At 59.4% G+C, this 113,772-nt stretch carries 110 protein-coding genes (1 of these 110 only partly in view); 86 read left to right on the forward strand and 24 right to left on the reverse strand.

What is annotated here, in order from left to right:
- The 3 genes from PMI01S_RS13460 to PMI01S_RS13470 form a co-directional block, all read left to right on the forward strand.
- Window positions 1-1,889 (forward strand): type I secretion C-terminal target domain-containing protein (locus PMI01S_RS13460; protein ID WP_169717222.1); only part of this gene is annotated, 1,889 nt, incomplete at its 5' end.
- A 281-nt stretch (window positions 1,890-2,170) separates the two neighbouring features.
- Complete coding sequence (locus PMI01S_RS13465) at window positions 2,171-4,123, forward strand: hypothetical protein (RefSeq protein ID WP_084320505.1); 1,953 nt, start codon at window positions 2,171-2,173, stop codon at window positions 4,121-4,123.
- 77 nt (window positions 4,124-4,200) lie between these two features.
- Complete coding sequence (locus PMI01S_RS13470; protein WP_235864403.1) at window positions 4,201-6,615, forward strand: autotransporter outer membrane beta-barrel domain-containing protein; 2,415 nt, start codon at window positions 4,201-4,203, stop codon at window positions 6,613-6,615.
- A 65-nt stretch (window positions 6,616-6,680) separates the two neighbouring features.
- On the opposite strand, the gene PMI01S_RS13475 is transcribed toward PMI01S_RS13470, so the two are convergent.
- The 3 genes from PMI01S_RS13475 to PMI01S_RS13485 form a co-directional block, all read right to left on the reverse strand.
- Complete coding sequence (locus PMI01S_RS13475; protein WP_084320507.1) at window positions 6,681-8,180, reverse strand: hypothetical protein; 1,500 nt, start codon at window positions 8,178-8,180, stop codon at window positions 6,681-6,683.
- 163 nt (window positions 8,181-8,343) lie between these two features.
- A complete protein-coding gene (locus PMI01S_RS13480; protein WP_084320508.1) occupies window positions 8,344-8,739 on the reverse strand; it encodes a YbaN family protein in 396 nt (131 codons plus the stop codon).
- Between the two features lie 10 nt (window positions 8,740-8,749).
- Window positions 8,750-9,337: a UPF0149 family protein gene (locus tag PMI01S_RS13485; protein WP_010461974.1), complete on the reverse strand. Its 588-nt coding sequence runs from the start codon at window positions 9,335-9,337 to the stop codon at window positions 8,750-8,752.
- A 401-nt stretch (window positions 9,338-9,738) separates the two neighbouring features.
- On the opposite strand from PMI01S_RS13485, the gene recQ reads away from it, so the two are divergent.
- The 4 genes from recQ (at window position 9,739) to PMI01S_RS13505 (ending at window position 14,640) form a co-directional block, all read left to right on the forward strand.
- Window positions 9,739-11,865, forward strand: coding sequence for a DNA helicase RecQ (gene recQ / locus PMI01S_RS13490; protein WP_084320509.1), 2,127 nt, complete (start codon window positions 9,739-9,741; stop codon window positions 11,863-11,865).
- A gap of 131 nt (window positions 11,866-11,996) precedes the next feature.
- Window positions 11,997-12,431: a MarR family transcriptional regulator gene (locus PMI01S_RS13495; protein ID WP_084320510.1), complete on the forward strand. Its 435-nt coding sequence runs from the start codon at window positions 11,997-11,999 to the stop codon at window positions 12,429-12,431.
- A gap of 128 nt (window positions 12,432-12,559) precedes the next feature.
- The gene (locus tag PMI01S_RS13500) at window positions 12,560-14,308 is read left to right on the forward strand and encodes a motility hub landmark protein FimV (RefSeq protein ID WP_084320511.1); all 1,749 of its coding nucleotides are present in this window, start codon (window positions 12,560-12,562) and stop codon (window positions 14,306-14,308) included.
- A 44-nt stretch (window positions 14,309-14,352) separates the two neighbouring features.
- Complete coding sequence (locus tag PMI01S_RS13505; protein ID WP_084320512.1) at window positions 14,353-14,640, forward strand: Rdx family protein; 288 nt, start codon at window positions 14,353-14,355, stop codon at window positions 14,638-14,640.
- Here the strand turns inward: PMI01S_RS13505 and PMI01S_RS13510 are convergent.
- Both PMI01S_RS13510 and PMI01S_RS13515 read right to left on the reverse strand, forming a co-directional pair.
- Window positions 14,634-15,527 (reverse strand): DMT family transporter, encoded by an 894-nt coding sequence (locus PMI01S_RS13510; protein ID WP_084320611.1) that lies wholly within the window; start codon window positions 15,525-15,527, stop codon window positions 14,634-14,636. The two genes, PMI01S_RS13505 and PMI01S_RS13510, sit on opposite strands and share 7 nt — an antisense overlap.
- 156 nt (window positions 15,528-15,683) lie before the next feature.
- Window positions 15,684-16,442: a helix-turn-helix transcriptional regulator gene (locus PMI01S_RS13515; protein WP_084320513.1), complete on the reverse strand. Its 759-nt coding sequence runs from the start codon at window positions 16,440-16,442 to the stop codon at window positions 15,684-15,686.
- A gap of 135 nt (window positions 16,443-16,577) precedes the next feature.
- Between PMI01S_RS13515 and PMI01S_RS13520 the strand changes: the two genes are divergently transcribed.
- Window positions 16,578-17,393, forward strand: a complete 816-nt coding sequence (locus PMI01S_RS13520) for a UDP-2,3-diacylglucosamine diphosphatase (RefSeq protein WP_084320514.1) — start codon at window positions 16,578-16,580, stop codon at window positions 17,391-17,393.
- Between the two features lie 135 nt (window positions 17,394-17,528).
- Here the strand turns inward: PMI01S_RS13520 and PMI01S_RS13525 are convergent, their stop codons facing one another.
- Together PMI01S_RS13525 and PMI01S_RS13530 are read right to left on the reverse strand one after the other, a co-directional pair.
- Window positions 17,529-18,119 (reverse strand): HD domain-containing protein, encoded by a 591-nt coding sequence (locus PMI01S_RS13525; RefSeq protein ID WP_084320515.1) that lies wholly within the window; start codon window positions 18,117-18,119, stop codon window positions 17,529-17,531.
- A gap of 99 nt (window positions 18,120-18,218) precedes the next feature.
- A complete protein-coding gene (locus PMI01S_RS13530) occupies window positions 18,219-18,530 on the reverse strand; it encodes an Mpo1-like protein (protein ID WP_084320516.1) in 312 nt (103 codons plus the stop codon).
- Between the two features lie 160 nt (window positions 18,531-18,690).
- On the opposite strand from PMI01S_RS13530, the gene PMI01S_RS13535 reads away from it, so the two are divergent.
- Entirely contained in the window at window positions 18,691-19,752 is a 1,062-nt protein-coding gene (locus tag PMI01S_RS13535) for an AraC family transcriptional regulator (RefSeq protein WP_208603343.1), read from the forward strand.
- Here PMI01S_RS13535 and PMI01S_RS13540 read toward each other — a convergent pair.
- Window positions 19,709-21,163, reverse strand: coding sequence for a TrkH family potassium uptake protein (locus PMI01S_RS13540; RefSeq protein ID WP_084320518.1), 1,455 nt, complete (start codon window positions 21,161-21,163; stop codon window positions 19,709-19,711). The two genes, PMI01S_RS13535 and PMI01S_RS13540, sit on opposite strands and share 44 nt — an antisense overlap.
- Window positions 21,164-21,285: 122 nt before the next feature.
- Between PMI01S_RS13540 and PMI01S_RS13545 the strand changes: the two genes are divergently transcribed.
- On the forward strand, window positions 21,286-21,852 hold the full coding sequence (locus tag PMI01S_RS13545; RefSeq protein ID WP_084320519.1) for an NAD(P)H nitroreductase: 567 nt from the start codon (window positions 21,286-21,288) through the stop codon (window positions 21,850-21,852).
- A 109-nt stretch (window positions 21,853-21,961) separates the two neighbouring features.
- Here PMI01S_RS13545 and PMI01S_RS13550 read toward each other — a convergent pair whose 3' ends face one another.
- From PMI01S_RS13550 to PMI01S_RS13575, 6 genes are all read right to left on the reverse strand, one after another.
- Entirely contained in the window at window positions 21,962-23,302 is a 1,341-nt protein-coding gene (locus tag PMI01S_RS13550) for a sensor histidine kinase (RefSeq protein ID WP_084320520.1), read from the reverse strand.
- 176 nt (window positions 23,303-23,478) lie between these two features.
- Window positions 23,479-23,925, reverse strand: coding sequence for a Spy/CpxP family protein refolding chaperone (locus PMI01S_RS13555; protein ID WP_084320521.1), 447 nt, complete (start codon window positions 23,923-23,925; stop codon window positions 23,479-23,481).
- A gap of 263 nt (window positions 23,926-24,188) precedes the next feature.
- A complete protein-coding gene (locus PMI01S_RS13560; protein WP_084320522.1) occupies window positions 24,189-24,866 on the reverse strand; it encodes a response regulator transcription factor in 678 nt (225 codons plus the stop codon).
- 7 nt (window positions 24,867-24,873) lie between these two features.
- Window positions 24,874-25,272: an SH3 domain-containing protein gene (locus PMI01S_RS13565; protein ID WP_017337136.1), complete on the reverse strand. Its 399-nt coding sequence runs from the start codon at window positions 25,270-25,272 to the stop codon at window positions 24,874-24,876.
- A gap of 210 nt (window positions 25,273-25,482) precedes the next feature.
- A complete protein-coding gene (locus tag PMI01S_RS13570) occupies window positions 25,483-25,782 on the reverse strand; it encodes a YciI family protein (protein WP_084320523.1) in 300 nt (99 codons plus the stop codon).
- A 1-nt stretch (window position 25,783) separates the two neighbouring features.
- On the reverse strand, window positions 25,784-26,380 hold the full coding sequence (locus PMI01S_RS13575) for a septation protein A (RefSeq protein WP_084320524.1): 597 nt from the start codon (window positions 26,378-26,380) through the stop codon (window positions 25,784-25,786).
- Between the two features lie 87 nt (window positions 26,381-26,467).
- Between PMI01S_RS13575 and PMI01S_RS13580 the strand changes: the two genes are divergently transcribed.
- The 6 genes from PMI01S_RS13580 to rluB all read left to right on the forward strand — a co-directional run bounded on the left by PMI01S_RS13580 (window position 26,468) and on the right by rluB (window position 31,546).
- Window positions 26,468-27,331 carry a PHP domain-containing protein gene (locus tag PMI01S_RS13580; RefSeq protein ID WP_084320525.1) on the forward strand — a complete coding sequence of 288 codons (864 nt, stop codon included), beginning with the start codon at window positions 26,468-26,470 and terminating at the stop codon, window positions 27,329-27,331.
- A 13-nt stretch (window positions 27,332-27,344) separates the two neighbouring features.
- Window positions 27,345-27,974, forward strand: coding sequence for an L-threonylcarbamoyladenylate synthase (locus tag PMI01S_RS13585; RefSeq protein WP_090473963.1), 630 nt, complete (start codon window positions 27,345-27,347; stop codon window positions 27,972-27,974).
- Window positions 27,975-28,796, forward strand: coding sequence for a segregation and condensation protein A (locus PMI01S_RS13590; RefSeq protein WP_084320527.1), 822 nt, complete (start codon window positions 27,975-27,977; stop codon window positions 28,794-28,796).
- A gap of 11 nt (window positions 28,797-28,807) precedes the next feature.
- Window positions 28,808-29,782, forward strand: a complete 975-nt coding sequence (gene scpB, locus PMI01S_RS13595) for an SMC-Scp complex subunit ScpB (RefSeq protein ID WP_084320528.1) — start codon at window positions 28,808-28,810, stop codon at window positions 29,780-29,782.
- Between the two features lie 145 nt (window positions 29,783-29,927).
- The gene (locus PMI01S_RS13600) at window positions 29,928-30,119 is read left to right on the forward strand and encodes a DUF1289 domain-containing protein (protein WP_084320529.1); all 192 of its coding nucleotides are present in this window, start codon (window positions 29,928-29,930) and stop codon (window positions 30,117-30,119) included.
- A 155-nt stretch (window positions 30,120-30,274) separates the two neighbouring features.
- Window positions 30,275-31,546 (forward strand): 23S rRNA pseudouridine(2605) synthase RluB, encoded by a 1,272-nt coding sequence (gene rluB, locus PMI01S_RS13605; RefSeq protein WP_084320530.1) that lies wholly within the window; start codon window positions 30,275-30,277, stop codon window positions 31,544-31,546.
- 189 nt (window positions 31,547-31,735) lie between these two features.
- Here the strand turns inward: rluB and PMI01S_RS13610 are convergent, their stop codons facing one another.
- Both PMI01S_RS13610 and PMI01S_RS31695 read right to left on the reverse strand, forming a co-directional pair.
- Window positions 31,736-32,701, reverse strand: a complete 966-nt coding sequence (locus PMI01S_RS13610; RefSeq protein ID WP_084320531.1) for a M29 family metallopeptidase — start codon at window positions 32,699-32,701, stop codon at window positions 31,736-31,738.
- A 69-nt stretch (window positions 32,702-32,770) separates the two neighbouring features.
- Window positions 32,771-32,908 (reverse strand): hypothetical protein, encoded by a 138-nt coding sequence (locus PMI01S_RS31695; protein WP_017337145.1) that lies wholly within the window; start codon window positions 32,906-32,908, stop codon window positions 32,771-32,773.
- 896 nt (window positions 32,909-33,804) lie between these two features.
- On the opposite strand from PMI01S_RS31695, the gene PMI01S_RS13615 reads away from it, so the two are divergent.
- The gene (locus PMI01S_RS13615) at window positions 33,805-35,226 is read left to right on the forward strand and encodes an amino acid permease (RefSeq protein ID WP_084320532.1); all 1,422 of its coding nucleotides are present in this window, start codon (window positions 33,805-33,807) and stop codon (window positions 35,224-35,226) included.
- A gap of 239 nt (window positions 35,227-35,465) precedes the next feature.
- A complete protein-coding gene (arfB, locus tag PMI01S_RS13620; RefSeq protein WP_003222786.1) occupies window positions 35,466-35,879 on the forward strand; it encodes an alternative ribosome rescue aminoacyl-tRNA hydrolase ArfB in 414 nt (137 codons plus the stop codon).
- Here arfB and PMI01S_RS13625 read toward each other — a convergent pair.
- From PMI01S_RS13625 to phhA, 6 genes are all read right to left on the reverse strand, one after another.
- Window positions 35,876-37,090, reverse strand: coding sequence for an MFS transporter (locus PMI01S_RS13625; protein ID WP_084320533.1), 1,215 nt, complete (start codon window positions 37,088-37,090; stop codon window positions 35,876-35,878). The two genes, arfB and PMI01S_RS13625, sit on opposite strands and share 4 nt — an antisense overlap.
- Window positions 37,091-37,193: 103 nt before the next feature.
- A complete protein-coding gene (locus PMI01S_RS13630) occupies window positions 37,194-37,376 on the reverse strand; it encodes a hypothetical protein (RefSeq protein WP_084320534.1) in 183 nt (60 codons plus the stop codon).
- A gap of 77 nt (window positions 37,377-37,453) precedes the next feature.
- Complete coding sequence (locus PMI01S_RS32000; RefSeq protein ID WP_017337149.1) at window positions 37,454-37,585, reverse strand: hypothetical protein; 132 nt, start codon at window positions 37,583-37,585, stop codon at window positions 37,454-37,456.
- 278 nt (window positions 37,586-37,863) lie between these two features.
- The gene (locus PMI01S_RS13635) at window positions 37,864-39,057 is read right to left on the reverse strand and encodes an amino acid aminotransferase (protein ID WP_084320535.1); all 1,194 of its coding nucleotides are present in this window, start codon (window positions 39,055-39,057) and stop codon (window positions 37,864-37,866) included.
- Window positions 39,057-39,413: a 4a-hydroxytetrahydrobiopterin dehydratase gene (locus PMI01S_RS13640; RefSeq protein WP_084320536.1), complete on the reverse strand. Its 357-nt coding sequence runs from the start codon at window positions 39,411-39,413 to the stop codon at window positions 39,057-39,059. The genes PMI01S_RS13635 and PMI01S_RS13640 overlap by 1 nt, the downstream gene beginning before the upstream one ends.
- Window positions 39,414-39,517: 104 nt before the next feature.
- A complete protein-coding gene (gene phhA, locus PMI01S_RS13645) occupies window positions 39,518-40,303 on the reverse strand; it encodes a phenylalanine 4-monooxygenase (protein WP_084320537.1) in 786 nt (261 codons plus the stop codon).
- 383 nt (window positions 40,304-40,686) lie between these two features.
- Between phhA and PMI01S_RS13650 the strand changes: the two genes are divergently transcribed.
- From PMI01S_RS13650 to PMI01S_RS13935, 58 genes are all read left to right on the forward strand, one after another.
- The gene (locus tag PMI01S_RS13650; protein ID WP_084320612.1) at window positions 40,687-42,246 is read left to right on the forward strand and encodes a sigma-54-dependent transcriptional regulator; all 1,560 of its coding nucleotides are present in this window, start codon (window positions 40,687-40,689) and stop codon (window positions 42,244-42,246) included.
- Window positions 42,247-42,511: 265 nt separating this feature from the next.
- Window positions 42,512-43,252 carry a flagellar basal body rod protein FlgF gene (locus PMI01S_RS13655; protein ID WP_084320538.1) on the forward strand — a complete coding sequence of 247 codons (741 nt, stop codon included), beginning with the start codon at window positions 42,512-42,514 and terminating at the stop codon, window positions 43,250-43,252.
- A 45-nt stretch (window positions 43,253-43,297) separates the two neighbouring features.
- Window positions 43,298-44,083 (forward strand): flagellar basal-body rod protein FlgG, encoded by a 786-nt coding sequence (gene flgG, locus PMI01S_RS13660; RefSeq protein WP_017337155.1) that lies wholly within the window; start codon window positions 43,298-43,300, stop codon window positions 44,081-44,083.
- A 52-nt stretch (window positions 44,084-44,135) separates the two neighbouring features.
- The gene (gene flgH / locus PMI01S_RS13665; RefSeq protein WP_084320539.1) at window positions 44,136-44,831 is read left to right on the forward strand and encodes a flagellar basal body L-ring protein FlgH; all 696 of its coding nucleotides are present in this window, start codon (window positions 44,136-44,138) and stop codon (window positions 44,829-44,831) included.
- Window positions 44,832-44,873: 42 nt separating this feature from the next.
- Complete coding sequence (locus tag PMI01S_RS13670; protein WP_167362947.1) at window positions 44,874-45,947, forward strand: flagellar basal body P-ring protein FlgI; 1,074 nt, start codon at window positions 44,874-44,876, stop codon at window positions 45,945-45,947.
- Between the two features lie 11 nt (window positions 45,948-45,958).
- Window positions 45,959-47,248, forward strand: a complete 1,290-nt coding sequence (gene flgJ, locus PMI01S_RS13675) for a flagellar assembly peptidoglycan hydrolase FlgJ (protein ID WP_084320541.1) — start codon at window positions 45,959-45,961, stop codon at window positions 47,246-47,248.
- A 23-nt stretch (window positions 47,249-47,271) separates the two neighbouring features.
- Entirely contained in the window at window positions 47,272-49,317 is a 2,046-nt protein-coding gene (gene flgK, locus PMI01S_RS13680) for a flagellar hook-associated protein FlgK (protein ID WP_084320542.1), read from the forward strand.
- A gap of 13 nt (window positions 49,318-49,330) precedes the next feature.
- The gene (locus tag PMI01S_RS13685; protein WP_084320543.1) at window positions 49,331-50,902 is read left to right on the forward strand and encodes a flagellar hook-associated protein 3; all 1,572 of its coding nucleotides are present in this window, start codon (window positions 49,331-49,333) and stop codon (window positions 50,900-50,902) included.
- Between the two features lie 115 nt (window positions 50,903-51,017).
- Window positions 51,018-54,611: a glycosyltransferase gene (locus tag PMI01S_RS13690; protein ID WP_084320544.1), complete on the forward strand. Its 3,594-nt coding sequence runs from the start codon at window positions 51,018-51,020 to the stop codon at window positions 54,609-54,611.
- A gap of 393 nt (window positions 54,612-55,004) precedes the next feature.
- The gene (locus PMI01S_RS13695) at window positions 55,005-57,935 is read left to right on the forward strand and encodes a TIGR00180 family glycosyltransferase (protein ID WP_084320545.1); all 2,931 of its coding nucleotides are present in this window, start codon (window positions 55,005-55,007) and stop codon (window positions 57,933-57,935) included.
- A 92-nt stretch (window positions 57,936-58,027) separates the two neighbouring features.
- The gene (pseC, locus tag PMI01S_RS13700) at window positions 58,028-59,233 is read left to right on the forward strand and encodes a UDP-4-amino-4,6-dideoxy-N-acetyl-beta-L-altrosamine transaminase (protein WP_084320546.1); all 1,206 of its coding nucleotides are present in this window, start codon (window positions 58,028-58,030) and stop codon (window positions 59,231-59,233) included.
- The gene (locus PMI01S_RS13705; protein WP_084320547.1) at window positions 59,226-59,846 is read left to right on the forward strand and encodes a pseudaminic acid biosynthesis-associated methylase; all 621 of its coding nucleotides are present in this window, start codon (window positions 59,226-59,228) and stop codon (window positions 59,844-59,846) included. Before pseC ends, PMI01S_RS13705 begins: the two co-directional genes overlap by 8 nt.
- Window positions 59,843-60,550, forward strand: a complete 708-nt coding sequence (gene pseF / locus PMI01S_RS13710) for a pseudaminic acid cytidylyltransferase (protein ID WP_084320548.1) — start codon at window positions 59,843-59,845, stop codon at window positions 60,548-60,550. The genes PMI01S_RS13705 and pseF overlap by 4 nt, the downstream gene beginning before the upstream one ends.
- Window positions 60,547-62,052, forward strand: a complete 1,506-nt coding sequence (gene pseG, locus PMI01S_RS13715; protein ID WP_084320549.1) for a UDP-2,4-diacetamido-2,4,6-trideoxy-beta-L-altropyranose hydrolase — start codon at window positions 60,547-60,549, stop codon at window positions 62,050-62,052. The genes pseF and pseG overlap by 4 nt, the downstream gene beginning before the upstream one ends.
- Entirely contained in the window at window positions 62,045-63,097 is a 1,053-nt protein-coding gene (gene pseI, locus PMI01S_RS13720) for a pseudaminic acid synthase (protein WP_084320550.1), read from the forward strand. Before pseG ends, pseI begins: the two co-directional genes overlap by 8 nt.
- A gap of 228 nt (window positions 63,098-63,325) precedes the next feature.
- Window positions 63,326-64,252 carry a ketoacyl-ACP synthase III gene (locus PMI01S_RS13725; protein WP_084320551.1) on the forward strand — a complete coding sequence of 309 codons (927 nt, stop codon included), beginning with the start codon at window positions 63,326-63,328 and terminating at the stop codon, window positions 64,250-64,252.
- A gap of 91 nt (window positions 64,253-64,343) precedes the next feature.
- Window positions 64,344-65,633: a motility associated factor glycosyltransferase family protein gene (locus PMI01S_RS13730; RefSeq protein ID WP_084320552.1), complete on the forward strand. Its 1,290-nt coding sequence runs from the start codon at window positions 64,344-64,346 to the stop codon at window positions 65,631-65,633.
- Window positions 65,630-65,896, forward strand: coding sequence for a hypothetical protein (locus PMI01S_RS13735; RefSeq protein WP_084320553.1), 267 nt, complete (start codon window positions 65,630-65,632; stop codon window positions 65,894-65,896). The genes PMI01S_RS13730 and PMI01S_RS13735 overlap by 4 nt, the downstream gene beginning before the upstream one ends.
- A gap of 243 nt (window positions 65,897-66,139) precedes the next feature.
- On the forward strand, window positions 66,140-67,000 hold the full coding sequence (locus PMI01S_RS13740) for a flagellin domain-containing protein (RefSeq protein ID WP_084320554.1): 861 nt from the start codon (window positions 66,140-66,142) through the stop codon (window positions 66,998-67,000).
- Window positions 67,001-67,073: 73 nt separating this feature from the next.
- On the forward strand, window positions 67,074-67,427 hold the full coding sequence (locus tag PMI01S_RS13745) for a flagellar protein FlaG (protein ID WP_034146267.1): 354 nt from the start codon (window positions 67,074-67,076) through the stop codon (window positions 67,425-67,427).
- A gap of 91 nt (window positions 67,428-67,518) precedes the next feature.
- On the forward strand, window positions 67,519-68,955 hold the full coding sequence (fliD, locus tag PMI01S_RS13750) for a flagellar filament capping protein FliD (RefSeq protein WP_084320555.1): 1,437 nt from the start codon (window positions 67,519-67,521) through the stop codon (window positions 68,953-68,955).
- 128 nt (window positions 68,956-69,083) lie between these two features.
- A complete protein-coding gene (gene fliS, locus PMI01S_RS13755; protein WP_084320556.1) occupies window positions 69,084-69,479 on the forward strand; it encodes a flagellar export chaperone FliS in 396 nt (131 codons plus the stop codon).
- 10 nt (window positions 69,480-69,489) lie between these two features.
- Entirely contained in the window at window positions 69,490-69,786 is a 297-nt protein-coding gene (gene fliT, locus PMI01S_RS13760; RefSeq protein WP_084320557.1) for a flagellar protein FliT, read from the forward strand.
- Between the two features lie 173 nt (window positions 69,787-69,959).
- Window positions 69,960-71,435, forward strand: coding sequence for a sigma-54 dependent transcriptional regulator (locus PMI01S_RS13765; protein ID WP_008044600.1), 1,476 nt, complete (start codon window positions 69,960-69,962; stop codon window positions 71,433-71,435).
- Between the two features lie 128 nt (window positions 71,436-71,563).
- Entirely contained in the window at window positions 71,564-72,769 is a 1,206-nt protein-coding gene (locus tag PMI01S_RS13770; RefSeq protein ID WP_167362948.1) for a sensor histidine kinase, read from the forward strand.
- 5 nt (window positions 72,770-72,774) lie between these two features.
- Window positions 72,775-74,160 (forward strand): sigma-54-dependent transcriptional regulator, encoded by a 1,386-nt coding sequence (locus PMI01S_RS13775; protein WP_084320559.1) that lies wholly within the window; start codon window positions 72,775-72,777, stop codon window positions 74,158-74,160.
- A 216-nt stretch (window positions 74,161-74,376) separates the two neighbouring features.
- A complete protein-coding gene (gene fliE, locus PMI01S_RS13780; protein ID WP_084320560.1) occupies window positions 74,377-74,706 on the forward strand; it encodes a flagellar hook-basal body complex protein FliE in 330 nt (109 codons plus the stop codon).
- 15 nt (window positions 74,707-74,721) lie between these two features.
- Window positions 74,722-76,506, forward strand: a complete 1,785-nt coding sequence (gene fliF / locus PMI01S_RS13785; RefSeq protein ID WP_084320561.1) for a flagellar basal-body MS-ring/collar protein FliF — start codon at window positions 74,722-74,724, stop codon at window positions 76,504-76,506.
- Window positions 76,499-77,518 (forward strand): flagellar motor switch protein FliG, encoded by a 1,020-nt coding sequence (gene fliG, locus PMI01S_RS13790; RefSeq protein WP_008006649.1) that lies wholly within the window; start codon window positions 76,499-76,501, stop codon window positions 77,516-77,518. The genes fliF and fliG overlap by 8 nt, the downstream gene beginning before the upstream one ends.
- Before the next feature lie 7 nt (window positions 77,519-77,525).
- A complete protein-coding gene (gene fliH, locus PMI01S_RS13795; protein WP_084320562.1) occupies window positions 77,526-78,326 on the forward strand; it encodes a flagellar assembly protein FliH in 801 nt (266 codons plus the stop codon).
- The gene (gene fliI / locus PMI01S_RS13800; RefSeq protein WP_084320563.1) at window positions 78,316-79,674 is read left to right on the forward strand and encodes a flagellar protein export ATPase FliI; all 1,359 of its coding nucleotides are present in this window, start codon (window positions 78,316-78,318) and stop codon (window positions 79,672-79,674) included. The genes fliH and fliI overlap by 11 nt, the downstream gene beginning before the upstream one ends.
- 6 nt (window positions 79,675-79,680) lie before the next feature.
- Window positions 79,681-80,130 (forward strand): flagellar export protein FliJ, encoded by a 450-nt coding sequence (gene fliJ / locus PMI01S_RS13805; protein ID WP_084320564.1) that lies wholly within the window; start codon window positions 79,681-79,683, stop codon window positions 80,128-80,130.
- 212 nt (window positions 80,131-80,342) lie between these two features.
- Window positions 80,343-80,648 carry an STAS domain-containing protein gene (locus PMI01S_RS13810; protein ID WP_084320565.1) on the forward strand — a complete coding sequence of 102 codons (306 nt, stop codon included), beginning with the start codon at window positions 80,343-80,345 and terminating at the stop codon, window positions 80,646-80,648.
- Complete coding sequence (locus PMI01S_RS13815) at window positions 80,648-82,351, forward strand: fused response regulator/phosphatase (RefSeq protein WP_090473964.1); 1,704 nt, start codon at window positions 80,648-80,650, stop codon at window positions 82,349-82,351. Before PMI01S_RS13810 ends, PMI01S_RS13815 begins: the two co-directional genes overlap by 1 nt.
- 30 nt (window positions 82,352-82,381) lie before the next feature.
- Window positions 82,382-82,753 carry an Hpt domain-containing protein gene (locus tag PMI01S_RS13820; RefSeq protein ID WP_084320567.1) on the forward strand — a complete coding sequence of 124 codons (372 nt, stop codon included), beginning with the start codon at window positions 82,382-82,384 and terminating at the stop codon, window positions 82,751-82,753.
- A gap of 82 nt (window positions 82,754-82,835) precedes the next feature.
- On the forward strand, window positions 82,836-84,197 hold the full coding sequence (locus tag PMI01S_RS13825) for a flagellar hook-length control protein FliK (RefSeq protein WP_084320568.1): 1,362 nt from the start codon (window positions 82,836-82,838) through the stop codon (window positions 84,195-84,197).
- Between the two features lie 232 nt (window positions 84,198-84,429).
- A complete protein-coding gene (gene fliL, locus PMI01S_RS13830; RefSeq protein ID WP_084320569.1) occupies window positions 84,430-84,930 on the forward strand; it encodes a flagellar basal body-associated protein FliL in 501 nt (166 codons plus the stop codon).
- Window positions 84,931-84,939: 9 nt separating this feature from the next.
- On the forward strand, window positions 84,940-85,908 hold the full coding sequence (fliM, locus tag PMI01S_RS13835) for a flagellar motor switch protein FliM (protein ID WP_008024584.1): 969 nt from the start codon (window positions 84,940-84,942) through the stop codon (window positions 85,906-85,908).
- Window positions 85,909-85,978: 70 nt separating this feature from the next.
- Window positions 85,979-86,437 carry a flagellar motor switch protein FliN gene (fliN, locus tag PMI01S_RS13840; RefSeq protein WP_008151080.1) on the forward strand — a complete coding sequence of 153 codons (459 nt, stop codon included), beginning with the start codon at window positions 85,979-85,981 and terminating at the stop codon, window positions 86,435-86,437.
- Window positions 86,438-86,875 (forward strand): flagellar biosynthetic protein FliO, encoded by a 438-nt coding sequence (gene fliO / locus PMI01S_RS13845; protein ID WP_084320570.1) that lies wholly within the window; start codon window positions 86,438-86,440, stop codon window positions 86,873-86,875. It abuts the gene before it with no gap.
- Window positions 86,875-87,633, forward strand: a complete 759-nt coding sequence (gene fliP, locus PMI01S_RS13850) for a flagellar type III secretion system pore protein FliP (protein ID WP_084320571.1) — start codon at window positions 86,875-86,877, stop codon at window positions 87,631-87,633. The genes fliO and fliP overlap by 1 nt, the downstream gene beginning before the upstream one ends.
- A complete protein-coding gene (gene fliQ / locus PMI01S_RS13855; RefSeq protein WP_084320572.1) occupies window positions 87,630-87,899 on the forward strand; it encodes a flagellar biosynthesis protein FliQ in 270 nt (89 codons plus the stop codon). The genes fliP and fliQ overlap by 4 nt, the downstream gene beginning before the upstream one ends.
- Before the next feature lie 3 nt (window positions 87,900-87,902).
- Window positions 87,903-88,685: a flagellar biosynthetic protein FliR gene (gene fliR, locus PMI01S_RS13860; RefSeq protein WP_084320573.1), complete on the forward strand. Its 783-nt coding sequence runs from the start codon at window positions 87,903-87,905 to the stop codon at window positions 88,683-88,685.
- A 2-nt stretch (window positions 88,686-88,687) separates the two neighbouring features.
- Window positions 88,688-89,827, forward strand: coding sequence for a flagellar biosynthesis protein FlhB (flhB, locus tag PMI01S_RS13865; RefSeq protein ID WP_084320574.1), 1,140 nt, complete (start codon window positions 88,688-88,690; stop codon window positions 89,825-89,827).
- A gap of 167 nt (window positions 89,828-89,994) precedes the next feature.
- Window positions 89,995-92,124, forward strand: coding sequence for a flagellar biosynthesis protein FlhA (gene flhA / locus PMI01S_RS13870; protein ID WP_084320575.1), 2,130 nt, complete (start codon window positions 89,995-89,997; stop codon window positions 92,122-92,124).
- 11 nt (window positions 92,125-92,135) lie between these two features.
- Window positions 92,136-93,464: a flagellar biosynthesis GTPase FlhF gene (flhF, locus tag PMI01S_RS13875; protein ID WP_084320576.1), complete on the forward strand. Its 1,329-nt coding sequence runs from the start codon at window positions 92,136-92,138 to the stop codon at window positions 93,462-93,464.
- A gap of 116 nt (window positions 93,465-93,580) precedes the next feature.
- Window positions 93,581-94,411 carry a flagellar synthesis regulator FleN gene (fleN, locus tag PMI01S_RS13880; RefSeq protein ID WP_008001746.1) on the forward strand — a complete coding sequence of 277 codons (831 nt, stop codon included), beginning with the start codon at window positions 93,581-93,583 and terminating at the stop codon, window positions 94,409-94,411.
- Window positions 94,408-95,148: an RNA polymerase sigma factor FliA gene (gene fliA / locus PMI01S_RS13885; RefSeq protein ID WP_007894214.1), complete on the forward strand. Its 741-nt coding sequence runs from the start codon at window positions 94,408-94,410 to the stop codon at window positions 95,146-95,148. Before fleN ends, fliA begins: the two co-directional genes overlap by 4 nt.
- A 167-nt stretch (window positions 95,149-95,315) precedes the next feature.
- Window positions 95,316-95,687 (forward strand): chemotaxis response regulator CheY, encoded by a 372-nt coding sequence (locus PMI01S_RS13890; RefSeq protein WP_008006721.1) that lies wholly within the window; start codon window positions 95,316-95,318, stop codon window positions 95,685-95,687.
- A gap of 22 nt (window positions 95,688-95,709) precedes the next feature.
- The gene (locus PMI01S_RS13895; RefSeq protein WP_084320577.1) at window positions 95,710-96,498 is read left to right on the forward strand and encodes a protein phosphatase CheZ; all 789 of its coding nucleotides are present in this window, start codon (window positions 95,710-95,712) and stop codon (window positions 96,496-96,498) included.
- A gap of 46 nt (window positions 96,499-96,544) precedes the next feature.
- Window positions 96,545-98,791: a chemotaxis protein CheA gene (locus PMI01S_RS13900; protein ID WP_084320578.1), complete on the forward strand. Its 2,247-nt coding sequence runs from the start codon at window positions 96,545-96,547 to the stop codon at window positions 98,789-98,791.
- A 50-nt stretch (window positions 98,792-98,841) separates the two neighbouring features.
- Window positions 98,842-99,972: a protein-glutamate methylesterase/protein-glutamine glutaminase gene (locus tag PMI01S_RS13905; protein ID WP_084320579.1), complete on the forward strand. Its 1,131-nt coding sequence runs from the start codon at window positions 98,842-98,844 to the stop codon at window positions 99,970-99,972.
- Entirely contained in the window at window positions 99,972-100,712 is a 741-nt protein-coding gene (locus PMI01S_RS13910; RefSeq protein ID WP_017337198.1) for a flagellar motor protein, read from the forward strand. Before PMI01S_RS13905 ends, PMI01S_RS13910 begins: the two co-directional genes overlap by 1 nt.
- Window positions 100,713-100,727: 15 nt before the next feature.
- Window positions 100,728-101,618 carry a flagellar motor protein MotD gene (motD, locus tag PMI01S_RS13915; RefSeq protein ID WP_084320580.1) on the forward strand — a complete coding sequence of 297 codons (891 nt, stop codon included), beginning with the start codon at window positions 100,728-100,730 and terminating at the stop codon, window positions 101,616-101,618.
- Between the two features lie 39 nt (window positions 101,619-101,657).
- Window positions 101,658-102,446 (forward strand): ParA family protein, encoded by a 789-nt coding sequence (locus PMI01S_RS13920; protein ID WP_084320581.1) that lies wholly within the window; start codon window positions 101,658-101,660, stop codon window positions 102,444-102,446.
- A 1-nt stretch (window position 102,447) separates the two neighbouring features.
- A complete protein-coding gene (locus tag PMI01S_RS13925) occupies window positions 102,448-103,326 on the forward strand; it encodes a CheW domain-containing protein (protein WP_084320582.1) in 879 nt (292 codons plus the stop codon).
- A gap of 73 nt (window positions 103,327-103,399) precedes the next feature.
- Entirely contained in the window at window positions 103,400-103,885 is a 486-nt protein-coding gene (locus tag PMI01S_RS13930; protein WP_008024622.1) for a chemotaxis protein CheW, read from the forward strand.
- Complete coding sequence (locus PMI01S_RS13935) at window positions 103,886-104,278, forward strand: DUF2802 domain-containing protein (RefSeq protein WP_017337202.1); 393 nt, start codon at window positions 103,886-103,888, stop codon at window positions 104,276-104,278.
- 113 nt (window positions 104,279-104,391) lie between these two features.
- On the opposite strand, the gene PMI01S_RS13940 is transcribed toward PMI01S_RS13935, so the two are convergent.
- The gene (locus PMI01S_RS13940) at window positions 104,392-104,721 is read right to left on the reverse strand and encodes an EscU/YscU/HrcU family type III secretion system export apparatus switch protein (RefSeq protein ID WP_084320583.1); all 330 of its coding nucleotides are present in this window, start codon (window positions 104,719-104,721) and stop codon (window positions 104,392-104,394) included.
- Window positions 104,718-106,292: a flagellar hook-length control protein FliK gene (fliK, locus tag PMI01S_RS13945; RefSeq protein WP_084320584.1), complete on the reverse strand. Its 1,575-nt coding sequence runs from the start codon at window positions 106,290-106,292 to the stop codon at window positions 104,718-104,720. The genes PMI01S_RS13940 and fliK overlap by 4 nt, the downstream gene beginning before the upstream one ends.
- Before the next feature lie 197 nt (window positions 106,293-106,489).
- Between fliK and ccmA the strand changes: the two genes are divergently transcribed.
- The 10 genes from ccmA to PMI01S_RS13995 all read left to right on the forward strand — a co-directional run.
- The gene (gene ccmA / locus PMI01S_RS13950; RefSeq protein WP_084320585.1) at window positions 106,490-107,125 is read left to right on the forward strand and encodes a cytochrome c biogenesis heme-transporting ATPase CcmA; all 636 of its coding nucleotides are present in this window, start codon (window positions 106,490-106,492) and stop codon (window positions 107,123-107,125) included.
- The gene (gene ccmB, locus PMI01S_RS13955) at window positions 107,122-107,790 is read left to right on the forward strand and encodes a heme exporter protein CcmB (RefSeq protein WP_084320586.1); all 669 of its coding nucleotides are present in this window, start codon (window positions 107,122-107,124) and stop codon (window positions 107,788-107,790) included. Before ccmA ends, ccmB begins: the two co-directional genes overlap by 4 nt.
- Window positions 107,791-107,885: 95 nt before the next feature.
- The gene (locus PMI01S_RS13960) at window positions 107,886-108,641 is read left to right on the forward strand and encodes a heme ABC transporter permease (RefSeq protein WP_084320587.1); all 756 of its coding nucleotides are present in this window, start codon (window positions 107,886-107,888) and stop codon (window positions 108,639-108,641) included.
- Window positions 108,638-108,814, forward strand: coding sequence for a heme exporter protein CcmD (ccmD, locus tag PMI01S_RS13965; RefSeq protein ID WP_017337208.1), 177 nt, complete (start codon window positions 108,638-108,640; stop codon window positions 108,812-108,814). Before PMI01S_RS13960 ends, ccmD begins: the two co-directional genes overlap by 4 nt.
- A complete protein-coding gene (ccmE, locus tag PMI01S_RS13970; RefSeq protein WP_008026817.1) occupies window positions 108,811-109,266 on the forward strand; it encodes a cytochrome c maturation protein CcmE in 456 nt (151 codons plus the stop codon). The genes ccmD and ccmE overlap by 4 nt, the downstream gene beginning before the upstream one ends.
- A 3-nt stretch (window positions 109,267-109,269) precedes the next feature.
- A complete protein-coding gene (locus tag PMI01S_RS13975) occupies window positions 109,270-111,273 on the forward strand; it encodes a heme lyase CcmF/NrfE family subunit (protein ID WP_084320588.1) in 2,004 nt (667 codons plus the stop codon).
- Window positions 111,270-111,806 carry a DsbE family thiol:disulfide interchange protein gene (locus tag PMI01S_RS13980; RefSeq protein WP_084320589.1) on the forward strand — a complete coding sequence of 179 codons (537 nt, stop codon included), beginning with the start codon at window positions 111,270-111,272 and terminating at the stop codon, window positions 111,804-111,806. The genes PMI01S_RS13975 and PMI01S_RS13980 overlap by 4 nt, the downstream gene beginning before the upstream one ends.
- Window positions 111,803-112,276, forward strand: a complete 474-nt coding sequence (locus PMI01S_RS13985) for a cytochrome c-type biogenesis protein (protein ID WP_017337212.1) — start codon at window positions 111,803-111,805, stop codon at window positions 112,274-112,276. Before PMI01S_RS13980 ends, PMI01S_RS13985 begins: the two co-directional genes overlap by 4 nt.
- Window positions 112,269-113,468 (forward strand): c-type cytochrome biogenesis protein CcmI, encoded by a 1,200-nt coding sequence (gene ccmI, locus PMI01S_RS13990; RefSeq protein WP_084320590.1) that lies wholly within the window; start codon window positions 112,269-112,271, stop codon window positions 113,466-113,468. Before PMI01S_RS13985 ends, ccmI begins: the two co-directional genes overlap by 8 nt.
- Before the next feature lie 15 nt (window positions 113,469-113,483).
- Window positions 113,484-113,772, forward strand: partial view of a hypothetical protein gene (locus PMI01S_RS13995; protein ID WP_084320591.1) — the 5' portion only. The gene runs 116 nt beyond the window's last position; only the first 289 of its 405 coding nucleotides appear in the window; it begins with the start codon at window positions 113,484-113,486; the stop codon falls past the right edge of the window.

Genomic DNA, 113,772 nt, shown 5'->3' on the forward strand with positions numbered 1-113,772 from the left:
ACGGCAGCACCGCGACCGGCCAGATCAACGTCAACATCATCGATGACACGCCGAACGCCAACCCCGATGCCACGTCGGTGACGGAGGGCGATGTCGTCAGCGGCAACGTCTTGTGGAACGACGTTGCCGGCGCCGATGGTCCCTTGGTCGGCGGTGGCGTGGTCGGCGTACGCGCCGGTTCGGACACGTCGACCCCGGTGAACGGCGGCCTCAACACCCAGATCAACGGCACCTACGGTTACCTGACCCTGGACGCCCAGGGCAACGCCGAATACCACAGCTACCCGAACAGTGTGAACGGCCCCGGTGCAACCGACGTGTTCACCTACACCCTGCGCGATAACGACGGTGATGAAAGCACCACCACCGTCACCATCGACGTCATCAACGGCTGCATCAATACGTCCAACGACAACGACGTAACCGTCATCACCAACGTACTGTCGGGCAGCGTCGCGGTGCCGGACGAAGCGTTGCTGGCCAACGACACCGATGCCAACGGCGACCCGCTGACCGCATCGCCCACCACCTTCAATACCGGCTGGATCGCCAAAGGCGCGGATTTCACCGGCAGCAACCAGCACTACAGTTTCACCGGCAACAACGCCCAATCCGTGACCATCGCCCGCAGCGCCTTCGTCGCCAATACCGCCGCCATGACTGCGGTGCTGGTGGTCAGCGGCGCGTTGGGCGAGGTCAAACACAACTCCACCAATGACGAGGACCGCATCACCGTCACCCTCAAACAGGGTGAAACCCTCAACCTCGACCACAACCTGGCGGCCGGTCATGTCGCCATGGAGTATTCGGTGAACGGTGGTGCGTTCATTGCCATCGGCGATGGCCAGACCATCACCGCCGCAGCGGACGGCACCTACCAGATTCACATCACCAACATCGTCAATGACGGGCCGGGCAACAGCGGCAAGGACGCGGAAAACTACCAACTGACCCTGACCGTCGACTACTCCGGTGCCCACAACACCACCCCGGACTACCACGGCACCTACTCCGTCAACGATCACCACGGTGGCAGCGACAGCGCCAGCGTGACCATCACCTACCAGGACGGCCACACCCTCGCCGGCACGGCGGGCGATGACGTGCTGGTAGCGGGCACCGGCGACAACATGATCAACGCCGGCGACGGCAACGATGTGCTCACCGCCGGCGCAGGCAACAATGAACTGCACGGCGGCGCCGGCAATGACTTGCTCTACAGCGGCGCCGGCAACGACCTGCTCGATGGCGGCGACGGCATCGACACCGCGAGCTACGCCCACGCCACCGCCGGGGTCAAAGTCGACCTTAGCCTGCTCGGTGCGCAAAACACCCTGGGCGCCGGCACCGACACCCTGACGGCCATTGAAAACCTCAAGGGGTCCGACTTCGGCGACACACTCACGGGCGACAACCACAACAACATCATCACCGGCGGCCTCGGCAATGACGTGCTCAATGGGGGCGGCGGCGACGACTTGCTCATCGGCGGCCTCGGCAACAACACCCTCACCGGTGGTGCCGGCGCGGACACCTTCCAGTGGCTCAAAGGAAACAGCGGCCACGACGTGGTCACTGACTTCACCCCGGGCGCCGACAAACTCGACCTGTCGCAACTGCTGCAAGGCGAAAACGGCACTGCCGCGTCGCTGGATGACTACCTGCACTTCAAAGTCACCGGCAGCGGCGATTCACTGGTCACCAGCATCGACGTCAGCGGCATGGCCGGCGCCGCGCCGAACCAGACCATCGACCTCGCGGGCGTGAACCTGGCCAGCCATTACGGGGTGACGCCGGGGGCGGGCGGGGTGATTGCCGGCGGGGCGGATACGGCGACCATCATCAACGGCATGTTGAATGACCATTCGTTGAAGGTGGATACCGTGTGACCTGAAACCTTCAACAACAAAACCCGCCATCCCTGCGTAAGGGGGGGCGGGTTTTTTGTTGTGCGTCGTTTAAGGAGGTGTCCGACCGGCGGTAGCAAAACCTGTGATTTATGACAGTAGCCAGTTCTGACTCTCTGCCTTTAAATCAAGGCAACAGGATGCAAGACACAGTTGTTTCAACACTCGGTCGTCAACGCGAATAAAAAGTGGCGGAACTCTGAGTCTGAAACTGGTTGGTCGAGTGATTAGGGCAATAAAGCTCAAAACAAAGGAGCATTGAAATGTCTAGTAAGCAAAATTTTTCTATAAGCGCCACTAAAAAAAGAGCGGAATACCTGGCGTATCGAGCCAGTATAAATGCTGCTGATCACTTGGCGCCCACCCCGGTAATTGCATTCTTGCCCCCTTTGGATCCAGGGGGAGAGCACTATCAACCGGCTAGCTCGTTTGGCAAAGATACAGAGTGGCTGGTTGCGCCCTTTCAGGGTATGACTAATCCGACGCCTACGCTTTTTTTAATAGACTTGATGCTCGATAAGACTCCGAACAATTCGTCGGAACAACACAGAGACACAACGCCCGTCGATTCGACAGTTCCCATTCTACTTAGTCTAAAGTTGCCAGATAAAGATACACCCGGAGTGAAGTCCATTGGCAATCGCATCAACTTTGGCGGTAACACTGGGCCGTATGCGGAATTCAAGTACATTGTGCAACCCGATCCTCAAATTTTTAACAATTCGATTAGTGTGGATCCAGCAGTGGATCAAACGGGCATCGCTCCGGAAGATTTTGCAGGTGGTAAGACTGTTCCTTTGACATTGATTTATCAAAACCCAAGGTTGGGAGACGTTATTGAGTGCAGAATAGGGCGTACTGCTGATATTACTCAAGTGGTTGATACGTGGGTGATTGATTCAACCAACAAAGATAATCCAATCGTTTTCGAATTGAAAGAGGCTGATGTAGCTACTTTTGATGGGAAGTGCCTTGTTTTTGTTGAGGGTCATACTTATCCCGGAGTGATAGCCACGCGATCGCCCATCAAAGAAGTTTTTGTGTTTAAGCAAAACCGTCCAACTAATTTCGGTGCGCTGCATCTTCCTCAGATAACAGGTCCGGGTGATAAATTAGAAATACTGCAATTTATTGATGGGGTTACGGCGGGTCTTCAAACAGCTTACACAAACTACAGTAGTTCGCTGGATAAAATTGTATTTATCATCGATGGCGTGAAGCAACCCCCACTGTCTATCGACCAATTCCCGTTCGATCTTCCACTCAGTCTCTCGGCACTTCTTGCCCAAGGGCACAACAGAGACGTCAAGCTGGATTATCAGATTGAACGCTTGGGCTTTTTGTTCCCATCGACACCTGTTACCCGACAGGTTCCGGTCGACGTAGATATGCCGTTGGCGCCCATCGTGCCTCCAAGCTACAGCCCGCCGGATGTTACTGCGCTTGTACCCACGCTTAAGGGGCCGGTCTCTGCACCCAATATACTGACGGTGGCCGATAAGCAGAATGGTGGCGACGTCGTACTAAACGTACCGCTTCACGCTGCCTTTAATCTGGGAGACACGATCTACGGTCTGTACGGTGGTCAACTAATTCCGGCACCTGGCGGAGTTTACGCCTATCCAGCGAGTGGACCCGTACCGGATCCCATACCTCTTACATTAAAGTGGGACTTTATTGAACGCGTTGGTAGCAATAAAGATACGCAGCTTCAGTACTATGCGGAGCATACAAAAAACAATAATCAGTCAGTGTCTATGTTGCATTTGGCGAATGTGAAGTTAATCCCAATTGTCTTGCGGGCAGCAAATTTTGTTCATGAAGATGAAGATTTTGGCGTTATTTGTTCATCATTGAGAAAGATGGGCGGTGAGGTGGGGGCTGTCATCCGAGTGCCTGGGGACTCACAATTGGTAGGTCTCACGGTTAAATGGAAATATGTCGGCTACTCCACAGTAGCAGCAACTGATTCCGATATTATTCCGGGTTCGACAGTCGAAAAGGAGTTTCCATTCGACCCTGCAGACGTAGGGTCCGGGGCTCATATTCTTGTTCCCTATGAATTTCTGTTGGTGACGGGAAACGCCTGGGGGAAACTTTTCTATTACGTTACTATCGAAGGTGAGCTTGTCCCTACCCAAAGTGAAGTCTTTCGGATCAACATGAGTTACGGTAGGAATACATGCGATATTAGTGGTCCCGATCCTTATCCATGAGTATCAATGTGTAATCGTTCTTTCGGTAAAGTTAATCGCGTATATCCGGCGTCGAGGCGCCGGATATACGTTTGCTCTTGGCCGATCTGCGTTGGTTTTTTCTCACCCTTTCAGAGATTAATCCTACATTTTTTTGTAGGAGGTATCTGTATCGTCCGCAGCCCTCAACGTTCTCCGCTTCTTTGCAGGAGACAAGTAGACGGAAGGACAGCCCCATGAGCTTCGACAGCCCAATTTCACATAAACCTGCGAGCGCAATTACGTTCAAAGTGCTGGCACTGTTGCCGGCTTTTTTTTTGGTTAGCACTTCGGCGGTGGCGGCAATCATTGTCGGTCCAGGCGTGAACCACACAATCGATCCGAATGACCCGATCAGCGACTATTTTGTGGACAACGGCGTACTCAATGCAGGGGAAGTAACGACCCGAAGCTTGACCGGACAGGCCGGGGCGGTCTTGAACCTCGACGGCACTACCGTCAACGGCAATTCCGGCGACCACGGAATTCTGTTGACCGAAAGCCAGGCCACTATTCAACGGGCCACCGTCACTGCAGATACTACAGCGCTATGGCTCAGTCGAGCGCCTTCAGCCATGCAAGGCTCCACGGTCACCGCAACCGACAGCATATTCTTCGGTGGCGAAGCCGGGGGAATGGTCACCGGTCTGAGTACATTGACGCTGGTCAACAGCGAGCTCAGAGGCACCAATGCCGGCAGCGTCGGCCTGGACAGTCGCGGCGGTGATGTGCGCGCACTGGCCGGCACGCTGATCAGCGGCGGCAAAACAGGCGTGCGGATGACCAATGACGCCAACGGCCAAGGCACCAATACACTGTTGGTGGATGGCTCGATCATAGAAGGTCGCACCGAAGAGGCGATCCTGGTGGAAGGGGGCGTACAAGGCGCGACCATCCAGGTGCAGAACAACAGTGTTCTGCGGGCGGGTAATGGGATTCTGTTGAAGGTAAAAGGCGCCTCCACGGCGGCGATGAATGTCGTCGGCAGTGCGTTGGAAGGCAACGTGCAAGTCCTGGAGAACAGCTCCGTCGAACTCTCTTTCAGAGGGGCCTCGATGGTCGGGGACATCCTGCGCGAGGACGGTTCTACCGCCAATGTCACCATGAACAATGGCTCATCGTTCACCGGGCGTTTGAATGACAGCAACCTGACGCTGGACCAGTCGAGCCTGACCATGGTCGACAACGACAGCATCGACAACTTGTCGATGAATGACGGCCTCGTCAATTTCGGTACGCCTGGTGCGCAGCGTGCGAACCGTCAACTCGACGTGGGTACGCTCGACGGCGACGGTATCATTGGCATGCAGGGCAATTTCCAGACCGGTGAAAGCGACTTGCTGAAGGCCAATACGGCCAACGGCGACTTCGAATTGGCCGTCAATGCTTCGGGCAAGGACGCGACGTCTCCTCGACAACTGACGCTGGTGCAGATCGCCAACAACAACGCAGATTTCGCGCTGTTGGGAGGCCGGGTCGATGTAGGGACATTTGAGTACGATTTAGAGAAAAGAACCAATGCCTCCGGTGAAACGGAGTATTTCCTGAACCCTACTGACCGGCTCACTTCTGGCGCGCAGGCGGTGGCAGCCTTGTTTCAAACGGCCCTTACCGTGTCGTACGGCGAGTTGAAGTCGCTTGAAAACCGCATGAGCGAGTTGCAGGCGAACGACAAGCTTCATGGCTTGTGGGTACGGCCTTATGGCAACAAGTGGATCGTTGACGGCAGTTCGTCAGGTGTGGGTTATCGCCAACAGCAGCAGGGCTTCACCATGGGCGGCGACACCCGACTGGGTGACAGTCGATGGACTGTCGGTATGCTGGCGGGTTACAGCAAGTCCGATCTGGATCTCGCTGGCGGCACCTCGGCCGAGGTCAACAGTTTCTACTTTGGCCCCTATTTTGGCTGGCTGAATCCGGACAATGGCTACTACGTCGATGGCGCCCTGAAGTTCAACCACTTCCGCAATGAATCCAAAGTCCGGATGAGTGACGGCAAGCGTGCCGAAGGCGATTACAGCAACTCGGCGGTGAGCGCGATCGTAGAAGGTGGTCGTAATTTTGACCTTGGGGATGGCTGGTTCGCCAAACCATCTGCCCAGGTTTCCGCGGCAGTGATTCAGGGCAAGAACTATCGCCTGGACAATGACATGGAAGCCGAAGGTGACCGCACCCATTCGTTACGGACCAAGCTGGGCGTCATGGCCGGTCGAAGCATCGATCTGGGCGACACACGGGTGCGTCCATATGGACGTGTGGCGATGGTCCATGAATTTGCTTCCAACGATAACAGCGTGCGGGTCAACGGAAACTCGATCAATAACAACCTTGCCGGCACCGGTTTTGAAGCCGGTGTCGGGATGACGGTTTCGTTGTCCGAGAAGCTGAATCTTGATGTCGGTGTCGACTACGCCAAGGGTAAAAATATCGAACAGCCTGTGGCTGCCACTTTTGGTTTGAACTATCAGTTTTAAATGCTTGAACGAAAAAAAACCGCTGTAAAAGCGGTTTTTTTTTCGTTCTGTCTGTAGCTGATTTTCTAGCTTTTGGAAGGGGACCGTGCAACGACACTCCATGTATTGGACTCAGCCTTTTCATCTAGTGTCAGGGCGCTAATTACATAGGTTTGCCCGACTGTCAGATCGTTTTGGAAAGAAACCCACTTTCCTTCATCGCTGGTGGGCTCTGTTTTTGTTTGGATAACACCATTGAGCTTGATCTTGACCGTACTGTTCGGCGTATGGAGACCTCTGGCAATAAGCCAACGCTTGTTTATATCGCCTCCATCAAGAATTACGTTCCCCTCGGCATCATAAATACGGGTGTCTGTCGGTGCCGCAGTGGCCGCTTCCACTGTAATCGTGTGCGGCCCAGCGGTGCCGCCACCTATGTATTTTGCGGTGACGGTGAAGATGTAGGTGTCATCGGTCAACTCGCCTGTTGGATGCCTGTAGCGACCGGTTGAAGGGTCCACGGTGGCTTCATCCATCGTTACACCATTTTTGAATACTTCAACCTTCGCTCCCGGTTCCCCTTCGCCTTCCACAAACAGGGAGGTCTCGGATGTTGTGGTGCCGTCATCGACTTCTACTCCGGTAGCGGTCGTGACTTTGTCGAGGGTTACCTGCTTTTTGATAGCTTCCACTGTAATCGTGTGCGGCCCAGCGGTGCCGCCACCTATGTATTTTGCGGTGACGGTGAAGATGTAGGTGTCATCGGTCAACTCGCCTGTTGGATGCCTGTAGCGACCGGTTGAAGGGTCCACGGTGGCTTCATCCAGGGTTACACCATTTTTGAATACTTCAACCTTCGCTCCCGGTTCCCCTTCGCCTTCCACAAACAGGGAGGTCTCGGATGTTGTGGTGCCGTCATCGACTTCTACTCCGGTAGCGGTCGTGACCTTGTCGAGGGTTACCGGCGTGACAGCTACCTCTCTCACGGTAAATGTGAACGCGTCCGACTCTTTGTTATCGGGATCCTTGATCGTGATGCTGTAGTCTCCTGGCTGCAGGTCCAGCTCAAAAGTGACTTTACCGCAGCGGTCGACTAGTTCCGTTTTCAGAAGTGTCTCACCATTGAATGCCCTCGAATCCACGTTCGGAAGAGAATCGCAAACCACGGTGACGGTTGGGCCGGAAATAGTGTCACCAGGAGAAACTGGCTCGCCATCGCTGGATACCTGAGTAATGGCCGGTCTTTCTCTTGCAGCAGTAAACTTTCTAGGTAGCGATGCAGGTCCGATATCGTAATTACCTACAATGCGCACTTCATGACAATCGTAATTGGATAGTGTGAGTAGCTCAGTCACAAACTCGCCAGCATCATCGCTCTGCGCACTACCCAAATCCTCATCAAAGTTCTTAATAATGACATTACTATTTGGTTGAATATTGTAGCCGGTAATCCTGATTTGCCTGTCGAATGTAGTTCGGTTGGTGATGGCAGTGCCTTTACTGTCATCCAGTCTGCGAAACTGTGGCTGCACTTTAACAAGTTCGTCGAGTGTGGACGATGGATCGTTCGAGGGGAAATCGGTCATGATCATGACTCCGTTTGGTCAAGGGGACGGAGTGATTTAAGGCCTCGAACTAATGAATTGGCTACTGTCAGAAATAACAGGTTTTAGTGGGTTTCCGATGAGCGGAGGGGGCGATGATGGAAGCTGAAAGAGGGCTTATCCGCTATTAATAGCGAAACGAGTTTCAGGATTTACGCAAGGTCTTCTGCCTAACGATGTAGATCGTCACCAGCACCGCACTGGTTAGCATGAAACCGCGTGCCCACGGCAAGGGCACCAGGTAGCACGACAACAGAATGCTCACCCACATCAGCCCGATAGCGTACACCTTGCCCTTGAGCGGAATGCCGTTGCCATCGAGGTAGTCGCGAATCCATGGCCCCAGCCGTGGGTGCTCCACCAGCCAGTGATAAAAGCGCGGGGAGCTGCGGGCGAAACAGGCCGCCGCCAGCAACAGGAAAGGCGTGGTGGGCAACACCGGCAGGAAAATCCCGATCACCCCCAGCGCTACGCTCAGCCAGCCGATGACCAGCAGCCCGTAACGCAACATCAGGGAGCGGTTGCCTATGGGGTTGTCCATAGGCAGAACCTTAGTGGTGACGTGGCTTGAGGATCGCCGGTTTTTCGTCTGGCGCCTGGCACAGCAGGTACAGCGCGGTCAGGGCTTCCGGGATCTGCACGATCATGTCGTCCATCAGGTTGGCGTCTTTGGCGATGTCTTCGAACTCAGGCTGTTCGTCGAACAGACCCGAACCGACCATGATCGGCAGCAGCATTTCGCTGACTTCGTCTTCGGCGGTTTCGAACCAGGCCGCTTCGCGCAGGAACACACCTTCCATGAAACCGATGCACCAGCCGCGCAGGTCGGAATCATCCGGCTCTTCGCCCAGGTCCAGGTCGCATGGCAGCTCGAACTCTTCATCGGACGCCAGCTGGCGCGCGATGTGAGCCTTGAGGGCGAGCAGGGTGGATTCGATCGCTTCACGCTCGGTGTCGTCGGCGTAATGCGGCTCTTCGGCGAAGAGGGCGTCGATCCATTCACGATCCGGAACCTCTTCGGAACAGATCGAAAGCGCAGTGAGGTAGCCGTGGGCGGCCACGTAGTCCAGCGCCTCGTCATGCAGTTCATCGGCGTCGAGGAAGACTTGCAGGCGGGTTAGTTGCTCAGCGAAGGACATTAAAGGGCTACCTTGGGAATTAAACAGATGCGGGAATTCTAGGCCTTCTTGAGCACTCAGGCCAGCCGCGCGGGATATTTGCATGCCGGCAACACCACAATCCCTGTGGGAGCGGGCTTGCTCGCGAAGGCGTCGTGTCAGGCAGCATTAATATCGACTGACACTCCGCCTTCGCGAGCAAGCCCGCTCCCACAGGTTGCGCGGTGTTTGTCCTCGTGTGTCTTCTCAGTGGCGCCCTTTGCGAGGGAGGCCTCGGGTATACTCCCGCGTTTTGTGATGCCCTGCTGGCGTCGCGGCTGAAATGTGAAGCGTCATGCAATGCGCCCTTACGATTTGTCAGTGCAGCCTTGCGGATCCTGAACCAGCCTTGCAGGGATGTTTCGGTGATTTTTGGAGTTTTTATGCTCGAACAGGCTCAACGCGTCCTCAAGGACATCTTCGGCTACGACAGTTTCCGTGGCCGTCAGGGTGCAATCATTGAGCGCGTGGCCAGTGGCGGCGACGCCCTGGTGCTGATGCCTACCGGTGGTGGCAAATCCCTGTGCTTCCAGGTGCCGGCACTGCTGCGCGAAGGCCTGGCAGTGGTGGTGTCGCCGCTGATCGCGTTGATGGACGACCAAGTGGCGACCCTCGAAGAACTGGGCGTCGCGGCCGCTGCGTTGAACTCCACGCTGAGCGCCGAGCAGCAACGCGACCTCGCTGCGCGGATCAAGCGCGGTGAAGTGAAGATGCTTTATCTCGCGCCTGAGCGTCTGGTCCAGCCGCGCATGCTGGCGTTCCTGCAAAGCCTTGAAATCGCCTTGTTCGCCATCGACGAAGCGCATTGCGTGTCGCAATGGGGTCACGACTTCCGCCGCGAGTACCTGCAACTGGGCCAATTGGCAGAGTTGTTCCCCAACGTCCCGCGCATCGCCCTCACCGCGACCGCCGACAAGCGCACCCGGGAAGAAATCGTCGATCGCCTGCACCTGCAGAATGCCGAGCGCTTTCTCTCGAGCTTCGACCGCCCGAACATTTTTTACCGCATCGTGCCCAAGGAACAGCCGCGCAAGCAGTTGCTGGCGTTCCTCGCCGAACGGCGCAGCGATGCCGGCATCGTCTATTGCCTGTCACGCAAGAAAGTCGACGAAGTGGCGGTGTTCCTCAGCGAGCAGGGCTTCCCGGCGCTGCCGTACCACGCCGGTCTGGCCAACGAAACCCGGGCCCATCACCAGAAGCGCTTCCTTAACGAGGAAGGTCTGATCATGGTCGCCACCGTGGCGTTCGGCATGGGCATCGACAAGCCCAACGTGCGCTTTGTCGCGCACCTCGATCTGCCGAAATCCCTTGAGGCTTACTACCAGGAAACCGGTCGCGGCGGCCGTGACGGTCTGCCGGCGGATGCCTGGATGGCTTATGGCCTGCAAGACGTGGTGATGCTCAAGCAGATGCTGCAGAACTCCGAAGGCGATGAGCGCCACAAGCGTCTGGAGCAGCACAAGCTCGACGCGATGCTCTCGCTCTGCGAAGAGACCCGCTGCCGGCGTCAAACGTTGCTGGCCTACTTCGACGAAGACATGCCCGAGCCGTGCGGCCACTGCGACAACTGCGTCGATGGCGTGCAGACCTGGGACGCCACCGAGCCGGCCCGTCAGGCGCTTTCGGCGATTTACCGCACCGGCCAGCGCTATGGCGTCGGCCATCTGGTGGACGTGTTGCTGGGCAAGGACAACGAAAAGGTCCGCAGCTTCGGCCATCAGCATCTGTCGGTCTACGGTGTCGGCAAGGCAATGGGCGAGAGCGAATGGCGCTCCCTGTTCCGACAGCTGGTGGCCCGTGGTCTGGCCGACATCGATCTCGAAGGTTACGGCGGTCTGCGCCTCAGTGACACTTGCCGGCCGCTGCTCAAGGGCGAAGTGACGTTGGAACTGCGTCGCGACCTCAAGCCGCAAACCACCGCGAAAAGCAGCAAGAGCCAGGCGAGCCAACTGGTCCGTGGCGAAGAACGCGAACAGTGGGAAGCCTTGCGCGCCTTGCGTCGCAAGCTCGCCGAAGAGCACGGTGTGCCGCCTTACGTCATCTTCCCCGACTCGACGTTGCTGGAAATGCTCCGCAGCCAACCGACCTCTCTGGCGGAAATGGCCACGGTCAGCGGTGTCGGCGCACGCAAACTGGAACGTTACGGCGAGGCCTTCCTCGAAGTGCTCGGCGGCCAGGTCGAGGCGCCGAAAGTGGTGGCCGACGTGCGCCACGAGCTGATAACCCTCGCTCGGGCCGGCATGACGCCGTTACAAATCGCCGGTCAATTGCAGTGCTCGGAAAAGAATGTCTACACCATGCTCGCCGAGGCAATCGGCAAGCAGCAGTTGTCGCTGGAACAGGCGCTGGACCTGCCCGAAGACTTGATGGGCGAAGTCCAGGATGCGTTTCTCGACGGCGAGGGCGAATTGCCGCCGGTGGCGGAGATTGCTGCGCTGTTCGCCGGTCGCGTGCCGGAAGGTGTTTTGTACTGTGTTCGAGCCGCGCTGCAATCGGAATTCGAGGTCTGAGTTTCAAATTTCGGACAGGGCTGTATTGATGTAACGATTCAGTACAGAGCAAGCCTTGCCTCAAGCCAAGGGTCATGCTTAGCTGACTAATAATTAGTTTTTCTCTATTTCAGTCTAACCATGAGTGTTTTATGCCGTTAACCGATCAACACCGATTTGGCATGCAACTGGCCCAGATGTCGCGCGGCTGGCGTGCCGAACTGGACCGCCGTCTGGCCGGCCTGGGTTTGTCCCAGGCGCGCTGGCTGGTGCTGCTGCACCTGGCGCGTTTCGAGGAGGCGCCGACCCAGCGCGAACTGGCACAAAGCGTCGGCGTCGAAGGGCCGACCCTGGCCAGGCTGCTCGACAGTCTGGAAACTCAGGGCCTCGTTCAGCGTCAGGCCGTGGTGGAAGACCGCCGGGCGAAAAAAATCGTCCTCTGTGCACCGGCCCGTCCCCTGATCGAACAAATTGAAACCATTGCCACTCAACTGCGCCACGAGCTGTTTGAAGGCGTCGATGAGGCCGATTTGAAGGTCTGCATGCGTGTTCACGGGCACATTCTGGCCAACCTGGAAAAATCCTGAAGCAGAACCGGGTGTCAGCTTTTTGAGATACCCCGTTGTGCGGACTATAAAGAACTACTAGGCAATATCGTGTTCGTACCGGATGTGCGAACACGCACCGGTTGGTTCTGGTTATCTAAGGGATGCTCATGCTCGAGAGTTGGCACGTTGTACTGCGTTGGTGCGCCAGGCTGGTTCTGGCCGGTGGGGCTGTAACTTACTCGGCATTGGCGCCCGCGTTGGGCCTGGGTGAAATCACCGTGCATTCGGCGCTGAATCAACCGCTGCGTGCCGACATCGATCTGGTGGATGCTGCCGGTCTGGAGGAGGGCGACTTGTCCGTCAGTCTGGCGACCGCAGACGAATTCAGTCGCGCCGGTGTCGAGCGGGTGTTCTTTCTCAATGACCTGAAGTTCACGCCCATCCTGCGGGGCAACCGCAGCCTGATCCGGGTGAGCTCCAATAAAGTGGTCAACGAACCTTTTCTGAATTTCCTCGTGCAGCTCAATCAGCCCAACGGGCGCGTTCTACGCGAGTACACCGTGCTGATCGATCCGCCGGGCACGCCGGGGATCGTGCCGGTGGCCGACGAACCAGTCACCCGCTCACCGAACTCCCCCTACCCGAGTGTCAAACCGGCCATTGCGCCGCCCACTCAGGCCAAAAAAACGGCCCCTAAAGTTGAACCGTCCGCCGCCCCCGTCATTGATCCCGTCGCCGAGCAACTGGCCGCCAGCGTGTTGCAGAACCAGCAACTGCAAAAAAACATCGATGAGCTGAACGCGAAACTTCAGGGCCAGGACGAACAGATCGCCAGCCAGAAAAAACAGATCACCGAACTGCAAACGCAATTGGCGGAGGTCCAGGCGCCCCCGGTTATACCGGAAGTTGTTGCGCCAGCACCGGTCGCGGTACAAGAACCCGAGACGTTCAATTGGCCGATGATCATCGGGTTGCTGACGTTGTTGGCCTTGCTGTTGCTGGGCCTGTTTGTTCGCCGCCAACGACAGCAGGTTCAGACCCTGGCTGCAGATCCTCCCGTTCTACCGTCGCGACACGAGCCGGTGCTTGATCAAACCGTGGAGCCGTTGGCGAAGCCCGCCCCGCTGAATCCCGGGCCCGATCAACATGACGAGACGCCGTCAGGGGATGTGCTGGAAGGCGTGGGTATCTACCTGGCCTATGGCCGTTTTTCCGAAGCTGCGGGTTTGTTGCGTGATGCCCTGGCGAAGGAGCCACATCGCACGGATCTGGCCGTACAGTTGCTGGAAGTCCTCGGCAAGCAAGGTGACGGGCCAGCCTATGACGCTCAGGAAAACAGCCTGCGAGATGCCGGATTTGATATTCGGCAACTTCAGGACATTCGGGCCCGCTACCCGAAACTTGACAGTGCGGTGCCAGTGGCTGCGGCGGCAGTGATCGCAACTCCCGTTCAATCCGAAGCAGTGCCCGGCGACGAGTTCCAGTTGAACCTGGATGACCTGTCGATGGAGTCGAGCTGGGATCTGATCAGTCCCTTCGATAGCACTAAACCCACGGACAAACCACCCGAGGTCGTGGAACCCGCATTCACCTCGAACCTGCACGTGATGCCCGATGTGTTCGAGATGCCTGAAGAAACCACGTTGGGCGAACCCGAGCTTGAGTGGGTCGCCGAGCCTGAGGCTCAGGCTCTGGACGACGACTTCCTTGACGAATTCAAGGACTCGTCATTCGAACTTGAAGCGCTGAGCCTGGAACCCTCCGTGCCGGACAACGCAGGCAAACTGGAACAGGCCCAGACCTGCATTGATGACGGTGATCTGGACAGCGCCATCGAACTGCTGAACGAGTTGCTCAAGGACGGCGACGAACCCCTTAAACAAACTGCGCGGACGCTGTTGGCCGGTATTCGCTGAGCCTCTATCATGGCGACGCCCTCTGGTTCAGGAGTTCCCTCGTCATGACCGCGCACAAACCCGAAATCGTCATCACCTACTGCACGCAATGCCAATGGCTGTTGCGTGCCGCGTGGTTGGCGCAAGAACTGCTCAGTACCTTTGGCGATGACCTGGGCAAGGTGTCGCTGGTGCCTGGCACTGGTGGTGTGTTTCACATTTTCTGTGACGATGTGCAGATCTGGGAGCGCAAGGCAGACGGCGGTTTCCCTGAGGCCAAGGTGTTGAAGCAGCGGGTCCGCGATCAGATCGATCCGGACCGCGACCTCGGACACAACGACCGCACTCAGTGAGATGCCGCTTCGGCAGCGACCGTTTTCTTGCTTGAACCGCCCGAGAGCCTGCTGGACACCACAATCGCGACGATGATCAAGGCACCACCGATGAGCATGCGCAGCGTCGGGTTTTCATTGAACAGCAGCCACGCCATGGTGATGCCGTACACCGGCTCCAGCGCAAACACCACGGCGGCGGTGCGCGCCTTGATTACCGCGAGGCTGGCGACGAACAGACTGTGAGCGACGCCGGTGCAGAACACCCCGAGCAAGGCGATCCACAGCCAGTCAATGGCGCGGACTTCGCTCAACTGCGGCACCGCCACCGGCAGCAAACACAAGGCGACCACCACGTTCTGGCACAGCGCAGCCTGTACCGGCGGAATTCTTGCGGAACTGGCGCGGTTGGTCAGGGACAGTAATGCAAACAGCAACCCGGAGCCCACCGCCCACAACAAGCCGGTGGTGGCGCCGCTGGCCAGATCGAAATCAGGCGTGACCAGCACCAGCCCGACACTCACCAGCACCACCAGCAGGATTTCATTGGCGCGAATCCGCTCACGGAAAATCAACCCTTCCAGGATCACGGTGAAGGCCGGGAAACTGGCGAAACCCAGGGTCGCGATCGCTACGCCCGCGACCTTTACCGCAATGAAAAAACTCACCCAGTGCCCGGCCAGCAACAAACCGCTGAGCAGCAGGCGGCGCCAGTCCACGGCTTGCAGTTTCTGCCAGCGTGTCTGGCTGGCGAACCGCGCGAAAACGGCCAGGGCGAGCACAGCAAAGGCAGCGCGACCGAAGACGATGACGGCAGGGGAGGCGGCGGCGAGTTTGCCGAACACACCGGTCAGGCCAAACATCAATGCACCGATATGCAGAGCGCCGAGGGCGGTACGGGGAGTCATTGCGATCCTTAACAGCAAACGAACAGAGGTGTAGGCGCTGCCGAAGGCTGCGATCTTTTGATCTTGCTTTTCGGGGATCAGATCCAAAGATCGCAGCCTTCGGCAGCGCCTGCATTGAACCGCATGAGAACAGTTATGTCTGTCGTCAGGCTCGCATCATTTGTCGCCAGCCTCGCGCCGCAATTTTCCGGGCGAGACTCCAAACTCCCGCAACACCGCCGCTGAAAACGCACTTTGCGAGCTGTAGCCAACCCGACTGGCAATCTCGCCAACGGGCAACGCCGAATCCCGCAACAGACTCACGGCCATGTGCAAACGACGACTGCGAATGTAGTCCATCGGCGTCTGTCCGCATTCAGCGACAAACCGCGCATGCAGCCGAGCGCTGGACAACCCGGCGATGCGCGCCAGATCGGCGACTTGCAGCGGGTAGGCCGCGTGCTGATCGATGTGCGCATTCAACGCAGCGTAGGGCAGGCGCCGGCCGCCCATCACTTGCGGCCTGGCGTTGTTGAGGCTGGCCAGCAACAGCACCGCGCCTTGTTGCGCGATCAGCGGGTCGCTGACCTGACTGCCCGCCAGCCAGTTCACCAATTGGCTTTGCCCGGCGTCCAGCGGCAGTCGCCCGGCGTTGTCGAGTAAACGGCGGCTGGCATCGGCGTGCTCGCCAAGCGACTGCGCCACCCATTGATCACTTGGCACGTCCAGCACCAGGCAGCGGCTGCCATTGGCGCTGCCACAGGCATGATGGAAACCGGACGGGACCACCACGAAACTCTGCTGGACCACCTGACTGCCACGCCCGTCGACCTCGAAATCCAGCGCGCCCGAGAGACCGAACACCAGTTGCGCGTGGTCGTGACTGTGGACGATCAGGTCGTGAGTGTATTGGCGCAGCGTGAGGATCGGTCTCATCGCAGGTCTCCCGAGTAAGGCTGCCAGTCTACACCGAGGTCGTTCCCGCGCGCTGTCACAGGACTGACTTGTCACTGTCATGGGCAATTAACCCCACCGGCGCAAGCTTGCAAAAACAATCGCAGAGGGTTGCCCATGACCAGCGCCGAGCTCGCCAAACCCAGTCGTAAACAACGTGTGCGGACCTTGTGGATTTCCGATGTGCATCTGGGCACCCGGGATTGCCAGGCCGAGCACTTGTCGCAGTTTCTCAAGGGCTACCATGCGGACAAGATCTACCTGGTCGGCGACATCATCGATGGCTGGAAACTGCGCAGCGGCATGTACTGGCCTCAGGCGCACACCAACGTGATTCGTCGCCTGTTGACCATGAGCAAGCGCGGCACCGAGGTGATTTATGTCACCGGCAACCACGACGAATTCCTGCGTCGTTACTCAAAGCTGATTCTGGGCAATATTCAATTGGTGGATGAAGCGGTGCACGTGACCGCCGATGGCCGCCACTTGCTGGTGATCCATGGTGACCAGTTTGACGTGATCACCCGTTATCACCGCTGGCTGGCCTTTCTCGGCGACTCGGCCTACGAATTCACCCTGACCCTCAACCGTTGGCTCAACCACTGGCGTGCCCGTTATGGCTACGGTTACTGGTCGTTGTCGGCGTACCTCAAACACAAGGTGAAAACCGCCGTCAGCTTCATCAGCGACTTCGAAGAAGCCATCGCCCACGAATGCGTCAAACGCGAATTGCACGGGGTGGTGTGCGGGCACATTCACCATGCCGAAATCCGTAAGGTTGGTGAGGTGGACTACCTCAATTGCGGGGATTGGGTGGAGTCGTGTACGGCGCTGATCGAGCATTGGGATGGTTCGATCGAGTTGTACCGGTTGGCGGATGCGCAGGCGCGGGAGGCGGAGTTGAAGGCCATTAAAATCGCAGAACCCGCATAACATTTTGGGTGTTCGAGCCGGCCTCTTCGCGAGCAAGCCCGCTCCCACATTCGACCGTGTTCTCGAGGACGACTCGGTCGATTGTGGGAGCGGGCTTGCTCGCGAATGGACCGCGAAGCGATCCCCTGCGATCTGTCAGGCCGGCGCGTGCTCTTCCATCGCCGCCTTGTAAATCGAATGCTTGGGATGAGCGAACAACCGCTCCATCATCGGCTCGAAGAAACTCAGTGGTAGCGTCTCGTAAGCCGGATCAAACGCTGCCGCATCGTACTTCGCGCAGAACTCGATGGTCGCCTGATACTGCGGATGATCGCTGAACTGCTCGCGTAAATGCCGATCCATGCCCAAGTGATGGAAAAAGTAATACCCCTGGAAAATCCCGTGTTTCTCCACCATCCACAGATTCTCGGCGCTGACGAAGGGTTTGAGGATCGCCGCCGCAATGTCTGGATGGTTGTAGGAACCTAACGTGTCGCCGATGTCGTGAAGCAGGGCGCACACCACGTATTCTTCGTCGCGGCCATCGCGCCAGGCACGACTGGCGGTTTGCAGGGAATGGGTCAGGCGATCCACCGGGAAGCCGCCAAAATCACCCTCCAGCAGTTTCAGGTGCGCCACAATCCGTGTCGGCAATTGTCTCGCATAGGCACTGAAGTCCGCGGCGATGATCGCCCAGTCTTCCTGTGTGCCGTCCTGCATGTGGGTGAAACGGGCATTGGCATTCATCGGCTATCCTCTTGTTCTTGTCGAAAGGGATTTTTTCAGTGTAGGACCTGTGACCATCAACGCACTGACTGCGCAGGACGCATTGCTGGCCAATCGGGCCTAGAACGGCACACGGCCCAGAATCATGTCGCGGTACATCACGAAATCGCCGAGCAGGCTGTAAAGCGGATGTTGAAAAGTCGCAGGACGGTTCTTTTCAAAGAAGAAATGCCCGACCCAGGCGAAGCTGTAGCCGGCCAGCGGAAGGGCCAGCAGCCATAGCCAGGCTCCTTTGCCGATGCTCAGGGCCAGAATGAAAATGACCAGCGTCGTGCCGATGAAGTGCAATCGCCGACATGTACTGTTGCTGTGTTCACTCAGGTAATACGGGTAAAACTCGGCGAAGCTATTGAATCGTTTGAAGTTTTCCACGACTGCGATCTCTGTGGTTATTGTCCTGATTGCAAGTTGTTCTGCGGGTAGCTTATTTGAGTCTAGAGTGATCATTGGCATCAGCCAGTGACAATGGGCGCCACTTTAGTATCCTTCGGAAATTGGCCGTAGCATGCGGCTCACCATTTAAGTAAACGCCATGAGCGAACGAACGACTTCTGCAAGCTGGGCGATGGGGATTGTCAAAGCACTGGAGATGGACGGCCTGGATTGCCGGGTTCTGTTCAAGCAGCTGGGGCTCGACTACGCGTCACTGGACGATCCGGATGCGCGCTTCCCGCAAGATTCCATGACACGACTCTGGCAGCGTGCCGTCGAGCTGTCCGGCAACCCGGCGATCGGCCTGAACATGGGCAAGGTGGTGCGGCCGGCGTCCTTTCATGTGGCCGGTTATGCCTTGATGTCCAGCCAGACCCTGGCCGAAGGCTTTCAGCGGCTGGTGCGTTACCAGCGGATCATCGCCGAAAGCGCCGACCTGAGTTTCCGTCTGCTGGATGAGGGGTATGCGCTGATTCTGACGGTCCACGGCGACCACCTGCCGCCGACCCGACAAAGTGCCGAAGCCTCGCTGGCCTGCGCGCTCGCGTTGTGCGGCTGGCTGACCGGGCGCACCTTGCAGCCGCGCAAGGTGCTGGTGCAGGGCGAACAGCCTGTCGATCTTGAACCTTACAAACAAGCCTTCCATGCGCCGCTGGTGTTCAACGCGCCCTATGACGCGCTGATCTTCGAACGCGCCGACATGGAGGCACCGCTGCCGACCGCCAACGAGGCCATGGCGTTGTTGCATGACCGGTTTGCCGGCGAGTACTTGGCGAGGTTTTCCGAGAGCCGCGTGACCCACAAGGCGCGTCAGGTGTTGTGCCGCTTGCTGCCCCAGGGCGAACCCAAGCGCGATACCGTGGCGCAGACGCTGCACTTGTCGCAACGGACCTTGCAGCGACGCTTGCAGGAGGAGGGCACGAGTTTTCAGACATTGCTCGATGACACCCGGCGCGAACTGGCCGAGCAATACCTCGCGCAGCCCACCATGACCCTGCTGGAAATTGCCTACCTGTTGGGGTTCGCCGATCCAAGCAATTTCTTCCGCGCCTTCCGACGCTGGTTCGATGCCACCCCCGGCGAGTACCGGGTGCGGCTGATGGAAGCGCCGAATCGGCTCAGTGACGCCAGAACGCCGGAATACACAGAACAAACACCGTAATGATCTCCAGTCGGCCGAGCAGCATGCCGAACGAGAGAATCCATTTGGCGGCGTCCGGCAGTGTGGCGAAGTTGCCCGCCGGGCCGATGGTCTCGCCGAGTCCCGGCCCGACGCCCGACACGGTACTGGCCGCGCCGGTCAGGGCGGTCATCCAGTCGACGCCGAGCAGCGACAGCAGCAAGGCGATCACGCAGATGGTGATGGCGAAGAAGAACGAAAATGTCAGGATCGAACGCACGATTTCTTCGTCGAGTCGGTGGCCGTTGTACTTCTGCTTGATCACCGCGCGTGGGTGAATCAGCTGGTTAAGGTTGGCCTTGAGCAGGATATAGGCGACCTGGAAGCGGAAAATCTTGATTCCGCCCGCGGTCGATCCCGAGCAGCCGCCGACAAACCCCAGATAAAAGAACAGCATCAGCGAGAAATTGCCCCAGAGGCTGTAGTCCCCTAGTGCGAAACCGGTGGTCGTTACCACCGACGTCACGTTCAGCGCCACATGCCGCAACGCGTCCAGCCAATGCAGCTGGGTGGTCCACCAATACCAGGTGCCGAGCACCAGCCACGTCACCAGCAACATGCCGAGCAAACCTTGCACCTGCTGATCCTTGATCAGGGCCCGACGGTTGCCGCGCAAGGTCGCCACGTACAGGGTGAACGGCAGGCTGCCGAGAATCATCATGACGATCGCCACCCAGTGCACCGCCGGTTGCGTCCACTTGGCCAGGGATTGGTCGGACGTGGAGAAGCCGCCGGTGGAAATCGCCGACATCGCGTGGTTGATCGCGTCGAACGGGCTCATCCCGGCCCACCAGAACGCCAGGCTGCCGATAATGGTGATGCCGACGTAGGCCGCGACGATCAACCGCGCCACCATGTGCGAACGGGGCATGACTTTTTCGGAACGGTCCGACGACTCGGTCTGAAACAGCCGCATGCCACCAATGCGCAGCAATGGCAGAATCGCGACTGCCATGCCGATGAAGCCGATGCCGCCGATCCAGTGCAGCAGCGAGCGCCACATCAGGATGCCGGGAGACATGTCATCCAGACGATTGAGCACCGTCGCCCCGGTGGCGGTGATGCCGGACATGCTTTCGAAGAACGAGTCGGTGTAGCTGATGTGCTGGGTCAGCAGGAACGGCAGCGCGGCGAAGATGCACACCACCAGCCAGCTGCTGACGGTCAGCAGGTACATGTCTCGCGGACGCAGGTGCACGTGCTCGGGACGACCGGGAATGACCAGCGCGAGGCCGGCGACAAAGGTGATCATGCTGGCCCAGAGGAACGACGGCAGGTCGCCGGTGCGCTCGAAAACCACCAGGGTGGCCATGGGCACGACCATGGCGATCGCCAGCGTGATCAGGAAGAGGCCGATGATGAAACCAATGAGACGTAAGGTCGGCAACGCCATGAAGTCCGCTCGGGCTGAAAGTAGGAAGGGCGCCATTCTACCCGTGGGGCAGGGCATGTAAACCGGCATCCCCGTGGCACTTGCAGCTAGAATAGCCAGACATTTTTTTCAGGAGGTGGCCGATGCAGGCTCTCGACGCTTTGCTCAACCGTGTTTCCGTTCCACGACTGGTCGACCCGGCCCCCACCGCCGAGCAGCGCGAAGTGCTGTTTGCCGCCGCGATGCGTGCGCCGGACCACGGCCACTTGCAGCCTTGGCGCTTCCTGACCGTCGAAGGCGCAGCGCGTGAGCAGATGGGCGAGTTGTTGGCCGAAGCTGCGAAACTGCAGGACAGCGATGTGTCCGAAGCCGCGCTGGATAAAGCGCGCAACGGCCCGCTGCGTGCACCGCTGGTGGTCGTGGTGATCGCGCGTTTGCAGGATCACGTCAAATACCCGAAGTCCGAGCAACTGCTGGCGGCTGGCTGCGCGGCGCACGGGATTTTGCTGGCGGCGTATGCGCAAGGCATTGGTGCGGTGTGGCGCACCGGTGATCTGGCCTATTCGGCGCATGTGGCCAAAGGGTTGGGTCTGGCGGAGGGGGAAGAGGTGATTGCGTTTCTTTACCTGGGAACGCCGCAGAAAGAGCCGCGTGTTGCGGAAAAAGCAGACCTTACCGAGTTCGTCAGCGCCTGGCCCGGCAAGGCCTGACACCACGGATCAAATCTGGGAGCGGGCTTGCTCGCGAAGGCGGTGTGTCAGCCGACACCATCGTTGTCTGACACACCGCCTTCGCGAGCGAGCCCGCTCCCACAGGTGATTACGGTTGGGCGATGATTCCCGGCACTAGCGGCAATTCAAGGCTGGCGATGAATCCGCCCTCCGGATGATTGGCCAGAACCAGACTTCCGCCATGCCGCTCCGCCGCCCGGCGCGCAATCGCCAATCCCAGACCATGCCCCGCCGCCGTTTGCCCCGGCGCCCGATAGAACGGCTCGCCCAGCTGATTCAAATGCTCGGCGTCGACACCGGGCCCATGATCCCTGACGCTGACCACAATCCGCTCACCCTGGCGCACCGCCTGCATCTCGATCGACTGACCCACCGGGTTAAAGCGCTGAGCGTTGCGCAGCAGGTTATCCACGGCGCGCTCAATCATCGTCGGCCAGCCTTTCAGGTTCAATTGCGGTTCGGCGTCGAGGCGAACGTTCTGCTCTGGCGAACTCAACTGCGCATCCTTTTGCAGCGTGTTGAGCAGTGCATTCAGATCGACGTCTTCAGCACTGGCGTTGTCGGCATCGACCCGCGCGAGCACCAGGATCTCGCTGATCAGCGCTTCGAGCCGGTCGCACTCGCGGGTCAGACGCGGCGAGAGTTTTTCCCGCTCTTCGGGGCTGGCCCGTTCCGCCAGTGCCAGCGCAATGCGCAGCCTGGCGAGAGGCGAACGCAATTCGTGGGACACATCGCGCAGCAGTTGCCGCTGACTGCCGATCAGGCTCTGCAGGCGTGCGCCCATGCGGTTGAAGTCGTTGGCCAGCACGCCGAACTCGTCGCGACGGTTGGCCAGTTTCACCAGGCTGTTCTGCTGGTACGTGGTTTGCCCCAGATCATGCACCGCGCCGCGCAGGCGGCTGAGCGGGCGGGTAATGGACAGGGTCACGAACAGGCTGAACAGGGTCAGCACCACCAGCGCGATACCCAGCGCACTCAAGGGCCAGAGCAGGCTTTCGCGGTGCCACGCGTCCAGTTCCGGGTGCGGAATGCGGTAGATCAGCAGGTAGGTGTCGCCCGTTTTGGCGCTGGTATATTCATCGGTCAGACGACGCCACGGCAGGCGTCGATCATCGTTGTTCTGTCGCGCTTCGAAGGCCGCTGCGCGACGAGGGAAGGTGCCGCGGACGACGGGGTCACCGCTCTCGTTAAGCACCTGAACGTCGATGTGATACTGGCGTTTGCGCTGTTCCAGAATGTCCTGGGCGGCTTCTTCGCCTTGTGCTTCGTAGGTTTGCGTCCATTGTTCGGCGAGGGTGTTGAGGCCCGGGTGGCGGCTGAGAATCCACGCATCCTGGTTGAGCATGTGCCCGAGCAGAATGGAAAGCCCCGCAACCAGAGCGATGGCCAGCCAGAAGCTGGCCAGGATACGCCAGAACAATGAGCGCACAGAAAATCCTCAAACAAACACAGATCCTAATGTAGGAGCGAGCTTGCTCGCGAAAAACGCATGGACGACGCGTGCTGTCTGATGTGCGCGTTATCGTTGACGTTTTTCGCGAGCAAGCTCGCTCCTACAGTTTCCAGCCCCAACGGTGGTTAGCCGTTGGGTCCAGGGTCAGCGCATTATTGCGCTTTTTGCGGTTGTTGCGCTTTCCAGGCCTTGAACTCGGCCCATTCGGCACGGCGCTCAGCCTGTTTTTTCTGGATCTCGTCGAATTGCTTCTGTTGATCCGGTTTCAGCAGGGCGCGTACATCGGCCTCGGCTTTCTTGTGGTTGGCGGCCATTTCATCCTTCATGGCTTTCTGGTCCGCTGGCGAGAGTTTTTCCAGGTACTTGTCGACCACTTGCTTACGCTGGTGCATCTGCTCGCCCATGATCTTGCGGATCTGCTCGCGCTGTTCGCGGCTAAGGTCCAGTTGGCTGTACGGGCCTTTGCCGTGCATGCCGTGCATTTGACCGCCGTGGCGCGAGCCGTCCATCGGACCCATCGGGCCGGCACCTTCAGGCATGGCCATGGCAACGGTCGGCAGGGCGGCAGCGAACATCAGAGCGATAAGAGTCTTGCGCATGGTGAATCTCCTTGTCTCGTTCCCGGTACGTTCCGGATGAGTTCAGATTACGGAGATCAAGGTCAGCGGCGGTCAGCGAAGCGTAAAGCTTGGGTAAAGAAGAGTTTCGACCTTCCTGACAAACACAGGGGGTGTAGGAACCTCCTGCTGAAGGATTTGAGCCTTGTGCTGTCCTTCGGGCCGCTATCGCCAGCAAGCCGGCTCCTACAGGTTCGGTGTCGTGTCTTGTAGGAGCCGGCTTGCTGGCGATCCTGACGACGCGGTCAGAGGCTGTAGTAATAACCGCGGCTGCGCAGGGCGACGATGCGCGGACGGCCGTCGGGGTGGGGGCCGATCTTTTTGCGCAGGTTGCTGACGTGCATGTCCAGGCTGCGGTCGTACAGGGTCAGTTTGCGGCCGAGGGCGATTTGCGCCAGTTCCTGTTTGTCCAGCGGTTCGCCAGGTTGCTTGAGCAAGGCTTCGAGCAAGCGGCTTTCGGACACGGTGAGGGTGAATTCCTGTTCGTCGATGCTGACCACGCCGCGCACCGGGCTGAAACACAGGTCGCCCAGTTCGAGCTGGCTGGACACCGCGGCCGGATGACTGCGGCGCAAGACAGCGCGCAGGCGGGCGGTCAGTTCCCGCGGGTCGCACGGTTTGGCCAGGTAATCGTCGGCGCCCAGTTCCAGGCCGAGGATGCGGTCCAGCGGCTCGCCGCGGGCCGAGAGCATCAGCACCGGCAAGTCCGGGTGATCGCTGCGCAATTGCTTGAGCAGTTCAAGACCGCTGCCGTCCGGCAGCATCACGTCCAGCACCACGGCGGCCGGAGAGGTTTCGGCCAACGCGCGACGGGCGCTCTGGCCGTCGTGGCAGGCACGGACCTGGAAGCCTTCCTGGCTCAGCCAACTGATCAGCAGCTCGCACAGCTCCTGATCATCATCAATTAATAACAGCTCGCTCATGACTCACTCAATTTAGCCATTGTCGACGTTTTCGACTTGCACCACTGGCGAAGATACCGCAGAGCAGGGCCAATAGCGCTACTCCCGCGCCGATCACGAACCATTGCTGCTGGTCTGTGAGAAAACGCGGCAGCGGACTGCTGGCCTGGGCTTCCTTGAGTTGCAGCTTCAGACGCTGGTTCTCCTGGCGCAACCGGCTCAGCTGAGCGCTTTCACGTTCGGCATCGGCATTTTGCAGTTGTTTGCTCAGTTCTTCTCGTTGCTGTTCGCTCACCTTCAAGCGCTGCTGCAACTCGGTGATCTGGCTGCCGGCGCTCAAGGACAGCGGCGTTGCGCTTTCTTCACCGTGGGCAGGCGCCACGATCGACAACGTGACCAACATCAGACACAACGGACCTTTGCGCATCGGAGCTCCTGATTCCAATCGATTATTGGGCAGGTTGTCGGCAGGCAAACGAGAATAATGAGCGATTGAGAGCGCGATGAACCAAGAAGGTTCATCGCGTGGGAAGGGAAGTGCCCTGTTTCGTCAATACGTACTTCTTTTGACGAGTGGCGGTTGTCGTCAGGCAAGGCGCCGCGACGAGTCATAGCCCGCTATGGCGAGGAGCGGGCACTAAGGCAGGACTTGCTTGAACGGCTTGACCGAAACGTTGGCGTAGACGCCTGCGGCGATGTACGGATCAGCGTCGGCCCAGGCCTGGGCGGCGCTCAGGGAATCGAATTCGGCGACGATCAGGCTGCCGGTGAAACCCGCAGCACCCGGGTCATTGCTGTCGACCGCCGGGTTTGGGCCGGCCAGTACGATACGACCTTCGCCCTTGAGCACTTGCAGGCGCTCAAGGTGTGCAGGCCGCGCGGCCAGGCGGGCTTCCAGGGAGTTGGCGACGTCTGTGGCAACGATTGCGTAAAGCATGTCAGTCCTCGGTTTTTGGCGTGGTGGTATCGGCGTCGTGCAGGTGACGGGACAGATAAATACCCTGGGCGACCAGGAACAGCAGCGTCATGCCCAGGCTGCCGAAGACTTTGAAGTCGACCCAGTATTCCTGGAACGTGAACGCGACGAACAGGTTGGCGGCACCGCAAAACAGGAAGAAGGCGATCCAGGCGATGTTCAGGCGCGTCCAGACCAGGTCCGGCAGGGTCAGTGCGTGGCCCATGATGCGCTTGATCAGCAGCTGGTCACCGATGAAGTGACTGCCGATGAACGCCAGCGCAAACAGCCAGTTGACCACCGGGGCTTTCCATTTCAGGAAGGTCTCGCTGTGGAACGCCAGGGTCAGGCTGCCGAAGACCAGGCAGGCGATGAGGGTCAGCCATTGGCTCTTTTCCAGCTTGCGCTGCTTGATGAAAAGCGTGCCGTAGACGACCAGGGAGCTGATGATCAGCATTGCGGTGGCGCTGTAGATGCCACCGACAGTCAGTTGATGACCGCCAATGTCAACGACCCGTGGGTCGATCTTGAACACAATGAAAAACAGCAGGAGCGGGATGAAATCGATGAATTGTTTCACAGTGGCAGCCAGAAGCAGGATGTGGCGGCATAATAACAAACATATGGGCGCACGATAGCGCCAGCTGATTTGAGGTTACACATCCCCGTGAATGTTGATTTGCACTGCCATAGCACTGCCTCCGATGGCGCTCTCGCGCCTGCTGTCCTGGTGGCGCGTGCGTTCGAGAAAGGCGTGCGAGTCCTGGCCTTGACCGATCACGACACCCTCGAAGGTCTCGACGAGGCCCGCGGTGCCGCGACCGCGCTGGGGATGCAACTGGTCAATGGCGTCGAATTATCCTGCACCTGGGGTGGCGCGACCATCCATGTGTTGGGTTACGGATTTGATGAAAACGCAACGCCGTTGGTCGATGCCATCGCCAGATTGCACGATGGCCGCTGGTTACGGTCCGAAGAAATAAGCCGCAAGTTGGCGTTGAAGGGCATGCCGGGCGCGCTGGAAGGTGCTCGGGCCATTCAGCAGGAACTGGGCGACAGCGGCAACGCGCCGGCCCGTCCGCACTTCGCCGACTGGATGGTGCGCGAAGGTTTCGTCAAGGATCGCGCCGAAGCGTTCCGTAAATGGCTGGGCGCCGGCAAGCTGGGGGACGTCAAGCAACACTGGCCGACCCTGGAAGAAACCGTCGAAACCCTGCGTGCGGCCAAAGCCTGGGTGAGCCTGGCGCATCCCTGGCACTACGAATTCACTCGCAGCAAGCGTCGCCGCCTGATTGCCGACTATATTCAAGCAGGCGGCCATGCGATCGAAGTGGTCAATGGCCATCAGCCCGCCGAGCAGGTGGGCAGCCTCGCGATTCTTGCCCGCGAGTTCGGTCTGCTGGTCAGCGCCGGCAGTGATTTTCATGGCCCTGGAGGCTGGTCCGAGATCGGTGAATACCGCCCGCTCCCGGAGGATCTGCCACCACTGTGGTGTCGATTCAAACATGACCCAATTATTGCCGCCGTCTGAACAGGTAGAGAATGTGAGTCAATTTTTCCAGATTCATCCGGAAAACCCGCAAGCGCGCCTGATCAAACAGGCTGTCGAGATCATTCGCAGCGGCGGGGTGGTGATTTATCCCACAGACTCGTCCTACGCCATTGGTTGCCAGATCGGCGACAAGAATGCCGTGGAGCGTGTGCGCCGGTTGCGTCAACTGGATGAGAAGCACAACTTCGCGCTGATTTGCAGCGACCTGTCGCAACTGGGGCTGTTTGCCAAGATCGACACCGGTACCTTCCGCCTGCTTAAAGCTCACTTGCCGGGGCCTTACACCTTCATTCTCAACGCCACCCGTGAAGTCCCGCGGCTGTTGTTGCACCCGAAAAAGCGCACCATCGGCCTGCGCGTGCCCAGCCATCCGATAGCCCTGGCGCTGCTGGAAGAACTCGGCGAGCCGCTGATGAGCGTGACGCTGATCATGCCCGGCGACACCGATCCGCTGACCGATCCGTACGAAATGCGCCAGTTGCTCGAGCATCAGGTCGACCTGATCATCGACGGCGGTTTCGGCGGCATCAAGGCGTCCACCGTGATCAACCTCGCCGACGGCGAGCCGGAAGTGATCCGCGTTGGTTGCGGCGACCCGACGCCGTTCATGGCCGAGGCATAGATGTCTGCAGTAGAACCCGTTGTCGACAGTCAGGCCGGCGCCCAGCAAGAGCTGCCTTTCGCCATGGTCTATGGCCAGGCGGTTCTGGAAATGCCGCTGGACCTGTACATTCCGCCGGATGCGCTCGAAGTGTTTCTCGAGGCTTTCGAAGGCCCGCTCGACCTGCTGCTGTACCTGATCCGCAAACAGAACATCAACATCCTCGACATCCCGGTGGCGGAAATCACCCGCCAGTACATGGGGTATGTGGAGTTGATGCAGTCGGTGCGCCTGGAACTGGCCGCCGAGTATCTGGTGATGGCCGCGATGCTGGCCGAGATCAAGTCGCGAATGCTGTTGCCCCGCGCCGAAACCATCGAAGACGAAGAAGACGACCCGCGCGCCGAGTTGATCCGCCGTCTGCAGGAATACGAACGCTTCAAGGCGGCGGCCGAAGGCATCGATGGCCTGAGCCGCGTTGGCCGTGACGTGGTAGTGCCCAAGCTCGACGCCCCGGAAGCGCGGGCGCGCAAGCTGCTGCCGGACGTGAGTCTGGAAGAGTTGTTGATGTCCATGGCCGAGGTGCTGCGCCGTGGCGATATGTTCGAAAGTCACCAGGTCAGCCGCGAGGCTCTGTCCACCCGTGAGCGTATGAGTGACGTGCTGGAACGGCTCAAGGGCGGCGGTTTCGTGCCGTTCGTCGAACTGTTCACGGCCGAAGAAGGGCGCCTGGGTGTCGTGGTGACCTTTATGGCGATCCTCGAACTGGTCAAGGAATCTTTGGTCGAGCTGGTGCAGAATGAGCCGTTCGCGGCGATCCACGTGCGAGCCAGAGCCGAATAACGAGTTGAATCATGAACCTGACTGAACCCCGCGAGCTGGCGCCACTGCTTGAAGCCTTTCTGTTGGCCTCGGGAAAACCGCAATCGCTTGAACGCCTGTTCGAACTCTTCGAAGAGGGCGAGCGCCCCGAGCCGCCAGTCTTCAAGAAAGCCCTGACGATTCTCGCCAAGTCCTGCGACGGTCGTGCCTTCGAGCTGAAGGAAGTCGCCTCTGGGTATCGCCTGCAGATCCGCGAAAAGTTCTCGCCGTGGGTAGGACGTTTGTGGGAAGAGCGCCCGCAGCGTTATTCCCGTGCCATGCTCGAAACCATGGCACTGATAGCCTATCGCCAGCCCATCACCCGGGGCGAGATCGAAGATGTGCGCGGTGTGGCGGTGAACAGTCACATCGTCAAGACACTGCTTGAGCGTGAGTGGATTCGCATCGTTGGTTACCGTGATGTGCCGGGTAAGCCGGCGATGTTTGCGACGACCAAGGCGTTTCTCGATCACTTCAACCTGAAAAACCTCGACGATTTGCCGCCGCTCGCCGAGCTGCGTGAGCTGGAGCCTGACCCGGTGCTCGACTTCGACGACGCGCCGGTGCCGGCCGGCTTGCAAGAACTGGCGGATGCCAGCGCCGAGCCGGAAGAGCCGAAGGAAGAAACCAGTTTCCATACGCTGTTGCTGGAACTGGACACGATGGAGGAGGGGCTGAAGACCGACTTCGATGACATTCTGCGCGATAGCGCGGTGACGGAGTCCGAAGAGGTGCTGGAGCTGCCGGAACCGGAAATCGAAGTTGAACCTCATGTCGAGCCAGAAGCCCCAGTCGAAGAAGAGCTTGAGGATGATGTGCTTGGCGTCGCCGAGGCGCGGGAGAAACTCCTGGCCGCTGTCGCCGCTCTGGAGCCACACAACCCCGAGCCTGAATTGACCGACGAAGAGGCCGAAGCCAAGGCACTTGCCGAAGCGATCGAGGCCGAACGCCGCGAATTCGAAGACTGATCGCACATTCTGTGGACACTGCGATCCCCTGTAGGCGCCGGCTTGCTGGCGATGGCGGCGTCACATTCAACACATGTGTTGGCTGTCGGGACGCCATCGCCAGCAAGCCGGCTCCTACAGGGGGTTGTGTGGATTGGAGTATTTGATGAGCTCAACCCAAGACCCCTGCATCAGTGTCTGCAAATTCACCGGTGACATCTGCCTTGGCTGCGGCCGCAGCAAGCGCGAGATCAAGTCCTGGAAGAGGCTCGACAAGGCCGACAAACGCACTGTCCTCGCTGAAGCTTCGCTGCGCCTGATCAAACTCGGTGCCACCGGTCGGCGGAAATCCCGGTAAATGGCCATTCATCAGCTAGTCTCTGATGCGCGAACGCTCCCATGAGCGTATGATTCGCGACCCTTCGGCGATCCCTTCGCCCGAGTACAAGCTTTCAACTCTTCAGGACCCTCACTTCAGAGCAGCCTGAACAGACCACACCGGGAGGTGCCCAGATGAGTATCAACGACCAGAAAGACGACCAGGAAATCGGCCCAGCAGGCGAAAAACTGCAGAAAGTCCTCGCCCGTATCGGCGTCGGCTCGCGCCGTGACGTAGAAGCCTGGATCAGCCACGGCCGCATCAAGGTCAACGGCAAAGACGCCACCCTTGGCCTGCGCGTCGACCTGCATGACGCCATCACCATCGATGGCAAGGTGATCAAGCGCGAAGAAGCGGCCGAGTCGGTACGCCGCGTGATCATGTACAACAAACCCGACGGTGAAATCTGCACCCGCCTTGACCCGGAAGGCCGCCCAACCGTTTTCGACAAGATGCCACGCCCCAAAGAAGGTCGCTGGATCAACATCGGTCGTCTGGACATCAACACCACCGGTCTGCTGATGTTCACCACTGACGGCGAACTGGCCAACCGCCTGATGCACCCGTCCTACGAAATGGACCGTGAATACGCGGTACGTGTCCGTGGCGAAGTTGATGACGAGATGATCGAGCGCTTGAAAGCAGGTGTCGTTCTCGAAGACGGCCCGGCCAAGTTCACCGACATCAAGCAAGCACCAGGTGGCGAAGGTTTCAACCACTGGTACCACTGCGTGGTGATGGAAGGTCGCAACCGAGAAGTTCGTCGTCTGTGGGAGTCCCAGGGCCTGGTGGTCAGCCGCCTGAAGCGCGTGCGCTTCGGTCCGGTGTTCCTCAACTCCGACCTGCCGATGGGCCGCTGGCGCGAAATGAGCCAGTACGAAGTCGACATTCTGAGTGCGGAAGTGGGCCTGACGCCTGTGGCCATGCCGCAGATGAACGCCAAGAGCAAAGACAAGCTCGACCGTATGCAGCGTAAATCGTCGCGTCCGATGGGCAAGACCGAGCGTGTGCGTTCGTTGCGTCCTGCCATCGGTAACCAGTCCGCTGCTACACCGCGCGATACCCGTGAACCGCATATCGAAGGCGAGCGTCCAGCCCGCAAACCGGCAGCGCCACGCGCCGATGGCGAGCGCGGTCCACGCACGCCGCGTCCGGCCAACGGTCGCACCGAGCGTGGCGAAGGTCGTGGTGCGCCAAGCGGCGGTCGTAGCGATCGCGGTGCTCCAGCAGGTCGCGGTACGCCAGTGGCGGATCGTCCGTCCGACACCAAGCGACCGGCCAAACCGGCGCCGAAGAAACGCCCGGGCATCGTCCTGGTCGACAAGGATGCACCATCGGGCAAGCGCCGCGGTGCACCAGCCGGTTCCGGCCAGCGTCCGGGCTTTGGTCGTCGCAAGCCTGAGTAATCGGTAAGCGCCACATAAAAACGCCATCCCTCGGGTTGGCGTTTTTTTTTGCGTTCGACTTGAGCTTTATAGGGTTTTCTAGCCAGTCATCGCGGGCAAGCCCGCTCCCACAGTGGATTGCATTCGTCTGGGGGAACTCGGTCACCTGTGGGAGCGGGCTTGCCCGCGATGACGTCAGTAGCAGTCAGGCTAGAACACGAACCGCCCATCAAACACCGGCTCATCATCCAGCGCCAACACGCCGCTGGAGAAAATCAGATCCAGATGATGGCTACCCTTTGCACCACCACCCAACCCCAGATGGAGCCCGCAATGGCGTTCCTCGAATCCCGCGTTGCGCGCATACAACGCCTTGACCCCTTCGTTGGTGCCAATTCCCAGTTCCTCGATCCGCCGATTCGACGGATTGGCGTCCAGGTACTTGTTGAAATCGTGTTCCAGCCCCGGCACTTCAGTGGCAATTCTGCTGATGGTCGAGTTCTCGATCCACAACTCCAGCGGTGATTCCAATACGCCGTACTTGCGCGCAAACGGAATAGTGCTGAGGAATGTTCCCATGAACTTCACCCGACCATTAATGGCTTCGCTGTGGGTGGCAATTTCACCGGGCGCCAGATCAAAGTTGCCGACACCATTGATGTCGGTCCACTTCTTGATACTGCTCAACGGTGTTTCAAACCAGGAGCCGTGATCATCCTTGAAACTTAATGTTGTTGCGTGGGACATGCGCTGGATCAAATGGCTGATCAACCCGGCAATGCGTTGCGGGGTAACACTGAACGTGTCGTAGAAGTAATCGCCGTAATCCTTGAACAGCAGCGACTTCTTCCAGGTTTCGGCCATCACGCCTTGTAGGGCACGGACAAATTCCGGGCCGTCGGGGCGTGGATTCGGCAGGGTGGAAGAGTCGTAGAAGAAAATGTACAGATCACTGTTGGCTATGGCCTGGGCCAGACAATCCGTGGGTTCCAGGTCCAGTCGCATCGCGCTGAAATGGAATGGCTGGCTGTCGGATGCCTGTTCGGCAATGGCGCCGGTCAGTGCTGCGTAATCAGCGGTGTGGCCCAGCAAGACCTTCGCCGAATGGAGGCCGGCAAGGGCCGGGTGATGTTCGAGGTAGTAAAGGAAATGCGAAATGGCGCGTGGCTTATCCATGTAGTCCTCCCTGACAAACCGAGCAGATGTGGCAGGCACAACCGGCTGGACTGTGCCTGCCGGGATGACTTACAGAGGCCACATCGCCGTGCCGAACGGAACAACCGCGTCGGCTTGCATCATTTCAACGGCGGCTTCATGGGTCGGTGCTTCAAACCAATCGTCCAGTTGCAGTTCAGTTTCCAAGTCTTTTTCCATTGCTTGCATGGTGAATCTCCTAGATGACTTTTGAGTAAGAACAACTTGCCAGTCGATGCGGCTCGGCAAGTCGCTGAAAACCTAGTTCAGCGGTTTTTGAAACGCAAAAAAATAATTAAATAAGATTTAATTGAACTTCCGACTCTGTTTTATAAATAGAGATTTATTAATAGAAAACAAAAAACTAAGTAGATCTTTTCCTTAGGAAGCTTCCTATCGTCAATTTGCAGTCGTCCTACAGTTCTTTCTGATTTGGCAAATTTTCGTTACGGAGTGTAAAGAAATGCTTACGAAATCGCGCGCTGAATCCCTTGGATTCGCGTCTGCAGGAGAGGTGTAAGGAAAACCTGCCGCCAGCCAGTCGATCGAGCCCGGCACAGAGGCTCTGGCGCGCTTGTTTCCGCGGCGCGGGAAGGGTGAGATGCGCCCCATGCCTGTCGTGCAGGTGCATAACAAGAAGGAGGCGCAATGTACGCCGTGACTTATCTCCATCTCTTCCCGTGGGACGGTTTTTCCAGCGTCCACGTCTATGACCCGCAAAGGTCTGACTCACGCTTTGCAGCCGCCCGGGACCCCCGAGGCGGACACAGGCAATCCCGGCAACCGACACGCTGATCCAGCGGGTCTGGCAGCAGGGGGTTAGCGGTGTACAATGCGCCGCGTTTTACCTGTGACCTCCTGCGCAGCTGCGCAAACCTCAAGGCTACCCGCCTTGTTCACTCCGTCGCGTCACGAGCGTGTCGGGTTCGATTTCGTCACAGATAAAAACAAACAGGTGACGCATGACCGTTGTAAATACGCTGAACTCCTGGTGCCTGCGCTGGGGTTTGATCGGCGCTGCTTAAAGTTGCAACCGAGCAGCAACGTCTACTGAACATCATCAAACCTTGCGTGAGACCCTTTTCATGAGTGGACAAACCTCGCATTCAGGCGAGCTGAAACGCGGCCTGAAGAATCGTCATATTCAACTGATCGCCCTCGGTGGCGCGATTGGTACCGGCCTTTTCCTCGGCTCGGCCGGTGTATTGAAATCCGCTGGCCCGTCGATGATCCTCGGCTACGCCATCTGCGGCTTCATTGCCTTCATGATCATGCGCCAGCTCGGCGAAATGATCGTCGAGGAGCCCGTCGCCGGTTCCTTCAGCCACTTTGCGCACAAATACTGGGGTGGTTTCGCCGGTTTCCTGTCGGGCTGGAACTGCTGGATTCTGTACATTCTGGTGGGCATGTCTGAGCTGACCGCGGTCGGCAAATACATCCATTACTGGGCACCGGAGATCCCGACCTGGGTCTCGGCAGCCGGTTTCTTCGTGCTGATCAATCTGATCAACCTGGCCAACGTCAAAGTCTTCGGTGAGGCCGAGTTCTGGTTCGCGATCATCAAGGTCGTGGCGATCGTCGGCATGATTGCCCTGGGCAGCTACCTGCTGGTCAGTGGGCACGGCGGCCCGGAAGCGTCGGTCACCAACCTGTGGTCCCACGGCGGTTTCTTCCCGAATGGTGTCAGCGGTCTGGTGATGGCCATGGCGATCATCATGTTCAGTTTCGGTGGCCTGGAAATGCTCGGTTTCACCGCGGCTGAGGCGGACAAGCCGAAGACCGTGATCCCGAAAGCGATCAATCAGGTGATCTACCGGATCCTGATTTTCTACATCGGCGCGCTGGTCATTCTGCTGTCGCTGACGCCATGGGACAGCCTGCTGGCAACCCTGAACGCGTCCGGTGATTCCTACAGCGGCAGCCCGTTCGTGCAAGTGTTCTCGATGCTCGGGAGCAACACCGCGGCGCACATCCTCAACTTCGTGGTCCTGACCGCGGCGCTGTCGGTGTACAACAGCGGCACCTATTGCAACAGCCGCATGCTGCTGGGCATGGCCGAGCAGGGCGATGCGCCGAAAGCCCTGGCGAAGATCGACAAGCGCGGCGTGCCGGTGCGTTCGATCCTGGCGTCGGCTGCCGTGACGTTGATCGCCGTGCTGCTGAACTACCTGGTCCCGCAAAATGCGCTGGAACTGTTGATGTCGCTGGTGGTGGCTACCCTGGTGATCAACTGGGCGATGATCAGCTATTCGCACTTCAAGTTCCGCCAGCACATGAACAAGACCAGCCAGACGCCGCTGTTCAAGGCCCTGTGGTACCCGTACGGGAACTACATCTGCCTGGCGTTCGTGGTGTTCATCCTCGGCGTGATGCTGTTGATCCCGGGCATTCAGGTTTCGGTGTACGCGATTCCGGTGTGGGTTGCGTTCATGTGGGTTTGCTACGGCATCAAGAACAAGCGCAGTGCGCAGCACGGCTTGCAGGCTGCAAGTTCTGCCGTGAAATAACGCAGAACGCAGAAACAACAAACCCGGCCATGTGCCGGGTTTTTTGTGAGCGTTTAAAAGATTCTGGACTTGCACTGACCCCTGTGGGAGCGGGCTGGCTCGCGATAGCGGTCTGTCAGGCGATGTTGATGTTGCTGATCCACCGCTTTCGCGAGCCAGCCCGCTCCCACAGTTGATCTTAGGCGTGCCGGGAATCTCATTCGCGGTATCCTGACCACCCTGAACCCGGACGTTTTTCCATGCTGGTGATTTCCAACAACGTGCATCTGCCAGATGCCGAGATCGAGTTGACGGCCATTCGCGCCCAGGGCGCCGGTGGGCAGAACGTCAACAAGGTCTCCAGCGCCGTGCACCTGCGCTTCGACATTCCGGCCTCGTCCTTGCCCGAGTTCTACAAGGAGCGGCTGCTGGCGCTGCGCGACAGTCGCATCACCAGCGACGGCGTGTTGATCATCAAGGCCCAGCAATACCGCACGCAGGAAGCCAATCGCGCCGATGCGCTGGAGCGGTTGACCGAGTTGATCCTCAGCGCCACCAAGGTCGAAAAGAAACGTCGCCCGACCAAACCGACCCTCGGCTCGAAAAAGCGTCGGCTCGAATCCAAGACCAAGCGTGGCAGCATCAAGGCCGGACGCGGCAAAGTGGATTTCTAGCGAGCGTTTCGTTCTTCACGATACTTTTCATTGAGGTGCTTGGGCGCCTGTCGGTACAAGTAAACACTCAATGCCAAACCGCTCAGAGCGGCGAGGGCGGCAAACAGGAAGATCGAAGCAAAACCAAAGCCCGCCGCAATCGCACCGGCCAGTGGTCCGGTAATCCCCAGCGACAAATCGATGAACAGCGAATAAGCGCCGACCGCCGCACCACGGCTGGAGGCGGGCACCAGGTTGACCGCTTCCACGCCCAACGCCGGGAACACCAGCGAAAATCCAAAGCCACTCAGTGCCGCACCCGCCAGTGCCCAATGGGCATCGGGCGCCAGCCACAACAGCAACAGCCCCAGGGTTTCCACCGACAGGCAGGCAATCGCCACGCGGAAACCGCCGAGACGGTTGATCAGGTTGCCGAACAGCAGTCGCGCACCGATGAAGCTGGCGCCGAACAGGCTCAGACACAGCACGGCGTTGTCCCAGTGTTGCGTGGCGTAATACAGCGTGATGAAGGTCGCGATGGTGCCGAAACCGATGGAGCCCAACGCCAGACCGCAACCATGCGGCAGTACCCGGCCGAGCACATGCATGAACGGCAAACGTTCACCGACCACAATAGGCGCAGCGGTCTTCGGCCAGGCCAGCGCCAGGCCCAGCACGGCCAGCAACACGATGCTGACTCCCATGCTCCACAAACCTAACTGGCTCACCAAAAACACACCCAGCGGTGCGCCGACGGCCAGGGCGCCATAGCTGGCGATGCCGTTCCAGGAGATGACTTTCGCCGTGTTCGCCGCACCGACCCGGCCGATGCCCCAGCCAATCGAACCGGAACCCACCAGGCTTTCCGCGCTGCCAAGCACCAGACGACCGATCAGCAGGCTGATCAGACTCAACATCGGCAGGCTCTGGGTCCAGGCTGAAACCAGCATGAACACACCGCTCAAACCGCACCCGGCAAGGCCATACATCACCGCCAGTTTGCTGCCCTTGTTATCGATGATTTTCCCGGCGTATGGACGGCTGAGCAAAGTGGCCAGGTATTGCACGCTGATCACCAGCCCCGCGATCACCGCGCCGAAGCCGAGTTCGCTGTGGACGTAGCCCGGCAACACGGCCAGGGGAATGCCGATATTGAGGTAGCCGATAAAGGTAAAGAGGACGATGGAAACGACTTGCAGCGTGACCGCCAGGGGGCGCTGGTTTTCAGACATGGGTAAAGGTCCACGGGAAAGCAGGATAGATAGGCTGCTTATGATAGCGGCGCGAGAGGCCGCGGGCGTGGAAAAGTAAAACTATTTGCCGGATGGGGGTGTTTCAGGGCTTGGTGGGAGCGACCAGTTGCGTGGTGACCAGGGCGGCCAACGCATTTTCTTCGCTGCCGAATCGGGCAAGCAGCACGGCTTGTTTCTCGGGGGACAGGCGATTCCAGATCTCGATCATTTTCTCGGCGGTGCCGATCAGAACGCTGGCCTGGGTCTCACTGAAGTCATCGGTCATAGTGTGCAACTCAAGGGTTCAGGCGGTGTGGAAAGCGCATGTTAGCGCTTTCCACACGGTCTGGCATTGCAGGTGTTTCAGTCTTCGCTGTCGGCCTGGCGGCGTTCAGTGGCTTCTTTCGGCTCGGGCTGTTGGGCACCGGCTTGCTGCGGGGTTGTCTGCTCAGTTTCGTGCAGGCTTGGGAAGGGGAGATTAGGGATCTCGTGCATGTTTCGCGCTCCTCGCAAAGTCTGTTGATAGATCTGGTAGATCCGCGCTTTTAAAAAGCCTGGGCAGGATACAGCAGCAGAAATGACAAATAGACTTTTATATCCATTTGTTGCGACGGATGGGATTGTCTAGACAGGTCTGGAAGAGGGGGACCGCTAAACAAATGTGGGAGCGGTCTTGCTCGCGATAGCGGAGTGTCAGACGAGAACTCTTTCGCCTGACACTCCGCTATCGCGAGCAAGACCGCTCCCACAGGGTGGACTTGCAGCGCTTTGGGTTATTTGCAGACTTCAGCGATTGCATTGGCCAGCAGATCCAGGCGTGTCGCATCAATCCCCGCCACGTTCGCCCGACCGGTGCCGACCATGTAGACGCTGTGATGATCACGCAGCTGTTTAACCTGATCCGGCGTCAGGCCGGTGTAGGAAAACATCCCGCGTTGCACACCAATATGCGCAAAACGCTCACGCAAGCCATGCGGTTCCAGCGCTTCAACCAGACCGCTGCGCAGTTGCGCGATACGCAAGCGCATGGCCTCCACTTCGTCGGCCCAGAGGCTTTTCAGTTCCGGATCGCCGAGAATCGTCGCTACCACGGCCGCGCCATGATCCGGCGGCGTCGACCACAGGTTGCGGGCGATGTTGGCCAGTTGACTGCGAACATCCACCAGCTTCTCAGCCGTCTTCGCACAGACAATCAGCGCCCCCGTGCGGTCCCGGTACAGACCGAAGTTCTTCGAGCAGGAACTGGTGATCAGCATTTCCGGCAACGCATCAGCGAACAATCGGGTCGACCACGCATCCTGTTCCAGTCCATCGCCGAAGCCTTGATAGGCGAAGTCGATCAGTGGCACCAGATCACGATCGCGCACTACGTCCAGCACGCGACGCCAGTCGTCATGGGACAGGTCGAACCCGGTCGGGTTGTGGCAGCAGGCGTGCAACAAAACCACATCGCCCTTTGGCGCCTCATTGAGCACCGCCAGCATCGCTTCAACATCGAGGCGGTTATCGCTGCCGACATAAGGGTAATGATTAACCTTGACCCCGGCCGTGGCGAAAATGGTTTCGTGAATCGGCCAGGTCGGGTTGCTCAGCCACACGCCGCGCCCCGGCAGGCACTGGGCGATGAAGTCCGCGCTCAAGCGCAACGCACCGGTACCGCCCGGCGTCTGGGTGACGCCGGCCCGTTGTTCGGCGATCAGCGCAGAATCGGCGCCGAGCACCAATTCATTGATGACTTTGCCGAACGCCGGTTCGCCGTGACCGCCGATGTAGGTCTTGGTGTTCTGGCGATCCACCAGGCGCTGCTCGGCGAGCTTCACGGCCTGGGGAATCGGCGTCAGGCCGAAGGCATCCTTGTAGACGCCCACGCCAAGGTCGAATTTGCGCGGGTTCGGGTCCTGCGCATAAGCCTCCATCAGGCCGAGAATCGGGTCGCCGGGTACTCGACCTATGGCGTCGAAATGCATTATTTGCGGCCCTCGGCGTCCTTGGCCACTTCGTCAGTGCGTGCGGCCATGATGAAATCGTTGCGGTGCAGGCCCTTGATGGAGTGGCTCCACCAGGTCACGGTGACTTTGCCCCATTCGGTCAGCAGGCCCGGGTGGTGACCTTCGGCCTCGGAGATTTCCCCGACCGCGTTGGTGAACGCCAGCGCGTGCTTGAAGTTCTTGAACAGGAAAACCTTTTCCAGCTGCATGATGCCGTCGCGAACTTCGATGTTCCAGTCAGGGATCTGCTTGATCAGGATCGGCAGTTCTTCGTCGCTGACCTGAGGGGCGTCGGCGCGGCAGGCTTCGCAATGGGCTTGGTTCAATGTGGACATGATGTGTTCCTGAAATCGAATTATTGGAAATCGGCCGTCAGTGTCACCACGCTAAACCAAAGCGTCGGTTCCTGACAGGCTCACTTGATTCTAAAAGCTGCGGATCACGCGGCTTTCGGCGGAAACTTCGGTGCGTGCAAGCCCAACTGCATGCCTTGCTTGACCATGCCCATGATGTCTTCATGGGCCAGGTCGAACAGGCGCTTGAGGTTCGGCAGGACAAAGTACAGCGGTTGCAGAATGTCGATGCGATACGGCGTACGCATGCATTCCAGCGGATCGAACGTTTGATGTTCAGGTTCGTCCGACAGGCAGTAAACGGTTTCTTTCGGCGAGGAGAGAATGCCGCCGCCGTAAATGCGCTGGCCTTCGGGTGTATCCACCAGGCCGAACTCGATGGTCATCCAGTACAGACGCGCCAGGTACACGCGTTCTTCCTTGGAAGCCTTCAGGCCAAGTTTGCCGTAGGTGTGGGTGAATTCAGCGAACCAGGGGTTGGTCAGCAGCGGGCAGTGGCCAAAGATCTCATGGAAAATGTCCGGCTCTTGCAGGTAATCCAGCTCTTCGCGGGTACGAATAAACGTCGCCACCGGGAACTGCTTGTTCGCCAGCAATTCGAAAAAGGTCTGGAAGGGAATCAGTGCGGGAACCCGGGCAACTTGCCAGCCGGTGGTTTCACCGAGGACTTTGTTGATTTCACCGAGTTGAGGAATGCGGTCGTGGGGCAGACCGAGTTTTTCGATACCGTCCAGGTATTCCTGGCACGCACGCCCTTCGATCACTTTCAGTTGGCGCGTGATCAGCGTGTTCCACACCGCGTGTTCTTCGGCGGGGTAGTCGATAAAACCTTGCGCATCGGGCTCGCGAGCCACGTATTGCGTCTGCTTCATGCTGCTCTCCTGCTAGGGGATTTCGTTCTTGTTATGTCCTGCTATGGACTCAGAAATACCTCAGGAATTGCGATGTTGCAGCACGTGAAAGCCGTGGTGCGTAGGAAAATTCGTTGGTTTTCGTAAAGTTTTCGTTACGCAAAGGCTGCTGTGGCGCTGCGCTTGAGATTTCCGGGTTTGAAAAGGCTCACAGGTGTCACATAATCTTGACGACTATCTGAGCGCACCAACAGAAAAATACCCTGTGGGAGCGGGCTTGCTCGCGAAAGCGGTGGGTCAGTCACCATCAATATTGCCTGACTCACCGCTTTCGCGAGCAAGCCCGCTCCCACAGGTTGATGCCGGGCATAAACCTCATTCACCGCTTTTTTTCGGGCCTTTTTATGCGTATCAAAGTCCACTGCCAGAACCGCATCGGCATCCTGCGCGACATTCTCAACTTGCTGGTCGAGTACGGGATCAACGTCGCCCGTGGTGAAGTGGGTGGGGAGCATGGCAACGCGATCTACCTGCATTGCCCGAATCTGATCAATATTCAGTTCCAGGCACTGCGTCCTAAATTCGAGTCGATTGCCGGTGTCTTTGGCGTCAAGCGGGTAGGGCTGATGCCCAGCGAGCGTCGGCACATGGAGCTCAATGCCTTGCTCGGCGCCCTGGAGTTTCCGGTGTTGTCGATCGACATGGGTGGTTCGATCGTCGCAGCCAACCGTGCGGCGGCGCAGTTGCTCGGGGTGCGAGTCGATGAGGTGCCGGGGATTCCGTTGTCGCGTTACGCCGAGGACTTCGATTTGCCGGAGTTGGTGCGTGCCAACAAGTCGCGGATCAACGGGCTGCGGGTCAAGGTCAAGGGCGACGTGTTTCTGGCCGACATCGCGCCGCTGCAATCGGAGCATGACGACAGTGAGGCCATGGCCGGCGCGGTGCTGACGCTGCACCGTGCCGATCGGGTTGGGGAGCGCATCTATAACGTGCGCAAACAGGAACTGCGCGGGTTCGACAGCATCTTCCAGAGTTCGAAAGTGATGGCTGCCGTGGTGCGTGAAGCCCGGCGCATGGCGCCGCTGGATGCGCCGCTATTGATAGAAGGTGAAACCGGCACCGGTAAAGAGTTGTTGGCGCGAGCCTGTCACCTGGCCAGTCCGCGCGGACAATCGCCGTTGATGGCGCTCAACTGCGCCGGTCTGCCGGAGTCGATGGCCGAGACCGAATTGTTCGGCTACGGCCCCGGCGCATTCGAGGGGGCACGGGCCGAGGGCAAGCTCGGGCTGCTGGAGCTGACGGCGGGGGGGACGCTGTTCCTAGATGGCGTCGGGGAAATGAGCCCGCGCTTGCAGGTGAAATTGCTGCGCTTCCTGCAGGACGGTTGCTTCCGTCGAGTCGGCAGTGATGAAGAGGTTTATCTGGATGTGCGAGTGATCTGCGCAACGCAGGTTGATCTGTCGGAACTGTGCGCCCGGGGTGAGTTCCGCCAGGATTTGTATCACCGCTTGAACGTGCTTTCGCTGCATATCCCGCCGCTGCGTGAATGCCTGGATGGTTTGACGCCACTGGTGGAGCACTTCCTCGATCAGGCAAGCCGACAGATTGGTTGCCCGCTGCCGAAACTGGCGCCGGCGGCCATGGAGCGGCTCAGTCATTATCATTGGCCGGGCAATGTCAGGCAGCTGGAAAACGTGCTGTTCCAAGCGGTTTCGTTGTGCGAGGGCGGGACGGTCAAGGCGGAACACATTCGCCTGCCAGACTACGGCGTGCGTCAGCCGCTTGGCGATTTCTCCCTCGAAGGCGGGCTGGATGCGATAGTCGGGCGCTTTGAAAAAGCGGTGCTGGAGCGTTTGTATTCGGAGCATCCGAGCAGTCGGCAACTGGGCAAGCGGTTGGGGGTTTCGCATACCACCATTGCCAACAAGTTGCGTGAGTATGAGGTGGGGAAAGACAACACCTGACCCTGTGGCGAGCGGGCTTTTGTGGCGAGGGGGCTTGCCCCCTCGCCACAGGTGATGGATTGACCTCCAGGGCTGGCTGTTGCCGCGAAGCGGCATAACACCGCCGGTTTTTCGTCTTTCGACACAATCCTCTCAATCCCCTCTGACCCCTCAAGTCCTTTGTTTGCCGGGCCCCGCGCCGCCAGAAAAAAGTTGGTCTGCAAATTGCTTATGGCTCAGCAGTACAGCGGTGGGCGGCAAACGTCCGGCATGCAGAGGAAAGAGTGTGGACAAGTACCTTTATGTGGCAATGACCGGCGCCAGCCAGAATGCACTGGCGCAGAAGGCTCATGCGAACAACCTGGCGAACATCTCCACCAACGGTTTCCAGAAAGACCTGGAGCAGGCGCGTTCGATGCCGGTGTTCGGTGACAGCTTTCCGGCGCGTGCTTTTGCCATGTCCGAACGTCCGGCCACCGACTTCTCTTCGGGCTCTCTGGTGGAAACCGGTCGCGACCTCGACGTCGCGGTGCAGGGCAATGGCTGGATCGCCGTGCAGAACCCGGACGGTGGCGAAAGCTACGTGCGCACCGGCAGCCTGAACATTGACGCCCTGGGCGTATTGCGCGCCGGCAACGGTATGCCGGTGTTGGGCAATGGCGGGCCGATCTCCGTGCCGCCCGAGCAGCAGATCGAAGTCGGCGAAGACGGCACCGTCAGCATCCGTGCGATGGGCGAAGGTCCCCGCGTGATGGCGGAAGTCGACCGCATCAAGCTGGTCAATCCGGATTTCAAGAACATGACCAAAGGCCTGGACGGTTCGATCCACACCAAGGACGGCAAGCCGGCGCAAGCCGATGCCAACGTCAAACTGGTGTCCGGGTTCCTTGAGTCGAGCAACGTCAATGCCGTGGAAGAGATGACTTCTGTACTGGCCCTGGCCAAGCAGTTCGAATTGCACATCAAGATGATGAACACCGCCAAAGACGACGACCAGGCCATGGCTCGGGTCTTGCAGATCAGCTAATTATCAGAACGTCGCGCCGTAAAACAGGCGCACGAGGAGAATCGAATGCTTCCGGCTCTATGGGTTGCCAAAACAGGTCTGTCCGCCCAGGACACCAACCTGACCACCATTTCCAACAACCTGGCCAACGTGTCGACCACGGGCTTCAAACGTGATCGTGCCGAGTTCCAGGACTTGCTGTACCAGATCAAACGCCAGCCAGGCGCCCAGTCGACCCAGGACAGCGAACTGCCGTCGGGCCTGCAACTGGGTACCGGTGTGCGCATCGTCGGCACCCAGAAAAACTTCAACGCCGGTAGCCTGCAAACCACCGAGCAGCCGTTGGACATGGCCATCGACGGTCGCGGTTTCTTCCAGATCCTGCAACCGGACGGCACCACGTCCTACACCCGTGACGGTACCTTCCACCTCGATTCCAACGGCCAGATCGTGAACGCCAGCGGTTTCGCCCTGGAGCCAGCCATTGTCATCCCGAACGATGCGCAGACCTTCACGGTCGGTCGCGACGGCACCGTGTCCATCACCATTGCCGGTAACCCGGCGTCCCAGGTGATCGGCAACCTGCAAACCGCCGACTTCATCAACCCGGCCGGCCTGCAAGCGGTAGGTAACAACCTGTTCCTGGAAACCGCTGCCAGCGGTGCGCCGCAAGTCGGTACGCCAGGCCTGGCCGGTTTCGGCACCACGCTGCAGAACACCCTGGAAACCTCCAACGTCAGCACCGTTGAAGAGATGGTCAACATGATCACCACTCAGCGCGCCTACGAGATGAACTCCAAGGTGATCTCCACCGCCGACCAGATGCTCTCGTTCGTAACGCAGAATCTGTAATCAAGTCTATGAGGCGACCCTGAGGTCGCCTGCAACACCGTGAGGTAGGGTCATGAATCGCTTTGTATCTGTTCTGGCACTGAGTGCGGTCGCCGCGCTGGCGGGGTGCGTCGGCCCGACGCCCAAGCCCAATGATCCTTACTACGCCCCGGTGTTGCCGCGTACGCCGTTGCCGGCTGCCGCGAATAACGGCTCGATCTACCAGGCCGGTTTTGAACAGAACCTGTACAGCGACCGCAAGGCGTTCCGGGTCGGTGACATCATCACCATCACCCTGAACGAGAAGACCCAGGCCAGCAAGAACGCCAACTCGCAAATAGGCAAGAACAGCAAGGCAAGCATCGGTCTGTCCTCGTTGTTCGGCACAGTGCCCAACACGAATAACCCGCTCAGCGACGGTGATCTGACGCTGGATGCCGGCTACAGCGGCGACCGCGCCACCAAGGGCGACAGCAAGGCCGGGCAGGGCAACAGCCTGACCGGTTCGATCACCGTGACCGTCGCCGACGTGTTGCCCAACGGCATCATCGCCGTGCGCGGCGAGAAGTGGATGACCCTCAATACCGGTGATGAACTGGTACGGATTGCCGGCCTGGTCCGGGCCGACGACATCGCCACCGACAACACGGTTTCGTCGACCCGCATTGCCGATGCACGCATTACCTACTCGGGCACCGGTTCGTTTGCCGATGCGAGTCAGCCAGGCTGGTTCGACCGTTTCTTCCTCAGCCCGCTGTTCCCTTTCTAGGTGGCTACGTTGAATTTCAGAAGTCTCATCGTTGCGGCCCTGATGTTGTCGGCAGCCTTCAACGCTCAAGCCGAGCGGCTGAAGGACATCGCCAGTATTTCCGGCGTGCGTTCCAACCAATTGATCGGCTACGGCCTGGTGGTCGGGCTTAACGGCACCGGTGACCAGACAACGCAAACTCCGTTCACCCTGCAGACCTTCAACAACATGCTCTCGCAGTTCGGCATCAAGGTGCCGGCCGGTTCGGGCAACGTGCAGTTGAAGAACGTCGCGGCGGTATCGATCAGTGCCGACTTGCCGGCTTTCGCCAAACCCGGTCAGCAGGTGGACATCACCGTTTCTTCCATCGGTAACTCCAAGAGCCTGCGAGGCGGAACCCTGCTGCTGACGCCGCTCAAGGGTATCGATGGCAACGTGTACGCGGTCGCCCAGGGTAACCTGGTGGTCGGCGGTTTCGATGCTGAAGGTCGCGACGGGTCGAAGATCACCGTCAACGTTCCGTCGGCCGGTCGCATCCCCGGTGGTGCATCGGTGGAGCGTTCGGTGCCGAGCGGTTTCAACCAGGGCAACAGCCTGACCCTGAACCTCAACCGTTCCGACTTCACCACCGCCAAGCGCATCGTCGACAAGATCAACGACATGCTCGGCCCTGGCGTCGCACAGGCCATCGACGGTGGTTCGATTCGCGTCACGGCGCCGCTGGACCCAAGCCAGCGGGTCGACTACCTGTCGATCCTCGAAAACCTCGAAGTCGATCCAGGCCAGGCGGTGGCGAAAGTCATCATCAATTCGCGTACCGGCACCATCGTCATCGGCCAGAACGTCAAGGTTTCGCCAGCCGCCGTGACTCACGGCAGCCTGACCGTGACCATCACCGAAGACCCAATCGTCAGCCAGCCCGGCCCTTTGTCCAATGGTCAGACAGCGGTCGTGCCGCGCTCGCGGGTCAATGCACAACAGGAAGCCAAACCGATGTTCAAGTTCGGTCCGGGCACCACGCTCGACGAGATCGTGCGTGCGGTGAACCAGGTCGGCGCGGCACCGGGTGACTTGATGGCCATCCTCGAAGCACTGAAGCAGGCCGGCGCATTGCAAGCCGATCTGATCGTGATCTGAGGACGGCGAACATGGATATGCGCAAGGGCGGTCTGGGTGTCAGCAGCAACGATTCGGGTTCCTATTCGGACCTGAACCGGCTGAACCAGCTCAAGGTAGGTGACAAGAACAGTGACGGGAACATGCGCAAAGTGGCGCAGGAGTTCGAGTCGCTGTTCCTCGGTGAAATGCTCAAGTCCATGCGCAAGGCTACCGACACCCTGGGTGAGGACAATCCGCTCAACACCCCGGCGGCCAAGCAGTACCAGGAAATGTACGACCAGCAACTGGCCGTTTCCATGTCCCGCCAAGGTGGTGGTATTGGTCTGGCGGACGTGCTGATGCGTCAGATGTCGAAGAACAAACCGATGGCGCCGGGCGAAGCAGCTGCCGCATCGGCGGCCAAGCAGGCGGCCGCGAAAGCCGCAGTGGAAACGCCGATAGCCGCCGGGACGGTTGCCGTCAACGGGCCGTTGTCCCGCCTCAATGGCGAGCGTCCGTTGTGGGCGTCGCGCTCGCTCCGTACACCGCCGGCAACAGGCGACGGCACGCATCGCAATGACATGGAATTGATCAATCAGCGGCGTCTGGCATTGCCGCCGAAACTGGCTGACCGCTTGCTGGCAGGCCTGGTGCCTTCGGCGACGACTGCGGCCGCGACGGTCAACAAGACGCCATTGCCGGAGCGCACCACGCTTACCGGTTCAGGCCCGTTGTACAACGGTGATTGGCTGGCGAATGCGCAGGCAGCATCGAACGGCGGGTTGCAGATTCATGGTCGTGCCATGGCTCAGATCCCCCTGGCGCCCGCGAAGAAAGCCTTCAGTTCCGCCGATGAATTCGTCAACACCATGCTGCCGATGGCCAAGGAAGCCGCCGAGCGCATCGGGGTCGATCCGCGTTACCTCGTGGCCCAGGCGGCGCTGGAAACCGGTTGGGGCAAATCGGTCATGCGGGCACAGGATGGCAGCAGCAGCCACAACCTGTTCGGCATCAAGGCCAGCAGCAACTGGCAGGGCAATTCGGCGCGCGCGATCACCAGCGAATTCAGGAATGGCGCGATGGTCAAGGAGACGGCCGAGTTCCGTTCCTACGACTCCTACAAGGACAGCTTTCATGACCTTGTGACTTTGCTGCAGACCAACAATCGCTATCAAGATGTCGTGAAGTCGGCCGATAACCCAGAACAGTTTGTACGCGAGTTGCAAAAGGCCGGTTACGCAACCGACCCGGACTACGCAAGCAAGATTTCGCAGATAGCCAAGCAGATGACGAGTTACCAGAACTACGCTGCGGCGGGCGTTTCCACCACGCCTTTATAGGCACAAGGATTAAGGTCTGAACCATGAGTTTGCTCAATATCGGGATGTCGGGTCTGGCCGCTGGCCAATCCTCGTTGATGACCACCGGCAACAACATTGCCAACGTCGACACCGCCGGGTACTCACGCCAGCAAACAGTGCAGGGCACCAAGGCCTCGCAGCATTTCGGCAACGTGTACATCGGCACCGGCACGACGCTGGCCGATGTGCGTCGCGTGTACAACAGCTACCTCGATGCGCAGTTGCGCACGGCGACTACGCTCAACAGCGAAGCGTCCGCGTATCAGGCTCAGGCCACACCGCTGGACGCCACGCTTTCTGATACCAACACCGGCTTGACCGGCGTGCTTCAGAAGTTTTTCACCTCGATGCAAGGTGTTGCGACATCGGCGACTGACGACACGTCCCGGCAGTCGGTGGTAGCCGGCGCGCAGGCCCTGGCCAGTCGTTTCAACTCCATCGCCAAACAGTTGAACGACCAGAACACCAGCCTCAACGGCAACCTGTCGGACATGGCATCGCAGGTGAACAAACTTGCCACCTCGATTGCCAGCCTCAACCAGAAGATTTCTGAACTCTCCATCGGCAGCAGCCAACCGAACGACCTGCTCGACTCCCGCAACGAAGCAGTGCGCCAGCTCTCCGAACTGGTCGGTGCACAGGTCGTCGAGCGCGGCAACAGCTACGACATCTACGTCGGTAGCGGCCAGCCATTGGTGCTCGGCAACACCACCGACACCCTGGAAACCGTGCCCAGCAAGGATGATCCGTCGCGCATGGCGCTGCAGATGAACCGTGGCTCCAGCACCATTGACATCACCTCGGTGGTCAGCGGCGGTAAAATCGGTGGATTGCTCTCTTATCGCAAGGAAGTGCTCGACCCTTCGCTCAATGAGCTGGGACGTGTGGCGCTGGTCGTGGCCGATCAGATGAACAGCCAGCAGGCGCAAGGCATCGACAAGAACGGTGACTTCGGTGCGGCGATCTTCAATAACATCAACAGTGCCACGTTGATCAGCCAGCGCAGCGTTGGCCAGGCAGGCAACAGCGCCGGTTCCGGCAACCTGGATGTCACCATCAAGGACACCGGCAAGCTGACCACCAGCGACTATCAGGTGACGTTCACCAGCGCGACCAACTATACGGTCACGCGCTCTGACGGAACCGCCATGGGCGCTTTCAGCACCACGACCACGCCAGCTCCGGTGATCGACGGGTTCAGCCTGTCGCTCAACGGCGGCGCGCTGAGCGCCGGTGACTCGTTCAAAGTGACGCCAACTCGTGGCGCGGCGAGCAGCATACAGGCGGTTCTGACCGACCCGAAAAAAATCGCCGCCGCGGCACCGTTGACCGGTGCGACCAGTGCCAATAACACCGGCACTTACACCCAGCCGACGCTGAGCAGCACCCTGGACATCTACAACCCGACGTCCCAGGCAGAAATGCAGACCGCGCTCAAGTACTCGACACCGGTCAAGCTGGTGTTCGGTGCCGCGAGCGGTGGCAGCCAGAGCTACAACATGGTCGATGCCAAAGGCAATTCGATCGGTACCGGAACCATTGTTCCGGGCCAGAGCAATACCCTGAACCTGAAAGTGGGCATGGTCGACAGCACTGGCGCTCCGATCATGGACAACACCGTTGTGCCGGCCGTGCAGAAGACGTTCACCGTGCAGACCAAGGTCGGCGGCACACCGACGACCGGCGAAAGCTTCACGATCAACCTGACCGGCGCAGCGTCTTCGGACAACCGCAACGCTCAAGCGCTTGCGGGGCTGCAAACCAAGCAGACCGTCGACACCGGCAGTGCGAGCAAGGGTATCAGCCTGACCGATGCCTACGGCAAGCTGGTGACCAACGTCGGCACCAAGGCCGCGCAGGGCAAGTCCGACAGCGACGCCACCACGGCGATCCTGGCGAACGCCAAAGGTGCCCGTGATTCGGTGTCCGGGGTCGACCTGGATGAAGAAACCGGCAACCTGGTCAAATACCAGCAGTACTACACCGCCTCTTCGCAGATCATCAAAGCTGCGCAGGAAATTTTCAGCACGCTGATCAACAGCCTTTAAGGAGTCGTAATTCATGCGCATTTCCACCGCCCAGTATTACGAAATCACCGCTGCCAACTACCAGCGCAACTTCAACAAGGCGATCGCTACCAGCAACGAAGCCAGCAGCCTGATCCGCATCAACACCGCTGCCGATGATCCGATCGGTGCCGGTCGTTTGCTGCAGCTGGGTCAGCAGAGCGCGGCGCTTGATCAGTACGGCACCAACATCACCAACACCAGGAATGCGTTGACCTTGCAGGAAACGACCCTGAATTCCATCGGTACGGCTCTGCAGCGAGCGAAAGAACTGGCCCTCGCCGCGAGCAACGGCGTCAAGACCGACGCGGACCGCAAAGCCTATGCGTCGGAGTTGGGTCAGATCCAGCAACAAGTACTGGGCCTGATGAACTCCAAGGACGCGAACGGCAACTACCTGTTCTCCGGTTCGAAAACCGATACGGTGCCTTACTCGCAGAACTCGGACGGCAGCTTCACCTACAACGGTGACCAGACCAACATCAACCTCGGCATTGGCGACAGCATGTCAGTGGCTACCAATACCACTGGTTGGGATGCCTTCCAGCAGACCATCAATACCAGTCGGACCCAGACCACCATGACCGCTCCTGCGGTGGATGACGGTCGCGTGGTGCTGTCCAACGGTACGGTCGGCGCCAGCTCTACCTACAATGCGAAGTTCGCCGGTGGCCAGCCCTATACCGTCAACTTTCTCAGCAGTACTCAATTGCAGATTACCGACGCACTCGGTAACGACGTGACTGCCGAAGCCAGCCAGAACGGTTTGATCAGCAACGCCAATGGTGCCAACCAGACAGTCAGTTTCCGTGGCGTTGACCTGAAGCTGAACATCAACCTCAAAACGGGTGATACCAACCCGGATGCGGTCATCGCCGGTCATAGCTTCACCTTGTCGGCCACGCCTGACAGTTTCAGCACTTCGCGTAGTCCCGGTAACACTTCGACCTCGGTCATCACCGGCTCCAGCGTGACGAACCAGACGAACTACGACAACGCCTTCCCGGCGGGCGGGGCGATCCTCAAGTTCACCAGCGCCACCAACTTCGATTTATACGCAGCACCGATTACTGCCGACAGTAGACCGGTATCGTCGGGAACCGTGGTAGCTGGCAACGCCACCGCTGCTGGCGTGACCTTTGCCTTGGGCGGCGGAGCGCCGGCGACCGGTGACCAGTTCCTGATTCAGTCCAACAATCATCAGACCCAGAACGTGCTCGACACCCTGGGCCAGATGGTCACCGCGCTGAATACGCCGATCGATGGCAACCCAGTAGCCAAGCAACAGTTTCTGGGTGCCATAGAGACGGGCCTCGGTAACATCGACAGCGCTACCAACCAAATTGGCTCGGCCATCACCTCGATTGGTACTCGCGGTCAGTCGCTGGATGAGCAGAGCGCGACCAACGAGAGCCTGAGCCTGGGGAACGCCACGTCTCAGTCGTCGATTCGTGACTCGGACCCTGCAGAAGTCATGACTCGCCTGACGTTGCAGCAGACCATGCTGCAGGCTGCACAACTGGCGTTCAGCAAGATTTCCCAGTTGGGTCTGTTCAACAAAATCTAATGGTGATCGGGCGCGCAGGCGCCCGATTGCCTTGTCCTTTCAGTATTTATCGTCTTTTTTGCGGTTTCAAAGGGCTCGCTTTTCAGGGCGAGCTCACGCCGCTTGTGAGCCCGCCGTGAATTCACTCCCGCTTGTCAGCCTGGTCATTCCCGCCTTCAATCCACGCTTTTTCGCACGTGCCTTGCACACGGCTGTGAGTCAGGGCTATGGCAATCTGGAGATCATTGTCTGCGATGACAGTCGCGGCCATGAGATTGAGGACATCGTCGCTTCGGTGATCGAGCAGGGCGCGGGCGTGCGCTACGTGCGCAACCCACAAACCCTGGGATTGGTGGGCAATCTGCATGCTTGCCTGGAACAGGCGCAAGGCGAGTACATCAAGTTTCTTTGTGATGATGACCAGTTGTTCTCCTCCTGCATCGAGCGCCAGGCCCAGCTGCTTATCGACTGTGCAGACGTCAACCTGGTCATGGCGCAACGGCTGTTTTGGGATGCCGACGATATTATGCTGCCTTCGCGCCTCGAAAATACCCCGCTTTCTCCGGTGTGCGGGGTGTTCAAGGGCGATGACCTGCTGGCGATTTTCGAAAACTTCCCGGCCAACATCCTCGGTGGCTTCAGCAACGCCTTGTTCCGTCGGGCAGATCTGCTCGAACTGTTGCCTGCATTGACTCAGCCAGGTCATTGTTTTGTCGCGACGCTCGATTTTGCCTTGTACGTGTGCCTGATGCGGCGTGGCAATGTGGCGGTGTCCAATCACGTGCTCAGCGTCGAGCGCCTGTACCCGGAACGCTTGAGCAGCCAGCAATCGATGAAGGATGCGGCGCAAATCGAGCAGCAATGGCTGTCGCAGATGCTCAAGGCACGTAGCGGCGAATCCGCGCCGGCTCCGGGCTGGGTTCGCTACGTACCGTTGACCAGTGTCGCCGAGTCGCCGCGGGTTTGGGAGGAGCTGCCTTTGAGCCGGACTCTGGGTACCAAGCAGACCACCCAGGATTGGCATGTCGGTATTGCCAGCGTCAGTTTCTCCGAACTCTATGCGCAGTGGCTCGAGTGCCGTCTTCTGACCGACGGCCAGCGGCGCCTGTTGCCAAACACACTGACCGCTTGGCCAAGCGTGCCGAAAATCGTTCCGGTCATCATTGATGAAGACGGCAGTCGTTCGGCGCTGGAGCTCACTCTGCAATCGCTCGCCGCGCAGGATTACCCGCCTGAGCTGACCCTGGTTTTATCGACTTCCTGCACGCAAGCCGAGCTGGATGAGCGGGTATTCCGTTTGCCGCTGCAAGACGACTGGCAGCAGCAGATCAACGATTTGTTACCGCAATTGGCAGGCGCTGACTGGTTCTATCTGTTGCGAGCTGGTGATCGTCTGGTGGTGCCGGCCCTGTTGGTGATGGCGGAGCGAATTGCCCTCACGCCCACACTGAAGTGCCTGTACAGCGACGAAGGTGGGCTGCGCCTGGGCGAGTCCGCAGAGCCTGCATTCAAGCCCGATTTCAACCTCGATCTGATGCGCAGCTACCCCTATGTCGGACGGGCCCTGGCATTTGAGCGTGATCGTTTTCTGAGCGTGGGCGGTTTCAATTCGGAGTTCGCAGAGCTGGCGCCTCACGATGTGCTGTGGCGCATGGTCGAGAATGACGGCACTCAAGCCGTCGGTCATATTGCGGAAATTTTGCTGGAGTCATCGCTGGACCTGGCCAAGTGGTTGTCGCAGCCGCAGGTGCTGGACATCAACCCTCTTTTGCTCGAAGCGCACCTGCAGCGCCTAGGTATTGCCCACGAGATTCGCCCTGGCAGTTCGACGATACTCAATCGTATCGATTACCTGCATGGTGATCGCCCGCTGGTATCGATCATCATCGTCAGCAAGGATCAAATCAGCGCCTTGCAGCGCTGCGTCGAGAGCCTGCTGGAGAAGACTGGCTACGGCGAATACGAGTTGCTGCTGGTGGACAATGGCAGTGAAAGTGTGGACGCGCGCACCTGGTTCGATGGCATGGCGCAACTGGATCGTCAGCGGATTCGTGTCCTGAGCTACGGGCAGCAGGGGAGTGCGGCGGCGGTGCGCAACTTCGCCGTGAGTCAGGCCGCTGGCGACTATGTCCTGATGCTCAACCCTTACACCGTTATCACCCAGGCTGACTGGCTGGCCGAGTTGCTCAATCACGCGCAGCGTCCGGAAGTCGGCGTGGTCGGAGCCAAGCTGTTCAATCCCGATGGTCGAATAGTGCATGCCGGCCTGATCCTTGGCTTGCAAGGCCCGGCCGGGGTGCCGTTTTATGGTGAGTCGCTGCAGGCAGCCGGTTACATGTTCCGGTTACAGGTTGCCCATGATTTCAGTGCCGTTGGCGGTGATTGCCTGATGGTGCGCAAGGCGGTATTTGATGCGGTCGGCGGCCTGGATGAGCAAGACCTGGCGCAGTCTCTCAACGAAGTTGATCTGTGTTTGCGCATCGGCCAGGAAGGTTATCTGGTGGTTTGGACGCCTTACGCTCAACTGGCGTTGGGCGCGCAACCGGTCGTGGCAGCGCTGGAAGGCGATCAGGCTCGCAGCGAACAGGAACAAGAGGTTTTCTATAAGCGCTGGCTGCCGATCGTTGCCCGTGATCCAGCCTACAATCCCAACCTGGCGCTGCAGGGACTGGCGGTTGCAAGCTTCAGTCTTGAGCCGGGTCTGCGATCCGGTTGGAGCCCGTTCTCCAAGGCTCAATTGCCGAAGGTTCTCGCGTTGCCGGTCAATGCGTCCGCTATTGGTCATTATCGAGTGACTCAGCCGCTGATTGAACTGGAGGCGGCAGGCAGGGCGCACGGGCGCATTCACTACAACCTGCCGACCATCATTGAAGTCGAGCGTCATTCGCCTGACGTGATTATCCTTCAGGGTCGCTATTCCGAAGGGCCGATCAACGAAATTCCGAGTCTGCAAAAATACTCCGGCGCGCGACGCATCTATGAGCTGGATGACTTCGTGATCAACGTCCCGCATCGCAACGCGCATATTCGCAACATGCCGGGCAAGGACGAGATGGAGAAACTGGTGCGACGCGCGATCGGCATGTGTGATCGCGTGGTGGTCTCCACAGAGTCGCTGGGCAATGCGTTGTCGGACATGCATCACGATATTCGGGTCGTGCCGAATATGTTGGCGGCACACCTGTGGCCCAACCTTCGCAGTCAGCGCCGCACTTCGAAAAAACCTCGGGTCGGCTGGGGGGGCGGCACCAGTCACCATGGCGATCTGGCGGTGATCGCCGATGTGGTTCGCGAGCTGGCCAATGAAGTCGACTGGGTGTTCTTCGGCATGTGCCCGGAGGATTTGCGTCCGTACATGCATGAGTTCCATGGGGTGATCGGGCTGGATGCGTACCCGGCCAAACTGGCCAGTCTGAATCTGGATCTGGCGCTGGCTCCACTGGAGTTCCATATCTTCAACGACTGCAAGAGCAACCTGCGCTTGCTCGAGTACGGCGCCTGCGGTTATCCGGTGATCTGCACCGACACCGCTGCCTATCGGGGTTACCTGCCTTGCACTCGCGTGATGACCAACACCACCGATGAGTGGCTGCAGGCTATTCGCATGCATCTGTCCGACCCGGATGCCAGTTACCGTATGGGCGATGAATTGCGTGAGGTGGTGTTGCGCGACTACATGCTGCGCGGGGATAACCTGCGGTACTGGGAGCATGGCTGGTTGGACGACTGAAAATAAACCGCCTTTAGCCGCCAGGCTGCTATCGACCCGGCCCCGGCCCGGACGAAGCTGCCGTCATCACAACCGTTCAATGAGGCATGTTCGGGCTATCCGTGACCGCCTGGCGGCTTTCAGCAGCCAGGCGGCAGCTACGACAGACTTTCCCGTTTCGGGCAATCCGAGATGGCGCGCTTCCTGCAGGTCTCCCCAATATCGCCATAAATCGTGCATTTTCGGCGCGGCCATAAGGCTGTGCGTCTGGCTTGAAGCGTTGCACTTCAGGTCCGAGCCAATTCTCTGGCACATCAATGGACACTGAGTGGGGCAAGTTTCACCACTCCGCCGTTGTGGCAAAAACATCATTGTTAAGTTCATCGGGCGATTCGCCGATTCTGGGGACACGTTATGCAAGGCAAGTACGGTTCTGAACACGCTTTACCACTGAACGAGCAGTTGACGGTGGTGTTGATCACCCACAACAGGCCCGCATTCTTGCGCAGGGCGCTGCAGTTCTACAGTCCCTTGCCTTGCCGGATCATTGTGTTGGACTCCTCGACCCAGGCAAGCGAGGGGATTGCCGACGCTTTTCCGAACGTCGATTATCTGCACCTGCCACAGTTTGGCTACTGGGATGCCCAGGCCAAGGTCGTCTACGGCATCGATCAGGTCACTACACCGTATATCGTGTTTGCCGCGGACGATGATTTCCTCGTGCATGAGTCACTGAAAGAGTCGGTAGCGTTTCTGGAGGCGAATCAGGATTACGGCATGTGCCATGGCTACTGCCTGATGTACCTGGCGCTGGCAGGTAGCGTGACCTACTACCGCCGCGACAAGAAAGTCTGCGAAGACTATTCGTCCGAGCGGGCCCAGGATCGTGTGCTGGACTTCATGGGCCAGTTCATTCCGCCCTTCTATGCCGTTCACCGTACCTCGCTGTTTCGCGACTGGTATGCGGCCATGCCCCATGACGCGAAGTTCGAGTGGCAGGAAATCGGCCACTCGTACTACATGCTGGCCCGCGCCAAGGCACGGATTCTGCCGATACCGTACGTGGTGCGTGAGATCAACTACATGCAGTCGGAGCACAAGACCGATGTGTATCACTCGCTCACCTTCGCCGATGCCAAGTCAGTGGCTGAGCGCGAGGCTTTTGCCGAGTTCCTGGCGGCGCTGCCCACCGAGATTACTGAGCTGGAGCCGGAGCAGGGCAAACAATTCGCGCTCCAGTGTTTCGAAGCGATGGCCGACAGCCTGAGAACGGGGAAGGCGCTGGCGGCCGAAATCATTTTCGACTCCCACTGGAACAGCGCCTTGAAAGTGCCAGAGCGACGTTTCGCGCCCAAGCAGTACGTCGAAATGCCCTTTTATAACCAGACCTTTTTCGATCAGTTGACCCATATCGAGTTTCTGCTCCATGCGATGCCAGCCGGACGTGTTCAGCTACAGCAGCTTGAAGGCGTGTGGACCCATCAGTACGACTTGATGCGTGCACGCAACAACGATACGCCTGAGAGTGTCGTCGACCGTCTGTGGCGTGCCCACGATCTCAATATGTTCAACCGGCACCTGATTCAGTGCCTGGTGGACCAGTTGCAAGGTCTTGGCGAGGAAGAAGAGGCGCAAGGGATGATCGCGTGGGCCGAGCGTCTGGATACGCTCCCGCCTCAGCTCATCCGCCAGACATTCGAATCCACGCAATCCGGGCGTTTAATCAAGTGGCTGGAGGCGCGAGAGCCGGACGCTGTACAGCGAGAGGCCATCGCCCGGCATCTGGCGGCCCACCAGGGCGGCCCGCAGTTCGGCATCCTGATCCTGGACCTGGAGAACGATGTCGGCAAATTGCAGGTGACCCTCGACAGTCTTCTGGAAGGGCACTGCAAGGCGTTCAAGATCGTGGTCTTCACCACTGGCGAACCGTTGGCGGCGACCACGGCGCAAAACACCCTGCACTTTGTCCGGGTCACCCAGGGCAATTACGTCGACAAACTGAATCAGGTCGCTCGGCAGTCGACTTGCGACTGGTTGTTGCTGGCAGAAGTGGATGACGAGTTCACCGCCGGCGGTTTGTTGCGAGCGAGCCTGGAACTGTTGGAGGCGCCGCAATGCCGTGCGGTGTCGACAGATGAAATCCAGCGTCAGGCCAATGGTTCATTGGTGGATGTGTTCCGACCGGGCTTCAACCTTGACCTGCTGCAAAGTTTCCCGGCGATGATGTCACGCCATTGGCTGATACGCCGTGAGGTGCTGGTAGAAGCTGGCGGTTATTCTGCTGACTTCAGCAAGGCGCTGGAGTTCGATTTGCTGCTGCGGGTGATCGAACAGGGCGGAATGTCGGGGCTGGCTCATCTGGATGAGCCGCTGCTGATCAGTTCGGCGGTGGTCGTGGAAGATAACGCCCATGAGCGTCAGGCCTTGATTCGGCACCTCGCGACGCGGGGCTACAAGGCTCAGGTGACCTCGCCGGTGCCGGGCACCTACCACATCGATTATCGCCGCACCGAGCGGCCGCTGGTGTCGATCATCCTGCCTGTCCAGGACAACTTGCCGGTCTTGCAACGCTGCCTGGCCAGCGTACTGCAGAGAACCCGCTATACCCACTATGAGGTGCTGATCGCGGACAACCAGAGCCAGTCGTCCGCTGTCGCGGCCTGGCTGGACAGCCAGGAGCAACAGGTAGGTAACGTGCGTGTACTCAGGACTGACCGTCGCCTCAGTGCGTCGGCCTTGCACAACGCCGCCTGCCAACAGGCCCGGGGCGAGTACCTGGTGCTGCTGGCGGCCGACAGCGAAGTGGTCAATCCGAACTGGATCGAGTCCTTGCTCAACCAGGCTCAGCGCCCGGAAGTCGGCGTGGTCGGCGCGAAGCTGTTCGATTCTGACACCCAGGTGTCCCAGGCCGGACTGATCCTCGGCCTGAACGGCGGCGTTGGTTCGCCTTTCATTGGCGAAGACAAAGATGCCAAGGGTTATATGCACCGCCTGGTGGTGGAGCAGAATTATTCGGCCGTTTCCTCGGTGTGCATGATGATTCGTAAAGAGATCTACGAGGCAGTCGGCGGCCTGGATGAAGACGCCTTCGCCGAAGCCTTCAGTGATGTCGATTTGTGCCTGAAAGTGGGCCAGGCCGGTTATCTGACGGTCTGGACGCCACTCGTACAGGTTTTCCATTCGGGCGAGCTTCCAGACGCGCCGCAAGCGCTTGCTGCGCTTCGTCAGAAGTGGGCCGCTGCGTTCGAGTATGACCAGGCGTACAACAAGAACCTTGTATCGACCGGCAAGGCTTTTACGCTCGGTGAGGTGTCCGGGGTGGATTGGGCGCAGTTACTGGTTTAAGTCTGGTTGATCGTTAAAAGGAGTCACGGCATGTTCAATCTTATCTCCAAGCCCGTGGATCAGCTCGCGGCTCCGCGTGCGGTGCCGCGTTTATGATTCCTTATCAGATCCCCTATGGATGCCAGAGCATCGATCAGTCGGACATCGACGCGGTGGTGGCGGTACTCAAGTCTCCCTGGTTGACCCAGGGACCGACCATCGAGCGCTTTGAAACCGCAGTGGCCGAACGTTGTCAGGCCGACTTTGCGGTCGCCGTGTGCAATGCCACGGCGGCCTTGCACATTGCCTGCCTGGCGGCGGGCCTGGGGCCGGGTGATCGTCTCTGGACCAGTCCCAATACCTTTGTGGCGTCCGCTAACTGCGGGCGTTACTGCGGCGCCGAAGTGGATTTCGTCGACATTGATCCACTGACGCTGAACCTCGACGCGGGGCTGCTGGCACAAAAACTGGAGGCCGCCGAGCGAGTGGGGCAATTGCCTAAAGTGGTCATTGCGGTGGCTTTTTCAGGCCAGAGTTGCGATATGCACACCATTGCCGAGCTCTCCGAGCGCTACGGCTTCACCTTGATCGAGGACGCTGCCCATGCGATAGGCGCTTCTTACCTGGGGCGGCCGGTGGGTTGTGGCGCTTATGCAGCGATGACGATCTTCAGTTTCCACCCGGTCAAGATCGTGACCTCGGCGGAGGGCGGGATGGTCCTGACCAATGATCCGAAGCTCGCCGCGCGCTTGCGGCGCTTGCGCAGTCATGGCATCACCGGCGACCCGGCGCAAATGACGGCGCCTGCCCAGGGGCTCTGGTATTACCAGCAACTGGAGCTGGGGTTTAATTATCGAATGACCGATCTGCATGCGGCGCTCGGACTTTCGCAGATGACCCGGATCGATGAGTTCATCGCCCGACGACGTGAACTGGCGGCGCGCTACGACCAGCTGCTGGCGGGGTTGCCGCTGACAGTGCCTTTCGGCCAGCCGGGAGCGGAGTCGGCCTGGCACCTTTACGTGGTGCGCTTTAAGTTCGATCGGATCGAGGCGACTCAGCGAGAGGTTTTTGATGCGCTGAGAGCGGTGGGGATTGGTGTGAACCTGCATTACATCCCTGTGCATCTTCAGCCTTATTATCGCGAGCAGGGGTTTGCTGACGGAGATTTTCCCGAGGCTGAGCGCTACTTCCACGAAGCGATCAGTTTGCCGTTGTTTCCGGGGCTGAGCGAAGAGCAGCAAGACTATGTGGTGGCGCAGTTACGACGGATTGTCGGCCAGGCGCCTTCAGAAGACTCAAGGGTAAGACATGCGTGAATTGAGTGAACAAGAATGCTTCTGGCGTGGCGACTTCGGCGACCAGTATGTCGCCCGCAATCAGGGCCAGCCGTTGATCGCGGCCAACCTGGCGCTGTTTGCCAAGGCCCTGGCGCGTACCGGTCGGATCGAGAGCCTGCTGGAGTTGGGCACCAACACCGGCAACAACCTGCAGGCCTTGCATCAACTGCTGCCCGGTTGTGTCCTGCAGGGTGTCGAGATCAATGCCAGCGCTCAAGCGCAAGCCCAGGCCCTGGGGATCGCTGATGTCTGGCACGGTTCCCTGTTCGACTATCCGCGAGAGCGCACCTATCAGCTGACTCTGAGCAAGGGTGTACTGATTCACCTGGATCCGCAGTTACTGCCGGCGGCCTACGCGCAACTGTATGAACTGAGTCGACGCTATATCCTGATCTGCGAGTATTACAACCCGGTGCCGGTCGAGGTGCCCTATCGCGGTAACAGCGGCAAGCTGTTCAAGCGTGATTTCGCTGGGGAAATGCTCGACCGTTACAGCGATTTGCAGCTGCTGGACTATGGCTTCAGCTATCACCGCGATCCGCAGTTCCCAGCTGACGATGTCAACTGGTTCCTGTTGGAAAAACGTCCTTGAGTGCGATCGCAATCATCCCGGCCCGGGGCGGTAGCAAGCGCATCCCGCGCAAGAATCTCAAGCTGTTCCATGGCGAGCCGATGATTGTCCATTCGATTCGGCTTGCCCTGGCCTCCGGGCTGTTCCAGCAGGTGGTGGTCAGTACCGATGATGAGGAGATCGCGACGCTGGCCCGGGCCCGTGGGGCGCAGGTGCCTTTTATGCGTCCGGCGGCACTGGCCGATGACTTCGCCGGGACGGCGGCGGTGATCGCCCATGCGGTTGAAACGTTGAAGGGACAGGGCTGGTCGTTCGATTTTGCCTGTTGTATCTATGCCACTGCGCCTTTGTTGCAAGCCCGGTTTTTGTGTCAGGGTCTTGAGTTGCTGGAGCAGAACCCTGAGAAGTCCTTTGCTTTTTCGGTCTGTGAGTTCGGCTTCCCCATCCAGCGTGCCTTGATGCTGGATGGACAGGGTGCGCTGTTGCCCATCTATCCAGAGTATCGACAGACTCGCTCCCAGGACCTGCCCCCATCCTTTCAGGACGCCGGGCAGTTCTACTGGGGGCGCAGCAGCGCCTGGTCAGGTGGTGAGGTGATGTATTCGTCGGCGAGTCTGCCGGTCATCCTGCCGCGTTATTTGGTGCAGGACATCGACACCCCTGAAGACTGGAAGCGCGCGGAGTACTTGTATGCCGCGTTGAAGGCTGGCGGTGAGCTGCAATGAGAGTGTTGATTCGCGCCGACGCGTCGCCGGCCATCGGCAGCGGCCACATCGCCCGCTGCCTGACACTGGCCAGGGTATTGCGCCAGCAGGGCAGCCATGTGGCCTTTGCCTGTCGTCTGTTATTGGGGCATCGTCTGGACACACTTCAGGCCGATGGCTTCGAAACCTTCGCGCTCCCCGATAGCTATTTCGGTGAGGATCCACAGCAGGCGATCGAATCCATGCTGCCGTGGCAGGCGGACATTGCTGCGCTCGGGCAGGTGTTGGACGGCCATCCGGCGTTCGACTGGATCATCGTCGACCACTACGGCCTGGACCATCACTGGCAGACCGCCGCCCGCCGATGGGCGCCACGGATCGCCGCCGTGGATGACCTCGCTACTCGAACCTATAGCGTCGATCTGCTGCTGAACCAGAATCTGTCGGGCACACCCGAGGCTTACGCGTCGCTCCTGGCACCCGGCTGCCGGACTTTGTTTGGCCCACGATTTGCGATGCTACGCGACGAATTCTGTTGCCCGGCCATCGAGATCAAGCCTCAAGCCAGGCGTGTACTGGTGAATTTCGGTGGTTTCGATGCGGCGATGCAGACTCATCACGCAATGCTGGCGCTGGCGGATTTCCATGAACTGGAAGTCGATTTTGTGGCCGGTGCCGGTAACCCTGCCTGGGCGCAGATGCAGGCCTTGGCGGCGGATCGCCCGCATTGGCGTTTACACAGTTTTGTCAGCGATTTTTACCGGTTGATGAGCCAGGCAGACCTGTTTGTCGGCGCTGGCGGTGGCACCAGTTGGGAGCGCGCGGCCATGGGGCTGCCGACGATTTGCATTGCCGTGTCGAACAATCAGCAGGCCAATGGCGAGGTCATGGCGGCCGCTGGCGCGCATGTGTTCATGGGCACTCGTGAGCAGGTCAGCGTTGAGCAATTACGCCTGGCCATTGGTTTTGTCGCGGACAATCGAAGCCTGCGCCAGAGTCTGGCGGTGCGCTCCCGAGAGTTGGTCGATGGCCGTGGTGCACAGCGGGTAGCGGCTGCGCTGGCGGGTGCCGTGCTGAGAATGCGTCCGGCGACCCTCGACGATGCGCAGTTGTTATTCGAAGGACGCAATGCCGAGGCGGTACGGCACTGGTCGCTGCAGAGCGACGTGATCGATTGGACCACGCATCAGAACTGGTTGGTCGCGAGCCTGAGCAACGCACGGCGGCTGTTGTTGATCGCCGAGGCCGATGATGGCCCGGTCGGTGTGCTGCGTTATGACTTGCGCGACTCTGCCTGCGAAATGTCGATTTATCTGTTCGAAAGCCGACTCGGTCTGGGCTGGGGCAGGGCGCTGCTGGCGCGGGGTGAAGCCTTTGCGACGGCCCATTGGCCGCTAATGGACACCCTCAACGCAACGATAATGCCCGCCAACCAGCCGTCACAGAAGGTTTTTCGTGACGCAGGTTTCACTCAGAATGCCTGTACGTTCACGCGCGTATTGAAGGATCGCAGAAATGACTAGTGTCAAGATTGGCGAGCGCCTGATCGGTGCCGAAGCGCCACCGTTCATCATTGCCGAGATGAGTGGCAACCATAACCAGTCCCTTGAGATGGCGCTGCAGATCGTCGAGGCAGCGGCCAAGGCCGGCGCGCATGCGTTGAAGCTGCAAACCTACACCGCCGAGACCATGACCCTGGACCTGTCCGAAGGTGAGTTCTTCATCAGGGATCCTGAGAGCCTCTGGGCGGGCTCCTCGTTGTACTCGCTGTATGAGAAGGCCCATACGCCATGGGAATGGCATGCGCCGATTTTTGCCCGTGCCAAGGAGTTGGGCATGCTGGCGTTCTCGACCCCCTTCGATGACACCGCCGTGGACTTCCTCGAAAGCCTTGACGTGCCAGCCTACAAAATAGCCAGTTTCGAAAATACTGACTTGCCGCTGATTCGACGGGTCGCCGCCACTGGCAAGCCACTGATCATCTCCACTGGCATGGCCAGCCTCGCGGAACTCGACGAAACCGTACGCACCGCCCGCGAGGCTGGTTGCAAGGATCTGGTGTTGCTCAAGTGCACCAGCACGTATCCGGCGACACCAGCGAACAGCAACGTGCGGACTATTCCACATCTGCGCGAAATGTTTGGCTGTGAAGTGGGCCTGTCTGACCACACCATGGGCGTCGGGGTTTCCGTTGCCGCTGTGGCGTTGGGGGCTACGGTGGTGGAAAAACATTTCACCCTCGACCGTACCGCCGGCGGGGTGGACGCCAGCTTCTCACTGGAGCCAGCGGAGATGGCCAGCCTGGTGATTGAAACCGAACGAGCCTGGCAGTCCATGGGGCAGGTGCATTACGGCGTCACCGCAGCCGAACGCAAGTCCCTTGTGTATCGCCGTTCGCTCTATGTCACTCAGGACATGGCTGCTGGCGAACCCTTCACGGCGGCTAATATGCGGGCCATTCGTCCGGGCCTTGGACTGGCCCCCAAACACACCGAAAACCTTCTGGGCCGCCATGCCCGTTCGGCTATCAAACGTGGGACGCCGCTCGATTGGTCGTTGGTCGAATAACCGCTCTTGGGGCCGATTCGGCAAAATAGCGTGACCTGCGAGTCATAACGCGCATCTTCACTGTATTGTATTGATCGGGAAGGTGGCGCCTGAGGCCGGTCTGGCTCGGTGATAGCCCTTTATTCTTCCCGTTGTCGCCGCCTCGAGGTGACGTTTTTCTCTGTTTGTCGGCGCCCCTCGAATCATTACGAGCGGTGGTATTGGGCTGTTTATTATTGGGAAGCCGTAATGATTGGCATAAAAAGCATTGCGAGCTACGTTCCTGTAGCCGGCGTGGACAATTACGCACAAGGTGCAAAATTCGAAAAGGATGAAGAGTTCATCCTGGGCAAGATCGGTTCGGCCTTCCTGCCACGCAAAGGTGTCGACCAGGAAACTTCCGATCTGTGCGTTGAAGCGGCCAATGCGCTGTTTGCCAGCAACCCTGATCTGAAACGTGAATCCATCGATGCGTTGATCGTCGTCACCCAGAACGGTGACGAAGAAGGCCTGCCACACACGTCTGCCATTGTTCAGGACAAACTGGGCCTGCCGACTACCGTGGCGGCATTCGATATTTCCCTGGGCTGCTCCGGCTATGTCTATGGTATTTACGCGATCAAGGGCTTCATGGAAGCCGCCGGTCTGAAGAATGGTTTGTTGATTACAGCTGACCCGTACTCGAAGATTGTCGACCCGGAAGATCGCAACACCACCATGCTGTTCGGTGACGCGGCGACTGCTACCTGGATGGGTGAAAACCCGATCTGGGAACTGGGCAAGGCCAAGTTTGGTACTGATGGTTCCGGTGCACCGCACTTGAAGGTGACTGACGGGGTGTTCTTCATGAACGGTCGTCAGGTGTTCAACTTTGCCTTGCTCAAGGTTCCTGCGCATCTGCACGAGCTGCTGGGCGAGTCAGGACTGAAATCCGATGACATCGATGCCTTCTGCATTCACCAGGGCAGCGCGGCGATTGTCGATGCGGTAGCACGACGCTTCGAAGGCGAGCCGGAGAAGTTCATCAAGGACATGGTCGAGACCGGCAACACCGTATCGTCGAGCATTCCGTTACTGCTGGAAAAACACGCCCTCGACTCCAGCTGGAAACGCGTAGCGCTGAGCGGTTTCGGTGTGGGGTTATCCTGGGGTTCGGCAATTATTTATCGTCCTTGAGTGAAAGTTTTTTCATAAAAAGGCCGATACAAAAAAAGCGTTCAAGGGTTAACCTTGAGCGCTTTTTTGCTTGGACGGAACGCGAGGCTGCATGAGCGAATGGTTTGAAGGCAATGCTCAGGTGATACAGCGGCGCTGGCCGGCGCTGTATGCGCGATTGTTGATGCAAGACGGTGCGGTCCAGGTCGAGCTGCTGAAAGGTCGAGACTCGACCCTGAGTGTGGACGGCATTCAGCTCACCAGCCGCCATGATCGTCTTCGCGAAGCCCATGTCCAGGCGGCCAGCCTGCCGCTCGACAAGCCACAGCTGCACGTCTATGGCACAGGCCTTGGGGATCTGCCTCGTGTGTTGCTGGAGCGCCCCGGGCTTGGGAAACTTTATGTACACATCCTCAATGGCGCGCTGTTCAAGCTGGTGCTGCAACTGCTTGATCATCGGGATTGGCTTGAATCTGCGCGTGTGGAGCTGCTGTTTGCCGGTGATCTCCCAGATATTTACACGCCCTTTTTTGCGTTGCCGGCCGAACTGCTGCTGGCGGATGACTTCAATGCAAAAATTCGTGATCGGCTGGTCAGCGAAGTGAATTTGAGCTTCAACAACCGCGAGTTCGATCCGCAGTCATCGGTCATTCAGCAACGCTTGAAGGATTGCCTGGAGGTGTTGCTCGCCGACGACGATGTGTCGCAATTGTTTGGCACCTGTGCAGATCGGGAAATCTATGTGATCGGCACCGGGCCGACTCTCGAAGGGCATTTCCAGCGGTTGGCAGCGATACGCGGGCAGGCCGAGCGGCCCCTGTTCATTTGCGTCGACACGGCGTATCGACCCTTGCGCGAGAACGGGATCAAACCGGATCTGGTGGTGAGTATCGACCAGCGCATCAGTGTTCTGCATTTACCCTCCGAAGAATCCGACGACATCCCGCTGGTGTACATGCCCCTGAGCGATCCGCAGGTGTTGAGGGCCTGGCGGGGCAAGCGATATGGCAGTTACTCCGCCAGCCCGATTTACGCGCAATTGCGCCAGCAGCACCCGAGGGCTCAATTACACGTGGGAGGCAGCGTGATCCACCCGGCGGTGGACTTGGCGGTGAAAATGGGTGCCGTGCGCATCACGTTGTTCGGCGCTGACTTTGCCTTTCCGATGAACAAGACCCATACCGGCTGGAACGACGGCGACCTTGGGCCAGCGGTCAGCCAGGCTCGGTACTGGGTATTGGATGGGTGGGGTGAGCGAGTCAGGACACAGCTGAATTTCCGCAGCTACCTGTGCGTACTTGAACGTTATATCGCCAGGCACCCGCAAGTGAGTTTCTTCAACAGCAGTCGCGCGGGGGCAATGATTGCCGGGACACAGTTCAACACGGAGTTCGTGCAATGAACGCCAGGTTGAAATGCATCAATGGATGCCGTCAGTGCGGCGGATTGTTCAGATTGGGGCGTGATGTCGAGGCTGCATTGATCATGGTCGATGTGTTCGATGAGGCGCAGGCGTTGGTGTTGTCTGCATCTCAGGATGTTCAACAGGCGTGGACATGCGTGTTGACCAAGATGCTGGCCTGTCAAGAGCGCCAGGATTGGTTGGGGCTTGCCGACTTCCTGGAGTACGAGTTGGTAGAGTTGCTGGAAAGTGTTCCAGCCTGAGGTTGGCCGGCCGCACTGGCGCGCGGGTTTGCGCCGAAGGTGGTTTTATGGCGTCATTTTTTTTGCGGTTGAGGGGCGCTAAGCCCTTGTTTTCTCGGAGGTGGCAGGGTGATGGCAATTTTTTTTAAAAAAGCCCTCAAGCAACCTGCCAACCCGACGATAACTATTACGAAGGTTCTCTAGGCCATACCCGGCGGTTGCCAGGGCCGGAAGCCGCAGTACCCAACCAACGAGGAATTCGTCATGGCTTTAACTGTAAACACCAACACCACGTCGTTGAACGTTCAGAAAAACCTGAACCGTGCTACCGACGCTCTGTCGACTTCGATGGCTCGCCTGTCTTCCGGCCTGAAAATTAACAGCGCTAAAGACGACGCCGCTGGCCTGCAGATCGCAACTCGCATGACTTCGCAGATCCGTGGTGGTACTCAGGCTATCCAGAACGCCAACGACGGTATCTCCGTTGCCCAGACCGCTGAAGGCGCTCTGCAAGCATCGACCGACATTCTGCAGCGTATGCGTGAACTGGCTGTTAAAGCACGTAACGGCACCAACGGTACTGCTGACCAGACCGCTACCAACTCCGAATTCGGCCAGATGTCTGACGAATTGACCCGTATCGCTGCCTCCACCAACCTGAACGGCAAAAACCTGCTGGATGGTTCGGCTGGTACCGTGCAACTGCAAGTCGGTGCCAACGTTGGCTCGGCCAACCGCATCGACCTGGTGCTGAGCTCCAAGTTCGACGCTGTCAGCCTATCGGTAGCTAGCGGTGGTGCTGGTGCTGTTGTTCTGACTGGTGCTACCTCCGCCACTCTGTCGGCGAACATCGACAACGCGATCTCCGCGATTGACAACGCTCTGGCATCGATCAACGCCACCCGCGCAAACCTGGGTGCTTCGCAAAACCGTCTGACCAGCACCATCGCCAACCTGCAGAACATCGTGGAAAACACCACTGCAGCACAAGGTCGTGTACAAGACACCGACTTCGCCGCAGAAACCGCGAACCTGACCAAGCAGCAAACCCTGCAACAGGCTTCTACCTCTGTTCTGGCTCAAGCCAACCAACTGCCTTCCGCTGTACTGAAACTGCTTCAGTAATTTCGGAATGAGTTCAGGCGGGGGAGTGTGCTGGTCACGCTCTCTCGCTTTTTACGTTTAAGAGGTGATGGGCATGGACATGAGCGTAAAGCTTAACGTGTCTTATCCGGCTCCCCAGCAAGCGAGTACCGTTTCGGAAAAAGCACCAGAAAAGCCTCAAGCCGACAGTGTTACTCCTGTGGCATATAAAAACGAGGATTCGGATGGCGCCAACCTGAAGCATGCGGTGCAGCAGATCGAGAAGTTTGTACAGTCGATCAAGCGCAATCTGGAGTTCTCGATAGACGAACAATCCGGAAAGGTCATCGTTAAGGTGATTGCAAGCGAGACGGGCGAAGTCGTGCGACAGATCCCTTCTGCAGAGGCCCTCAAGCTGGCAGAGAGCCTGAATAATGCGAGTCACGTATTGTTCGACGCCAAAGTCTGATTTCCGATAGATGGCATGAATAATGTCTGTACGTTCTTTTGAGCGCTGGTAAAGGTCAAAAGACTGGCAGCAACCTGGAGGGAGACACAACATGGCAAGTCCAATTTTACCGGGTACGGGCTTAGGCTCTGGCCTGCAGATCGGTGAGATCGTTACTGCGCTGGTTAACGCCGACAAGTCGGCCAAGCAGACGCAGATCACTAACCTAACCAAAACCAACACGCTGAAGATTTCCGGTGTCGGTTCGTTGAAAAGTGCACTGACGGCCTTCCAGACGGCGCTGACCAACCTTGGCAGCAAGACCAATACTGCATTCGCGGGTTTTACGGCAACGTCCGGTACTCCATCGATCCTGGGTGCGACTTCCGATAACACCGCAGTTGCCGGTACCTACAGCGTTGTTGTGAATAACCTGGCCACCAGTTCGAAAGTAGCCAGTGCTTCTTTTGCCGGCGGTGCAACCAGTGCCATTCCGAGTGGTACTCTGAAAATCAGTCAGAATGGCACTGATTACAATGTCACGATTCCAGCCAGTGCGACCTTGCAGAGCACTCGCGATGCCATCAACACGGCGCAGGCGAGCAATGGTATTTCTGCGAACATCGTGACCGACAGCAACGGTGCGTCGCGTCTGGTGATCAGCTCTACCAAGACCGGTTCGGGTTCCGACCTTAAGGTCAGCGGTATTGCGGGGCTTGTAATCGATGGTACACAACCGATGGGCACCAATCCCCCGGCCTCCAGTTCAGGGGCTGTCAATGGGGTTGCCACGGATGCAAGCCTGACGATCGATGGTCTTGCGGTGACCAGCAAGAGCAATACGGTTACCGGTGCAGTGAGTGGTTTGACTTTGAACCTGGCGTCCGTGAGCCCAGGTACTCCGCCGGCTGCTGCCACCGTTACCGTTGCGACCAATACCACCGGTTTGCAGACCTCGATTCAGTCGTTCGTTGATTCCTACAACACACTGATGAAAACCATCAATACCCTGTCCAAGGCAACACAGGACGCCGATGGCAAGCTGACGGTTTCGGCAGCGTTTACCGGCGACTCCATGCCGCGTTCGCTGATTTCCGATATCCGCAGCGTACTGACTGCACCTGGGGCGGGGGGGCCACTGGCCGTGCTGTCGCAGCTGGGTGTAATGACAGACCGCAACACCGGCAACCTCGCGTTCGACACTACCGCATTCGGCAAGACGATGGCCACCAATGGCATGAGCGGCCAGGTACAGCAGTTTTTCAATGGTACCGACGCTACCAACGGCCTGCTGGCGCGCATGGGCAAGGCTATTACGCCTTATGTGCAGACGGGTGGTTTGCTCGATCAGCGCAATACCGGCCTGCAGACCTTGAGCAAGAACCTTTCGGATCAACAGGCGGCACTGGACTTGCGTGTCACCAACCTGACGGCCACATTGACCGCCAAATACAACGCCATGGACTTGCTGGTCGGGCAAATGAAGGCCACGGGGAATAGCATCACCTCGTTCTTCAACACCTTGAACGCCCAGAAATCCAACAGCTAGCCATGAGTGACGACAAAAACCCGGCTACGCATTTCGGCGTGCGCCGGGTTTTTGTCTTTTGATCTAAAGTTTTCTGGCCCGCAGACGATACACTGGTCATACGAGTCATTGTGGAAATGAGGTAGAACATGAATCCAATGTTAGCCCTTCGGCAATATCAGAAAGTGGGTGCGCACGCCCAGGCATCCGAAGCGAGTCCGCATCGTTTGGTGCAAATGTTGATGGAAGGTGGTCTGGACCGTATCGCCCAGGCCAAAGGCGCCATCGAGCGCAAGGATATTCCCGGCAAGTGTGTGTCGATCAGCAAGGCCATAGGCATCATCGGTGGTTTGCGTGAAGGCCTGGATCTTGAGAACTGCGCCGATACCGTGGGCGAGCTCGACAGTCTTTATATCTACATGATGAAGCGCCTGGCCGAGGCGAACATCAGTAGTGATTCGAAGATTCTCGAGGAGGTCGCCGGCTTGCTTCGCACGGTGAAAGAAGGCTGGGACGGTATCGCTGCGCCGGGTCCGCAGTTTTAAGGAGATCACCATGAGTCTTGTTTTGCAGCGAATCGAAGAAACCCGTGAAGGCCTGGTCGGTGCCCTGGCCGAACGAAACTGGGAAGCCATTGGTGAATTGGACCTGGCTTGCCGTTCCTGCATGGAAGACGTCTTGAGTGAAACTTCGGTGGACGAGGCCGCGTTGCGCGACAACCTTGAGGAGTTGCTGGGGGTCTATAAGCAGCTTTTAGAGGCGGCGACGGGGGAGAGGCAGGCAATAGTCGATGAGATGTCGCAGATCCATCAAGCACAGAACGCAGCAAAGGTTTACCATCTGTTTGGTTAATTAATCCTCAGTTAATACAGACCGGGTGCGCCATAAATTTGACTGTGCACGGTTTTTTGACTTAACTAGTGGCTGGTTGCAGATTTCAGGCGTCTACAGGCATAACGTGTCTGCAAGCGTCTAGCTTGCCCCCTCATTTCGGGCATTGAGTTGACTAGGGAAGTTGCTATTGCATGTGGCGTGAAACCAAAATTCTGCTGATTGATGACGATAGCGTCCGCCGCCGCGATTTGGCGGTGATTCTAAATTTTCTTGGCGAAGAAAATTTACCCTGCGGTAGCCATGACTGGCAGCAGGCTGTCGGCTCTTTGTCATCAAGTCGTGAAGTGATCTGTGTCCTCATCGGGACGGTCAATGCTCCTGGCGCACTTCCGGGCTTGTTAAAGACACTCTCTACCTGGGATGAGTTCCTTCCGGTTTTGTTAATGGGCGATAATTCTTCCGTTGACTTGCCAGAAGACCAGCGTCGTCGAGTGCTTTCGACCCTCGAGATGCCACCCAGCTACAGCAAGCTGCTCGATTCGCTGCACCGTGCCCAGGTCTATCGCGAGATGTATGACCAGGCTCGCGAGCGCGGTCGTCACCGTGAACCCAATCTTTTCCGCAGTCTTGTCGGCACCAGTCGGGCGATTCAACACGTCCGTCAGATGATGCAGCAAGTCGCCGACACCGACGCCAGCGTGCTGATTCTCGGCGAGTCCGGCACCGGCAAGGAAGTGGTTGCGCGTAACCTGCACTATCACTCCAAGCGTCGTGATGCGCCGTTCGTGCCGGTCAACTGCGGGGCGATCCCTGCCGAGTTGCTGGAAAGCGAACTGTTCGGTCACGAGAAGGGTGCCTTCACCGGGGCAATCACCAGCCGCGCCGGGCGTTTTGAACTCGCCAACGGCGGCACGCTGTTCCTCGATGAAATCGGCGACATGCCGCTGCCAATGCAGGTCAAGTTGCTGCGCGTGTTGCAGGAGCGCACCTTCGAGCGCGTGGGCAGCAACAAGACCCAGAGCGTCGATGTGCGCATCATCGCGGCGACCCACAAGAATCTCGAAAGCATGATCGAGATCGGCACTTTCCGCGAAGACTTGTACTACCGCCTGAACGTGTTCCCGATCGAGATGGCGCCGCTGCGCGAGCGCGTCGAAGACATTCCGTTGCTGATGAACGAATTGATCTCGCGCATGGAGCACGAGAAGCGCGGCTCGATCCGTTTCAACTCCGCAGCGATCATGTCGCTGTGTCGTCACGGCTGGCCGGGCAACGTTCGCGAGCTGGCGAACCTGGTGGAGCGCATGGCGATCATGCACCCGTACGGGGTGATTGGGGTCGTCGAGCTGCCGAAGAAATTCCGCTATGTCGATGACGAAGACGAGCAGTTGGTCGACAGCCTGCGTAGCGATCTGGAAGAGCGCGTGGCAATCAATGGCCATACGCCGGACTTCACCGCCAACGCCATGCTGCCGCCGGAAGGCCTGGACCTGAAAGACTACCTCGGTGGTCTGGAGCAAGGGCTGATCCAGCAGGCGCTGGATGATGCCAACGGCATTGTGGCGCGCGCCGCCGAGCGCCTGCGGATTCGCCGCACCACGCTGGTGGAGAAGATGCGCAAGTACGGCATGAGTCGTCGCGACGGTGATGAACAGGCGGATGATTGACGCCTGTTTTTCAAGTCCTTCATTTATAGGCGGTTTTTTTTAGGCACGGGTATTGCTACATCCCTCGCAACGTTCCGTTTAACTGACGGTCAGCCACGCGAGAGAGCACGATGCCCCACGCCGCCCAGATGTCTCCTGTCCCTGACGCTTCGGGGCACCCGTCGTCCGTAGAGCAGGCAAGCCGGCTTGGCCTCGAGCAGGCGTTCGCGCTGTTCAATCAGATGTCGAGCCAGTTGACCGACTCCTACAGCATGCTCGAAGCGCGGGTCACCGAACTCAAGGGTGAGCTGGCGGTGGTCAGCGCTCAGCGCATGCAGGAACTGGCGGAAAAAGAACGCCTGGCCAATCGCCTGCAAAACCTCCTCGATCTGTTGCCGGGTGGCGTCATTGTCATTGATGCCCTGGGCATCGTGCGCGAAGCCAACCCCGCTGCCTGCGAGCTGCTCGGTCTGCCTCTCGAAGGCGAGCTGTGGCGCCATGTCATTGCCCGTTGCTTTGCGCCGCGTGAAGACGATGGTCATGAAATCTCTCTCAAGGACGGTCGGCGCCTGTCGATCGCCACTCGCTCGCTGGATGCCGAACCTGGCCAGTTGGTATTGCTCAACGACCTGACCGAAACCCGACACCTGCAAGATCAACTGGCCCGCCACGAACGCCTGTCGTCACTCGGTCGCATGGTTGCGTCGCTGGCTCATCAAATCCGCACGCCTTTGTCCGCTGCATTACTCTACGCCAGTCATCTGGCCGAGCAAGAATTGCCGGTCGCCACGCAGCAGCGTTTCGCCGGCCGCCTGAAAGAGCGTCTGCACGAGCTGGAGCATCAAGTGCGTGACATGCTGGTGTTCGCGCGTGGCGAGCTGCCGTTGACCGATCGCGTCACGCCAAAGATGCTCATGCAGTCCTTGCAATCGGCCGCATTGACCCACGTACAGGACCTGCCGATTCGCTGGCAGTGCGACAGCCACGCGGGGGAGTTGCTGTGCAATCGCGACACCTTGGTCGGCGCGATCCTGAACCTGATCGAGAACGCCATCCAGGCGAGCGCCGGTGACGTCCGTTTGAAAGTGCATCTCTACAGTCGTGACAACACCCTGCGGGTTTCGGTCAGCGACAGCGGAAGCGGTATCGATGCGAAAGTGCTGGCGCGTCTCGGCGAGCCGTTCTTTACCACCAAAACCACTGGAACAGGCCTCGGTCTGACCGTGGTCAAGGCCGTTGCGCGTGCTCATCAGGGAGAATTGCAGCTGCGCTCGCGGCTGGGGCGCGGCACTTGCGCGCAGGTGATTCTGCCGCTTTTTTCTGATGAGAAGCGTAGCGCTCAGAGAGCGGAGTGAAGGGCATGGCAATCAAGGTTTTACTGGTCGAGGATGACCGCGCGTTGCGCGAGGCACTGGCGGATACGCTGATGCTCGCGGGACACGACTACAAGGCTGTCGGTTCGGCGGAAGAGGCGCTCGAGGCTGTCGGTGCCGAGACCTTCAATCTGGTGCTCAGCGACGTCAATATGCCGGGCATGGACGGCCATCAACTGCTCGGCTTGTTGCGGGCTCGTCAGCCACAATTGCCCGTCTTGCTGATGACGGCTCACGGTGCTGTGGAGCGTGCGGTCGATGCGATGCGTCAGGGCGCGGTGGATTATCTGGTCAAGCCGTTCGAGCCCAAGGCGTTGCTGGATCTGGTGGCGCGTCATGCGCTGGGCAGTCTGGGCGCTCCCGACAGCGAAGGGCCTGTTGCGTATGAGCCGGCCAGTGCGCAATTGCTCGAATTGGCTGCGCGGGTAGCGCGCAGCGATTCCACCGTATTGATCTCCGGCGAGTCCGGGACCGGTAAAGAGGTGCTGGCGCGCTACATCCATCAGCACTCGCATCGCGCCAGTCAGCCGTTCATTGCGATCAACTGCGCGGCGATTCCCGACAACATGCTCGAGGCGACGCTGTTCGGTCACGAGAAGGGCTCGTTCACCGGCGCCATCGCGGCGCAGGCCGGCAAGTTCGAGCAGGCCGACGGCGGCACCATCCTGCTGGACGAGATTTCCGAAATGCCTCTGGGTCTTCAGGCCAAGTTGCTGCGGGTGTTGCAGGAGCGTGAGGTCGAGCGGGTGGGGGCACGCAAGCCCATTACGCTGGACATTCGTGTTGTCGCGACCACCAACCGTGACCTGGCGGGTGAAGTGGCGGCGGGCCGTTTTCGTGAAGACCTCTACTATCGCCTGTCGGTATTTCCACTGGCCTGGCGTCCATTGCGCGAGCGTACCGCCGATATCCTGCCGCTGGCCGAACGCCTGTTGGCCAAACACGTCAATAAAATGAAGCATGCCGCGGCGAGACTGTCGCCCGAGGCTCAGGCGTGCCTGATCGGCTATCCATGGCCGGGCAACGTACGAGAGCTGGACAATGCGATTCAGCGTGCCTTGATTCTGCAGCAGGGCGGTTTGATCCAGCCTCAGGATTTCTGTCTCGCTGGGCCGGTTGCCTGTGCGCCGTTGCCGACATTGGCGTCGGTGCCGGTGCGGTCGATGGAGGTCGAGGCCGAATCGGCTGGGGCGCTGGGGGACGATCTGCGTCGTCGCGAATTCCAGATGATTATCGACACCCTGCGCTCTGAGCGTGGGCGCCGCAAAGAAGCGGCCGAGCGTTTGGGTATCAGTCCGCGGACGCTGCGCTACAAGCTGGCGCAAATGCGTGATGCCGGAATGGATGTGGAAGCTTATTTGTTCGCCACCTGATCTTGTTTTGTAACGATGGTCGTGAACGATGTCGCGGGGCGGCAGGATAAGCGCGGCGGTCTTGAGTCCATCGCGAGCAGGCTCGCTCCTGCAGTTTGTGAAAGCAGAGGATTTGCTTTTGTTCAGAGCTGCCACGGAGCTGGCACCCTTGTTGCTACACCTCACTACCCGCCGAGTGAGTGTCAAAAAATTGCGGGTCGTCAATGAGAGTAGACCATGAGCCAAGGTATTGAATTTAATCGATTGATGCTGGATATGCGTTCCATGCAAATGGATGCCATGTCTGCGCCTAAATCGACTGCCGCCGTCCCAGAACTGAATGGCAGCAGCTTTTCCGACATGCTCGGTCAGGCCGTCAATAAAGTGAACGACACACAGCAGGCGTCCAGCCAGTTGGCCAATGCCTTCGAGATCGGCAAAAGCGGCGTGGACCTGACCGATGTGATGATTTCCTCGCAGAAGGCGAGCGTGTCTTTCCAGGCGTTGACCCAAGTGCGTAACAAGCTGGTTCAGGCTTACCAAGACATCATGCAGATGCCGGTTTAAGGACGAGATTGAGTCATGGCAGAAGCAGTCGCCGATAATGTTCCGGCCAAGGCCACACCGATAGACGGCAAACCGCCGCTGTTCGGCTTGTCCTTCCTGGAAAACCTCTCCGAGATGACCATGTTGCGTCAGGTGGGCCTGTTGGTCGGCCTGGCAGCGAGCGTGGCCATTGGCTTCGCCGTGGTGTTGTGGTCCCAGCAGCCGGACTACCGGCCTCTGTACGGCAGCCTTGCCGGTATGGACGCCAAGCAAGTCATGGATACCCTGGCTGCCGCTGACATTCCCTACACCGTTGAACCGAATTCCGGTGCCTTGCTGGTCAAGGCCGATGACCTGTCCCGTGCGCGACTCAAGCTCGCGGGCGCTGGTGTCACTCCCAGCGATGGCAACATCGGTTTCGAGATCCTCGACAAGGACCAGGGCCTCGGCACCAGCCAGTTCATGGAAGCGACCCGTTATCGTCGCGGCCTCGAAGGCGAACTGGCCCGGACCATTTCCAGCCTGAACAACGTCAAGGGTGCCCGCGTGCACCTGGCGATTCCGAAGAGTTCGGTATTCGTGCGCGACGAGCGCAAGCCAAGCGCTTCGGTGCTGATCGAGCTGTATTCCGGCCGCTCGCTGGAGCCGGGTCAGGTGCTGGCGATCATCAACCTGGTCGCGACCAGCGTTCCTGAACTCAGCAAGTCGCAGATCACCGTCGTCGACCAGAAGGGCAATCTGCTTTCGGATCAGGCGGAAAATTCCGAACTGACCATGGCCGGTAAGCAATTCGATTACAGCCGTCGCATGGAAAGCATGCTCACCCAGCGTGTGCACAACATTCTGCAACCGGTGTTGGGCAACGACCGCTACAAAGCCGAAGTCTCCGCCGACGTGGACTTCAGTGCCGTCGAGTCGACCTCCGAACAGTTCAATCCGGACCAGCCGGCGCTGCGTAGCGAGCAGTCGGTCAACGAACAACGTACCGCCAGCAACGGCCCGCAAGGTGTTCCGGGTGCGCTGAGCAACCAGCCGCCGTCGCCTGCTTCGGCGCCGCAAACCACCGGTGGCGCCACCGCACAGGCCGGGATGGTACAGCCAGGCCAGCCGCTGCTGGACGCCAATGGCCAGCAAATCATGGACCCGGCCACCGGCCAGCCGATGCTGGCGCCGTACCCGGCGGACAAGCGTCAACAATCCACCAAGAACTTCGAACTCGACCGTTCCATCAGTCACACCAAGCAACAGCAGGGCCGGCTGAATCGCCTGTCGGTGTCGGTGGTGGTGGACGATCAGGTCAAGATCAACGCAGCCAACGGTGAAACCACCCGTGCACCGTGGAGCGCCGATGAACTCGCGCGCTTCACCCGTCTGGTACAGGACGCCGTCGGTTTCGACGCCAGCCGTGGCGACAGTGTCAGCGTGATCAATATGCCGTTCTCCGCCGAGCGCGGTGAAGTGATTGCCGATATTCCGTTCTACTCCCAGCCATGGTTCTGGGACATCGTCAAACAAGTGCTGGGTGTCTTGTTCATCCTGATACTGGTGTTCGGTGTTCTGCGTCCGGTGCTCAACAACATCACCAATGGCGGCAAAGGCAAGCAGCTGGGCCTGGGCAGCGACGTGGAGCTCGGCGGCATGGGTGGCCTGGACGGCGAACTGGCCAACGACCGCGTCAGCCTCGGCGGCCCGACCAGCATCCTGCTGCCGAGCCCGAGCGAAGGCTATGACGCTCAGTTGAATGCAATCAAGAGTCTGGTGGCAGAAGACCCGGGTCGTGTGGCCCAGGTCGTGAAAGAGTGGATTAACGCAGATGAGTGATAACCGAGCCGTTGCCGCCAAACTGTCCCGGGTCGACAAAGCCGCGATTCTGCTGCTGTCCCTGGGTTCTACCGATGCCGCGCAAGTGCTGCGCCACATGGGGCCCAAAGAGGTCCAGCGTGTGGGTGTGGCCATGGCGCAGATGGGTAATGTGCACCGCGAGCAGGTCGAACAGGTGATGAGCGAGTTCGTCGACATCGTCGGTGACCAGACCAGCCTGGGTGTCGGCTCCGACGACTACGTGCGCAAAATGCTCACGCAGGCCCTGGGCGAAGACAAGGCCAACGGCCTGATCGACCGGATCCTGCTGGGCGGCAACACCAGTGGCCTCGACAGCCTGAAGTGGATGGAGCCGCGTGCCGTCGCCGACGTGATCCGTTACGAACACCCGCAGATCCAGGCGATCGTCGTGGCGTATCTCGATCCTGATCAGGCCGGCGAAGTGCTGGGCAACTTCGACCACAAGGTGCGTCTGGACATCATTCTGCGGGTCTCCTCGCTGAACACCGTGCAGCCAGCGGCCCTGAAAGAGCTCAACCAGATTCTCGAGAAGCAGTTCTCCGGCAACTCGAATGCCTCGCGCACCACCCTGGGTGGCATCAAGCGTGCGGCCGACATCATGAACTTCCTCGACAGCTCGATCGAAGGCCAGTTGATGGACTCGATCCGCGAAGTCGACGAAGACCTGTCCGGTCAGATCGAAGACCTCATGTTCGTGTTCAACAACCTGTCCGATGTCGACGACCGCGGCATTCAGGCGTTGCTGCGCGAAGTGTCCTCCGATGTGCTGGTGCTGGCGCTCAAGGGCTCGGACGAAGGCGTCAAGGAAAAGATCTTCAAGAACATGTCCAAGCGGGCGGCCGAACTGTTGCGCGACGACCTCGAGGCCAAAGGCCCGGTGCGTGTCAGCGACGTGGAAACTGCGCAGAAAGAAATCCTCACCATTGCTCGCCGTATGGCCGAAGCCGGAGAAATCGTTCTCGGCGGGAAGGGCGGCGAAGAGATGATCTAAGGTCACTATGTCGTCCAAACATGATGAGTCCCAGACCGACCTGATCCGTGCCAAGGACGTCGGTGGTTTCGATGTCTGGTCGCTGCCCAGTTTCGACCCGCACGTACCGGAGCCCGAGCCAGAACCTGAGCCCGAGCCGCCGGAAATGGAAGAAGTGCCGCTGGAAGAAGTCCAGCCACTGACCCTCGAAGAACTCGAAAGCATTCGCCAGGAGGCCTACAACGAAGGCTTCGCGACGGGTGAGAAAGAAGGGTTTCACAGCACCACGCTCAAGGTTCGCCAGGAAGCCGAGGCAGTCCTTGCGCCGAAAGTCGCGGCACTTGAGCAATTGATGGCCAACCTGTTCGAGCCTATCGCCGAGCAGGACACGCAAATCGAGAAGTCCTTGGTCGACCTCGTGCAGCACATCACCAGGCAGGTGATTCAGCGCGAACTGGCCATCGACTCGACACAGATCGAACACGTCATGCGCGACGCCCTCAAGCTGTTGCCGTTGGGCGTGGGCAATGTGCGGCTGTACGTCAACCCGCAGGATTTCGAACAGGTCAAAGCCCTGCGCGAGCGCCATGAAGAAACCTGGCGCATCGTCGAGGACGAAGCATTGTTGCCTGGCGGTTGCCGGGTCGAGACTGAGCACAGTCGCATCGATGCCACTGTCGAAACCCGTATTGCCAGGGTCATGGACAAGCTGTTCGATCAGTTGCACGAACAGGCCTTGCACCCTGCCGCACCGGATCTGAGCCTGGACCTGCCGATCGACGACAAGCCTGCGGTCGCAGCCGAACCGGAAGAACCCGATGCGCCTTGATCGCACCAGCTTCGCCAAGCGCCTGGGCAGTTATGCCGAGGCCACGGAGCTTGCCGGCGCACCGATCCTTGAAGGTCGCTTGCTGCGCATGGTCGGCCTGACCCTCGAGGCTGAAGGTTTGCGCGCCGCCATGGGCAGTCGCTGCATGGTGATCAACGACGACAGTTACCACCCGGTGCAGGTCGAAGCCGAAGTCATGGGGTTCTCCGGCAGCAAAGTCTTCCTGATGCCGGTCGGCAGCGTTGCCGGCATCGCGCCCGGTGCCCGTGTGGTGCCTTTGGCCGACACCGGTCGCTTGCCGATGGGCATGAGCATGCTCGGGCGGGTGCTGGATGGCGCCGGTCGTGCGCTGGACGGCAAGGGCGGGATGAAGGCGGAAGACTGGGTCCCGATGGACGGCCCGACGATCAACCCGCTCAAGCGTCACCCGATCAGCGAGCCGCTGGACGTGGGTATTCGCTCCATCAATGGTTTGCTGACGGTCGGTCGCGGGCAGCGGCTCGGGTTGTTCGCCGGTACCGGCGTCGGCAAGAGTGTGCTGCTGGGCATGATGACCCGCTTCACCGAGGCCGACATTATCGTCGTGGGGCTGATCGGTGAACGGGGTCGTGAAGTTAAAGAGTTCATCGAGCACATCCTCGGTGAAGAGGGCCTCAAGCGTTCAGTGGTCGTGGCGTCGCCCGCGGACGACGCGCCACTGATGCGCCTGCGCGCCGCGATGTATTGCACGCGGATTGCCGAGTATTTCCGCGACAAGGGCAAGAACGTCCTGTTGCTCATGGACTCGCTGACCCGTTTCGCCCAGGCTCAGCGGGAAATCGCCCTGGCCATCGGCGAACCGCCGGCGACCAAGGGTTATCCGCCATCGGTGTTCGCCAAGTTGCCGAAACTGGTAGAAAGGGCCGGTAACGCCGAAAAGGGCGGTGGTTCGATCACGGCGTTCTACACCGTGCTGTCCGAAGGTGATGACCAGCAGGATCCGATCGCCGATGCGGCCCGGGGCGTACTCGACGGGCACATCGTCCTGTCCCGGCGTCTGGCCGAAGAGGGGCACTACCCGGCCATCGATATCGAAGCCTCCATCAGCCGGGTCATGCCGTCGGTGGTGTCGCCGGAACACATGGCTCGCGCGCAGTATTTCAAGCAGCTGTGGTCGCGCTATCAGCAGAGTCGGGACTTGATCAGCGTGGGCGCCTACGTCGCCGGCGGTGACCGGGAAACCGACCTGGCGATTTCCCTGCAGCCGCAGTTGGTCAAATACCTGCGCCAAGGGCTTAACGACAAGATCAGCCTGGGCGAAAGCGAATCCTATCTCGGTTCGATCTTCGCGCCCGCGGCTGGCGGCTAATCGATCATGGCCCAGAGTCGGGCAGGGCGTCTGGCGCCGGTGGTCGATATGGCCGAGAAGGCCGAGAAAACCGCCGTCCAGCGATTGGGCCATTTTCAGGGTCAGGTTCGCTTGGCTGAAAGCAAGCTCGCCGACCTCGAGGCTTTTCGTCTCGACTACCAGGAGCAGTGGATCATTCGCGGCAGCAGCGGCGTTTCGGGCCAATGGTTGCTGGGGTATCAGGGTTTTCTTGCGCAACTGGGCGTCGCCATCGATCAGCAGCGGCAAAGCCTGGCGTGGCATCAGAACAATCTGAACAAGGCGCGGGACACCTGGCAGCAGGCGTTTGCCCGGGTCGAAGGCTTGCGCAAGCTGGTCCAGCGCTACGCCGACGAGGCGCGGCAGCTGGAAGACAAGCGCGAGCAGAAGCTGCTGGACGAATTGTCTCAGCGGTTGCCCCGTGAGAGTCCGTATTGAGTCAGTGAAACCGCGTTATCGTTCTTCGCGGGCAAGCCCGCTCCCACAGTTTTCGCGTCGATCGCAATTTCTGTGAACGACACAAAACCTGTGGGAGCGGGCTTGCCCGCGAAGGCGTACTCAAAAACTCCACAACTCCCAACCTTGCCCCCGTCTGCGCCAAGTGCTAAACCTTGTACACGTACGTTCGCCAATGACAAGGAAGCCGTTCAATGTCAGTCGTTACAGAAGTATCTTCGGATGGAAAAAAACTGACGATTTCGATCGAGGGACGATTCGATTTCGGTCGGCATCATGAGTTTCGCGAGTCCTACGAGCGACTCGACTATAAACCCGAGTCCATTGTGGTTGACCTGAAGAAAGCCACTTATCTCGATAGTTCTGCACTGGGCATGCTGCTCTTGCTGCGTGATCACGCCGGTGGCGACAGTTCCGATATTCGCGTCGTCAACAGCAGTTCCGATGTGAAGAAAATCCTCGCCATTTCCAACTTCGACAAGTTGTTCGACATTAGTTGATCATGCAGCTCGAACCACTGACGATCCTGATCGCTGAAGACAGCGCGGCCGATCGCATGCTGTTGTCGAGCATCGTCCGCCGTCAGGGCCATGAAGTATTGACGGCGGCCAATGGTGCCGAAGCAGTCGAAGCGTTTCGCCAGCAACGACCGCAACTGGTCTTGATGGACGCCATGATGCCGGTGATGGACGGTTTCGAGGCTGCACGGCAGATCAAGGCGCTGGCTGGGGAAACCCTGGTACCGATTATCTTCCTGACCTCGCTGACTGAAAGCGAGGCGCTGGCCCGCTGTCTGGAGGCCGGCGGCGACGACTTTCTGGCAAAGCCCTACAACCAGGTGATCCTCGCCGCCAAAATCAAGGCGATGGACCGCTTGCGGCGGTTGCAGGCCACTGTGCTGAAGCAGCGAGACCAGATCGCCCGGCATCACGACTACCTGCTCAACGAACAACGTGTGGCCAAGGCCGTGTTCGATAAGGTCGCCCATTCCGGCTGCCTGAACGCCCCCAATATCCGCTACCTGCAATCGCCCTATGCGCTATTCAACGGTGACCTGTTGCTGGCGGCATTTACCCCGGCCGGCGACATGCACGTGCTGCTCGGCGATTTCACCGGCCATGGGTTGCCGGCCGCCGTCGGGGCCATGCCGCTGGCAGAAGTCTTCTATGGCATGACCGCCAAGGGCTATGGCCTGTCGGAAACCCTGCGCGAGATGAACGCCAAGCTCAAGCGCATCCTGCCGGTGGACATGTTCTGTTGTGCAACGCTGCTATGCCTGAGTTTTCAGCGACGCTCGGTGGAAGTCTGGAACGGCGGAATGCCGGACGGTTATCTGCACAACATTGCGAGCGGCGAGCGCACACCGCTGACGGCCCGGCATTTACCGCTCGGCGTACTGAATCCGCAGACGTTCGATGACCGTACCGAAGTGTTTCCGATGGCGGTCGGGGATCGGGTCTTCCTGTTGTCTGATGGGGTGATCGATACTTGCGACGCCAAAGAACAGTTGTTTGGTGTCGAGCGGCTGCAACAGGTGTTTGCGGCCAACCGTCAGCCTGACCAGCTCTTTGAAGAGATCGAGCAGGCGCTGCAGGATTTTCGCGGCGAGGCCCGCGATGATGTCAGCATGGTCGAAGTCAGCCTGCTCGAAGCGGCGCAGCTGATACCGCCGCCCTTGGTCTATTCCGATAGCGGCCAGTCCTGCCCGCTGGACTGGTCGGTGAATTTCGAGTTCCGTGCCGCCACCCTGAAACGCTTCAATCCGCTGCCGTATCTTTTGCAGTTGCTGTTGGAGGTCCATGGTTTGCGTGCGCAGAGCGGGGCGCTCTACAGTGTGCTCGCGGAGCTGTATTCCAATGCGCTGGAGCACGGCGTGCTGGGGCTGGATTCGAGCCTGAAACGCGATGCTTCGGGTTTTACCCGCTATTATCAGCAGCGCAATGCACGTCTGGATGAGCTGCAGGACGGCTATGTCCGGGTGCATTTGCAGGTTGCGCCAAAGGACGGCGGCGGTTGCCTGACGATTCGGGTCGAAGACAGTGGCAAGGGTTTTGATGTCGAGCGAGTGATGGCGCGCCCTGTCGATGGCATCCGTCTGTCGGGACGTGGCGTCAGTCTGATCCGCCAGCTGAGCCGGAACGCCAGTTGGTCCGACGAAGGTCGAAGCGCCCGCGTGGAATTTTTCTGGGAGGCTCTGGCATAATCCGCGCATTCTTGATCAAGGAGTGAGCAAGTGGCTGACACACATCTGGATCGCGACGTGCTGAGCGCGTTGCAAGAGGTCATGGAGGATGAGTATCCAATGTTGCTGGGTACTTTTCTTGCCGATTCCGAAGAGCGCTTGAGTAAGTTGCACAGCGCTGGCGATGCCGAGACGCTCGGTGCCACGGCGCACAGTTTCAAGGGCAGTTGCAGCAACATGGGCGCCGTGCGCCTGGCCAAGCTGTGCCACGATCTCGAGCAGTGCGCCATGCAGAAGAATTTTCTGGAAGGCATCGAGAAACTGGTCGGAGAAATTGATGGCGAATTCGCGATTATCCGTCCCCTCTACGAAGCAGAGCGCCAGCGCTCTCTCGCTGACAGTGCGGCCGTCCGGCGCTTTTAACGCAGCTTGATAGAAACTGGCTCAACCCTTGCAGGTATCACCGCAACTGTACCTACGATCCCAGTGCAGCGGAGACCGTTTCATGCCCGTTACCCCCAATATTCTTCTTCAGGCCGCCGCGCAGGCCAAGACTCAAGCCGCCTCCGCCAATACACCGGCGCTGTCCGCTGAGCCCGGGGACAAGGCGTCCAGCTTCGCTCAGGTTTACGCCACTCAGGCCCAGAACAAACCCTCTGCGGCCCCTGATGGATCGGTGAAGCCGGCGCGTGATAAATCCCCGGACAGCCCCGATAAAAAGAGCGTCGGCAACGACAAGTCTGCCGCCCCGGAACCGACGGTTGCCGATAGCGGCAAATCCTTGCCCGTCGATAAACCGGCGCCGAGCGACGACAAGGTCGCCAACGAGGATGTCCCCGAAACGCCGGTGGCCGACACTGCACCCGTCGATCCGACCCTCGATCCTTCATTGCTGCCAGAGTTGCAACCCGTCGTGACGGCGCCTGTTGCGGAGGCGCCCCCTGTGGTCGTCACTCAGCAACCGCCAGTGGAGATTGCTGTCGCTCCTGCAGTGACGACGACGGCGCAGGCTCCTGTTACGGCGGCGGATAGCGATTTCGATCCCGAGGCTGATCCTCTCGATGCTCTCCCGGCTGTGCGCATGGCCATGGAGCAGGGCGGCCATATTTCGGCTTCCAGCCAGGCACAGCCCAAGGCTGCGCCGACGCCGACGCCAGCCCAGATCCAGGCTGATGGCGAGCCTACCTCGGCACAGAACTTTGCCGCCGGTATGGCGGGCATGCTCGATGTGCAGGCAGACAAGGACAGTACCAGCCAGGGGGGCGAGAAAGCGTTCAGTGGGTTGATCGATGACGGCCTCAAGGATTTGAAGTCTGCCACCAGCGATACCCGTGTTGATGACTTCGCCAATCGCCTGGCAGCTCTGACCCAGGCCGCCACGCCGAAAACCGCCAATGCCGTGCCGGTGAATCAGCCGATTGCCATGCATCAGAGCGGCTGGACCGAAGAAGTGGTGAACCGGGTCATGTACCTGTCCAGCGCCAACCTGAAGGCGGCCGACATCCAGTTGCAGCCTGCTGAACTGGGGCGCCTGGATATTCGGGTGAACATGGTCCCGGACCAGCAGACCCAGGTGACCTTCATGAGTGCGCACCCAAGCGTTCGCGAAGCGCTGGATGGCCAGATGCATCGCTTGCGAGACATGTTCGCGCAACAGGGGATGGGTCAGGTTGACGTCAACGTCTCCGACCAGTCCCGTGGCTCTCAGCAAGGTCAGGACCAGGCCCAACAAAGTCAGGGTGGACGCACCAATGCCAGTGGCGGTCGTCTCGACGGCATGGATGAAGAGCTCGCGCCGACGGTTGCCGAAGTGGCGGCCAGTGCGACCAGCGTCATCGGCTCCAGCGCGGTTGACTACTACGCCTGATCCAGCGCAAAACCCTTGTGGGAGCGGGCTTGCTCGCGAATACGGTTGAACATTCAGCATTGATGCTGGCTGTCAAACCGCGTTCGCGAGCAAGCCCGCTCCCACATCAGGTTTGCGGTGTTTTCAAAATTTCGCTTGGTCCCATCCATTCTCCCTCCGACACTTCTGGCATAACACTTGCTCTTGCCTTGCCGTGCGACTGTGAAAACCCGAATAGTGACGGATTATTGGCATGGCGAAGAGCGAAGCAGCAGTAAAAGACCCCGCAACCAAAGGCAAAATCAAGCTGATCATTTTGATCGTGGTGGCCCTGCTGCTGGCGATCGGCTTGTCCGTGGGAGCGACCTGGTTCTTCATGCACAGCGCCCAGAGCAAACCTGCCGCCGCGGCTGAAGTTGCCCCGGTCGGCAAGCAGCCAGCGATTTTCGAGCCCATGGCGCCGGCCTTCGTGGCCAATTACAACCAGAACGGCCGTCAGCGCTACATGCAGGTGAGTATCACCATGCAGGGTCGCAATCAGGCCGATCTGGAAGCGCTCAAAGTCCACATGCCGGTGATCCGCAATAACCTCGTCATGCTGTTCTCCGGGCAGGATTTCGCGACCCTGGCGTCGCCGGTCGGTCAGGAAATGCTGCGTCAGAAGGCGACGGCCAGCGTGCAGGAAGTGGCGCAGAAAGAGCTCGGCAAAGTAGTCATCGAACAGTTGCTTTTCACTAATTTCGTACTGCAGTAGGAACACGACATGGCCGTGCAGGACCTGCTGTCCCAGGATGAAATCGATGCGCTGTTGCATGGCGTCGATGACGGTCTGGTACAGACCGATACCGCTGCCGAGCCCGGCAGCGTCAAAAGCTACGACCTGACCAGTCAGGATCGCATTGTCCGCGGACGCATGCCGACCCTGGAAATGATCAACGAGCGTTTTGCCCGCTACACCCGCATCAGCATGTTCAACATGCTGCGCCGCTCGGCGGACGTTGCGGTCGGTGGCGTGCAGGTGATGAAGTTCGGCGAATACGTCCACTCGCTGTACGTGCCGACCAGCCTCAATCTGGTCAAGATCAAACCGCTGCGCGGTACTGCGCTGTTCATCCTCGACGCCAAGCTGGTGTTCAAACTGGTGGACAACTTCTTTGGCGGCGACGGCCGTCACGCGAAGATCGAAGGGCGTGAATTCACTCCCACCGAACTGCGTGTGGTGCGCATGGTGCTGGAGCAGGCGTTCGTCGATTTGAAGGAAGCCTGGCAGGCGATCATGGAAGTGAATTTCGAGTACATCAACTCGGAAGTGAACCCGGCCATGGCCAACATCGTCGGCCCGAGCGAAGCCATTGTCGTGTCGACGTTCCACATCGAACTCGATGGCGGTGGCGGTGACCTGCACGTGACCATGCCGTACTCGATGATCGAACCGGTGCGCGAAATGCTCGACGCCGGCTTCCAGTCGGACCTCGATGATCAGGACGAGCGCTGGGTCAATGCCCTGCGCCAGGACGTGCTGGACGTTGACGTGCCGATCGGTGCCACGGTTGCCCGTCGCCAGCTGCGCCTGCGCGACATTCTGCACATGCAGCCGGGGGACATTATCCCGGTCGAGATGCCGGAAGAAATGATCATGCGCGCCAATGGCGTGCCTGCGTTCAAGGTCAAGATGGGCTCGCATAAAGGCAACCTCGCGTTGCAAGTGATCGAGCCGATCGAGCGCCGTTAAGCGGCGCTGCTCCCCATTCGCTATTAACTGACGGCAGCCCGTTGAAAGGGGTGCCCGCCGAGGACACATGATGGCTAACGACATGAATACCCAGGACGACCAGGCGCTGGCCGATGAATGGGCTGCGGCCCTGGAAGAAACCGGCGACGCCGGGCAGGACGACATCGACGCCTTGCTGGCCGCCGACGCCGCGAGCTCGCCGTCCAACCGTCTGCCGATGGAAGAGTTCGGCAGCGTGCCGAAGAACAACGATCCGGTCACGCTGGACGGTCCGAACCTCGACGTGATCCTCGACATCCCGGTGTCGATTTCCATGGAAGTGGGCAGCACCGACATCAACATCCGCAACTTGCTGCAACTCAACCAGGGTTCGGTGATCGAGCTTGATCGTCTGGCGGGTGAACCGTTGGACGTGCTGGTCAACGGCACGCTCATCGCTCACGGTGAAGTGGTAGTGGTCAACGAGAAGTTCGGCATCCGCCTGACCGACGTGATCAGCCCAAGCGAACGTATCAAGAAGCTGCGCTGAGTGAAAAAGGTTCTGGGGTTTGTGCTGGCGTTGCCGTTCAGTGTGCTTGCGGCCGAGCCGGTGGCGACTGCTGCCTCGGCACCTGCTGTCAGCAGTGGTGTGGCGGGGCAATTGACGCAGCTGGTGCTCGGTTTGCTGCTGGTGCTGGGGTTGATCTTCTTCCTCGCCTGGCTGTTGCGCCGGGTCCAGCAGGCTGGGCCGGCCGGCAAGGGGCAGGTGATCGAATTGATCGGCTCCCGCGCGTTGGGCCCGCGTGACCGTTTGATACTGGTGCAGGTTGGCAACGAGCAGATTCTGCTCGGCTTGAGCCCCGGCACCATCACCGCCTTGCATGTGCTCAAGGAACCGGTGCAGGTGCCGGTCACCGAGAAAGCGACCCCGGAGTTTGCCCAGCGCCTGATGGAGCTGATGGGCAAGGATCAGAAGGATAAGAAGTAATGGGTGCGCTACGCATCATCTTGACGCTGGCCCTGATGCTGGCTGCGCCACTGGCCATCGCCGCCGATCCGTTGTCGATCCCGGCGATCACCCTGGGCACCAATGCCCAGGGCGCTCAGGAATACTCGGTCAGCCTGCAGATCCTGCTGATCATGACCGCGCTGAGTTTCATTCCGGCGTTCGTCATGCTGATGACCAGTTTCACCCGGATCATCATCGTCTTCTCGATCCTGCGTCAGGCCCTGGGCTTGCAGCAGACGCCGTCCAACCAGATTCTTACCGGCATGGCGTTGTTCCTGACGCTGTTCATCATGGCACCGGTGTTCGACCGGGTTAACCAGGATGCCTTGCAGCCTTATCTGGCGGAAAAACTCACCGCGCAAGATGCCGTGGCCAAGGCCCAGGTGCCGATCAAGGATTTCATGCTGGCCCAGACGCGCAGCAGCGATCTTGAGCTGTTCATGCGCCTGTCCAAACGCACCGACATCGCGACACCGGACCAGGCGCCACTGACCATCCTGGTGCCGGCCTTCGTCACGTCTGAGCTGAAGACCGCGTTCCAGATCGGTTTCATGATCTTCATTCCGTTCCTGATCATCGACCTGGTCGTGGCCAGTGTGCTGATGGCCATGGGTATGATGATGCTCTCGCCACTGATCATTTCCCTGCCGTTCAAGATCATGCTCTTCGTGTTGGTGGATGGTTGGGCATTGATCATCGGTACGTTGGCCAGCAGCTTCGGCGGTGTCTCGCCATGACGCCGGAAGTTGCGGTAGACATCTTTCGTGAAGCGCTCTGGCTGACCACCATGATGGTCGCGTTGCTGGTGATTCCCAGTTTGCTGGTGGGGCTGTTGGTGGCGATGTTCCAGGCTGCCACCCAGATCAACGAGCAAACCTTGAGCTTTCTGCCGCGTCTGCTGGTAATGCTGGTGACGTTGATCGTCGCCGGTCCGTGGATAGTGCAGACCTTCATGGAATACATCCTGCAGTTGTACGGCAGTATTCCTCGGGTCATCGGCTAAGCCATGTCACTGCTGCAGCTGACCGACACCCAGATCAGTACCTGGGTCGCTTCGTTCATATTGCCGCTGTTTCGCATCGGCGCCGTCCTGATGACCATGCCGATCTTTGGCACGACCCTGGTGCCCAAGCGTGTGCGATTGTATTTCGCCCTGGCAATCACAGTGGTTGTCGTGCCGGGCCTGCCACCGATGCCGCAGGTTCATGCGCTGGACCTGAGCGCACTGCTGCTGATCGCCGAACAGATCATTATCGGCGCATTGATGGGGCTCTCGCTCCAGCTGTTTTTCCAGGCGTTTGTCGTCGCCGGGCAGATCATTTCGATTCAGATGGGGATGGGGTTCGCCTCGATGGTCGACCCTGCCAATGGTGTGTCGGCGGCGGTCATCGGGCAGTTCCTGACGATGCTCGTGACCCTGCTGTTTCTCGGCATGAACGGGCATCTGGTGGTTTTCGAAGTGCTCACGGAGAGCTTCACCACCATGCCGGTGGGCAGTGCAATGCTGATCAACCACTTCTGGGAACTGGCCAACAAGCTGGGTTGGGTGCTGGGGGCGGCGATGCTCCTGGTAATGCCGGCGATCACAGCGTTGTTGGTGGTTAACATCGCCTTCGGTGTGATGACGCGGGCGGCGCCGCAGTTGAATATTTTTTCCGTCGGTTTCCCCCTGATCCTGGTACTGGGGCTGGTGATTTTCTGGGTCAGTCTCGGCGACATTCTCAATCAGTATCAGCCGTTGGCTACCGAGGCTCTGCAACTGTTACGTGACATGGCGCAGGCGCGCTAGCCATGGCCGAAAGCGAGAGCGGTCAGGATAAAACAGAAGATCCCACGGAGAAACGCAAAAAAGACTCCAGGGACAAGGGCGAGATCGCGCGCTCCAAAGAACTCAATACCCTCGTAACCATGATGGCGGGCGCCGGGGGGGTGTTGATCTACGGTGGTGGAGTGGCGCTGGATCTGCTGGAAATCATGCGCCTGAACTTTTCCCTGCCGCGGGAGGTGTTGCTTGATCCCGGGCAGATGAGCCAGTACCTGCTGCATTCGGGAAAGATCGCCATTCTGGCGGTCCAGCCGATATTGCTGTTGCTTCTGCTGGCGGCGTTTCTCGGGCCGATTTCCCTGGGCGGCTTTTTGTTCGCCGGCGGGAGCCTTGCGCCTAAATTCAGTCGGATGAACCCCGCCGCGGGGCTCAAGCGGATGTTCTCCAGTACGGCCTTGATCGAGTTGCTCAAGGCGCTGGCAAAATTTCTGCTGATTCTGTTTGTTGCATTGTCCGTCCTGCGCGCGGACATCGATGACTTGTTGCGCATTGCCCACGAACCGCTGGAGCGGGCGATCCTCCACAGCGTTCAACTGGTGGGATGGAGCACATTGTGGATGGCGTGCGGGCTGATTCTGATTGCGGCGGTGGATGTCCCGGTGCAGCTTTACCAGAGCCATAAAAAACTGCTGATGACCAAGCAGGAAGTGCGCGACGAGCACAAGGATCAGGATGGGAAGCCGGAGGTCAAACAGCGGATTCGCCAGTTGCAGCGCGAAATGTCCCAGCGGCGGATGATGGCGGCGATTCCCGAGGCCGACGTGGTGATTACCAACCCGACTCACTACGCCGTGGCGCTCAAGTACGATGCGGAAAAAGGTGCTGCGCCGGTGCTGCTGGCCAAGGGTAGCGACTTCCTGGCTTTGAAAATCCGCGAGATCGCCGTGGCCAATGAAGTGTTGTTGCTGGAGTCTCCGGCCCTGGCGCGTTCGATTTACTACTCCACCGAGCTGGAGCAGGAAATTCCCGGTGGGTTGTATCTGGCAGTCGCCCAGGTATTGGCCTACGTCTATCAGATCCGCCAGCACCGCGCCGGCAAGGGCAAGCGTCCTGAGCCACTCAAGGGTGACCTGCCGATTCCACCGGATCTGCGGCGCGATTCCTGAGTTTTTTGCGCTGGCCATGCCGACGCCTTCGCGGGCACAGGCAGCACAATCCCCCCGATAAACCCCTCTGTTTCAAACCTCGGCAAAAGTTGGAAGGCTTCTTGCAGTAGCCGCTCTGCGCCTGCTTCGGGCGTCAAAAGTTTGCTTTAAAGTAACGGGGAAAACCGGTGGATCGCTCTCAGTTTATCAACAGTGCCCGCACAAACGTCGCCGACCTGAGTCGGGGCAATCTGGGTGTGCCATTGTTGCTGCTGGTCATGCTGGCCATGATGATGCTGCCGGTGCCGCCGTTCCTGCTGGACGTGTTCTTCACCTTCAACATTGCGCTGTCGATTGTCGTGCTGCTGGTCTGTGTCTACGCCCTGCGGCCGCTGGATTTCGCGGTGTTCCCGACCATTCTGCTGGTGGCGACGCTGATGCGACTGGCGCTGAACGTGGCCTCCACGCGGGTGGTGATGCTCCACGGCCAGGACGGCCATGCCGCCGCCGGTAAGGTGATCCAGGCCTTCGGTGAGGTGGTGATCGGTGGTAACTACGTGGTTGGTATCGTGGTCTTCGCGATTTTGATGATCATCAACTTCGTCGTGGTGACCAAGGGTGCCGGGCGAATTTCCGAGGTGAGCGCGCGTTTCACCCTCGATGCGATGCCCGGCAAACAAATGGCGATCGACGCCGACTTGAACGCCGGCCTGATCGATCAGAACCAGGCCAAAATGCGTCGGATGGAAGTGGCCCAGGAGGCCGAGTTCTACGGTTCCATGGACGGTGCCAGCAAATTCGTACGCGGCGACGCCATCGCCGGCTTGCTGATTCTGTTCATCAACCTGATCGGCGGCATGGCGGTCGGCATTTTCCAGCACGGCATGACCTTCGGTGATGCCGGCAAGGTTTACGCGTTGCTGACCATCGGTGACGGTTTGGTGGCGCAATTGCCATCACTGTTGTTATCGACAGCCGCCGCGATCATGGTGACCCGAGCTTCCGGTTCGGAAGACATGGGCAAGCAGATCAATCGCCAGATGTTCGCCTCGCCGAAGGCGCTGGCTGTGGCGGCGGGTTTGATGGCGGTCATGGGCCTGGTGCCCGGCATGCCGCACTTCTCCTTCCTGAGTATGGCGGCCCTCGCAGCCGGCGGCGCGTACCTGTTCTGGAAGAAGCAGAACACCGTCAAGGTTCAGGCCTTGCAAGAGGTCAAGCGTCAGCAGGAGCTGCTGCCATCGCCGACCCGCGCTCAAGAAACCAAAGAGCTTGGCTGGGACGATGTGACGCCGATCGACATGATTGGCCTGGAAGTCGGCTATCGCCTGATTCCACTGGTGGATCGCAATCAGGGTGGTCAGTTGCTTGCACGTATCAAAGGCGTACGCAAGAAGCTGTCCCAGGACCTGGGCTTCCTGATGCCGACGGTGCATATCCGTGACAACCTCGACCTCGCGCCAAGCGCCTATCGACTGACCCTCATGGGGGTGATCCTGGCCGAAGCGGAGATTTATCCGGATCGGGAGCTGGCGATCAATCCGGGTCAGGTCTACGGTTCGCTCAACGGCATCACCGCCAAAGATCCGGCTTTTGGGCTGGAAGCGGTCTGGATCGAAATCAGCCAGCGTGCGCAGGCACAATCCCTCGGTTACACCGTGGTCGATGCCAGTACAGTAGTGGCAACCCACTTGAACCAGATTTTGTACAAGCACTCCAGTGAGCTGATCGGCCATGAAGAAGTGCAGCAACTCATGCAGTTGCTGGCCAAAAGCTCCCCTAAACTGGCCGAGGAGCTGGTGCCGGGCGTGGTGTCGTTATCGCAGCTGCTCAAGGTGCTCCAGGCGTTGCTGGCCGAACAGGTGCCCGTACGGGACATTCGCAGCATCGCCGAAGCGATCGCGAACAATGCGGCCAAGAGTCAAGATACTGCCGCGCTGGTGGCCGCCGTACGCGTCGGCGTATCCCGTGCAATCGTCCAAAGCATTGTAGGGACTGAGTCGGAGCTGCCAGTTATCACTCTTGAGCCAAGGTTGGAACAAATATTGCTCAATAGTCTTCAGAAGGCGGGACAAGGCTCGGAAGAGGGCGTTCTGCTGGAGCCAAGCATGGCTGAAAAACTGCAACGCTCGTTGATCGAAGCGGCGCAGCGTCAGGAAATGCAAGGTCAACCGGTGATTCTGCTGGTGGCCGGTCCGGTTCGCGCGATGCTGTCGCGATTTGGCCGACTCGCAGTCCCGGGTTTGCATGTGTTGGCTTACCAGGAAATCCCTGACAACAAGCAAGTGACCATCGTTGCGACAGTAGGGCCCAACGGCTGAGGTAGTGGTTTATGCAAGTTAAGCGTTTTTTCGCCGCCGATATGCGTCAGGCCATGAAACTGGTTCGTGATGAGCTGGGCGCTGATGCCGCCATCATTGGCAACCGCCGCATCGCCGGTGGTGTCGAGCTGACGGCTGCCCTCGATTACAAACTGTCGGCGCTGGCCCCGCGTGTTCCGAACATGGAGCTCGAGGACGAGCTGCGCAAGACCCAGTCGCGGATCGTCACCGCCCAGGCCGAACTGAGCCTGCGCAGCGAAGGCGAGAGCGACAAGTCCACCAATCGCCAGTTGTTCGCCGGCCTGCCACTCACCGCCGCCGAACCGTTGATCGAACCGACTTACACTGAACCCCGTCGTGCAGCGCCGGCCCCCGCGCCAGCCTCCAGCGGTGTCGATCCGCGGGCTTTCGATTCGATGCGTTTCGAACTCAACAGCCTGCGCGAACTGATGGAAGTACAACTCGGCTCTCTGGCCTGGAACCAGCTGCAAGGCAGCCGTCCGGCCCAGGCCAACCTTTGGCGTCGTCTGCAGCGCATCGGTTTGTCCGGCCCGTTGTCCCGTGATCTGCTGGAAATGATTACCGGCATTGACGAACCCCGTCAGGCCTGGCGCATGTTGCTGGCGCACCTGGCGCGGATGATCGCCACACCGGAAGTCGAGCCACTGGAAGAGGGCGGTGTGATTGCCATGGTCGGTCCTGCCGGCATGGGCAAGACCACCACGCTGGCCAAGCTCGCGGCCCGTTACGTGCTCAAGTACGGCGCGCAGAACATCGCGCTGGTCAGCATGGACAGCTACCGTATCGGCGCTCAGGAACAACTCAAGACCCTGGGCCGGATCCTCAACGTGTCGGTCACCCACGTCGACCCTGGCCAGTCCCTGGTGCAGGCGCTGGATCCGTTGCTGCGCAAGCGTGTGGTGCTGATCGATACCGCCGGTCTTCAGGCCAGCGATCCGGCACTGCGCATGCAGCTCGAAAGCCTGGCCGGTCGTGGCATCAAATCAAAAAATTATCTGGTTCTGGCAACCACCAGCCAGAAACAGGTTCTAACCGCCGCTTATCACAGTTACAAGCGCTGCGGGCTCGCTGGCTGCATCCTGACTAAACTGGATGAAACGGCAAGCCTTGGCGAGGTGTTGAGCCTGGCAATCAGTCATGAATTGCCGGTGGCTTACCTGACCGATGGACCGCGGATTCCGGATGATTTGCATCTGCCGCGTCGTCATCAGCTGGTGAGCCGCGCCGTCAGCGTGCAAATGCAGGAAGAACCCAGCGAAGAAGCCATGGCTGACATGTTCGCTGATATTTACCACAGTCCGACCAAGCAGGTTGGCTGAGGTATTAATGAACAGTTTTTGTACCTACATCGATGGTCTGCCATGCATTGTTCCGTTTGTGAACGCGCAGCCAGTAATGTGGCCTCCGTCTATGCAAGACAAGGTAAAGAAATAACATGGGCAGCATGCATCCCGTACAGGTGATCGCGGTGACCGGCGGCAAAGGTGGCGTCGGGAAGACTAACGTGTCAGTGAACTTGTCCCTGGCTCTAGCTGAGCTCGGCCGGCGCGTCATGCTGCTGGACGCCGATCTGGGGCTGGCGAACGTCGACGTCCTGCTGGGGCTGACACCCAAACGTACCCTGGCCGATGTCATCGAAGGCCGCTGTGAGCTGCGCGACGTGTTGTTGCAGGGGCCCGGCGGTATCCGCATCGTCCCGGCGGCGTCCGGCACTCAGAGCATGGTGCATCTGAGCCCGGCGCAACACGCCGGCCTGATCCAGGCGTTCAGCGATATCGGCGACAACCTCGACGTTCTGGTGATCGACACCGCTGCGGGCATTGGTGACTCGGTAGTCAGTTTCGTTCGCGCCGCGCAGGAAGTCCTGCTGGTGGTCTGCGACGAGCCGACCTCGATCACCGACGCCTATGCACTGATCAAACTGCTGAACCGCGATTACGGCATGAACCGCTTCCGCGTCCTCGCCAACATGGCCCAGAGCCCGCAGGAAGGGCGCAACCTGTTCGCCAAGTTGACCAAGGTCACGGATCGCTTCCTCGACGTCGCCTTACAATACGTCGGTGCGGTGCCGTACGACGAAAGCGTGCGCAAGGCCGTTCAGAAGCAGCGCGCGGTTTATGAAGCTTTCCCGCGTTCCAAGTGCTCCCTGGCCTTCAAGGCCATCGCACAAAAGGTCGATACCTGGCCGCTGCCTGCCAACCCGCGTGGGCACCTGGAGTTTTTCGTCGAGCGCCTCGTGCAACAAACGGCAGGACCCGTGCTATGACAGCCAGCGGTTACAACCTCTACAAGAAGTCGGCGCGTGACGCGCAGTACGAGCTGATCGAGCGTTACGCGCCACTGGTCAAACGCATTGCTTACCACTTGCTGGCGCGATTGCCAGCCAGTGTTCAGGTCGAAGACCTGATCCAGGCCGGCATGATCGGCCTGCTTGAAGTATCGACCAAATACGACGCCAGCAAAGGCGCGAGTTTCGAGACGTACGCGGGCATTCGAATCCGCGGCGCGATGCTCGATGAAGTCCGCAAGGGGGACTGGGCGCCACGTTCGGTCCACCGCAATACCCGCATGGTCAGCGACGCAATTCGCTCGATTGAAGCTAAAACCGGCCGTGACGCTAAAGATCACGAAGTTGCGGCCGAACTCCAATTGAGTCTCGACGATTACTACGGGATTTTGAACGACACCCTGGGCAGCCGGTTATTCAGTTTCGACGATCTGTTGCAGGACGGCGAACACGAAGGGCTGCACGAGGATGGCGCGAGTGCTCATCTCGAGCCGTCACGCGATCTGGAAGATGAACGCTTCCAGGCGGCGCTGGCGGACGCGATTGCCAATTTGCCGGAGCGTGAGCGACTGGTGTTGGCGCTGTACTACGACGAAGAGTTGAATCTCAAGGAAATCGGTGAGGTCCTGGGGGTCAGCGAATCTCGGGTCAGCCAGTTACACAGCCAGTGCGCGGCCCGTTTGCGGGGGCGTTTGGGGGAGTGGCGAGCGCGCTGAAGGCAGTGTGGGGACACTGCGAACGTGGCTGGTGTGGTGTTGAACTGCGCCGGTCTCGATCTGTTGTGCTCCAGACAGTCATTGAGTGCTTTGCCGGATTGATTGAAATGGCGCGTCCAGGTGCTGGGCGCGTTTAAGACTGCTTGGAGGTCGAATTGGACAAGAACATGAAAATCCTCATCGTTGATGACTTCTCAACGATGCGGCGGATCATAAAAAACCTGTTGCGTGACCTTGGGTTCACCAACACGGTCGAGGCTGACGATGGCATTACTGCCATTCCGGTTCTCAACAGCGGGAGCATCGACTTTCTGGTAACGGACTGGAACATGCCTGGCATGACCGGTATCGATCTGCTGCGTCACGTGCGCGCCGATGAAAAGCTCAAGCACCTGCCAGTGCTGATGGTGACTGCTGAAGCCAAGCGCGAGCAGATCATCGAAGCGGCCCAGGCCGGTGTTAACGGCTATGTGGTCAAACCCTTCACGGCCCAGGCGTTAAAAGAAAAAATCGAGAAGATTTTCGAACGCATCGGTTGAGAAACTGCGCCACGGGGGAGCTATGGACCAAAACGAATCTTCACAGGGCGATTTTGAATCGACCCTGAAAAAACACGCAGTCGAACTGGTCGAAAGCCTTGAAAAAGGCAAGTTTGGCGACGCTGTGCAACTGATCCATGAGCTCAATCAGACCCGTGACCGTGGCCTGTATCAGGAAGTGGGCAAGCTCACCCGCGAGCTGCACAGCGCGATCGTCAATTTCCAGATTGACCCGCACATGCCGCAAGCCGAGGAAGTGTCCCAGATCACAGATGCCACCGAGCGACTGGGCTACGTTGTCAAGCTGACAGAGGCCGCAGCCAACCGCACCATGGACCTGGTCGAAAACTCTACGCCATTGGTCAACAGCCTGAGCGATGAAGCCCAGGCGCTGAGCACGGATTGGGGGCGGTTCATGCGTCGCGAAGTCGGGGCTGAAGAGTTTCGCGAGCTGGCACGGCGTGTCGACGGTTTCCTGACACGCAGCAGCGCGGACAACCGCGCGGTGTCGAGCAACCTCAACGACATTCTGCTCGCTCAGGATTACCAGGACCTCACAGGTCAAGTGATCAAGCGTGTGACCCAGTTGGTCACCGAAGTTGAAAGCAACCTGCTCAAGCTCGTGCTTATGGCCAGTCAGGTGGACCGCTTTGCGGGCATCGAACATGACCGTGAAGCGATGCTTGCTGAAAAAGATCCGCAAAAACATCTCTCTCAGGGTGAAGGTCCGCAGATTCATGCCGATAAAAGAGAAGACGTTGTGTCCGGTCAGGACGATGTGGACGATTTGCTATCCAGCCTAGGGTTTTAGAATTTTAGGTATTTTAGGTTTTTAGACCTGTAGGAGCACACCCTTAATGAGCTTCGGCGCCGATGAAGAGATCCTTCAGGATTTCCTGGTTGAGGCCGGCGAGATTCTAGAGCAACTGTCCGAACAGCTGGTCGAGCTTGAAAGCCGACCGGATGATGCGGACTTGCTCAATGCAATTTTTCGCGGTTTTCACACTGTAAAAGGGGGCGCCGGCTTCCTCCAGCTCAACGAGCTGGTGGAGTGCTGTCACATCGCCGAGAACGTGTTCGACATCCTGCGCAAGGGTGAACGTCGCGTCGACTCGGAGTTGATGGACGTGGTTCTCGAAGCGCTGGACGCGGTGAACAGCATGTTCAGCGAAGTCCGCGAGCGCAGCCCGATCACGGCTGCCACGCCTGAATTGCTCGCGGCGCTGGCCCGTCTGGCCGAGCCGCAAACCGCCGATGAAGCCGCACCTGTGGCTCAAGTGGCGGAAGAGCCGGCTGTCGAAGCCGAATCAGGCGACATCACCGATAACGAATTCGAACAACTGCTGGACTCGCTGAACGCCGTCAAGGCTCAGGCCGAGGCTCCGACAGCTGCTCCGCTGCCAGCCGGCGATGCCGCTGCCAGCGACGAAATCACCGACGCAGAATTCGAGTCGTTGCTCGATCAACTGCACGGCAAAGGTCAGTTCGCCGTCGACGCGGTGGCAGCTCCTGCTGCACCCGCCGCACCGGCTGCCCCGAAAGCGGCAGGCGACAGTTCCGACATTACCGACGACGAGTTCGAAGCGCTGCTCGATCAGCTGCACGGCAAGGGCAACTTTGCCGTCGACGCGCTGGAGTCGGCCATTGCTTCGGCCCCGGTCGCCGCTGTGCCTGGCGCCAAAGCGGCCGGCAGTGATCTGATCTCGGATCACGAGTTCGAATCGCTGCTCGACGAATTGCACGGTAAAGGCAAATTCACTGAAGTCGGCACCGGTTCCGCCGCTTCTTCGGTAGCGGCACCCGTTGCCAAAGCCCCGGCACCTGTCGCCAAGGCGCCCGAGCCTAAAGCCGAAGCGCCGAAGCCTGCTGCCGCTGCTGCACCGGCGCCAGCCCGTGCACCGGCTGCGCCACCGGCGGAAAAGCCGGCCAGCGAAGCCGAGACCACCGTGCGGGTCGACACCGCGCGTCTCGACGAAATCATGAACATGGTTGGCGAATTGGTACTGGTGCGTAACCGCCTGGTTCGCCTGGGCGCCAACAGCGCCGATGAAGCCATGTCCAAGGCCGTGTCGAACCTCGACGTGGTCACCGCCGACCTGCAAACCGCGGTCATGAAGACCCGGATGCAACCGATCAAGAAGGTCTTCGGGCGCTTCCCGCGCCTGGTTCGCGACCTGGCTCGCCAGCTCAAGAAAGAGATCAACCTGGAGCTGGTCGGCGAAGAAACCGACCTCGACAAGAACCTTGTCGAGGCACTGGCCGACCCGCTGGTCCACTTGGTGCGCAACTCGGTCGACCACGGTATCGAAGAGCCGGCTGATCGTGAAGCGATGGGCAAACCGCGAAGCGGCAAAGTGATTTTGTCCGCTGAACAGGAAGGCGACCACATCCTGCTGTCCATCTCCGACGACGGCAAGGGCATGGACGCCGATGTGTTGCGCGGCATCGCGGTCAAGAAAGGTCTGATGGACAAGGATGCGGCGGACCGACTCAGTGAGTCTGACTGCTTCAACCTGATTTTCGCGCCGGGTTTTTCGACCAAAACCGAGATCTCCGACGTGTCGGGTCGTGGCGTGGGCATGGACGTGGTGAAAACCAAGATCGCCCAGCTCAACGGCACCATCAACATCTACTCGACCAAGGGCAAAGGCTCGAAGATCGTCATCAAGGTGCCGTTGACCCTGGCGATCATGCCGACGCTGATGGTCATGCTCGGCAACCAGGCGTTTGCGTTCCCGCTGGTGAACGTCAACGAGATCTTCCACCTCGACCTGTCGCGCACCAACGTGGTGGACGGTCAGGAAGTGGTGATCGTGCGGGACAAGGCGCTGCCACTGTTCTACCTCAAACGCTGGCTGGTCAGCTCCGCCGCTCACGAAGAGCAGCGCGAAGGCCATGTGGTGATCCTTTCGGTAGGCACCCAGCGGATCGGCTTCGTCGTCGATCAACTGGTCGGCCAGGAAGAAGTGGTCATCAAGCCATTGGGCAAAATGCTCCAGGGAACCCCGGGCATGTCCGGCGCCACCATCACCGGTGACGGCCGCATTGCGCTGATTCTCGATGTTCCGAGCATGCTCAAGCGTTACGCCGCACGGCGTATTTGATTCTGGGGGAGCGGGGCGACTGAGCCTCGCCCCCGCCTAACGGAGTGTTTATGGTAGTCAAGGTCCTGGTGGTGGACGATTCGGGGTTTTTCCGCCGCCGCGTCTCGGAAATTCTTTCAGCGGATTCGAATATCCAGGTTGTCGGCACGGCAACCAACGGAAAAGAGGCGATCGATCAGGCGCTGGCCCTCAAGCCGGACGTGATCACCATGGACTACGAGATGCCGATGATGGATGGCATCACGGCAGTGCGGCACATCATGCAGCGCTGCCCGACCCCGGTGTTGATGTTCTCCTCGCTGACGCACGAAGGCGCCCGGGTCACTCTGGATGCACTGGACGCCGGTGCGGTGGATTTCCTGCCGAAGAATTTCGAAGACATCTCGCGCAATCCCGAGAAGGTCAAGCAACTGCTGTGCGAGAAGATTCTCAGCATTTCGCGCAGTAACCGTCGTGTCAGCGCTTACAGCGCGCCGGCACCGGCGCCGGTCTCGACGCCAGCCCCGCCCCCCGCACCTTCCAGCGTCAGCAGTCATGGCAGCAGCGTCCCTGCACGTCCGGCACCGATCCCGGCCCGTGCACCTGCGCACGCACCGTCGTCGCCGGCGCCGAAGCGCAAAGCCTACAAGCTGGTTGCCATCGGCACTTCCACCGGTGGCCCGGTTGCCCTGCAGCGCGTATTGACGCAATTGCCGGCCAATTTCCCTGCCCCGATCGTGCTGATCCAGCACATGCCGGCGGCGTTCACCAAAGCCTTCGCCGAACGTCTGGACAAGCTCTGCCGCATCAGCGTCAAGGAAGCCGAGGATGGCGACATCCTGCGTCCGGGCCTGGCGTTGCTGGCACCGGGTGGCAAGCAAATGATGATCGATGGCCGTGGCGCGGTGAAAATCCTGCCGGGCGACGAGCGTTTGAACTACAAGCCGTGCGTGGACATCACCTTCGGTTCGGCGGCCAAGTCCTACGGTGACAAAGTTCTGGCGGTCGTACTGACCGGCATGGGCGCCGATGGCCGTGAAGGTGCGCGTCTGCTCAAGCAGGGCGGCAGCTCGATCTGGGCTCAGGATGAAGCCAGCTGCGTGATCTACGGCATGCCGATGGCCATCGTCAAAGCCGAACTCGCCGATGCGGTGTACGGTCTCGACGACATAGGCAAGCACCTGGTCGAGGCGTGTATCTGATGGATGTACTCAGCCTTATCGGGATCATCATGGCGTTTGTCGCCATCATTGGCGGCAACTACCTTGAAGGTGGTCACCTCGGCGCACTGGCCAACGGCCCGGCGGCGTTGATCGTACTCGGCGGGACCGTCGGTGCGGCGCTGCTGCAATCGCCGATGAGCGCCTTCAAGCGCGCCATGCAGATTCTCGGCTGGATCCTGTTCCCGCCTCGCGTGGACCTGGCTGGCGGCGTCGACCGCGTGGTGAACTGGAGCCTGACCGCTCGCAAGGAGGGTCTGCTCGGTCTGGAAGGTGTGGCCGACGCCGAACCCGACGCCTACTCGCGCAAAGGCCTGCAACTGCTGGTCGACGGCGCCGAGCCGGAAGCGATTCGCAGCATTCTGGAAGTGGATTTCTACACCCAGGAAAGCCGCGACATCGAAGCCGCCAAAGTCTTCGAAAGCATGGGCGGCTATGCGCCGACCATCGGCATCATCGGTGCGGTGATGGGCCTGATCCACGTCATGGGCAACCTGGCCGATCCGTCGCAACTGGGCAGCGGCATTGCCGTGGCCTTCGTCGCCACCATCTACGGCGTGGCCAGTGCCAACCTGGTGCTGCTGCCGATCGCCGCCAAACTCAAATCCGTTGCATTGCGCCAGTCGCGTTATCGCGAAATGTTGTTGGAAGGCATTCTGTCGATCGCCGAAGGTGAAAACCCTCGCTCTATTGAGTTGAAGCTTCAGGGCTTCATGGATTGATGGGGGTAATGGACTATGGCTCGTCGTCGACAACCTGAAGAACATGTAAACCATGAACGCTGGCTCGTTTCCTATGCCGACTTCATTACGTTGCTGTTCGCCTTTTTCGTGGTGATGTACTCGATCTCTTCGATCAACGAAGGCAAGTACAAGATCATTTCGCAAGCGTTGATCGGCGTGTTCACCGATTCGGATCGGGCGCTCAAGCCGATCCCCATCGGTGAAGAGCGTCCGAAAACCGTGACCCCGGCCAAGCCGCTGGTCAAGGACAGCGAGCAAGTCGACGCTGGTATTTCCGGGGCCAGTGATCCGCTGAAAAGCATCGCCGATGACATCAGTGCCGCGTTCGGCGACTTGATCAGCTCCAATCAGATGACCGTTCGCGGTAACGAGCTGTGGGTCGAGATCGAACTCAATTCCAGCCTGTTGTTCGGCAGTGGCGATGCCATGCCCAGCGACATGGCGTTCAACATCATCGATAAAGTCGCAGCGATCCTGAAGCCGTTCGACAACCCGATTCACGTCGAAGGGTTCACCGACGATCAACCGATCCGCACCGCGCAGTACCCGACCAACTGGGAACTGTCCTCGGCGCGTTCGGCGAGCATCGTGCGCATGCTGGCGATGCAGGGTGTGAATCCGGGCCGGCTGGCGTCGGTGGGTTATGGCGAATTCCAGCCGGTGGCCAACAACGCCACGGCAGAGGGCAGGGCGCGCAACCGTCGCGTGGTGCTGGTCGTGTCACGAAATCTCGATGTACGTCGCAGCCTCACCGGCACCGGAACCGCCCATGCGCAACCGGATGCCGCGTTGAAGCGTGCTGGCACACAAACTGCACCTGCACCGGTCAAGTCGCCGGGACGAGAGAACGCCGTCAATTCTCCGTCACCCGCATTAATACGTTGAGCTATTTCCCGGTCGACCCGACCGGGTGGAACAATCCGAATGAGAGTCTGGGCCGTTGCCAATCAAAAGGGTGGTGTTGGTAAAACCACTTCCTCCATCGCTTTAGCCGGGTTGCTGGCCGAGGCGGGCAAGCGCGTGGTCGTGGTCGATCTGGACCCCCACGGCTCGATGACCAGCTACTTCGGTTACGATCCCGACAGCCTGGAACACAGCAGCTACGACCTGTTCCTGCACAAGGGCAGCGTGCCGCAAGGCTTGCCCGGTCAGTTGCTGTTACCCACCAGTCACGCGAGTATTTCCCTGTTGCCGTCGAGCACTGCGCTGGCGACGCTTGAGCGTCAGTCGCCGGGCCAGAGTGGTTTGGGCCTGGTGATTGCCAAGAGCCTGGCGCAACTGTGGCAGGACTTCGATTACGCCGTGATCGACAGCCCGCCGTTGCTCGGTGTGCTGATGGTCAATGCCTTGGCGGCCAGTCAGCAATTGGTGATTCCGGTGCAGACCGAGCACCTGGCGGTCAAAGGCCTGGAGCGCATGGTCAACACCCTGGCGATGATCAACCGCTCACGCAAACAGCCACTGGCATTCAGCATCGTGCCGACCCTGTTTGATCGGCGCACCCAGGCGTCTCTCGGGACCTTGCGGGTATTGCGCGACAAGTACCCTGAAGAAATCTGGCAAGGCTACATCCCGGTTGACACGCGTTTGCGCGATGCCAGCCGTGCCGGCGTGACGCCTTCGCAATTCGACGGCAAGAGCCGCGGCGTGATGGCCTACCGCGCGCTGCTCAAGCACATGCTGACCCAGCAATCCGTTGCGCAGGTGGCGTGAGATGAATCGCCCGGTAAAAATCACTTCCCGTCCACAACTTGCGCTCCAGTCTTATCTGGACAGCTTGCTGATGGACGCGACCGAAGAGTTGCCGCCGGAAATCGAAGCGATCCCCGAGGTGGTCGAGGTTGAAGCGGCGCTGGACGAGTTCCAGGCTGCGGTGCTTGAAGAGCAGGCGCGTGATGCACAGAAACCGGCTGAGAAACCGGCGGACGTTGTCGCACCGGTCGCAGCACCTGTGGTGAAGGCCCCGGTGGCACTGATCGAGGCGCCGGCGCCGGTTTTGGCCCCCGTCTCCACCATCGCGCCGCTGCTGCAAGCCCTGGTGCCGCCGATCGTCGAAGTTCATTTGCCACCGAGCAACACGCCGCCACCGGTGGAAACCGACGGTCGTCCTGTCTGGGCCGCCGAGCCGTTCGAATGCCTGCTGTTCGATGTCGCCGGGTTGACCCTGGCGGTGCCGTTGGTGTGCCTGGGCTCGATTTATTCCCTGGCCGGTCAGGAGCTGACACCGCTGTTCGGTCAGCCGGAATGGTTCCTCGGGATTCTGCCGAGCCAGGCCGGCAATCTGAAAGTGCTCGATACCGCCCGTTGGGTCATGCCCGACCGCTATCGCGATGACTTCCGTCAGGGGCTGCAATACGTTATTTCGGTTCAGGGCTACGAGTGGGGGCTTGCGGTGCATCAGGTCAGCCGCTCGTTGCGCCTGGACCCGAACGAAATCAAGTGGCGCACTCACCGTGGTCAACGGCCATGGCTGGCGGGCACTGTGATTGAACACATGTGTGCGTTGCTTGACGTTTCCGAACTGGCCGAGTTGATCGCCAGCGGTGGGGCAAAACACATGGGCGGCAGCAAGCCGGTCCACAAACCGACATAAAAACAGGCGGGGCAAGTGACTTGCCATCGCAACGAACACACACCGCTAGGGCGGTTTTTCGAGGGGTCAGGGTATGAATGATAAGGCGTCGTCTGCAAAGGGTTCCGAAGATCCGATCCTGCAATGGGTAACCTTCAAGCTGGACAATGAAACCTACGGCATCAATGTGATGCGCGTTCAGGAAGTCCTGCGCTACACCGAAATCGCCCCGGTCCCAGGTGCCCCGAGCTACGTGCTGGGCATCATCAACCTGCGCGGTAACGTGGTCACCGTGATCGACACCCGTCAGCGCTTCGGCCTGATGAATGCCGAGATCAGCGACAACACTCGGATCGTCATCATCGAAGCCGACAAGCAAGTGGTCGGCATCATGGTCGACAGCGTGGCCGAAGTGGTTTACCTGCGTCAGTCGGAAATCGAGACTGCGCCGAACGTGGGTAACGAAGAGTCCGCCAAGTTCATTCAAGGCGTGTGCAACAAGAACAACGAATTGCTGATCCTGGTCGAGCTGGACAAGATGATGAGCGAAGAAGAATGGTCGGAACTGGAGAGTATCTGATTGATTCTTGAGGTTGCGGTCATTGTCCTGTTCCTTTTCTGGGCAGGCACGCTGGCGATGTTTCTGGCGTACATTCGGGGCCAGCGGCAGATCGCTGCGCAACAGGCCCAGGGCGATGCGCTGCGTGATCAGCGCATCAAGGACCTGGCCAAGCGCGTTGACGACTATCAGAGCGGCAACGTGCGCATGGGTGAAGACCTGCATGAACTGCGTGCTGTCGTCGGGCCGTTGCCGGACAAGCTGGCTCAGCTTGAACAGCGCGACCCGTCGAGTCTGTCGTTCGCCCAGGCAGCCCGCCTGGTCGGAATGGGGGCGAGCGTTGATGAACTGACTCAGTCCTGCGGGTTGACCCAGGCTGAGGCGGAGTTGATGAGCAAGTTGCACAAGAACTGACAGGCCAAAAGATCGCAGCCTCGTTGCACTCGACAGCTCCTACATGGGATGGCATTCACCCTGTAGGAGCTGTCGAGTGCAACGAGGCTGCGATCTTTTGCATTCAACACACATCAGTAATCATCCCCGCGATCGGTGATGTCCTTCTCGACCATCAACGCACTCGGATCATGCCCCTGCGGAAACTTGCCTTTCAGATTCCACGCAAACGCAATGATCTCGGCAATCGTGCGGTACAACTCCTCCGGAATACTGTCACCCAGCTCCATCCTTGCCAGCAGTTTCACCAGCTCGGCGTTCTCGTAAATCGGCACTTCATAATCGCGGGCAATCTTCAGGATTTCTTCTGCCAGTTCTTCGTCGCCCTTGGCCGTGAGGGTCGGGGCGTGGGTGCCGTCGTATTTGAGGGCGATGGCCTGGCGTGGCGTATCGGAATTTCTCATGCGGTTTCGTCGACCCAGCGTTGTTCGAGACGGGTTTGCGGCCCTTGCGGTGGTGTGCCCAAGTGGCAATCGAGATCGCCGACGTTCAGGCCTGACGCCAGCAAGCGTTCGCGCAGCCCGGCCAGGTTGCTCTCGATCAGGCTGGCGGTGTAGGGGCGCTCGGCCCACAGCTGGCTGGACAGGCTGCCTTCGATCAACTGCGCCTGAATCTGCAAGGGGCCCAGCGGCTCCATGTCGAACGCCAACTCGACGCGCCACAGTTGTTGTTTGGGTTCGCGTTCGTCACGGCGTTCCTTGGGTTGATCTTTTCCGGGCGCTTCCTCGCGCTGAAACTTGACCTGCAGCGGCACGATGTCCTGCAGGTTGCGCATGGGGATTTCCAGCTGCCAGGTGCTCATCAGCCGACCGTCGTCCGTGACGCCGGTCTGCTCCAGGCTCGACAGTTGATGGCTTTGCAGGCGTGAAACCGCTGCGGCGGCCAAGCGCAGCAAGTGCTCCAGATCATCTTCGCCCTCCAGGCTTTGCAGGAAACGCTCGGGCAGGGGGAAACTGGTCGGCTGTGGTTTGGCGCTGACCTGACCGAGCATTCCGAGGGCGCTGCGCACGAAACTGGGCATGGTCTGGGCCAGGGTGTTGGCAGCAATGATCGCGTTGAGGTTGGTATTGGCCGGTAGCCCCTGACTCAATTGCGCGATCAGCTTGAGCAGGTCGCCTTTCATATCGGGTGCCAGTGTCGGGTTTTGCCCGGTAAGCAACTTCGCCTCAAGGAACAGGCCGCTATTGGCCAGGGCCAGGGCCAGGCCTTTGGGTGTACTCAGTTGCTGAACGTCCGGCAGGCCGGCGAGCAACCTGTCCACGGCGGCTCGCAGGTCGCTGGAGGTCTGATTCGAGGCTGGAAGGTTTTGCAGGAGTTTGAGCAATCCGTCCAGCGAGCCTTGGCGGCTTTGCTGGCTGACCAGTTGCTGGGTGACTGCCAATTGCTCCTGACGGTTACTCAGCGGGACGAATTTCAGGGTCTGGGTGTCTTGCACCAGCGCGCTCAACAACGTGCCGATGCGCAGCGGCGTCGGGCTGTCGATGCTCAGGGTGCTGCCGCTCAGTGACGTGTTCAGCAGGCTTACCAGCGAGCGAAACACCGTTGGCTGCCCCGGCACTTGCGGCATCACCTGGGACGTCAGCACTTTGCCTTGCAGCAAGGTGCCCACCGGCAATTGCGCCGTGTCGAGGCGGGTGAGGGTGGCAACGCTTGCGGCGATGGCCTGTTGCACGGTGATGGCCAGGTTGCTCGCCGAGGGCTGGGTGATCGCCAGGTTCGTGCCCTGAGGCAACGGTTGACTGCTGGTGGCCTGAACCGTGGTCTGACGGCCGCTTTCGAGGGTGACCTTGAGTAGCAGTTGAAAGGTCTGATCCGCCTGCTTTAGCGACAGCACTTCGGCCTTGGCAGATTGCCCGGCGGTGATCAGCCCCTCCATCGGCGTCAGCAGCTTGAGCAAGTCGCCACTCACCACCTGCGGACGCGATGTCGCGGGCGTGGTCGGTGGTAGCGGGAGGATGTTCATTTCGCCTGTCATACGCGGTCACAACCTGAGGAAATTGCCCTCTTTAGAGTAGGGCATGGCATGTATAATGCCGCCCGTCTTTCGGAGAGTGGCGAAAACATTGCAATTGTTTGACGCAGCTCTCTAGAACAGGCCGCCAATGCATCTATGCTGCATCTCTTTAGCGGCCGCTCCGCCGCCGACTTGAACCGCAAAAGGCCCGTGATCTCTTGACCAGTCCTGTCCTGCAAACCGTTGCCCTTGCCTGTGAGCGAGACCTTCGGCTGCTCTTCGAAAATCTCGAATTGAGACTGGCCAGTGGCGAAATGTTGCAAATCAGCGGCCCCAACGGCAGTGGCAAAACCAGCCTTTTACGTCTGCTGTCGGGCCTGATGCAGCCGACCGCCGGTCAAGTGTTGCTCAACGGCCAGCCGTTGAACGAACAACGCAGTGAACTGGCGCGCAACCTGCTGTGGATCGGTCACGCCGCCGGCATCAAGGATTTGCTGACCCCGGAAGAAAACCTCAGCTGGCTCTGCGCCCTGCATCAACCGGCCTCCCATGCAGCCATTTGGGCAGCGCTTGCCGCTGTCGGACTGCGCGGTTTCGAAGATGTTCCCTGTCACACCCTGTCCGCTGGGCAGCAACGCCGTGTGGCGTTGGCGCGTCTGTACCTCGACAGTCCGCCACTGTGGATCCTCGACGAGCCATTCACCGCGCTCGACAAACAAGGCGTGGCGCAACTCGAAGAACACCTGGCCGCGCACTGTGAGCGTGGCGGCATGGTCGTGCTGACCACCCACCACACGCTGAGCCGGATGCCGGCCGGCTATCGCGACATTGATCTGGGGAACTGGGCCGTATGAGTGTTTTCGGCCTGTTGGTCGCCCGCGAGGCTCGCTTGTTGTTCCGCCGTCCGGCGGAGTTGGCCAATCCGCTCGTATTCTTCGCGATCGTGGTTTCGCTGTTCCCGTTGGCGGTCGGTCCCGAGTCTCAATTGTTGCAAACCTTGTCTCCGGGACTGGTCTGGGTGGCGGCCCTTTTATCGGTCTTGCTCTCGCTGGACGGGCTTTTCCGCAGTGATTTCGAAGACGGTTCCCTTGAACAGTGGGTCCTTTCGCCGCACCCCTTGCCTCTTCTGGTTTTGGCCAAGGTACTGGCACACTGGGCCTTCTCTGGTCTGGCACTGGTTTTGCTCGCTCCACTGCTGGCATTGATGCTCGGTTTGCCAACCGCCTGTCTGCCGGTGTTGCTGCTTTCCCTGTTGCTCGGTACACCGGTGCTCAGCCTGCTCGGTGCGGTGGGCGCAGCCCTGACGGTGGGGTTGAAGCGTGGTGGCCTGTTGTTGGCGCTGCTGATTCTGCCGTTGTACATCCCGGTGTTGATTCTCGGCAGTGGCGCCTTGCAGGCGGCCTTGCAGGGCATGCCGGCGACCGGTTATCTCCTGTGGCTTGGCAGCCTGACCGCCCTGGCGATAACCCTGACACCGTTTGCAATAGCTGCTGGCCTGAAGATCAGCGTCGGCGAATAATAATGAGGTCTGATCAATTTTTGATCACTTTCTTTTAAGAAAGGCAGACCCTTCGCTACTCGTGATGGCGAGTAGCAACCGTGATGGAAACTGCAATGAACTGGACCTGGTTTCATAAGCTCGGCTCACCCAAATGGTTTTACGGTATCAGCGGCAAACTGCTGCCGTGGCTCAGCATCGCCGCATTGCTGCTGATCGGCATCGGTGTCGTTTGGGGCCTGGCCTTCGCGCCGCCTGACTACCAGCAAGGCAACAGCTTTCGCATTATCTATATCCACGTTCCGGCCGCCATGCTGGCGCAGTCCATCTACGTGATGCTGGCGGTGTGCGGGATTGTCGGGCTTGTCTGGAAGATGAAACTGGCCGACGTCGCCCTGCAATGCGCAGCGCCGATTGGTGCCTGGATGACCGCCGTGGCGCTGGTCACCGGCGCGATCTGGGGCAAGCCGACCTGGGGTTCGTGGTGGGTCTGGGATGCGCGACTAACGTCCATGCTTATTCTGCTGTTTCTGTACTTCGGTCTTATTGCGCTGGGCAACGCCATCAGCAATCGTGACAGCGCGGCCAAGGCCTGCGCGGTTCTGGCGATTGTCGGCGTGATCAACATCCCGATCATCAAGTACTCGGTGGAGTGGTGGAACACCCTGCACCAGGGCGCGACCTTCACCCTCACCGAAAAACCGGCAATGCCCGCCGAAATGTGGCTGCCACTGCTGCTGACGGCGCTGGGTTTCTACTGTTTCTTCGGCGCGGTATTGCTGCTGCGCATGCGCCTTGAAGTGCTCAAGCGTGAAGCCCGCGCCAGTTGGGTAAAGGCAGAAGTGCAGAACAGTCTGGAGGCCGCTCGATGAGTTTTGCTTCATTCGGCGACTTCCTCGCCATGGGTCATCATGGCCTGTATGTCTGGTCAGCCTATGGCATCTGCCTGGTGGTGCTGGCCCTCAACGTGGCGGCGCCGGTCCTGGCCCGCAAGCGGTATCTGCAACAAGAGGCGCGTCGTCTGCGCCGGGAGAACGGCAAGTGAATCCGCTGCGCAAAAAGCGTCTTATCATCATTCTCGCGATCCTGGTCGGTGTCGGCGCTGCCGTTGGCCTGGCCCTGAGCGCCCTGCAGCAGAACATCAATCTGTTTTACACACCGACGCAAATCGCCAATGGCGAAGCGCCGCAAGACACGCGTATTCGTGCGGGCGGCATGGTCGAGAAAGGTTCGCTGCAACGTTCCGGCGATTCGCTGGACGTGAAATTCATCGTCACTGACTTCAACAAGTCCGTCACCATCAGCTATCGCGGCATCCTCCCGGACCTGTTCCGCGAAGGGCAGGGCATCGTCGCCCTGGGCAAGCTCAACGCCGACGGCGTGGTGGTGGCTGACGAAGTGCTGGCCAAGCACGATGAGAAATACATGCCGCCGGAAGTGACCAAGGCTTTGAAAGACAGTGGTCAATCTGCTCCAACGCCCGCGAAGGAGGGTTGATCGATGACATCTGCACTTTATAGTTCAGGGCTGTTTATCCCCGAACTCGGCCATCTGGCCATGATTCTGGCGCTGTGTTTCGCGCTGGTTCAGGCCGTGGTGCCGTTGCTGGGTGCCTGGCGCGGTGACCGCTTGTGGATGAGTCTGGCCCAGCCGGCCGCCTGGGGGCAGTTCGCGTTTCTGCTGTTCGCTTTCGGTTGCCTGACCTACGCGTTCATGGCTGACGATTTCTCCGTCGCCTACGTCGCCAGCAACTCCAACAGCGCCTTGCCGTGGTACTACAAGTTCAGTGCGGTGTGGGGCGCGCACGAAGGTTCGTTGCTGCTGTGGGCGTTGATCCTCGGCGGCTGGACCTTCGCGGTGTCGGTGTTCTCCCGGCAGTTGCCGCAAGTGATGCTGGCCCGCGTGCTGGCGGTGATGGGCATGATTAGCACCGGTTTCCTGCTGTTCCTGATCCTCACCTCGAACCCGTTCGCCCGCATCCTGCCGCAAATTCCAGCAGACGGTCGTGACCTCAACCCGCTGCTGCAAGACATCGGCCTGATCGTCCACCCGCCGATGCTGTACATGGGCTATGTCGGATTCTCCGTGGCGTTCGCGTTTGCCATTGCCGCATTGCTCGGCGGCCGTCTTGATGCGGCGTGGGCGCGCTGGTCGCGTCCATGGACCATCGTCGCCTGGGCCTTCCTCGGCATCGGCATCACCCTCGGTTCGTGGTGGGCTTACTACGAACTCGGCTGGGGTGGCTGGTGGTTCTGGGACCCGGTGGAAAACGCCTCGTTCATGCCTTGGCTGGTGGGCACTGCGCTGATCCACTCGTTGGCGGTCACGGAAAAACGTGGCGTGTTCAAGAGCTGGACCGTGTTGCTGGCCATTGCTGCATTCTCGTTGAGCTTGCTCGGGACTTTCCTCGTGCGTTCCGGCGTGTTGACCTCGGTTCACGCCTTTGCCTCCGATCCGGAGCGCGGCGTGTTCATCCTGATCTTCCTGCTGTTCGTGGTCGGCGGTTCGCTGACGTTGTTTGCCCTGCGTGCGCCGGTGGTGAAGAGCCATGTCGGCTTCAACCTCTGGTCCCGGGAAACCCTGCTGCTGGGCAACAACCTGGTGCTGGTGGTGGCGGCTTCGATGATTTTGCTCGGCACCTTGTATCCGCTGATCCTCGATGCGATGACCGGTGCCAAGCTGTCGGTCGGCCCGCCGTATTTCAACGCGCTGTTCATTCCGTTGATGGCATTGCTGATGGTGGTGATGGCGGTCGGCATGCTGGTGCGCTGGAAAGACACCCCGGTCAAATGGCTGATGAGCATGCTGACCCCGGTATTGCTCGGCAGCGCCGCGTTGGCCGTGGTGGCCGGTGTCGCTTATGGCGATTTCAACTGGGCGGTGATCGCGACCTTCATGCTCGCGGCCTGGGTGTTGCTGGCCGGCTTGCGCGACATTTTCGACAAGACGCGCCACAAAGGCTTGATCAAAGGCCTGCCGACCCTGACCCGCAGCTATTGGGGCATGCAAGTTGCGCATTTGGGCATTGCCGTATGCGCCCTCGGTGTCGTGCTGTCGAGCCAGAACAGTGCCGAACGCGACCTGCGCCTGGCGCCAGGCGAATCCATGGCCCTGGGCGGTTACCAGTTCGTGTTCGAAGGCGCCAAGCACTTCGAAGGCCCGAACTTCACTTCCGACAAGGGCACCGTGCGGGTGATCCGCGACGGCAAGGAAATCAGCGTGCTGCACCCGGAAAAACGTCTGTACACCGTGCAGAATTCGGTGATGACCGAAGCGGGGATCGACGCCGGTTTTACCCGTGACCTCTATGTCGCCCTTGGCGAACCACTGGGCGAAGGCGCCTGGGCCGTGCGCGTACACGTCAAACCGTTCGTGCGCTGGATCTGGTTCGGCGGTTTGCTCACGGGGCTCGGCGGGTTGTTGGCCGCGATGGACCGGCGTTATCGGGTCAAGGTGAAAAGCCGCGTGCGTGAAGCACTGGGCATGACGGGAGCGACGGCATGAGGCGTTGGTTGATGCTGTTGCCGCTGGTGATTTTTCTGGTGGTCGCTGTGTTTCTTTATCGCGGGTTGTACCTGGACCCGGCCGAGCTGCCTTCGGCAATGATCGGCAAGCCGTTCCCGGAGTTTTCACTGCCCGCGGTGCAGGGCGACAAGACCCTGACCAAAGCTGACATTGTGGGTAAACCGGCACTGGTCAACGTCTGGGGCACCTGGTGCATTTCCTGCCGGGTCGAGCACCCGGTGCTGAACAAACTGGCGGAGAAGGGCGTCGTGATCTACGGCATCAACTACAAGGACGTCAACGCCGACGCCTTGAAGTGGCTGGTGGAATTCCACAACCCGTATCAACTGGACATCCGTGACGACGAGGGCACGCTGGGCCTGAACCTCGGTGTGTACGGCGCTCCGGAAACTTTCTTCATCGATGCCAAAGGCATCATCCGCGACAAGTTCGTCGGCGTGATCGACGAACAGGTCTGGCGAGAAAAACTGGCGGCCAAGTATCAGGCGCTGGTCGATGAGGCCAAGCCATGAAGCGCTGGATAGCCGCTGTTGTACTGGGCTTGAGCATGGCCGGCGTCGCACACGCCGCCATCGACACTTACGAGTTTGCCAAGGAAGGTGATCGCGAGCGTTTTCGCGAGCTGACCAAAGAGCTGCGTTGCCCCAAGTGCCAGAACCAGGACATCGCCGATTCCAACGCACCGATCGCCGCCGACCTGCGCAAAGAGATTTTCCGCATGTTGGGCGAGGGCAAGGACAATCAGCAGATCATCGATTTCATGGTCGATCGCTACGGTGATTTTGTCCGCTACAAGCCTGCTCTGAACGCCAAGACTGCCTTGCTCTGGTTCGGCCCGGCCGGCCTGTTGCTGGGCGGTTTTGTGATCATCGCCGTGATCGTCCGCCGTCGTCGCGTGCAACGTGCCGACAGCCCGGACGCGCTTTCTGCCGAGGAGCGCGAGCGCCTCGACCACCTGTTGGATAAAACCAAGAATGATTGATTTCTGGCTCGCTGCAGGTCTGCTGCTTCTGGTAGCCCTGAGTTTTCTGCTGATCCCTGTTCTGCGTGGCCGCCGCGCTCAGTTGGAAGAGGATCGTACGGCCCTGAACGTCGCGCTGTATCAGGAGCGCGTGGCTGAGTTGCAAACCGAGCAGGAAGAGGGCGTGCTCAACGTTGCTCAACTGGAAACCGGTCGCGCCGAAGCGGCCCGTGAGTTGCTCGCCGACACTGAAGGCGTTGATGCACCGCGCGTGGCGCGGCTGGGCAAACCGTTGCCGCTGCTGGCGGCGATTCTGGTGCCGGTGTTGGGACTTGGTCTCTACCTGCATTTCGGGGCGAGCGACAAGGTCGAGCTGACCCGCGAATTTTCTCAGGCGCCACAGTCGATGGAAGAGATGACCCGTCGCCTGGAGCGCGCCGTCGCGGCTCAACCTGATTCAGCAGAAGGCCTGTACTTCCTCGGTCGGACCTACATGGCGCAGGATCGTCCTGGCGATGCGGCGAAGATCTTCGAACGCACGGTGAACCTGGCGGGTCGTCAGCCGGAATTGCTGGGCCAGTGGGCGCAGGCTCAGTACTTCGCCGACGGCAAGAAGTGGTCGGACAAGGTTCAGGCACTCACCGACGAAGCGTTGAAAGCCGATCCGAAGGAAGTCACCAGCCTTGGCCTGCTTGGCATTGCCGCGTTTGAGAGCGCGCGTTATCAGGACGCCATCGACTACTGGAATCGCCTGCTGGCGCAACTGCCACCAGACGACAACTCCCGGGCCGCGCTGCAAGGCGGTATTGCCCGCGCCACCGAAAAACTCGAAGCCAGCGGCGGCAAGGTCGCCCAGGCGCCTGCGGTCAAATCGGCGTTGCTCAAAGTCAGCGTCGACCTGGCACCAGCGCTCAAAGCCAAGGTTCAGCCGGGGGACAGCGTGTTCATCTTCGCTCGCGCCACCAATGGCCCGCCGGCGCCACTGGCCGCCAAACGCCTGACCGTGGCTGACTTGCCGGCAACTGTCGAACTGGGCGATGCTGACGCAATGATGCCGCAGTTGAAACTGTCGAACTTCCCTGAAGTCCAATTGGTTGCGCGCATCTCCCGTGCTGGTCAACCGACCGCCGGCGAATGGATCGGTCGCAGCCAGCCGATGGCCAGCAGCACCACCGCGCCGCAAAAACTGACCATCGACAGTCCGGATAAATAACAGGAAAACGCAACTATGACCGCTATCGCTCGTATCACCCTGCTCAGCCTTGTTTTGGGGTTAAGCGCGTGTGCGGTCCAGCGGCCGGAGCCGACGTCGTTGCCGCCGATTCCGCCCTCGCAGCCCAAGCCCACACCGTCTACCTCGCCCACCCCGAGCAAGCCGAGCATTCCGGCCAAGCCTGCGAAACCGCTGCCACGTACCTCCGCCAGCTTTGCGCCGCCACCGGGTGGCAACAGCCATTGGGATCCCAAGCTTGGTGTTTATGTGCTGGATGACCAGACCAATACCTTCTACCGCCAGC

Origin of the sequence: Pseudomonas migulae NBRC 103157 (genome assembly GCF_002091715.1) — a bacterium.
Taxonomy (GTDB): domain Bacteria; phylum Pseudomonadota; class Gammaproteobacteria; order Pseudomonadales; family Pseudomonadaceae; genus Aquipseudomonas; species Aquipseudomonas migulae_A.

Excerpts from the sequence above, each read along its gene's own strand:
- PMI01S_RS13975 (WP_084320588.1), top strand. The coding sequence starts at position 109,270 with ATGACATCTGCACTTTATAGTTCAGGGCTGTTTATCCCCGAACTCGGC.
- pseI (WP_084320550.1), top strand. The coding sequence starts at position 62,045 with ATGACTAGTGTCAAGATTGGCGAGCGCCTGATCGGTGCCGAAGCGCCA.
- PMI01S_RS13640 (WP_084320536.1), bottom strand. The coding sequence starts at position 39,413 with ATGTCCACATTGAACCAAGCCCATTGCGAAGCCTGCCGCGCCGACGCC.
- fliD (WP_084320555.1), top strand. The coding sequence starts at position 67,519 with ATGGCAAGTCCAATTTTACCGGGTACGGGCTTAGGCTCTGGCCTGCAG.
- PMI01S_RS13500 (WP_084320511.1), top strand. The coding sequence starts at position 12,560 with ATGCTCGAGAGTTGGCACGTTGTACTGCGTTGGTGCGCCAGGCTGGTT.
- PMI01S_RS13890 (WP_008006721.1), top strand. The coding sequence starts at position 95,316 with ATGAAAATCCTCATCGTTGATGACTTCTCAACGATGCGGCGGATCATA.
- PMI01S_RS13650 (WP_084320612.1), top strand. The coding sequence starts at position 40,687 with ATGCGTATCAAAGTCCACTGCCAGAACCGCATCGGCATCCTGCGCGAC.
- fliM (WP_008024584.1), top strand. The coding sequence starts at position 84,940 with ATGGCCGTGCAGGACCTGCTGTCCCAGGATGAAATCGATGCGCTGTTG.
- PMI01S_RS13495 (WP_084320510.1), top strand. The coding sequence starts at position 11,997 with ATGCCGTTAACCGATCAACACCGATTTGGCATGCAACTGGCCCAGATG.
- flgH (WP_084320539.1), top strand. The coding sequence starts at position 44,136 with ATGAATCGCTTTGTATCTGTTCTGGCACTGAGTGCGGTCGCCGCGCTG.
- flhB (WP_084320574.1), top strand. The coding sequence starts at position 88,688 with ATGGCCGAAAGCGAGAGCGGTCAGGATAAAACAGAAGATCCCACGGAG.
- rluB (WP_084320530.1), top strand. The coding sequence starts at position 30,275 with ATGAGTATCAACGACCAGAAAGACGACCAGGAAATCGGCCCAGCAGGC.
- PMI01S_RS13565 (WP_017337136.1), bottom strand. The coding sequence starts at position 25,272 with ATGCGCAAAGGTCCGTTGTGTCTGATGTTGGTCACGTTGTCGATCGTG.
- PMI01S_RS13630 (WP_084320534.1), bottom strand. The coding sequence starts at position 37,376 with ATGACCGATGACTTCAGTGAGACCCAGGCCAGCGTTCTGATCGGCACC.
- PMI01S_RS13895 (WP_084320577.1), top strand. The coding sequence starts at position 95,710 with ATGGACCAAAACGAATCTTCACAGGGCGATTTTGAATCGACCCTGAAA.
- fliS (WP_084320556.1), top strand. The coding sequence starts at position 69,084 with ATGAATCCAATGTTAGCCCTTCGGCAATATCAGAAAGTGGGTGCGCAC.
- PMI01S_RS13740 (WP_084320554.1), top strand. The coding sequence starts at position 66,140 with ATGGCTTTAACTGTAAACACCAACACCACGTCGTTGAACGTTCAGAAA.
- fliK (WP_084320584.1), bottom strand. The coding sequence starts at position 106,292 with ATGACAGGCGAAATGAACATCCTCCCGCTACCACCGACCACGCCCGCG.
- PMI01S_RS13770 (WP_167362948.1), top strand. The coding sequence starts at position 71,564 with ATGTCTCCTGTCCCTGACGCTTCGGGGCACCCGTCGTCCGTAGAGCAG.
- PMI01S_RS13910 (WP_017337198.1), top strand. The coding sequence starts at position 99,972 with ATGGATGTACTCAGCCTTATCGGGATCATCATGGCGTTTGTCGCCATC.
- PMI01S_RS13725 (WP_084320551.1), top strand. The coding sequence starts at position 63,326 with ATGATTGGCATAAAAAGCATTGCGAGCTACGTTCCTGTAGCCGGCGTG.
- PMI01S_RS13615 (WP_084320532.1), top strand. The coding sequence starts at position 33,805 with ATGAGTGGACAAACCTCGCATTCAGGCGAGCTGAAACGCGGCCTGAAG.
- ccmB (WP_084320586.1), top strand. The coding sequence starts at position 107,122 with ATGAGTGTTTTCGGCCTGTTGGTCGCCCGCGAGGCTCGCTTGTTGTTC.
- motD (WP_084320580.1), top strand. The coding sequence starts at position 100,728 with ATGGCTCGTCGTCGACAACCTGAAGAACATGTAAACCATGAACGCTGG.
- PMI01S_RS13765 (WP_008044600.1), top strand. The coding sequence starts at position 69,960 with ATGTGGCGTGAAACCAAAATTCTGCTGATTGATGACGATAGCGTCCGC.
- PMI01S_RS13520 (WP_084320514.1), top strand. The coding sequence starts at position 16,578 with ATGACCAGCGCCGAGCTCGCCAAACCCAGTCGTAAACAACGTGTGCGG.
- fliQ (WP_084320572.1), top strand. The coding sequence starts at position 87,630 with ATGACGCCGGAAGTTGCGGTAGACATCTTTCGTGAAGCGCTCTGGCTG.
- PMI01S_RS13505 (WP_084320512.1), top strand. The coding sequence starts at position 14,353 with ATGACCGCGCACAAACCCGAAATCGTCATCACCTACTGCACGCAATGC.
- PMI01S_RS13985 (WP_017337212.1), top strand. The coding sequence starts at position 111,803 with ATGAAGCGCTGGATAGCCGCTGTTGTACTGGGCTTGAGCATGGCCGGC.
- PMI01S_RS13705 (WP_084320547.1), top strand. The coding sequence starts at position 59,226 with ATGCGTGAATTGAGTGAACAAGAATGCTTCTGGCGTGGCGACTTCGGC.
- flgK (WP_084320542.1), top strand. The coding sequence starts at position 47,272 with ATGAGTTTGCTCAATATCGGGATGTCGGGTCTGGCCGCTGGCCAATCC.
- PMI01S_RS13775 (WP_084320559.1), top strand. The coding sequence starts at position 72,775 with ATGGCAATCAAGGTTTTACTGGTCGAGGATGACCGCGCGTTGCGCGAG.
- PMI01S_RS13560 (WP_084320522.1), bottom strand. The coding sequence starts at position 24,866 with ATGAGCGAGCTGTTATTAATTGATGATGATCAGGAGCTGTGCGAGCTG.
- fleN (WP_008001746.1), top strand. The coding sequence starts at position 93,581 with ATGGGCAGCATGCATCCCGTACAGGTGATCGCGGTGACCGGCGGCAAA.
- PMI01S_RS13735 (WP_084320553.1), top strand. The coding sequence starts at position 65,630 with ATGAACGCCAGGTTGAAATGCATCAATGGATGCCGTCAGTGCGGCGGA.
- fliH (WP_084320562.1), top strand. The coding sequence starts at position 77,526 with ATGTCGTCCAAACATGATGAGTCCCAGACCGACCTGATCCGTGCCAAG.
- PMI01S_RS13610 (WP_084320531.1), bottom strand. The coding sequence starts at position 32,701 with ATGGATAAGCCACGCGCCATTTCGCATTTCCTTTACTACCTCGAACAT.
- fliL (WP_084320569.1), top strand. The coding sequence starts at position 84,430 with ATGGCGAAGAGCGAAGCAGCAGTAAAAGACCCCGCAACCAAAGGCAAA.
- fliJ (WP_084320564.1), top strand. The coding sequence starts at position 79,681 with ATGGCCCAGAGTCGGGCAGGGCGTCTGGCGCCGGTGGTCGATATGGCC.
- PMI01S_RS13535 (WP_208603343.1), top strand. The coding sequence starts at position 18,691 with ATGAGCGAACGAACGACTTCTGCAAGCTGGGCGATGGGGATTGTCAAA.
- fliG (WP_008006649.1), top strand. The coding sequence starts at position 76,499 with ATGAGTGATAACCGAGCCGTTGCCGCCAAACTGTCCCGGGTCGACAAA.
- PMI01S_RS13825 (WP_084320568.1), top strand. The coding sequence starts at position 82,836 with ATGCCCGTTACCCCCAATATTCTTCTTCAGGCCGCCGCGCAGGCCAAG.
- PMI01S_RS13810 (WP_084320565.1), top strand. The coding sequence starts at position 80,343 with ATGTCAGTCGTTACAGAAGTATCTTCGGATGGAAAAAAACTGACGATT.
- PMI01S_RS13960 (WP_084320587.1), top strand. The coding sequence starts at position 107,886 with ATGAACTGGACCTGGTTTCATAAGCTCGGCTCACCCAAATGGTTTTAC.
- PMI01S_RS13695 (WP_084320545.1), top strand. The coding sequence starts at position 55,005 with ATGCAAGGCAAGTACGGTTCTGAACACGCTTTACCACTGAACGAGCAG.
- PMI01S_RS13685 (WP_084320543.1), top strand. The coding sequence starts at position 49,331 with ATGCGCATTTCCACCGCCCAGTATTACGAAATCACCGCTGCCAACTAC.
- fliP (WP_084320571.1), top strand. The coding sequence starts at position 86,875 with ATGGGTGCGCTACGCATCATCTTGACGCTGGCCCTGATGCTGGCTGCG.
- fliR (WP_084320573.1), top strand. The coding sequence starts at position 87,903 with ATGTCACTGCTGCAGCTGACCGACACCCAGATCAGTACCTGGGTCGCT.
- fliI (WP_084320563.1), top strand. The coding sequence starts at position 78,316 with ATGCGCCTTGATCGCACCAGCTTCGCCAAGCGCCTGGGCAGTTATGCC.
- fliE (WP_084320560.1), top strand. The coding sequence starts at position 74,377 with ATGAGCCAAGGTATTGAATTTAATCGATTGATGCTGGATATGCGTTCC.
- pseG (WP_084320549.1), top strand. The coding sequence starts at position 60,547 with ATGAGAGTGTTGATTCGCGCCGACGCGTCGCCGGCCATCGGCAGCGGC.
- PMI01S_RS13485 (WP_010461974.1), bottom strand. The coding sequence starts at position 9,337 with ATGTCCTTCGCTGAGCAACTAACCCGCCTGCAAGTCTTCCTCGACGCC.
- PMI01S_RS13525 (WP_084320515.1), bottom strand. The coding sequence starts at position 18,119 with ATGAATGCCAATGCCCGTTTCACCCACATGCAGGACGGCACACAGGAA.
- fliA (WP_007894214.1), top strand. The coding sequence starts at position 94,408 with ATGACAGCCAGCGGTTACAACCTCTACAAGAAGTCGGCGCGTGACGCG.
- PMI01S_RS13515 (WP_084320513.1), bottom strand. The coding sequence starts at position 16,442 with ATGAGACCGATCCTCACGCTGCGCCAATACACTCACGACCTGATCGTC.
- PMI01S_RS31695 (WP_017337145.1), bottom strand. The coding sequence starts at position 32,908 with ATGCAAGCAATGGAAAAAGACTTGGAAACTGAACTGCAACTGGACGAT.
- PMI01S_RS13545 (WP_084320519.1), top strand. The coding sequence starts at position 21,286 with ATGCAGGCTCTCGACGCTTTGCTCAACCGTGTTTCCGTTCCACGACTG.
- flgG (WP_017337155.1), top strand. The coding sequence starts at position 43,298 with ATGCTTCCGGCTCTATGGGTTGCCAAAACAGGTCTGTCCGCCCAGGAC.
- fliF (WP_084320561.1), top strand. The coding sequence starts at position 74,722 with ATGGCAGAAGCAGTCGCCGATAATGTTCCGGCCAAGGCCACACCGATA.
- PMI01S_RS13920 (WP_084320581.1), top strand. The coding sequence starts at position 101,658 with ATGAGAGTCTGGGCCGTTGCCAATCAAAAGGGTGGTGTTGGTAAAACC.
- PMI01S_RS13625 (WP_084320533.1), bottom strand. The coding sequence starts at position 37,090 with ATGTCTGAAAACCAGCGCCCCCTGGCGGTCACGCTGCAAGTCGTTTCC.
- PMI01S_RS13465 (WP_084320505.1), top strand. The coding sequence starts at position 2,171 with ATGTCTAGTAAGCAAAATTTTTCTATAAGCGCCACTAAAAAAAGAGCG.
- scpB (WP_084320528.1), top strand. The coding sequence starts at position 28,808 with ATGAACCTGACTGAACCCCGCGAGCTGGCGCCACTGCTTGAAGCCTTT.
- pseC (WP_084320546.1), top strand. The coding sequence starts at position 58,028 with ATGATTCCTTATCAGATCCCCTATGGATGCCAGAGCATCGATCAGTCG.
- fliT (WP_084320557.1), top strand. The coding sequence starts at position 69,490 with ATGAGTCTTGTTTTGCAGCGAATCGAAGAAACCCGTGAAGGCCTGGTC.
- PMI01S_RS13590 (WP_084320527.1), top strand. The coding sequence starts at position 27,975 with ATGTCTGCAGTAGAACCCGTTGTCGACAGTCAGGCCGGCGCCCAGCAA.
- PMI01S_RS13600 (WP_084320529.1), top strand. The coding sequence starts at position 29,928 with ATGAGCTCAACCCAAGACCCCTGCATCAGTGTCTGCAAATTCACCGGT.
- PMI01S_RS13480 (WP_084320508.1), bottom strand. The coding sequence starts at position 8,739 with ATGGACAACCCCATAGGCAACCGCTCCCTGATGTTGCGTTACGGGCTG.
- recQ (WP_084320509.1), top strand. The coding sequence starts at position 9,739 with ATGCTCGAACAGGCTCAACGCGTCCTCAAGGACATCTTCGGCTACGAC.
- phhA (WP_084320537.1), bottom strand. The coding sequence starts at position 40,303 with ATGAAGCAGACGCAATACGTGGCTCGCGAGCCCGATGCGCAAGGTTTT.
- PMI01S_RS13475 (WP_084320507.1), bottom strand. The coding sequence starts at position 8,180 with ATGACCGATTTCCCCTCGAACGATCCATCGTCCACACTCGACGAACTT.
- PMI01S_RS13980 (WP_084320589.1), top strand. The coding sequence starts at position 111,270 with ATGAGGCGTTGGTTGATGCTGTTGCCGCTGGTGATTTTTCTGGTGGTC.
- fliN (WP_008151080.1), top strand. The coding sequence starts at position 85,979 with ATGGCTAACGACATGAATACCCAGGACGACCAGGCGCTGGCCGATGAA.
- PMI01S_RS13745 (WP_034146267.1), top strand. The coding sequence starts at position 67,074 with ATGGACATGAGCGTAAAGCTTAACGTGTCTTATCCGGCTCCCCAGCAA.
- PMI01S_RS13635 (WP_084320535.1), bottom strand. The coding sequence starts at position 39,057 with ATGCATTTCGACGCCATAGGTCGAGTACCCGGCGACCCGATTCTCGGC.
- flgJ (WP_084320541.1), top strand. The coding sequence starts at position 45,959 with ATGGATATGCGCAAGGGCGGTCTGGGTGTCAGCAGCAACGATTCGGGT.
- ccmD (WP_017337208.1), top strand. The coding sequence starts at position 108,638 with ATGAGTTTTGCTTCATTCGGCGACTTCCTCGCCATGGGTCATCATGGC.
- PMI01S_RS13905 (WP_084320579.1), top strand. The coding sequence starts at position 98,842 with ATGGTAGTCAAGGTCCTGGTGGTGGACGATTCGGGGTTTTTCCGCCGC.
- PMI01S_RS13940 (WP_084320583.1), bottom strand. The coding sequence starts at position 104,721 with ATGAGAAATTCCGATACGCCACGCCAGGCCATCGCCCTCAAATACGAC.
- PMI01S_RS13930 (WP_008024622.1), top strand. The coding sequence starts at position 103,400 with ATGAATGATAAGGCGTCGTCTGCAAAGGGTTCCGAAGATCCGATCCTG.
- flhF (WP_084320576.1), top strand. The coding sequence starts at position 92,136 with ATGCAAGTTAAGCGTTTTTTCGCCGCCGATATGCGTCAGGCCATGAAA.
- PMI01S_RS13540 (WP_084320518.1), bottom strand. The coding sequence starts at position 21,163 with ATGGCGTTGCCGACCTTACGTCTCATTGGTTTCATCATCGGCCTCTTC.
- arfB (WP_003222786.1), top strand. The coding sequence starts at position 35,466 with ATGCTGGTGATTTCCAACAACGTGCATCTGCCAGATGCCGAGATCGAG.
- PMI01S_RS13510 (WP_084320611.1), bottom strand. The coding sequence starts at position 15,527 with ATGACTCCCCGTACCGCCCTCGGCGCTCTGCATATCGGTGCATTGATG.
- PMI01S_RS13555 (WP_084320521.1), bottom strand. The coding sequence starts at position 23,925 with ATGCGCAAGACTCTTATCGCTCTGATGTTCGCTGCCGCCCTGCCGACC.
- PMI01S_RS13670 (WP_167362947.1), top strand. The coding sequence starts at position 44,874 with ATGTTGTCGGCAGCCTTCAACGCTCAAGCCGAGCGGCTGAAGGACATC.
- PMI01S_RS13900 (WP_084320578.1), top strand. The coding sequence starts at position 96,545 with ATGAGCTTCGGCGCCGATGAAGAGATCCTTCAGGATTTCCTGGTTGAG.
- PMI01S_RS13730 (WP_084320552.1), top strand. The coding sequence starts at position 64,344 with ATGAGCGAATGGTTTGAAGGCAATGCTCAGGTGATACAGCGGCGCTGG.
- PMI01S_RS13925 (WP_084320582.1), top strand. The coding sequence starts at position 102,448 with ATGAATCGCCCGGTAAAAATCACTTCCCGTCCACAACTTGCGCTCCAG.
- PMI01S_RS13570 (WP_084320523.1), bottom strand. The coding sequence starts at position 25,782 with ATGCTTTACGCAATCGTTGCCACAGACGTCGCCAACTCCCTGGAAGCC.
- PMI01S_RS32000 (WP_017337149.1), bottom strand. The coding sequence starts at position 37,585 with ATGCACGAGATCCCTAATCTCCCCTTCCCAAGCCTGCACGAAACTGAG.
- ccmI (WP_084320590.1), top strand. The coding sequence starts at position 112,269 with ATGATTGATTTCTGGCTCGCTGCAGGTCTGCTGCTTCTGGTAGCCCTG.